Source organism: Paenibacillus sp. NPDC056722 (assembly GCF_042790635.1).
In the GTDB taxonomy this organism is placed as follows: domain Bacteria; phylum Bacillota; class Bacilli; order Paenibacillales; family Paenibacillaceae; genus Paenibacillus_AQ; species Paenibacillus_AQ agri.
In genome coordinates this window covers 114,130-229,472 of sequence record NZ_JBHTYV010000001.1, presented here as the reverse complement: position 1 = coordinate 229,472, position 115,343 = coordinate 114,130, and the positions used below count along the sequence as shown (strand labels likewise).

The following is a 115,343-nucleotide window of genomic DNA, read 5'->3' as shown; positions in this document are numbered from 1 at the left end:
ATGCCAGTTGTATAGCAGGTTACATTAAATGTGATGTCGGAAGTTTTGGTAATAGTGCAGATCGTCTAAACACCTAAGGGGATCTGCCTATTAATAAATTGATTGATAAAAACAAAAAGGCATGCTATTGTTTAATTTGTGCGCTTGGAATAATTATCTAAATATAAAATGTGAGTTGGAGTAGAGAATGGAAAATAAAAGAATTGAATGGATTGACATATCTAAAGGGATACTTATAATTTTGGTGATGTTAGGACATACGCAAGCATCGCCTCATTTGGTGGGTTATATTTTTTCGTTCCATATGCCATTCTTTTTCTTTATCTCAGGATATTTATTTAATGTAGAAAAATACCAGAGTTTCACCAATGTTGTTGTGTCCAAGTCAAAATCTATTCTGATACCATATATATTTTTTAGTGTTTTATCAGTAATCATATATTCAGTTATTTTTGACTATCATTTTAATAATTGGTACTCATTAGTCAGTATGTTCCTAGAATCAAAAAGAAATGAAATATTCTACAACGTTCCACTATGGTTTTTTACAACTTTATTTATAATTGAATTATTATATTTTTTAATTCGAAAGCACATTAATAGAAAGTGGATTGTCCTTACAATTTTAATAGCGCTTAGTGGATTTGAGGCCATTAAGTACAATACGACAGGACAGCCTAAATTACCCTGGTCGTTTGATCTAGGGGTTTATTATATGGTATTTTTTGGTATAGGGAACCTTATAAGAAATATCTCTATTAATAATAAGTTTATAAAGAAAAGCTTGTATGGGTTTTGTTTTATAATTAATATTTTATTTTTAGTCTCTCCAGAAACTTTTAATGGAGTTAATAATATTGTTTACTCGCACGGTTCTTTTGCTTACTTATGGTCATTAATTCTAGGTTTTGCTGGAATAGTTACTTATATTGGCTTATCGAAATATGTGAAGTCCAGTAAAGCATTATCTTATTTGGGGAAAAATACAATGATAATATTCCCGTTACATTTTGTATTGGGATATAACTTAATTAATGTATTCGTTTTAGTTTATAAAATCCCAATAGTACCTTCTAACATTACTGGTTTTATATTTGTTGGTATTGAATTATTGATATTGATTCCTGTTGTTAACATAATCAATTCTTATTTCCTGAATTTTGTAGGAAAACAAGTGAGAGGTATATCCAGAAGTGATTAATTTACAGTTTGATCATACTGCTCACTACCGACAACCGAAAACGGCAATAAAAAAGAGCTGCTGGATCACTCCTGCGGCTCTTTTTTATGACTATTAATATACATGGAAAATTAATTTAGAAAAAGTTGTTTGAAAGTGTCTCGCCAGAGAAGTAACCTTCAAAATCGTCTTTTTCTACCACTTCAAGAGCATAATCGTCGCTAACATCGCAATTTTCTAAGCACTGAGCATAAAGCGAAGATAAATCTTTGCCTGTAATATGAAGCGAATAATTATTACATTGAGGTCACAAATAACGCTTACGATGAATTTCATCAAGCTTGGCGAGTAGGTGCTTCATGTGCATCACATCCTTGGAATTATTTAATCCCAATATATTATTATCGGACGATTTTTCAGGAAATGTTAGGGAGTATATGCTAAAAATTGTGGATATGTATAGCCACTGTTGTTCAGCGCCGCCGCTGGGTTAATAGCGACTACGAGATATCCTTCACTGTCCCGATGACTAGTGCAGATTACAAAGAAAAGATCATTCCTAAAGGCCACGTTCAAGACGAACGTGGCCAAATTTATGTCATCCAAAGCCACGCCAGGGATCTTAGCAACAAAAAAATCAGCGCCCAGGACATCTGTACACACATCATGTTCAAGATGGTCGATTTCAAGATTCCGTATAACCAATACATCGATGAGGCCTATGGAGTTCATATCACAACGCTCCTGAACAGGATCACGGCTGCTACGGGCGGTGTTTATACCTTCGTGCTCCATGACATATTTGACCTTCGGGATGTGAAAGATTGGGGAAGGACAACGGTGCTTGCTGGGCTTAATGATTTCATTAATCTATATGGCTGCAAGATCGAATCGGACAACACTGTCATTCACCTCTCAACGCTTTTAAAACAGAGTTCAAGTATGACGGTCGGGGGATTGTGCTAAAAACTACTGTAAACGCACTTGATCAGGTCATAATGACTTCAAACGGAATCATAGTTACTCGAGCGGCGGCGCTACAGCCATGACCGCGATTACTGCGAATTGGGTATCTGCACCGGCCGTTGTGGGTATTTTAGGTAACTTTGTAGAGGTGAAGATTGGTGAGGGCGAGAACGTTACTCAGATCAATCTGAACGGGATTGTTGCGGGGCGTTTGGGCTTTCATTCAGCGCCCTTCCGGGTCTACATGAATGATGATGTGGTGGCGAGGTCGATTACGCTGACTGGATTGATTGAGGCTTCTTCGGTGTATGACGGACTTTTATGCCGGGACCATAACGGGGCGAAGATCCGGACTGCTGCTTTTTTGCGATGTTCCAGTTATCGGGTTAGAGCTGCCCACCGCTGTTTTCATTACCATCTCTTGCTCACTCCCTTTCAAGACAAGTTTTTTGTATAACTTTCCCTTAGCAGTGCTGGTTATTCACTAAGGTACAGGTCCCTACAGGCCGCCCACCTGACCTGATTTCTCTTACATACAATAGGCGAATGACTTTGCCAGCTGTTTGAGGCTTTTTTATGAATGAAATTATATTTTCAGAAGTGCGTCGTAATTTTATATAGTAGGTGTCGCATATTCCTATTAAAAATGCCCAGAAGATGTGATACCTTATAGGTGGATGTCAGAATAATATATACTTGGAGGCCAAGCGAAATGACTATTAGAATTGGCAAAATCAGTTTTTGGCACGTCCATGCCTGGGACTATGTCAAACAAGCCCAAGAGCATGAAGATACCGTTATCGCTGCGGTGTGGGATGAAGATGCTGAGCGCGGGGCAGAGGCTGCTGCGAAACTGAATGTTCCTTTTTTTGAATCCTTGGATGAGATGCTGGCACAAGAAGATATTGATGCCGTAATTGTAGATGCGCCGACGAACCGGCATGAAGAGGTTATACTTGCCGCGGCCAAGGCGGGCAAACATATTTTCACGGAGAAAGTGATCGCCTCCACGCAAAAGGAAGCCAATCATATCCTTGCTGCTGTTAACGACAATAAGGTCAAGCTGACGGTTTCGCTGCCTCGTCTAAATGATGCGTATACTTTGAAGATACAAGAGGTTCTGGAACAGAAATTACTGGGTAAAATCACATACGTTAGAGTTCGTTTGTCCCACAACGGGGCCACGGCGAACTGGTTGCCATCTCATTTCTACAATCTGGAGCAATGTCAGGGCGGTGCATTGATCGATTTGGGTTGTCACCCAATGTATCTGGCCCGTTTGTTCCTAGGGGAGAAAATCACTGGTGTAAGCGCTAACTTTGGTTATGTGACCGGTAAGGAAGTGGAAGACAATGCGGTGGCTACTTTGCATACCGAATCAGGTGCAATTGGTGTGGTGGAAGCCGGATTCGTGAACAGTCATTCGCCGTTTACCATTGAAGTGCATGGAATTGAAGGTACTCTGTTGTTCGGTACGCCGGAGGCCAAACTTCTACTCAAGACAAATGTCGGTTCAGAGGATTCGCCAGAGTGGAATGAACTGACACTGCCGGATAACCGGGAGAGTGCGTTCCATCAGTGGGTTGGCCACATTCGGGGGAATACGCTGGCTGAAGAAAACCTGGCAATAGCCACCGAGCTTACTTCTCTGATGGAAGCGGCGAATCGCTCCGTCCAGGAAGGACGTAAGATCAAGCTGGAAGAACTCGGCTCCTAATGCCTTTGGGAGGACGCTTACAATGAATAAATTTCCTTTCGAGATCATGTTCGAGAAGCATGAACTTCTGGAGCGGCTGGATCTCACCATCCCGTGGGGACATTATGAGATTCGGGTGCTGCGGTTTCACCTGACCTCTTTTCCACCAGGTAAGATCATTGATTTCCACGTTCATGCTGAATTCGAATTTCATTTTATCCCGAGAGGAAAAGGGAAGGTTATTCTCGGCGATCAAATGTACCCGTTGTCCGAAGGGATGCTATATATGACCGGACCGGGGCTCGTTCATTACCAGGAGGCCGACTCCGAAGAGTCCATGGAAGAGTTGTGTCTGCATGTGGACATTGTAGAGAAGCCGAGGGAAGATGTAGATCCATGGGAGGCTGCAGAAGCCGAGGAATTCGTCGCGAAGCTCCGGGCGCTGCCCTTGACGCCAGCGTATGATTACCATCAGGCGATGAAATGCTTTTTGGAAGCTTATACAGCCTGTGATGGAAAGCTCATCGGCTATTACACATCGATTAGGCACCTGGTCATCAGTATACTGATCAAAGCAGCAAGAGCCTATGATACAGGCGAGATTGTGAGTGAAGCACCAGTCCGGGATATGTCGACCTATCGCTATGAATACGCCGTCCAATACATGGAAGCAAACCATTCGTCGGCTGTCACACTGGACAATGTAGCAGAGAAGCTGAACATCAGCAGCAGGCAGCTGCAGCGGATTTTCAATCAGGCTGATCCGAAACGGCCATTTAGCAGGGTTTTGGAAGATATTCGGCTGCAGGCGGTATGTCGAAATCTGGAGGAGAGTACGTACCCGATTGAGCAGATTGCGCAGGCAGCGGGCTTTACGAATGCGAACTACCTGCATGCCGTTTTTCGCAAACGCATGGGGTTGACGCCCGCGGTGTATCGTAACATGAAACAGCAAACCACTAGTGAGGGAGAATGGATATGAGCAAAGTATACAAGGTTGGAATTATTGGCTGCGGCGGGATCGCTAATGGAAAGCATTTGCCGAGTTTAAGTAAGCTTGCGAACGTTGAGCTGGTAGCTTTTTGCGATATCGTAGGGGAACGGGCGGAAGAAGCAGCAGCCAAGTATGGAGCCGTAGATGCCAAGGTCTATACGGACTATCAGGAACTCTTGCAGGACGCTTCGATTGACATTGTGCATGTCCTAACACCAAATATCTCTCATGCTGAAATCTCCATCGCTGGGCTCGAAGCCGGCAAGCATGTGATGTGTGAAAAACCAATGGCCAAGACCTCCGAGGAAGCCAAAGCGATGGTGGAAGCAGCTAAACGGACTGGCAAGAAACTGACTATCGGTTATAATAACCGTTTCAGAGAAGACAGCTTGTATTTGAAAAAGCTTTGCGAAGAAGGCGAGCTCGGCCATATCTACATGGCTAAGGCTCATGCGATCCGTCGGAGAGCTGTCCCGACCTGGGGTGTCTTCCTGGATGAGGAGAAGCAAGGCGGCGGGCCGCTGATTGATATCGGCACCCACGCACTGGATTTGACCCTATGGATGATGGACAATTATAAACCTAAGGTAGTGCTTGGCACGAAGTATCATGAGCTTTCCAAGAGAGAAAATGCAGCCAATGCCTGGGGACCTTGGGACCCGAGCCAGTTCAAAGTAGAAGATTCGGCGTTTGGCATGATCGTGATGGAGAATGGAGCGACCATTATGCTGGAATCCAGCTGGGCGCTGAACTCCCTCGAAGTAGATGAGGCAAAATGTAGTCTGAGTGGAACCGAAGCTGGAGCGGACATGAAGAACGGTCTGCGCATCAACGGAGAGAAGTACGGCCGCTTATACACAAATGAAGTTGAACTGAGCGCTGGCGGAGTAGCCTTCTACGAAGGCCGTGAAGAAAGTGCGCCGGACATCGAGATGAGAAAATGGATTGAAGCGATTGAAGAGGACAAAGATCCAGTCGTCACACCTGAACAGGCTTATGTGGTGTCACGGATCCTGGAAGCCCTCTATGAATCGGCACGTACAGGTCAAGCGGTTTACTTGGACTAGAAGACACCGGATAAGCACAGAACAGTACGTCTCCCGCCAACGGGAGATGTGCTGTTCTTTTGTTTTTAGAGGGAAATAGGTGTTGTAGTAATCATGCAGGACGAAAGTCCCGACCTAGAAAGCGGGCTTGCACTGTGAATCGGCATGTTTCATACTATATAAGCAATTCATCTTGGAGAATGGGAAGAATTTATTTAATATCGTTAATTATTGGAGGGTTAGAAATGCGAATTGGAATTTTTGATTCCGGGGTGGGCGGCATTACGGTTTTGCATGAGGCCTTAAAGCAGCTTCCCATGGAGGATTATATATATTACGCCGATACACTGCATGTTCCCTACGGTCCGAAGCCGAAAGAAGAAGTAAGGACCTATATTTCTAATGCAGTAGAGTTCATTGTTGAACAGCAGGTCAAAGCAGTGGTGATTGCCTGCAATACTGCTACAAGCGTCTCGATAGACGAGCTAAGAGCACACTACGACATTCCGATCATCGGTATGGAGCCCGCGGTCAAGCCAGCGGTTGAACACAATCGGAGGGGAAATACGCGTGTTCTGGTAACCGCCACGGCTCTTACACTGAAGGAAGAGAAGCTGCAAAATTTAATAACTAAGCTGGATAACGAACATATCGTTGATTTACTGGCGCTCCCGGCTCTCGTTGATTTTGCGGAGGAATTGGAATTTAGTGAGGAAGTCGTTCTGCCTTATCTTAGGGAACAGCTGCAAGGTTATGATTGGAGCCACTATGAGACGGTGGTTTTGGGCTGCACTCATTTCTCTTTCTACAAGGATATGTTCAGAAAGCTGCTTCCGGAAGGTATCCATATTATTGATGGAAACAGAGGAACGGTTAAGCATCTTAAAAGAACGCTGGCAGAAGCGGGAGCTCTGCATAAGGGCAGCGGTAATCTGGTGTTTTATCAATCAGGAGTCAGGGTAGAGGCAGCAGCTGAGCTGGAGAAATACGGGCGGTTATTAAAAAGATTAGACCAGATTCAGATCTGAATCGCTGAAAAGTAGAGGGACATAGTGGTATAATAGACTACTGGACGTATTGTGGAGGAAACGAGAGACGTAAGGAGCGAATATTTTTGAAGACACTTATTATTGCGGAAAAACCGGATATGGGGCGGAATATCGCCGCCGCAATAGAACCGAAGGCCAAAAATCACCGTTCCTATCTAGAAGGGGAGCAGTACATTATTACCTGGGCGATCGGTCATTTGATCGGCTTGGCTGAACCCGATGCCTACGATGTTAAATACAAAAAATGGAACATTAATGATCTGCCGATTATTCCCGATGAATTCAAGCTGGTACCAAATGCCAGAACGATGGATCAGCTTAAGGTGATTGCGGAGCTGGCGAAACGGAGCAATCTGCTGGTGAACTCCTGCGATGCCGGGCGGGAAGGGCAGCATATCTTTTCGCTCATTCAACGGCACTTGAAGCTTAAGCATCCCGTTAAGCGTCTATGGATTTCTGATTTGACGCCGGAAACGATCCGCAAGGGCTTTCAGGAGCTGAAGGACGGGGCCGAATACGAGAATCTGACCAAGGCGGCAAAAGCGCGCAGTGAAGCCGACTGGCTGATTGGCATGAACGGCTCCCGCGCATTTACGACGAAGCACAATGTGCTGTTGTCGGTGGGCAGAGTACAAACTCCCGTACTGGCGCTTATTTATGACCGGCAGAAGACCATTGAGGCCTTCTCATCGCTGAAGTTTTTTGAAGTGGAAGGGCATTTTACGCAGGGTGAGATGACGTATAAAGGTATGTGGCAGGGCGAGCGCATGACCGACGGGGCGAAGGCTGAGGCATTAGCCGCTAAGGTGAAGGGCAAGCCGGGACGGATTGCTTCCTACGAGGTCAAAGAGACCAAGGAGTATCCGAACAAGCTGTATGATTTGACGCTGCTGCAGCGGGAAGCGAACGGCAAGTACGCTTTTTCGGCCAAAAAAACGCTGGATGTCGCGCAGGCGCTCTATGAAAAGCATAAAGTCATCTCGTATCCGCGGACGAACTCCAACTATGTGACCGAACAGAACATTCCCGAGATGCATAAGACCTTGTCTGCGCTGCAAGGCACGGCCTATGACGAATGGGTGAAGGGGGCTAACCGGAATCTGGTGCACAAAGGCAACAAATTCATTTGTAATCCGGCGAAGGTCGAGGACCACCATGCCATCCTGCCCACTAATCGCAAAGCTTCAGGACTCAGTGCGGATGAGCAGAAGCTGTACGATCTCATTGTGCGCCGATTCCTGTCACAGTTCTACCCAGCGGCGGAATATAAGGTACATACAGTCATTACAGAGGTAGAGAACGAGAAATTTAAGACCACGGTCAAGGAGCTACTGAGCCTGGGATGGAAGGTTATTTATGCCGACCAGAAGAAGGACAAGGCGAAGACTTCCAAAGGCAAAGGTAAGGACGAGGAAGAAGAGGAAGAGATTGAAGTGAATGAACCATTCTCAGTCGCTCCTTCCAATCCATTGACCTGCAGTGATGCCATCGTGAAAGAGAAGGACACGCAGCCGCCCAAGCACTACACGGAGGGAACATTGCTTAAAGCGATGGAGAGTGCCGGGAAGCAGATTGAGGATGAAGAACTGCGTGATGCGATGAAGGATTCGGGTCTGGGAACACCGGCCACACGGGCGGCTACGATTGAACGCTTGAAGAATGTCGGATACGTGGAAATGCAGGGCAAGAAAATTGCGATTACCCAAAAAGGCCGGACTGCGATCGAGCTGATCCGCGGTGCCGGTATTGAGCTGCTGACCTCGCCAGAGATGACCGGACAATGGGAACGTCGGTTGAATGAAATCTCACGTGGTACAGCGTCGGATAATCAGTTTATGGAGAATGTCAAGAAATTCGCCACGATGATCGTGACGAAGGTTAAGGTGCAATCTCGAGCCGACAAGACTTCTTTTGAAGGAGAGACACCCGCTGTAAGTGGCAAAAGCCGGAGCGGAGCCGCTCGGAAGACCGAGAGCAAGGCGGCGACACCGCGTAAGCGTAAGACGGAAGACGATGGCGGATCAAGTGGCAGCCGGACTAAAACTGCTCCTGCCAAGGCGTCCGCTGATACCGGGCCGAAGATCATCGGCCAATGCCCAAGTCCGGGCTGCGGCGGTATGATTTTTATGGGACGCAAAGGATACGGCTGCTCTCATTACAAGGAAGGCTGCAAGTTCGTGATCTGGAAAGAATGCTATGGACGCAGCCTGACGGACACTCAGGTCAAAGCTTTGATCGAAAAAGGCAAGACGGGTAAGCTAAAGCTGACCGCCGAAGATGGCTCTCCGCTGGAGGGCAAGCTGGTGTTGGCCAACAGTGCCACGGGGCAATTAGCTGTGGAATAAGCCCTCATTAAAACATATCAAGCATGTGGAATTTCACACCTGCGGCGACCTATAAACATGAGATAATCTTCCTCAGATTGATTTGAGGAGGATTTTTTCGTTGAATACACACAATCTATTGACTGTTCGAACAAACAGTTTTAAGATAAACGCATAACACTGACTGTTCAATCAAACAGTATTGGAGTGAGAGAGTAATGACTAAAACACAACCGTCCAACCAGGACGAACGAAGAAGTGCCATCATGCAAGCAGCTTTCACATTATTCGGGCAGGTGGGCTACACGAAAGCGACGATGAAAGACATAGCGGCCAAGGCGGGAGTGGCTCAAGGACTGATCGGGTACCATTTCAGCACCAAAGAAACGCTGCTGGTCGAAGTGGTCAGGGAGTGGATGATCAATCAAGGAATGAAGGCGGCCTTCGCGAAGTTGGATTTGCACCTATCTCCAGCGGAGCTTCTTCAGCAAGGGTTGCGCCATGTGGTTGAATTTCGAAAAGAAAACCCGGAGTGGTTCACATTATTGATCAGCCTTTGGACGGAAAGCGTGAACAACGAGAAGCTCGCCAAAGAGCTACTGGAACTATACAAGGAAATGAAGGCGGGGATTATAGAGATCATCGATCGCATGGAGCTGCAGCTGGACCAGAGCGAAAAGGAGACTTTTGCAGCACTGATCCAGGCTGTTTTCGACGGGTTGATGCTTCAAGCTCCTGTACCGCTGTCTCCGGAGCCGCTCTCCTACGAGCAGGTGTCACAGGGAATCGGATGGATGCTTGACGGAATTCGTTCTGCAGCACAGGAGAAGGGAGAATAAAACCATGACTAAGAAATTGATTAGAATCGAAGGACTGGTCGTTCTGGTCCTAGGCACCTATTTGTACTTTTCCAACGGATACAACTGGGCCGTCTTCCTGCTGCTATTAATGCTGCCCGACCTGTCCATGATCGGATATGTGGTCAGCAATAAGACTGGAGCGTATGTGTATAATTTTGCCCATACGTTCGTTACGCCTTTGCTGTTGCTGCTGCTTGGACTGGCTTTCTCGGTCGATTTTCTCATGATGATCGGCTTCATCTGGATGGTTCATATCGGGATGGACCGAATGATGGGCTTTGGATTGAAATATGAAACGGATTTTAAAGACACACATATCCAAAGACTATAACATTCGCTTAAATTGAAGATTTCAAAATCAGGACGCCGGTTACTTCGGTGTTCTTTTTTGTCTAAACAACACATCTTAAAAGAGCTTTATATTTAAACATAGTGAAAAGACTCCTTTCTCAAGGAGTCAAGTTTTCGAATCAAAGTTATGACTATAAGAAGAACTATGTACGAGGAAATCTCGCATTAGTTGGAGAATACCTAATTGTGGATTTTCAAATGAACATGAAAGGATGATCCTTGTTTATGAACGACAACAAGCTCATCTGGTCAGTCAAAGCGAAAATGATGTTCGTACACCCGTTGCTGCTTGCCCTGATCGTTACATTTGTGGCTGGGATCCTTGCAGCCTGCAGCAATTCCTCCGTGGTCAAAACAGCAAGTAAGTCTGCGCAGCAGACCAAAGAAACGGCTATGGTGACGCAAGAATCCGGCAGCATTTATCTATATGGTGAAGCACATGGCGAAGCCAAGATTATAGACAAGGAATTTGAATTGTGGTCCGAATACTACCATAACGAGGGCATGAGACACTTGTTCGTCGAGTTGCCTTATTTTACCGCCGAATATTTGAATCTATGGATGCAGTCGGACAATGTCGATATTCTGGATGAGATTTATGATGATTGGGAGGGAACAGCTAGTCACAATCCATATACCAAGGCGTTCTACAAAAAAATAAAAAGCGAGTGTCCTGAGACGATTTTCCACGGCACAGATATCGGGCATCAATATAATACTACCGGAAGCCGCTTCTTATCTTATCTTGTGGCAAACGATCTGACAGGGACGGAAGAGTATACTTTAACAATAGAAGCGATACAGCAAGGCCGTTTTTATTACAGCAAAGATGACAACGTATATCGAGAAAACAAGATGACCGAAAACTTTATCCGTGAATTTGGAAAGCTGGGCAGCGAGAGCGTCATGGGCATTTACGGCTCAGCACATACCGGGCTTGATGAAATGGATTATACCCAATCTATTCCTTGTATGGCCAACCAATTACAGGAGCATTATGGCGACAACATTTATTCTGAGGATCTAAGGTGGATTGCTAAAAATATTAAGCCATCCAGAGTAGATTACATCACCTTACAGGGCAAGGAGTACTTAGCATCGTATTTTGGGAAGCAGGATTTGAATGGGTTCAAGGATTATGCCGGTCTTTGTGATCAGCTGCACCAGGACAGATGGTTCAGTGGAAAGAGAATACTATCTGTCTAACGGCCAGATTTGGGAAGGCATGTATACAACACAACAATTCACAGCAGACTGACGATCAGTAATCTGAAGTCTAAAGGGAAGCTATCGTTGAACAAAGCGAAAACCAAGAAAGGATCATCCTAGAAAAGATGACCATAAAACATGCTGTTATAGATATAGCGGTGAACCGTATCATAAATAGTGGTAAAGCGGAGAGTGGTGGTTTTGGTTAACCTAAAAGAATGGAACATTACTGCATAAACTGTGTGTAATAATTTAACCTAACAAAAGGAGCGAACAGGTAATTGTCTGTTCGCTCCTTTTGTTGGGAAGTTCAGTTTCAAGTGAACTGATTAGATCCATGTAAGAGTTCAAGGACTAGATCACTGTCAGTGTTCGCCGCTTGTTATATCTGATTGTTGGAAAGTCTCAGAAAGCATTTCCTGTCTAGGTTCTTGGTGCTTTGTATTATCTTTGGTTATCCCAAAATATATGGCATTATTCGTCATTTGTTACTGCAAAGCTATCTTTTGAAGCTCTTTCTTCCCTAGCTTAAAAGATTTATGTTACAGATAGTGCGGATGTCATAAACCGTATAAAATATTATGAAACATTTCAATAGTTGAAATACATGTTTTGGCTCATGCTTTAGCCCAACAAAAACACCTTGTCAATTTGTATACTTTTTGACATGCTTAATAAAGGCGGAAGCGGGAAAGTATTGACTTCCAATAATAGTCCGTTACAGTTATGGAAGTAAGGTGTAGAACACACCAGAATGGCTTCTGGAGCGGTCTGGCGAGGTGTAGAAGGGTGGGTGGGGAGTTTACATCAATTTTGTGCTGGGCACTTTCAGAAATGGCGTTAGCACATCCATCGACCGACTGTGAATATAATTTAAAGCGATACGATAACAAGAAAATATGTATTTTACGGTAATTGCAATTTACCTTCACGTAATGTAAAATTACTTGATGGAAAAAACATGGAAGGAGTGGTAGTATGAGGTGGAAACGGAAGACTTACATTCAGTCGACTTGCGTAATTTCATATTTCCATTCCATTAGGACACTAAAGCATTTATTGCTTTAGTGTTTTTATTTTATGGGGGTGTAATAATTGTCAAGGTACAAAAGGGTTCTCGTTAAGCTAAGTGGTGGAGCAGTAGCAGGAAACTCTGAATTTGGTTTTGAGCCAGAAAGGTTAGACCATATTGCGGATGAAATTATGTCAGTAGTAAACTTAGGTATTGAAGTATCGTTAGTTATAGGTGGGGGTAACATTTTCAGAGGTAATATGGCGGAAAGCTGGGGGATAGAAAGGGCAGAAGCTGATAACATTGGGACGCTTGCGACTGTAGTAAATAGTTTAATGCTTCGTGGAGTTCTTAAAGCCAAGACCAAAAAGGAAGTACGAGTAATGACGGCAATACCTATTACTTCAGTTGCAGAACCATACATCCGTCTAAGAGCAATCCACCATCTAGAAAAAGGCTATATTGTAATTTTTGCAGGGGGAAACGGTCAACCTTACGTTACAACAGACTATCCTTCAGTACAAAGAGCCATCGAGGTTAATTGTGACGCTTTATTAGTTGCAAAGCAAGGTGTTGATGGTGTTCTTAATGCAGACCCTAAATTTGATAAAGATGCAAGGAAATTTCGTTCGCTTCATTACAACGACGTTTTAAAACACAACTTAAAGGTAATGGACCAATCAGCTTTCATTTTAGCAAGAGACTACAATCTGCCAATGCATGTGTTTAACTTCGATAAACCAGGTTCGATGAAAGAAATTTGTGAAGGTAAGAATAACGGTACGATAATTAGTGGCGAATCAGTTTTCGAGTTGGAATGAAATATGTTAGAAATACTACTGATATGTATATCTTGTGGTCAAACTGTACTTTGTGCTTAGATACATCACGGAGAACAGTATCATAAATAGGGGCAAGTTTTTTAAATAATGACTGTTAGCTCATAAGTAGACGAACCGATTTTCTTGTACGCAAACTTAAGTAGTAGATATGCATTTATTTATAGGGAGATTAAGAGGAATACATGATGTTAGAAAAAAAGTGACCCTCCTACGGGTCATTTGTATTTTAATCGAATGATCAGAAAAAGCGGATGACGAACATATGCCTTCCGGATCATAATTTAATAGGTTATTGCTGCTTAATATATACCCAAGCTCTCTCATAGCTTGTGCATAAAATATATAGAGCTCATTTGCATCAGTCTCGCAGTTTGCAAAGTTAATGAGTAGGGGGGACGTTTATGAAAGGACTAATCTTGTGCGCTGGCCGGGGGACGAGACTGCAGCCTTCGACTTATACCAAACCAAAGTGCATGCTGCCTGTTAACGGGGAGTATATTCTTGTCTCAATCATTAACGAACTTGTTGCGGCCGGAATTACCGATATCGGAATCGTAGTGAACCATTCGCAAGGAGGGATTCGGGAAATGATCGGGGATGGGGGGCAGTGGAACGCCTCTTTAACCTTTCTACTGCAAAAAGAAGCTAAGGGACTGGCCGATGCAGTCAAAAGCGCGCAGTCTTTTGTGGCGGATTCCCCTTTTTTATTGATGCTTGGCGATAATTTGTATGAGGGTGATTTAGAGCCATTGATTCGATCACTGGACGCAGATAAATCTGCGGCTTCAATACTGCTTCAGCGGGTCGAGGAACCCCGTCAGTTTGGTGTTGCCGTGATCAAAGATGGGCAAATTGTCAGTCTGGAAGAGAAACCCCGCTATCCCAAATCCAATTTGGCTATTGTCGGTGTGTATGCTTTGACTGCAGCCATCTGGCCGGCAATTGAGAGACTTACACCTTCTCCACGAGGGGAATACGAGCTAACAGATGCGATTCAAATGTTGGTTTCGGAAGGCCGGCATGTTGCGTACAGCGTAACGACTGCACCATTTTTTGATATCGGGACCCATGAGCGCTGGCTTGAAGCGAACCGCTACAAGATGGATCAAGATCCCAAGAACTTTGTGATGCCTTCCGGCATTAACTTCGTTCAGTGGATTCCTCCGGTTAGGGTTGATCCGACCGCCCGCGTAACGAACAGTGTAATTGGACCTCATGTGTATATTGGTCCGGATAGCGTCGTCGAAGATTGTATTCTGACCAATAGCATTTTGACGGATCAGGTGCGATTGTCCCATGTTCATGCGGAGGGAAGTGTTTTTGGATCACATGTTCATCTAGCTGAACAAGAAATTCAGGAGCAGCCGGCCCGTTATATCCTGGGAGATCGCGCAACGATTACAAGATACAATCCTGACTTGCCGAACGTTTCAAAATAAATCGGCTGCTTACTGGGGATTGGTCCAATCCAGTCACTGGGGTAAACATACACTTAAAGTAGTCAAATGCATTAGACGACTATGCAGAAGTATACTTTTAAGGGTAGGTGGTCCTTGAGAATGATTGAGCTGGTTTTGACGATCAACGATAAAGACGGGAGCTATACGGCGCATGCGGGTGTTGTTCTTGCATCGATTTTTTTCAATACCCAGCAAACGATCAATGTGCACATTGTGCATGACGATTCCTTAAGTGAAGAGAACAAGTTAAAGCTCACCCAGTTGGTGGATGTATTTCATCACAACATCTTTTTTTATCACGTTACAGTTTCTGGGGATATGATTGAAGTTGCAGCCGGCGTTCATAAAATTGAATATTGGACTATGGCCAGTATGTACCGTTTGTTGCTTCCGAATTTTATTCAGGCTGACAGGGTTATTTATCTGGACTGCGACATTTTGGTCAATATGGATATTAACGAATTGTGGAGCATCGACCTGGGAGAACACTATTTGGGCGCAGTGCTGGACCAGGGCGAAAACTTGCTTGAGTACTTTACCTCACTTGGGCTAAATGCGGAGCTGTATTTTAACTCAGGGGTCATTCTGTTTCAACTGAACAATATCCGCAATAAACAGAATTGGTATGGAGAAATGCTCAATTTCTTGCGTGATTTTCCAATGATGACCATGCCGGATCAGGATGTTCTGAATGCCGTTTATAGCTCTAACTATTTGCAAATGGATCAGCGCTTTAATACGTTCGCTCATAGCGAACTCGATTTAGATAATAAAATTGTTCATTTCGCCGGAGACAACAAATGGTGGGAGACAGACTCACCCGCAGCACCGCTATACAATAAATTCCTTGCCATGACTCCCTGGGGCAGAGATTTTACACCAGCGCCAGTTTCTGAGCCGGAGCAGGCCAACATCCCGTCTGAGCCGCCCGCTCCAGAAATTCAACCTGTAGAAACACAGCTTCCGGAAAACCCGGTCCCTGAAGTTGCAGCCCCGGCCCTTGAAGTGGCAGCCCCGGCCCCGGAGAATATTCCCGTAAAGCGGCGCAGACGGAAACGCCGCAGATCGTTACGGTTACGGATAATAAGTAGACTGAGAAAGAAAAGAATGATCCGTGCCAAATATCGTTCTATAAAGCGGATAAAACTGATCAAGCGTCTACATGTAAAGAAGAAAAAAGCACTGCAATTGAGAAAAAAGAAACTGCCGCTGGTCAGAAAAAAGAGCAAACATGTGATGAAAAAGGTACGTCCGAAAAAAAGCACATACCCTTTGAAGCGTACCTCATAAGGGTCTGTGAGAGCGATCCGCCCGGTGATCCGAGTGGATCGTTAGGGTTAGGGTGTTATACAAGTCTTTAATACACTATTGCTAAGAAGCTGAGTCAATGGCCCGCGAATTCGTTCCTCTGCAAAACTTGCCGCTTCAGCCAGCGCGGGGAACCTTACCATAAGTGACGGCGAAAAGTAGAGTTGAAGGTTGAAGCTTTAATGCTAAATCTATCAGGAATAGTTCTCCATCATTTGATATAAATAATTCCGAAAGTCTTCAACATAAGTTTTGGGCTCTACAACTATTAGATGAGTGCCGAAGCTTGCTAAAAGTTGAAATCCCATACGATTTTGTGGGACATAAATGGTTGCTAATAAAAATCCAGAACTATGGTCTTCAATACTTCTTCGACCATACCTTTCGATGATTTGATCTTTTATGCTAGGCGATATCCATGCCTTAATCGTGACGAATTTTGGTAGATAACTTGCTTCGTGTCCTTGCTCTGACCAATCGTCTCTAAGATGAAACGGGCGTTCATCCATAGTAATATGATCGATCCGAGATAACTTGAATGTTCGATATCCCTGTCGATGTAAACAGAATCCTTTCAAGTACCAACTCGATTCGCTAAAATGCAGCTCATAGGGCTCGACCATTCTATTCGTTACAGCCCCGTCCTTATCTGTATAATCAAACGAAACCAGCCTTTTCTTTAAAATGGATGTTTGACATGTCTTTAAGGTTTCAAGAATCTCGGACCGACCTTCCCATTCATAAAACGACAGTTGAATGGAACGATTTAGAGACAATGGACTAACCATTGCCTCTATTTTTTTAATCGTTCTTTCAACTTCTTCAGTACGGAGGATTTGTTCCAATCCGCCGAGCGCAGTTAATATATTCTGTAAATCGGAGCTGCTTAAAAGGCGTTTATCCACCTTGTATTCATCCATTATGCCGTACCCGCCTTTGACCCCATTGACAGAGTAGATCGGGATGTTCGATAAGCTCAATGTTTCCATATCGCGAAGGATCGTTCTTTTGGAGACATTGAATAGTTGTGAGAATTCCGTTGTAGAAACAACCTCTTTTTTCAGCAATATCATGATAATCGAAATGAGTCTCTCCACTTTGTCCATAATTGCCCTCTTTTTTTACATGATTTCAGAACGATGACACCTATATGTCACCTTTTATCCATTATACTACAAGTATCACAAGAAGGAGGTTTTAATTCAATGTTTAATCCAACCGATTTTCCCAAGCCCACCCTTATTTCAGCCAACGGTGTGGAACTCGAAGTGTTTGAAGCAGGCCGAGAAAACGCAGGAAAACCTATTGTACTCTGCCACGGCTGGCCAGAGCATGCCTTTTCTTGGCGCCATCAGATGGACGCACTTGCCGCAGCGGGCTACCATGTCATCGTCCCCAACCAGCGGGGTTACGGCAACTCATCCCGTCCGACCGAAGTAACAAACTATGACATTGAACACTTGTCGGGTGATCTCATCGCGCTTCTCGATCACTATGGATACGAGGACGCTACCTTTGTCGGTCATGACTGGGGTGCATTCGTCGTTTGGGGACTGACCTTGTTGCATCCAGACCGCGTCAATAAAGTGATAAATCTGAGCTTGCCTTACCAAGAGCGCGGAGAAAAGCCCTGGATCGAGTTCATGGAAGAAATACTTGGCGGCGATTTCTATTTCGTCCACTTCAATCGACAGCCAGGCGTCGCGGACGCCGTATTCGAAGACAATACATACAGGTTCCTTCGCAACCTGTACCGGAAGAACGAGCCTCTCAGAGCACCTGAGCCAGGTATGGCGTTGATCAATCTCGCCAGGGCAGAAACACCGCTCGGTGAGCCCGTAATGAGCGAAAGCGAGCTGGCCGTTTACGTCTCCGCTTTTGAAACATCAGGGTTCACGGGCAGCATAAATTGGTACAGGAACCTTGACCGCAACTGGCGCTTATTGGCGAAAGTGAACCCAATCATCCAGCAGCCGACCCTCATGATCTACGGCGACCGGGATGTGGTTGCGAAGTCTGAAAACCTGACAAAGTTCGTGCCCAATGTGGAAGTGGTCAATCTGGATTGCGGTCATTGGATCCAGGAAGAAAAGCCGGAAGAAACAAACCAAGCGATTTTGAGATGGCTGGAACAATGGGAGATGTAATTTTTTTCAACAACCAAGAAGAGTTTAACGATTGGTTAGAAGAACATCATGCTGAAGCTAGTGAAATTTGGGTGGGCTATTTTGGGATAAGTACAGGGCGTGCAAGCCTTACTTGGTCTGCATCAGTAGATGCCGCTCTTTGTTTTGGGTGGATTGACGGTATACGAAAAACCATTGATAAACAAAGCTATAAGATTCGCTTTACTCCGCGCAAAGTAAATAGTGTATGGAGTGCCGTGAACGTAAAAAAGGTAAAAGCACTAATACAGCTTGGAAAGATGAGACCAGAAGGAATGCATGTCTTTAACAACAGAACCGATGCACAAGGCTATTCCTCTGAACAAAGAAACGTGGAACTTGCCAAAGAATATGAAGAACAAATCAAGGCAAATCAATCAGCCTGGCTATTCTTCACTAATTTATCACCATCCTATAAAAGAGATTCTATCTGGTGGGTAATGAGCGCCAAGAAAGAAGAAACACGATTAAGAAGGCTTGGAATATTGATCGCTTCATCTGAAGAAGGGCAAAAATTTCAACATTGCAAAAAAATATTACAGAATAAGGAAATATAAATAACAAAAGAATCGTTAAAAGGATTTTTGGTACTACATAAATCTGGGTCTATTGTTTCCCTGATCTTTAGGAGAGAGGAGCTTCTGTATTTCTCAATCATTTAGGGTTTAATTCTCATCAAAAGTCAGAACGTTTTAAATGCGAGGCATAAATCAAATCGCTAAATGAAGAAGGGATGAAACAGCTCATCCAAAATCGCAACCCCCTTCATTTTTATGGTACAGCCGACCCTCATGATCTATGGTGACCAGGATACGGTCCAGAGGTCTGAAAACCTGACAAAGTTCGTGCCTAATGCGGAAGTGGTCAATCTGGATTGCGGTCATTGGATCCAGCAAGAAAAGCCGGAAGAAACAAACCAAGTGATTTTGAGATGGCTGGAAGAGCAGAATGATGCTGAATAGAGTCGCTTAGCAAGCAAAACTTAGAAAAACAATAAGGACACCCAAACAGGCAATGTCATTAAGTTAAGCTCAAAGGTAAGAACGGGAATAAAAATGGAATTCAAAACGGCATGGGAAAGCCCCGTGCCGTTTGTTTTTTACTTCACGCAAGGAAAAGGCGTATAACTAACAAAGCAGAAATACTGCAATAATTGAACAGGCGGAGAGAAAAGCATCGCTCTATGTTCTATTCCAATCCAGTAAGATGCTCTTGGTACTGAAGAATGAGGGTAATAAGGACTTTCAAATTGATTAAGTGGCTTGCATACATGGTTTGCTGAAATAGGTTTTGTTTTGCCGCATCTAGCGGCCGTTGCACCCGTTGGTTAATCCAGTCCTCTGAACGCCCCCGTTTTGAAGAAAGCAGTTCTTTCTTCTTAGATTTGAGTGTGTTTTCATCCGTCTGCAATACTGAATAGGAGGTTGGAAATTCACTTATAAACCGTAATGAAATACCGGAATACATAGCTCCAAAGACACCTTTGTATGCAGGGAAAACCTGATCTAAAACAGCTTGGAATTGTAGTTTAGTCTGTACACACATCTTTGAAAGAGATTCATATTGTCTTGTAAGATAGCGCAGATTGAGAAGTTGCACACCTCTTTTTTTATAAGGTTCAAATTCTTCTTTGTAGTACAGCTCTCCCAATAGGTAAGCGTCAGCAGCATCCGTCTTTACTTTACGAAGTTGAGACTTCCTAAGCCGATTTGAGGTGAACGGATTAATAACAATATAAATATAATGATGTTCCTCTAGGAACTGAACAACGGGACTTTGATAATGACAGGTTGCTTCTAGAATAAGCAAAGGACGTTGTTGAGATGCAAATTCAACTTCTGTTAAATCTTGAAGGAAATTTGCTAAACCATCTCGAGTGTGCTCGAAGTGGAATATCCCTTGGAATGGCTTTCCGCGCTCTAGAAAGGCTTGTCCATGGCTTTCTTCTTTAGAAATATCTAGACCGATAACTGGATTCATTTCATCTCCCCTTGTAAGTGTAGATTCACCGGCATCCCCTAAGGTTGATCTTCTTGTCGCTCCATAGCATCGCTTGTTATACGGGATCTTACGTCCCAACCAGCCTCAATCATGGTCATGACAAGTAGGGGTGAACATTATAGCTCTCGGGATCAAGTCCCACGGGCAGGTACGTTCGACCAGGCTACTTTAATCCTCTATGCAAATGAAAAAAGGATCAACCAGAAAGAACTGGTTGATCTCATAATACGAACGGGCAGTAGAGTTGAAGATCAAACGCGATGAACCGTATCATAAGTAGGGGCAAGTTTTTTGGGGTGAAACGCCAGAAGCCTGTTAGAGCCTGTTGGGCGGGGAGGATAGTTATAAAGAATTTTTACATTGATAGTGAATTTTTTTTCAGTTATAGTCATGGAGAAACACAGGTTTTATTACTTTTTGTTGTTTTCCCGCTTACTATTAAATGTTGAAAGGATGATATCAGATGATTAATACAACAGAATTGTCCGCCCGCATAATTTCTTGGAGGGTGACTATACTTTAACCCTCCTTAAAATTGGAGGTAAATCTGTGAAAAGAGATTTTATCGCAAAACATTGGTATGCCAGTATGTATGAAAAGTTCGAAAACCAAACACATGACGTCGATTTTCTATTAAGAGTACTTACAGAGCAAACAGGCAACCAACCACAAAATATACTTGAAGTTGCCTGCGGCGGTGGTAGGATCTGTGTCCCTCTAGCAAAGGCGAATCATTTCGTTACAGGCTTTGATGTCGATGAACATATGCTCCTGAGCTGTTATCGCCGGATGTTAGGTTTAACAAATATACGCTGTTACCAAGCTGATGCAGCAATTTCCGTATGGGGCGTTGGTTTTGATCTTGTAGTCATGGCAGGTAATATCTTGATTAATATTGAAAGCGAGATTGATTACAAAGAGGCACAAAAGACTCTTATTAAAAATGCTGCTGCGGCGCTTCGCACGGGTGGACATCTTTATATGGATTTTGACCTGCATAATAATCCAACGGCCCGGTTCAATAGGTTGAAAGAGAGCAGCTATTTCAAAGGGACAGACGAATTGGGCACGACTGGTCGAACCGTTAGTTATGGGAGCGTGTATGACCCCATAACCCAAATTTGTACCGGAACTGGTCACTGGGAGCTCACCACAAATAGCGGTGAGCAAATCAATATACCCAAGTGTTGGTATAAGCACATTCCTACGCAAATGCAAGTTTACGATTGGCTATCAGATGCAGGGTTTACCATAGAGCGCACCTATCAAAATTATACGGCTGAACCGATTCCGGAGCCGATCGTTGAAGCTAGAAATCGCGCTATTATATGGGCAAGAAAGTTATAATTTTACATGTAGGTATGAAGTAATAGTTGAATAAAGCAAGATACAAAGAATAGGCCATCCGATAGAGGATGGCCTTAAAACTTGCCGTTACAGACATCGCGATGAACCTTATCATAAGTAGTGGCAAGTTTTCTTGGGAGATCTTGCAAGAGTCTGTGTTGGCATTATATCGACTTTAGGAGTAGGATGGGGCACGCTCCGATAGAAACGATGCGCAAACAGGCTTCTGCGGGCTTATTTGTGCTACATAACGATGTTTTGGTATACCGAAATGGATTTGCTTAATGTTGCTTTGGAAAAGCGGCTTCTGTATTTAAGTCGAGCTTCCTACTAAATTTGCCTATGTTACAAAAATGTTTATCAGATCTTTAGAATGATTCTCTATGCTGTACTCTATAAGGGGGAGTACGATAATGAGAACAGGATGGAAGACCGTAAAGAAAATACTGAAGCAACTGACATTAGCTGTTATCGGCCTGCTTATTGTAGGGACCGTAGCCATTTATTTGAACCACCAGTATCAGCTGCGCGAGGAGTCGGGGCTGTTTGCAGGTGAAGGGCAGAGAGTAAGGGTAAACAACCATGAGCTTAATGTATATAATGAGGGCAGTGGCGAAGACACCTATGTGTTCATGGCCGGTTCCGGAACTGCCTCGCCAATGTATGAGCTTAAAGGGCTTTACAGCAAATTCTCGGCGGACCACAAAATTGCGGTCATTGAAAGAGCCGGGTACGGGTATAGCGAGATCGCTGGCGACGATAGGGATCTGGATAAGATCCTCGAAGAATCGAGGGAAGCGATGCATCGAAGCGGCAACAAGCCGCCCTATATTCTGATGCCGCACTCTTTGTCAGGGCTGGAAGCGATCTATTGGGCGCAGAAATATCCCGATGAGGTTAAAGCAATCATTGCACTGGATAATGGTCTTCCCGAAGAATATGTGGAGCACCCGTTGGGAGGGCTGAACAAGCTGCTCATGCGAGGCATGAATGTGATGACGCGCCTGGGTTTTCAGCGTCTGTCGCCTTTTATGACCTATGATCCCGAGATCATCCGGCAGACTTTTCTAACCGAAGAGGAGAAGCGGAAATTCAAAGCGATTTCTTATAAGCAGGCTTTCAACGAAGATATGATGCAAGAACTCCTAAACGCAGCAACCAATGCTGGACGATCACTGAAACTACCTTTACCTAAGGGAACGCCGATCCTGTTTCTATCCGCCTATACGGAAGAGAACCAGGATTCGAAATATACTCGCCAAAAGGAAGAGCACTATCAAGTAATCGCCGGACAGTTGGATGTTGCTGAGGTGGTTCGAGTAAAAGGTAAGCACTCTCTCTATTTGTACGCACCAGATGAAATCTTCCAGCTTGCGGAGAAGTTCATGGACAGACTGTAAATCAGACAAGCAGAAAGGCTGAATGATGAAGGAATACAACCTGCTCATTATAGAAGACGACCATTTAATCGGCTCATTGCTGGTGAAAATATTACAGCGCGAAGGGTATAAGGTCTACTGGAGAACAGACGGCAAAGATATGCTGGAGATTATCAAACACATAGATTTGGTCATTATGGATGTGATGCTGCCAGATGAAGACGGGTATTTATTGACCCGCAAGCTCAAGAATCGGGGACTTCCTATCCCCGTTATTTTTCTGTCCGCCCGGGGTGATATGGACAGTAAGCTTCAAGGACTGGAGATAGGAGAAGAGTATATGGTCAAACCGTTCGATCCTAGGGAACTATTGCTCCGGATACGGAAAATGCTGGACAGCGCTTATGGGACCTTCGTGCAGATTTTGCATCTGTATATCGACGTGGAGCGGAAAAGGGTGTTCAACGGCAGCCTCCACCAGGAGGTGCTCTTTACCGCGACGGAGCGTAAGCTGTTCTTCTATCTGTACGAGAACCGGGGCCGCATCCTGTCAAAAGAGCATTTTCTCGAATACGCATGGCAATTGGAAGACCGCAATCCGAATCTGATTCCGGTACATATAAAGAAAGTAAGGGCGAAGATTCAGGATGAACTGGGCAAGATTATCGAGACTATATACGGAGAAGGGTATCGACTGAATACCTATTTTAAATCATGACATTAAAGACTAAATTCCGGCTGTTGCTGGTATCCGCACTTGTCACGGTGCCGGTTACAATGCTGGTGGTAGGTGTACTTGTTTCGCTAGTGTACGATGCGGTGTTCAAGACAGGTAACGGGGGGATACCTTTTTACGCCTCTTTTGCCTACCCAGTGATGCTCGGTCTCTTTTTGTGCTCACTGCTGCTGACTGCTCTCTTGTTCTCAAGGTCCATTCACTCCCTGCTGAAACGAATTAATTTGCTCAATCAGACGGTTCGGGAGCTCGCGAGCAACGAGAAGATTCCGGATACGCTGAGCGTTTACACCGGGGATGAAATTGGAGACTTGATCCGGTCGGTGAATCTGTTAATTGAACGTACGACTTATCGGGAGCTTCAGCTCCGCGAGCAGGAAGAACTTAACAAGGAGATGATGAACAAGCTGCGACATGATATTAACACTCCGCTGACCGCTATGCGGCTGCAGCTGTTCGAACTGGAAATCGAGAATCCAGAGCATGCTAACTTAACGTGGTCACTGTCCAGGCAGATTCAGTACATCTCGGAATTGACGACTGAAATCAGACTTCAATCCACCGGCACGCCGGACAGTTCGTATATCTTGAAGGACCGGGTGAATCTGCATGAATTACTTGAGACAATGGTGAAAAAGTGGGCTTATCTATACAGCATCCAGAGTGTGGAGCTGCATTATGCATCCTTGAACCGGGAGCTGAACTGGACAAGCAACGCCTTGTGGCTGCAGCGGCTTTTCGATAATATTTTTCAGAATTCGCTCAGACATTCAAACGCGAATATAGTCGAGGTAACGATTCAAGACAATGTGGTGATGATCCGCGATAACGGGACAGGGTTTGATGCACATGTCAGCCATTCGGGTCTTGGTCTGAAGATCATTGCGGACCTGTCCCAGGTCCTGCATATTGCTTACACGTTGCAATCGGACGGGAGCGGAACAGTGTACCGGTTCACGGCGGAAGCTTTTTAAAGACATACCGTCTGCTGTTCATCATTCTTAAGTCTAGCTTGTATATCCTGATTTTTGAAAAAAAACCATTGTCTCTCGTATTGATCTGGCATATGATATATTCCGATATTGGAGGGAGAGGCGAATATGAAAAATAGGATAGAAACATTTAGAGGCTCTGAGCATTTTCGGCTGAATCACATCGCTGATAGTGTAATTGCAGCGATTGCGATTCCAGGTACCGGTTCTTTGGGAAATGCAGCAATCATTGATCTAGGCGATACAACTCTTGTCGTGGATACATTCTCGACCATACAGGCTGCTGAGGATTTGAAGGCAGCGGCAGAGTACCTTACGGGAAATCCTGTATCCTATGTAATCAATACGCATTGGCACAGTGACCATACCTCTGGAAATCAAGTGTTCATCCCTACGGCTCAAATTATTTCGACATCAACTACCCGTGAGATTATGAATTCTTTTTCCAGAGATAGGTTAACGAAATATAAGGAAAATATGGATCAAATGTATCAGGCTATCGACGAGCTTGAAGAGCAAATACAACAAGAGACGGATGAAAAGTTAAAAAGGGAAATGGCCTGGGAAAATGCTAGTGACCGTGAGTTTATGAAGATGCTCCCCAATCTGGTACATTCGCTGCCGACGATAACTTTTGATCAACAGATGACCATACATGGCAGTAATCGTAGCATTCAACTCATCACATTTGGCGGGGGTCACACGCAAAGTGATGCAATCGTGTACATCCCTGAAGATAAAATAGTCGTAATAGGGGATCTGGTGCTTTCAAAACATCACCCGGTTTTGACGCATGCAAATCCTCAGGAATGGCTGAATATTTTGGAGAAGGTTGAACTGCTAGATGTAGAAACTATCGTACCGGGACATGGCGAAGTATGCTCATTACACGAACTTCACGAAGTGAAGGGGTATATAACCAATATCATGAAAATAGTGACAGAAGCCGTTCAAAGTAATAGAAGCATTGATGAGATTGAAGTACCGAAAGAGTATCATGACTGGTATTTTACTACATATTTTAAGACGAATTTGAGTAAAGTGCATGCGATGATCACTAAACTAGAGGATTAACGAAGAGTATTTAGAGCAAGACTATTCTTGAGTTCAGAAGAAAGAAATGAAGAACACATCTTATGGATGATCGTTTCTCTAAAACGTGCCGTTACTCATAGCGCGATGAACCTTACCACAAGTGATGGCAAGTTTTTGGTGAACAGCATTAAGTTTCAAGGGAGGCAGCCAATGAACAAAACAGACCGTTTATTAGCCATCGTTCTGGAGCTGCAAAGTAGAGAAGTGATACGGGGCGAAGAGTTAGCGGACCTATTCGAGACCAGCTTGCGGACCATCTATCGTGATATTCAGGCACTTAGCGAAGCGGGCGTGCCGATTATTGGTGCCCCGGGCACAGGATATTCTTTGATGAAAGGCTATTTCCTGCCGCCGATCCATTTCACGGTAGAAGAAGCCGTGACCTTGCTTATAGGAACGGACTTTATCGAGCAACGATTTGATGATGAGTATCGTGTCAGGGCTCAAGCCGCTCGAAGGAAAATCGAGGCCATTCTATCGGAGAGCGTTCGCGATGAGACTTCTCGTGTGCGCAAGGCGCTGCGCTTGCTCACTCCCGGTAAACCGGACGTGCTGTCAAAAGAAAGGGAATATTTCGAAAAGATCCGCCTGGCGATATTAGAGGAACGAAAGATCAGATTTCATTATTCGAAAGGGATTGGTGATTCCAAGGGGAATTACCATAGTGATCGTACCGTCGCTCCCTATGGTCTGGTACTCGTTGAAGGATCTTGGATGCTCGTGGCCCGTTGTGATCTACGTCAAGATATTCGCCATTTCCGTTTGTCCCGAATGACCGAGCTAATCGATCTGGATGAACAATTCGAACTACCGGCGCATTTTAACTTAAGGGAGTATACCCCTGCGGATGATCGCCACTTGCGAGTTCGCCTTCGATTTAACCATGATATCGCAGATAAGGTGAAGGAATCGAACTATCATTACATAGAGGATATGGAAGAGCGTCAAGATGGATTGCATGTAACCTTACGTGTTCGTCAACTGGATGAATTGCTGCAATGGGTGCTTGGCTGGGGAGCGGGTGTAATCGTATTGGAACCCGAATCATTTCGAAAAAGGATTACTGAGGAAGTCCAAAAGATGCTAAAACGCTACTGACATAACGTTGTCAGTAGCGTTGTTTTATAATCGGGTATGTAAACGTAACGTCGTTGGTTCTGGCCCACGATATTATACTATTGTTTTACTTATTATAGGAAGGATGATATTTTGTGAATTTCGCTTCTGTACGCATCATTACCGACGACGTGGATCGTCTCGTCGAGTTCTATGAGAAAGTCATGGGTGTTTCGGCGGAGCGCCCCGCGCCCGTTTTTGCCGAACTCGCCCTGCCATCTTGTACCCTGGCCATCGGCCACTCCCAGACGGCGGGGCTATTCGGCGCTGGTTCCGTAGTGGCGGCTAACAATCATACTGTCATCATCGAGTTCCGCGTCGACGATGTCGAAGCCGAATACGTGCGTTTAAAGCCAATTGTCGAAGAATGGGTACAGGAACCGACCACGATGCCGTGGGGAAACCGTTCTGTGCTTTTCCGCGATCCTGACGGCAACCTCGTTAACCTCTTCGAGCCGGTGACCGAGGAAGCGATCAAACGGTTTAGCAGTAGGTAGCATTCAACAAACGTATAGTTAAAAAATTACCTCTTATAGTCACATTGGAAATCATTCCATGTGACTATTTTCTTTTCAACTTCTGTTCAATGAGAGACAGAGCTCATATCCGTAGAAAATGGTGTAGTGCATTTAGTAGACCCTGCGGATCCTCCTCCGGTATGAGGTGACCGCACGGTAGAGAGTATCCCGTATAATTAGTTGCATACTTTCCCCACGATTAAATTCCGACATATGCTATAGTAAGAGTGAGAATTCTTTGGAGAATGAAAAAGTAATTGTTATAGTGAAAATTTGAGGGAAGATCAGTCTTTTTTGAAAAAGGGAGAGTAACCAATGTCGCAATCATTTATCTTTGATATGGATGGAACACTATTTCAAACAGATAAGATTTTAGAATTATCTCTTGAGGATGCTTTTAACCGTTTACGGTCGCTAAATAGATGGGATACAGCAACGCCTATTGATAAGTACCGTGAAATTATGGGTGTACCTTTACCCAAAGTATGGGAAGCTTTGCTGCCTGATCATTCTATTGAAGAAAGAGAGCAGACGGATGCTTATTTCCTGGAAAGATTAATTGAAAATATTAAGCGTGGGAAAGGCGCTTTATATGCTAATGTAAATGAAGTTTTCAGTTTTTTAAAAGAGAATAATTGTTCAATCTATATAGCGAGTAATGGTTTGACGGAATACTTAAAAGCCATTGTCAGTTATTTTAATTTGGATCATTGGGTGACTGAAGCATTTAGTATCCAACAAATTGAATCGCTGAATAAATCAGACTTAGTTCGGATTGTTATTGAAAAATATGGTATTACCAATGGGGCAGTAGTAGGCGACCGCCTATCGGATATAAATGCGGCTAAAGATAATGGTTTAGTTGCAATCGGGTGTAATTTTGATTTTGCACAAGAAAATGAACTTGCCCAGGCTGACTTCGTAATCGATGACTTAATTGAATTAAAATCGATTTTGCTTAATTTGAATGGTTTATATCCTAGTCGTGATGGTGTCGCTAAACGCTGAGTGGAGCTTTGGATTGAAGCGGGTTATAGACTCCAATTATAGTCAATATCAGCATATGTACTTTAGAAAACCACTCCATACGTCAGGAGTGGTTTCTTTTTTTATTTGTTTATGTGAAATTTTGTGGTAAAACTGTACTTTGTGTTTAAGTATATTATGGTGAACCGTATCCAAAATGATGACGAAAAATTCAGGTGAAAAGTATAGTATATATCAATGTGAATTCGTGTTAGTTAAAAACTGAAGGAGGTTATCTTGTGGGAAGATCATTTGCTAATTTACATATTAAGTCGAATAACCTTGAGAAGACGCTCGATGCACTAAGAGAGCTAAGCCACGGGTATACCGAAGTATTAGGTGGAAAAGAAGCTCAGGAGAGCAAAACTGTCATGTATGTAAGCAAAAGCAACGATGACTGGATCAGCGTCCTCCATGATTATTTTGTATGGGGTACGGTGAAGGAGATTGGCAAAACGTTATCCCAGCTTATCGGGGTGCCAATCATGACCGGCGGATACATAAATGAGGAAATTTTCGAGTTGTCGTTTTTTGCCGACGGAGACATTCAAGCCGAGAGAATCTTTTGTGAACAGTGGACGAGAGATGAATACGAGCAGCTCAAAGAAGAACGTCTTAATGATGACTACCTTAAAGAAGTGTTGGGTATCGACAATGAGTCTCTGGCCGATCTCATCAGTATTACTAGCCCTGAACAAGCCGTTAATAAGCTGTCGGAGCTCGTTGAATTAAGTTTGTGGAGCGATTTTGAGTGGATACCGTATGAAGAGACGCTCAAAAAGCAATTTGAAAAATATGAACTTTGAACATACATTAGTGTATAGACATGGCTCCTTGCATTAGACGCAGATGATACAGTGATTTGAAATTTGTTCCAAGGAGGCATGAATGAAGCTAGATTTCTTGTTAGATACATATGGAACATGCGTCGGTCAATTGAGAGATGAACTGTTGCCTTTGGAGGAATTAGCAGAGACATGGGAGTTTTTCGTATGATATTCATTTTGTATTGCGTATTTTACCTGAAAGTTATGGCCGAAAAACATTTAGACGTTTTGATAGCAGGGACCACGCTCTATATTTAGACATCAGCATCGTCTATGAGCAGTATCAACGGATGTCTAAAAGTGAACAACGCGAAGCTTTAGGTATCTTTCTCTATGAGTATCTGCTGGAGTCTATTGCAAAATATAAAAAGCACGCAGATAAGGAAACACAAGATCAATTATCGATCCGGGTAAAAAATTGGATGTTAGAAAACAATTGGTTGGATGGAAAGATCAATAAAGCAAGGATGCTACTTGCGCAGAATGTGGGACTTTATGAGGTCAGCCGACAATTGCAAATGCCATTAGAAGAAGTGGAGTATATCCTTCTCCGTATGCATGATTATGAGCCAACTGAAGCTCATCCGGACAACATCGCAGCTGAAAAAGCCCCGCCATATCAATTGTAGAAATCATATGGATAAAGATCCATAGTGACGAATCCGAAATTTAAAATGAAAAGTGGGCGATGATCATAAACCCGATGCAAGAAATAGAGGAGCTGGCAGCAGAGATTGCCGGCGCGGGCAGGGCGTCTTTTCGCACTCTTTTTGAAAATGGAGAAAGTTACTATTACTGCACTCTATTTACTACTGGAGAGGGACATGCGCCAAACATCTCTGCCTGGTCGTGGGAGGCCTTGGAGAGGGAAGCAGGCAGGCAAGGAGAGGAAAGCGGCACGCCGGGATCAACGATTGCGGAACTCATCAAATGGTCCTATGCCGATTTACCCTATTGTTGTTTCAGGGATGAGGACTTCGCTAAGGTTAAACTCCCTTAAATGGTGGTGAAGTAAATGAGTGGATTAAAACACAGCGGATTCTATAAACTTAAATTCTTTATAACACCAGAGGAATTTAAGGATGTTATAAAACTTTTCGAGCAGCAACAAGCACAATTTAGTCATACTAATTACGCTCAGACAAAACATGACTCAACACAGGTGTATGAGGCTTATGGAAAATTCTACCGATATTTCATAACGCAAGAAAAGCCCGATTACCACCCGTTCTTTGTATATTCTATTTCTTTTACTGCTGGTAATGAAAGCTCTGGTTTTTTTGCGAGAAATGAGAGTCTCAGATTTCCATATGGCGAGCGATGGGCAGAAGATGAACTGCCATATATCATGTTTTCCTTACCGAAAGGTTTCCAAATGGATTTGGAGGACGAAAAGGGAAAGTATTATATATACGAGGATATTCGTGAACATCAGCCATTAACGTATGCGTTTTTTAACGAAGTAGCAAGCAATATTAAACAAATCACAACACCGTTTCGTTTTTTGGCACATGCGGAAGATGGTTTGAAAGAGCAAAAACCGCCGGTTCGCATAAGCAAAAATGCGGTAAATGACATGATGAACTCTTGGATTTTCAAAAAATATAAACTTGTTATGAATAATAAGTAAATCACATGCCAAATAGGAGGTTTACGCATGCGTAAGCAATGGAAAAGAAGGATTCTGATCGATAATCCTGTTGCGCTAGACCCGGTGCAGATCAAGCAGGATTTGCACGATGGTAACCAAGTGATTGTCCAGTTCTCCCACCCGGATTTTTATGGCTCTATCTTGGAGGGAGTCGATGAGCTTTGCGCGCGTTTGGATGAGAATTTCGGAGTGCGTTTCTATGGGCATTATTCCCTCTCTTTTGATGCTGACACGCTTCTACGGATTCCCCATGTCAAAATGCTGCATCTCAATAGTCTCACCCAGGCACATAATACCGATACATTGGCTACGCTGGAACACTTGTACAGTTTGCATGTGGGCATATATGAGCTGGAGAATTCGGATATTCTGGGAATTGACTCTCTGCGATCGCTAAAAGAGTTAACGATTATTTCGGAGAAAAAGAATCTTAACCTGCTATATTTAAAAGAATTCGCTCATCTAGAACAATTACATGTTGGGGGGAAGGTGAAAAACCTGGATGCGGTAGGCCATCTGGAACACTTGAATTACCTCGCGCTGCATTCGATTAGCAAATCACCATTGCATTTTATTAATCAATTGCAGAAATTGAAGCACCTTCGTATTCTTCTTGGAGGCCGCGAACATATTCAGGAAATCGAAGAGAACGAGATCGACGACCTGGAGATCATTAGAGTACGTGGATTCCATGACCTGAGCAATATTACTAAATTTAAAGACCTAACGAGGCTCGTAATCGAAGATCAAATTCAACTGCAGGAAATCGGATTTGATCGGGAGATGAAAGCGCTGGAGGAGCTATCTATTTCGAATTGTAAAGGCTTGACTTCTTTGTTGGAAATGAAGCACCTGCCTACGCTGCGTAGGCTCCGCATTTTTAAAACAGCCATCGATTTCGATTCCTTTATCCATCAAGAGCTTCCAAATGCTTTATCCGAATTTGAATTCGCGACCTCCAAAAGCAAAGTAGATCGAGAAATACAAGAATCTTTATTAAAGCTGGGTTATCAAAAATGGAGCATAACTTGATAGGAGGATAACAGAAATGTCAAATGATAACCAGGCGCGTCCTTCTGCTGGCTCCGTTAGAGAAGTTGGCCGTTATCCTATCGACCTGACAGGTCCTCGCAGTCACACTCTTGTCATTCAGCCCGGTGTGGGCAGTCTGTCTATTGGACCACCGCAATTGGGGAAAAAGGCGGATCTTCACGTCGAACCAGACGAGGTCATCGATTGGACGGTATTCGATGCCTTTGCTACGCCTGCAGGTTCGCCCTGGCCGAGATTTCTGCACTATTCAGGCAGTGACACGGGCTTTTTGGATTGGGCACAGAAACGTCCCATTGAAGAGATGACGTGGTCTCCGGTTCTGTCTGCCGATACGGTAGTAGACGCCAGCCAGTCCATTTTGCATGGCTTACATATCGAGCTGGGCCCGTCCGGAGAGCGACTGACGCTGAGGCTTCCGCAGAGACCTTTCCGTCTGAACGTGTCCGGCGACCTATCACGTTTCTTGGCCACTGGCGGTATGCCGTCTTCTCTGACCCTAGCGCCGCGTACCGGCCGACGCAAGAATGATCCTCCTTTTATACTGCCGGACCTCGGTGAATTGCACCAGGTGACGAGCCTTATGCTGCACAACGCGCCGCTGGGACAGCCCATCTCGCTGGGTTGTCTAGACCGGTTCCCAAATCTTGACTCACTGAGTTTGTGGGGGAATTTCTGCGACATGGACTCGTTGGCTCGTCATACCGGGTTAACGAATCTGGAGCTGCGCTTCATGCCTGATTTGGCGGGTTTTCCCTCCCTGGACACGTGGCCGTTGCTTGACAGATTTATCGCCTACAATGTGGAAGAGACCGTGGGCAAGCGCCTAAGGCAGCAAATGAAAGCACGCGCTAAAACCCGCCCGTGGTCCGGTCATGCTTCAGTGAGCCAATTGCGAAAGCCTGAATGGTGGCTGACCGAGTTCGGTCGCCCGTTTTCGTCCTGGCCTAAACGTCAGGCCAAGCTGGCTAATGAAGCTTTCAACGTTGCCCAGGTATCCTTGGCCCAGGCCCGCAGCTTTGCCGATGCCGAGGCGGCCATTACGGCTTTCACTATGCGCTTCAATACCCTCAAAGGTATCGAAACTACCGAAAGAGAAGACCTTGGCGAAGCAGTATGGCAACTCAGCCAGTCCAATCATTTAATTGGCCAGCCTATAACTGAGGAGATGGCTCAAAGCTGGTTCGATGCAGCTCGCGATTACTGATGGATAAGTAAGATTTAATCTGTTGGGATGAAGTCCAATCTCTGGAAAGCTGGTTTTTGCTGGTGTCTATGTCGTAACAAAGAAGGTGGATACACTGGAGGCTTACCAGGAGTTTAACAAGGCCCTGAGATACTTGGACGCAGGGAAAATGGAGGAGGGAGAGCAGTGTTTGAAACAAGCAATAGAAGCAGCGAAGATCGCTAGCGACAACGCCGTTTTCATACAGGCCGTGGTCTGTTACGGCGATTTATTGTCGGAGACGGGGAGGGCTCGAACCTGCCGCCGAATGGCTGAAGCTGGCCCTCGAAGAAGCTGCTTGTATGAATTTGGATACGGATGTGCTGGATTTTGAGCATGAACGTGCCCGAGTGATTTTAGCACAATTGGAGGCGAAATAAGGTTAGAACAACTGGAGGTATGGGGATATAGATTTTTAAACATTTCGCTATCATATTCAGGAAACTGGAGGAGTATTCATGTACATAGTATCTCGGCAAAATCCGCTGTCTGAAGCCCAAAACCAAGTGCTTGCGAAGGAAGATGCCGCTATTTATCCACAAGGCTATCTCCGCTTTTTACGGCGATTCGGCGAAGGGACTTACAGAGGATGGATGAATGTCCAATTGCCTGATCCGGAGGTGCTACAACCTTTTGCCGAGTATGGGTTGTGGGAGTATGGCGAAGACAGCCCCATTCATGAACAACAGATCGGCGAGTGTATCGCTATAGGCACGACGGTGGACGGTGACTTTCTGGCGGTACATCCCGAGACGGCTGGGCTGCTCTGGCTGCCCCGGCATGCGGAGCACATAAAGGCCATTTCGCTGCAGGCACGGGAGCAGGAGGACGAAGGGACGTACGCCTTGGTGCTGGACGACATATACCGTCAGATTTATGGAAGCAGCCTAGAGGAAGACGTCTATTATGAACCGTGGACAGGCACTCGGAGTCATCTCTTTTTGCGTTTGCCACCAGGGCAGAATCAGCTTTCGCTGCGCGAACTGGCCAGAGTGTGCCAAGCTGATTTTCCACCGGATTTGTCCATTGAGACCCCATATGCGTGCTTCCTGTTTTACCGAGAACTGGGCGGCTATATACGTTTGAATTATGCTTACCAGCAAGAGGTGGCTGTCTTCTACGAACGGGATGCTCAACAGGCGTTTGCTATTATGAAGGAATGGCTCTTGTCAATAGGGTGCGAAACGATTTCATAAGATTATTAAGTAGGAGTGGTGTGGATGATCGTCCTGAAAAATATCGGGAGATTCGAGGAATTGCCGGAAAGGGCGATGCATATTTACAAAGGAAATATTCCGGATTTACAGGCTGCCATCGCATCAGGTTGGGATATTGAAGAGGGTATGATACTTAGCAAGCATATCACCGTTAGTCCGTTGGATCTGGCGCTTATATCGCAGCAAACGCAAGTTGTGAAGCTGCTGGTAGAGCATGGCGTCAATCTGAATGTCCGTCATAATCCGGCCTTTTTGCGAGCTGTTCGCTATGGTAAGGAGGATATTGTTCGTTACGTTGTTGCGCAGGGAGCCAAGATGGACAAGCTCAATCACACAGGATCGGGTGCATATTCACAGGCCTACTATGGCAACAAAAAGAACATTCCGCTTATACATGAACTCGGATTAGATATCAAGTTGCATGGCGGTGCCGTATTGCGTCAAACGGTATCGGACCATGACTACAAGACACTCACGTATTTACTGCATCAGGGAGTGGACATCAATTATAATAAACCGGATATGGTCTATCCTTATGAAGCAACTCCATTAACTGTGGCTGCGCGAATGGGGTCTATGGACATGGTCAAATTTCTGATTGAACACGGTGCAGACGTTACTTTGGCGGAAAAAGACGGCGAGCGGCCGTATACAATTGCGGTCAGCATTAAGCATACTGACTTGGCTGACTATCTGAAATCGCTGGAACCGGCTGATTTTCATAATGTGGCGAACAAGAAGCTTGAGCTTAAAAAATATAAATTAACACATGAACTGGTCGGCTTTCTTACAGGAGACAAGCTACGCCTTGAGCTGGCGCCAAATGAATATGAAATCGGGTATATCGACTTTTTACATTGACCGATACGATCCAGATGAAAGTAGGGAGGCAAAAGCTGCTGCGTCTTTCAGCCGACATCGGCAATTACTCTGGTCTGCAACTGCTTTGGAATCCAAAGAAAAAAGGTTTAATCGGTTGTTATGATATGGAGCACCAGGTCTATGCTGATTTATGCAGCTTTACAGAGTTCCTCGAGGAGCCTGAATTGCACCTCATAAAGTTTCTTGAGGGGGAGTTGTCCGATGACTAATCAACCTGCTCTGGCATTATATTACCGTGATCTTACAGTCATGATCTAGAATGAACGGGAAACAGAAGGATGCATTATTAGCCGCTGAATAGATCAGCGGTTATTTTTTCTGCTGAAATTGAACCTTTTAAGCCGCCCAATACTCTTAGTAGGGAGAGAGGTGAAGATGGATGTGGTTCAACAGGTCAAAAAGTCCAAAAAGGGGGATAAAGAAGCATTGCTCCAGCTAATCATGACAGAAAAAGATGCGTATTACCGGTTGGCTTATGCTTATATGAGAAATGAATCGGATGCGCTGGATGCGCTGGAGGATATGCTTGTTAAGCATAATGAGGGAATTCATCAATTGAAAAAGCCGGAAGCGTTCTATTCCTGGAGCAAGACGATTCTAGTCAATCAGTGCAAGCAGTCTTTGAGACGAAGACAGAAATTACTCCCTGCAGAAAATTTGCAGAATGTACGTAGAGGGGAGAATACATCCGGAGACAGCCATCCTTCTCAGGTAGAGGAGAGAATGGATTTGCAAGAACTTTTGCAGCAGCTTAATGATGAGCAACGTGAAGCAATACAGCTAAAATATTACCGTGATTTGGATTATGGAGCGATTGCAGCGATTACTAATGTACCGACAGGGACCGTGAAATCCAGGGTTTTTCATGGGTTGAAGAAGCTCAGGGCCTTGTTAGGAAAGGAGGAGAGGAAGTAAAATGGAACGTTCTCACTGGAATGCCAAGGAAGAATGGTCTGAGCTTGTCGCTCCGCCCGAACTAGAGGAGAGATTACGTACAGCGCTGAATCGCGGTAATCCCCATATAAGAACACGGCGCCGCTTCACGGCAGGTCTTCGAATTGCGGTGGCTATTATCGCTGTCACGCTGGTTGTTAGCAACCAATATCACGCGCTTGCTTATTACGGAAAAAAACTGCTGGGTTATGAAATTATCAGCGACGGTACACTGAAAAAGCTGATTGATCGAGGCTGGGGACAATCGTTAGATAAGCGGGTTACCCTCGCTAACGGAACAGAGTTCGTTCTTGACGGGATCATGTCAGATGACAATCAATTGATTTTATACTATACGTTAATCCCCCCTTCCGGCAAACCTGCTACAGATGTGATCGATAGTTTAGTTTTTCTTGATGTTTCGGGTTACCAAACGAAATCGAGTTCGACCAAAGGCGGAGGTTTTTCAGTCCAAGGAGGGGGGGAGAATGTTTTCAGATTCAGTGCCTTTGAACCGGTCAGCCCTCTTGCCAAGAATCTAACACTTACTTATATGGATTACAGTCTAGGAGCCGATCAAAGACAAATGAAACAGCTAACCTTCCCTTATCACCCGGACGAGGCGATGACTACCCAGATCAAGCAGTCCATCGATAAGAGCTTGACGTTAGATAATTCGACTCTGACGTTTAAGTCTATAACTGCAACGCCAACGATGACCTTGATAGAAGGTTCTATACAAGGAGAGAATCAACTTCTGTTATCGAACAAATTACTCGATGTCGGACTTATTGCAAACGGTCAGCCTGTTTCGCGTTCTAGTAGTCAGACTAATAATCGAACGGGTGATGTCTACGGTTTTTCCATAGATTATGATGCAATCCCTGAGAACCTGCATTCGCTTCAGCTTAAGGTGAGGACATTTCCTGTCTATCGCAACACCTTGCAGAGACTTCCGCTGACTGAATTGAATATACCACTAAGTTTGGAAGGGCAGGCTATTCGGTTATTAAAGATAGTACATGATATTGAAGGCACCAAAATTACGTTGGAAATGGATGAAGATGTATTCTTGAAGGAATTATCTTTAGAAACTAAAGATGGTCTAGTGCCCTTAAAAAAGGTGGTTGATAGCAAGTACGTCAAGAGAGCAGACGGAGGAGATAATAAAATAGAAATGTTGCTGTTCGACACATCGTTGAAGCCAGAGTATTTACAAATCAAGGAGATGGTTTATTCGGAACGGTATGGAAAAACTATAGATATTCCTTTGAAGTAAGGAGTGCTGTTTTTCTGTAATATGTTCTCCTACAATAAGCCCTTAGGTCGATTGTGAGGACCAATCTTTGTTCGTTATACTCTAAGTTAGGTGTTAAAGCTGCTGCTCATAGTTCTGATGAAGTACAACGGCAAGATTCATTCAGCCCAGGGAGAATTGAAACGATATAGGAAGCATAACGCTATGTTGGCTCAAATGCTGTCCCGCAATAAAATAAATACTTGAAAGGAGGTGATAACTATGAGTACCATTCATATGCTGACGGGTATTCCCGGCAGCGGTAAGAGCACGTATGCCAAGCAACTTTGCCGCAGTGAACGGGCTGTGCTAGTGGCCACAGATGACATCCGGGAGCGGTTGTTGGGTAGCGAATCCAAGCAGAAAAATAACTATCTGGTGTTTGATACGGCTTTTGCAGAGATGGAGCAGGTGTTGGCCGGCGGCCGAAATGTTGTTTTTGACGCTACAAATATTGACCGGGGACGCAGACAGAAGTTCCTGAAGCGATTCAGCGAGATCCCTGTAGAATGCCACGTCTGCGATACTCCTTACGAACTGGCCCTTGCGCGGAACAAGCTGCGAAAGCGAAGGTTGAACGAGGTAATCCTAACTAAATACGCCAAGAATTTTGCATTTCCGGTGCCAGGTGAAGGCTTCTCTGCCGTGCATATCGTACATGCTGAAGCTGATCCCGGGATCGTGCGTGAGGAATTGGAGCAGCTGCTAGCAGCCGAACCAGGACACGATGAGCTGTTTGGCTATCTGTCCGCATCTTCTTATTTTTCGATTATGCTGGGATTTGATCAAGGGAACCCTTATCATTCCAAGACACTTTCTGAGCATACCCACAGTGTGCTGGAATATATCAACCAATGTTATGAGGGAGAACATTTGCTGGCGATGCAGCTGGCAGCGCTGTTTCATGATACAGGCAAACCGCTCTGCAAGGTCTGGAAGCAGACCCGGGAGTATTATTCTTACTTCGGCCATGAACATGTCTCCGCGATCATTGCCTGCAATCTGTTGAAAGCGCTGGGCTATGATGACGATTTTGTCCTGCATGTCGTCTATCTGGTCAGCTTCCATATGGAGATTCTGCATGGCGGCGACGCAGGAGCTTCGAACATTTATCATCTGCTGGGCGGTGAGCTGCTGGCAGAGCTGTATTTTTTCGCTGAAGCTGACAGCTTTGGCAAGTAAAGAGGTGAAGAAACATGAAAGTGAAATATCCGAGGACGATGCATCTGCCTTGGTCGAGGGGGTACACGGACGACGATAAGATTCTGCGGAATACTGAGCATTTCAAGGACCGTGAAGTCGTCATTACGGAGAAAATGGATGGAGAGAACACCACGATGTACAGTCACTCCATTCATGCCCGGTCGCTGGACAGCAAGGATCATCCGTCAAGGCATTTTGTTAAGACGCTGCATGGCGGTATCAAGTACTTGATTCCCGAAGGCTATCGGTTATGCGGGGAAAATGTCTATGCCAAGCATTCGCTGTACTATTCAGCGCTGCCATCTTATTTTATGCTCTTTTCCGTGTGGGATCGCAGTAATCAATGTTTGTCTTGGGAGGAAACTGAAGCATGGGCGGAGCGTCTGGGGCTGGTAACCGTCCCGGTGCTGTATAAAGGGATTTGGAACGAGGAAGCAGTAAAGACTTGTTACACCAAGCAATCGAATTGCGGGGGAGAGCAGGAAGGGTATGTTGTGCGGCTGGCTGACGCTTTTGCGTATGAGGATTTTAAATACAGTGTCGCCAAATTCGTTCGTAAAAATCATGTCCAGACCGATGACCACTGGCTTAGCAAGCCGGTCGAGCCAAATTTGCTATCACCTAGATAGTCAGGCGTAACGGATTAGATATAATTTTTCTTTTTAGAAAGAAGGGGTTGTTGATCATGTAATCTGTAACGTATAGTTCTCCGATTTTAACTCTACTTAATATCTATATACATATACTCCACTTCGTTTGACTTCCATTCCCGGCTGCAAAGAACGCCCCTTTACCAAGGACCGGTTTCTTTTTGTCTAATAATATGAAAAAGGAGCGTCCCGCCGTCATAATGACTCCTTTGGGAAGCTCTATTACCGTTCTATTCCTTCAAAGCCGCTTCAATCGCCGTAGTCAGGCCTTCGTAAGAAGAGTCGGGAAGCAGCACACCATTCACCATGAATTTAGGCGTGCCGTTAACTCCGTAGGCGCCGGCAATTTTGAAGTCCTCTTTAACATCGAACATGTAAGTGTGGTTCTTGACATCCTGCTCGAACTGACCATAATCAATGCCGGCGATATTATCCTTGACGAACTTCAGGATGAACTTCTCGGTCGCCCAAATCTTGCTCTCATCGCCTTGGTTCGCGTATAGCTTGTGGACATATTCCCAGAACTTCTCGTTGCTCTGATTATAGATGGCCTCACCGGCACTCGCGGCCAGATAGGAGTCTCTGTCAATAAAAGCAAAGTTCATGAAGAAGAATTCCGCCTTACCGGTATCTACGTAGTCCTTAATGAAGGTGTCCAGATACTGCTCAGTCCACTTTTTGCAAGCAGGGCACTTGAAATCCGCAAATTCTATCACTTTGACTTTGGCAGTGCTGCTCCCCAGATGGGGCTGCTTCTCATACTTTAAACCGTCAACCACAATCTTGCCTTTAACCTCAGTGTAATTTGGCAAGCTGTCGAGCTCGGAAGTGCCGTTCTTGCCCGTGAAGACAAAGGCAGCGACTACAACCAGAACAACACCAATCACCGTCAAGAGCATGGGTAGTAACTTGTTATTGCTATGTTTTGAATTTACTTGTTTATTCATTCCAGACTTCCTCCTGCACGCTTTGATCATTCACTGTAACAGTATAATCAAAGCTGCTAAAGGAAGCCTATGGCATTTCTAACACTAGAGAAAGGTCCTAGCTGTGGATTTTAATCTGCTGCGCTGCGGTACGGATGACCGGAGGGACCTCGTAGATCGAAGAAATGGTCTTGACGGCTTGCTGCATTTCACGCTGAAGCTCAATCATGTTGTAGAGCCATTCGTTCTGTTGTTTAAGATAAATGCTGTTGATCCCGGCTGTTACGGCTGGCAGTACATCTGTACGCAGAGAGTTTCCGACCATCCAGGTCACTTTACGGTCAAAGGTACCGCTGGCCAGGATGTTCTCCAGGGCCTCGACATTTTTATGCTTGCGGATAAAGATACGATCGTCAAAATAAACGTCCAGCTTCATTTGTTCAATCTTGCGCTGCTGTATGGTATCGTCTCCACCAGTGTAGAGGTAAAGATCATGACCTTCCTGTTTCAAGGTATCGAGCGTCTCAACCATGCCGGGGTAGGCCTCAATCTCCTGATCATAGACACTCATGCCCAGCTTCATCAGCTGCTGCTCCTCAAAAGCATCGGCTTTCCGCCCGTATTTGGCGCAGAAGAAATGATAGGTCCCAATCAGGGATTTAGGGAAGTTATCGCTGGCTAGACCGCTTGTGCTAACGGTTTCCACATCAATTTCAGCCTGTTTACTCCGCATTTCGCTTGTAGGCAGTCCATAATCCTGGAACCATTCTGCCATCAGTTCAAAATATTGTCCCAGAATGAGATCGAAGTATTTGTTGCAGTGGACGAGGGTATCGTCCAAATCGAAAATGACTTGTTGAGTCATATATTTCACGCCACTCACTCCTTGTTCTGTCTCTGTCTCTGTCTCAATCTTTGCTCTCTGTCCATTCTATTATAAACGTATATAGGATTCCAGGAACATCTGCAGCTCTGATGCTCCGTCAGGGCGGATGCTGAAACGTTCATTATACTCACCGCGCAGATGAATACGCAATAGACCTGCTACCCGCAGAATCATCAGATGATGCATGAGCATCTCCCGCGACTGGTTCAAGTCGGACTGTATCTCCCAAAGTGTCTTCGGCTCATGAGCCACATGCCGCAGCAATCTGAGCCTTGTGGGATTAGCTAAAGCCCGGGTCATGCGAAGCAGCACAGTAGGGGGCTCGTCCTCATTTTCTAAAGGCACATCGACCGGATATTGGATAATAACCATGGTGTTATAGAAGCAATAGGTGTTGATCGGCCGATTGTGGACCGTAGGAAGCAGAACAATGGTTTGTAAATTCGGCAGTTCTTCAATAACGACGCCGCCAGAAGCATATTCAATCAGGGCGATGGGGTCCATTTTGCTCTGCAGCATTTTCTTCTCGGAGGCATCCTCGATGAGCAGCGGTAGGATTTTGTGCTCCACATGGCGGAAATATTGACTGTACCACAGCCGCAGCAGAGGGGTGTAGCTGTCCTTGATACGCTGACATTCTTCCAAGGTAAAGCCTGTAATGAGTGGAGCCACATGCCGGAAACAATCTTCGAGCGAAGTGGACTCCAGTTCATCCAAGTAGCTTAGGACCTTCTCGGCTGGTCCAAGGCTGTAAGCCCAGGCATACAGGACATCATAATCGCTGAATGGCCATTCAGCAGCCTGCATAATCTCCGCAGCCTGATGCGATGGAAAGCGGCTTTCCACGTCACTGACCCAGTCGGGGCCGATATCCAGATTGGAAATCCATTTTCGCGTAACATATAACATAAAGCTGTCAATCAGCTCGTAGACCGGTGAGACATCAATTTTCAATTCATAGTTCATGAAGCTTGCACCCCCAGGAAATCCGTCACTTCTATATATTATCTCTTGTTTTGAAGAGGCTTGTCCACTATAATGTTCGGTGTTTGTCTTTTGGGTGCAGTTCGGATAACGTTTGTTTTTGTTTACTTTTATTTGTTTTGTAGGAGGCTTTCACCTGTGTCAGACCCGCACTCAAGCGCTGTTCAACGAAACAGCAACGTGAATTACCTGATTCTCATCACGGTTATTATTGCTGCCGGACTTAGCCAAGGGCTGCTGCTGCCGGTTTTATCCATTCTTTTGGAGCAAAAAGGGGTCTCCTCGTCCCTGAACGGTTTAAACGCAGCTGCACTGTATATCGGTTCGTTCGGCATGACGCTTATCGCCGAGCGGGTGCTGGGAGTCATCGGCTTTAAGAAGCTTATTACCGCAGGACTCACGCTCGTGCTGGTGAGCCTATTGCTATTCCCGGTGCTGCCGGGCATCAAGGCGTGGTTCGTGCTTCGACTGCTTGTCGGTATCGGGGACTCGGCCATCAATTATGCTGCCCAGCTCTGGGTGCTGCTGATGACCCCGGCACAGAACCGTGGACGTAATCTTTCCATCTACGGAATGTCATATGGTCTTGGCTTCAGTCTTGGTCCTGTGGGGATTAGTCTGCTGCGCTTCGGACAAGCCACGCCTTTCTTGGTCTTAGCTACGCTGTTCTTGATGGCTCTACTACTGACATTGATCAAGCTCCCGGAATCCCGCCCGGAAACCTCCGAGAGTAGGGAGGGACAGGTGCGCCGCTTTGGGCGAAGCTACAGTCTCGCTTGGTATGCCTTGATTCCGGCTCTTCTATACGGCTACATGGAGGCCAGCCTGAACAGCAACTTCCCGATCTATGGTCTGCGGATTGGTTACAGCGCGGATCAGATTGCTGCACTGCTGCCTTTTGCCGGTATCGGGGGGCTAGTGCTTCAGCTTCCCCTGGGGATGTGGAGCGACCGGTTCGGCCGCAAAAAAGTTCTCATGCTTGCCGGGATCGGAGGCGGTTTGAGCTTCACACTGCTGCCACTGGCGGGAGATCATTTCATGTTTTCGCTAGTTCTGCTTGCATTTGCCGGCGGTTTTGTCGGTTCATTCTTCTCGCTTGGTCTAGCCTATGCAGCAGATATTCTGCCGCGTAACTTGTTGCCGGCGGCCAATGTTGTGGCATCTTTTCACTTTAGCGCAGGCAGTATTCTCGGTCCGGCTTTGGGCGGACTGCTGCTGGAGCTCAGCTCCGGCGGCGGTGTATTCGGGCTCATGGGACTGCTCTTTATCTTGTTTGGACTGCTGGGATTATTGTTCTCGCCACGGTCACAAATTTGAAGTAAAATAAGAACAGGTGCTCGCATGGAATTTAATCTCGCTTTCCAATACACTATAGTATAGAGATGAGGACAGGAGAGCTGAACTATGATCACAGTTGAACATTTAGCCAAAGCAGTCGGGGAGACTAAGCTTCCGGTGCTGCAAGACATCGGTTTTCAGTTGGAAGAAGGGGAATTTGTTGCAGTGCTCGGGGGGAGCGGCAGCGGTAAATCTACCCTGCTGCGTTGTTTGGCGCTACGGGAAAAATGGGATCGGGGAAATTTCCGCGTAGATGGAAAAGATATATTGAAGAGCGGTTTCTCCGGTAAACGGAAAATCCGCCGCGAATGGGCCTATCTTGAACAGAATGCCGAGCTGAATCCTAATCGGACCGCACTGAAGAACGTGCTGATCGGCCAATCCGCCCAAACTCCATTATGGCGTATGGTAACAGGAATGGTCCGCTCAGATGATTATATGGGAGCCATGGACGAATTGGAGGCCCTTGGCCTGCTAGACAAAGCGAAGCTTAAGGCAAGCCAGTTAAGTGGTGGTGAGCGGCAGCGTGTGGCAATTGCCCGCGCCCTGGTGCATGGCGCCAAGGTCATTCTGGCGGATGAGCCTGTGACAGGGCTTGATCCGAAGTCCGCAGAGCGGGTCATGGAGAACCTTCGCAAGCTGTGCAAGGAAAGCGGCTTGACGGTCATCGCCGTTCTGCCTATAGAGCTAGCAGAGCGTTACGCCTCGCGCCTGTGGGTATTGAAGGACGGTCGTATCAAGCATAACGTTAACGGCCGCCGCTTGACCTCTCAGGAGCGTCTCAGCCTTTAATCAAGGAAAAGAGTGATGAATGTTGAATAGAAGAATCATAAGCCGGCTGGCCGCAGCGTCACTGGCGCTGTCGTTGCTCTCGGGATGTACGTTCATCAGCGACCCGGTATCCCAGATGAAAACGCCGCGGTTGTCGGCAGACAAGGCAACATTGATGACTGCGATTACATCGATGATACCTTCGGGTTCTTCGCTGATCCGGCCAAAGAATGATGATGACAGTTCGATCCGTACGGAGGATTTGAACAAGGACGGGATCATGGAGACGATCGTTTTCTATGAGACACCGGGAGAGGCTGTGCAGATTCATGGCATGCTTCTGGAAAAGCAGGGGGATGCCTGGGTCAAGAAGCTGGTCTTTGACGGTGATGGTACAGTGCTTGAATCACTGGATCTGAAGGATGTTACGAACGACGGGAAACTGGATATTATTGCCGGGTACTCCCGTGGTGAAGACAAAGGAATGGTAGTCTATAGTTATTCTAACGGTACGCTTGAAGAAGTACTGCAGGTTCCTTATACCAAATATATTATAGATGATTTGAATCGCGACGGTATCCAGGACATTACTGTGGTTTCTTTCAAGCGCAACGAATATGCGACCATTACAACTTATCAATACGCCGATGGCGGCTTCAAGGTGCTGGATAAGCTGGATAACATCGATCCGTATTTTAATAATTATTACAATATTGTCGCAGGAAAAGTAGCGGAAAACAAAGAAGGTATCGTACTGGATGCAGCCGTGGAGTCCAATTCCGCCTACACCTCTGTGGTGGTCATGGAGAACAACAAGCTGCGGGTTGTTGTGCATGGGGATGATCGGACCCTGAAAGACCGGAAAATTGTTAGCGAGGACATCGATGGCGATGGTATTATTGAAATCGGTTTGCTGGAGAAGCCCAAAGGCTGGGAGTATTTTGATCCCAATACAGTACCCTATTTCAATTCCTATTATAAATGGGACGGCAAGGATGGCCTGACGTTTGCCATGCAGCAGTATCGTGATCCTGCCGACCGTTTCTTTATCAATTTTCCGCCAGAATGGCATGGAAACGTCACGGTGGATACGAAGTCTGTTCTGGATAAATATCTGAAGTTTATTCTGGCCGATACCGGGGAGACGGTTGCCGAAGTGTCATTCTTCTCGCCGCATGAATGGGAGCAGCTGAAGAATAGCAACTGGGAGCTTTGGGGACGTGACGGCAATACATTCATTGGCTACCGGGGGAAGCTGGATCAGAAGACCAACGGGGGAAACAACAACAAAATCACCACCCCGATCGAAAGGAAGGGAATAGATGAGTAAAGTGCTCATATTGGAGGACGAAGAGTCTATCCGCAGTTTTATTGTTATCAATCTGAAACGTAACGGGTTCGAGGTACTGGAGGCGGCGGACGGCAACGAAGCGCTGCACAAGCTGACTACGATTCCTGATATTGATATTGCGCTCCTGGATGTCATGGTTCCCGGCATTGACGGATTTGAAGTGTGTCGTCGTGTACGCGAGAGCAACGAGCGGCTGGGCATTATTTTCCTCACAGCCAAAGTTCAAGAGCAGGATAAAGTCTACGCGTTGTCGGTAGGCGCGGACGATCATGTTAGCAAGCCGTTCAGTCCTACAGAGCTGATTGCCCGTATTCAGTCGCTGTTGCGCCGGGTTAACGTTCACCGGGAGCCATCGGCCAAAGTCTCGTTCCAATCCGGACATTTTACGCTGGATCTGATCTCCAAGCAGTTCAAGCGCAGTGGGGAGCTTATTGAATTGACTCCAACAGAGTTCTCGCTGGTGCAATTTTTCCTGGAAAAAGAAAATACACCGCTTAGCCGTGATCTGCTGCTCGATCATGTGTGGGGCAAGGAATATATGGGAGATCCCAAAATCGTGGACGTGAACATCCGCCGCCTGCGTCAAAAGATTGAGAATAATCCCTCTGAGCCGGAATATCTGCAAACGGTGTGGGGCCACGGCTACAAATGGAGAGGCCAAGGACAATGATAAAGAAGGGGATGCGCAGACAGATCGTACTGCATTACATTCTTGTAGTCTTCTTGGCGCTTCTCCTGGTAGAAGTGATTTTCCTGCTGGCTATTCGGACCTACTACTACGACAGCATTTATAGTAAGATTACCAATCAACTTAGTACGGCAGAGACCTATTTTAACAAATACCAGGTTACGGGCATGGATTCAACGGTTCGTCTGCAGGATCTGCTGGACACCTTCTCGTTTAATAACACAGAGCTTGAGGTGCTGACTCGTAACGGTGATATCATCACCAGCTCTACAGGGTTCCAGCCAGACCGGACAATTACCACCAGCGATGTTCCAGAGGCGGCAGGCGGGAGTATCGGCCGCTGGGTTGGCAGACAGCCAGGAACCAACGAAAGTGTCATGGCGGTCTCCAAAATGCTGCAAATTCACGGTCGGGATGTCTACATTCTGAGATACCTCACTTCGGTGGAGTTTATTAACAGCGGGCTGTTGAATCTCACTCTGCTCACCGTAGGGATCGGCGCAGCTGTACTGGCTATTGTTGCGCTGTTCAGCTTCGGACTTGCCAACTCCATCGTTAAGCCGCTGAATAATATTACGGCTGTATCCGCCCAAATGGCGAAAGGCAAATTCAATACAAGAATCAAGGGCAACTATAGGTACGAAATTGCCGAGTTGGCCACCACGATCAATTATATGGCCCAAGAGATAGTACGCAGTAATCAGATCAAGGATGACTTTATCTCGTCAATCTCTCACGAACTGCGCACACCACTCACCAGTATCAAGGGCTGGAGTGAGACCCTGGTGTCTGGAGGCTATGATCCGGAGGAAACGAAGCTTGGCATGGGAATCATCTCCAAAGAAAGTGATCGGCTGATTGGGCTGGTAGAGGAGATTCTCGACTTCTCCAAGCTGCAGCAGAATGAAATGAAGCTGTCTATCGGTATCGTTGATATGAAGGTGCTGCTGCAGGAGACCATTCTGAATGTCTGGGCGAAGGCAGAGAAGAAGAGAATCCATTTGCTTCTGGAATGTGATGACGCTGTGTTTGTAAAGGGTGACGCCAACCGACTGAAGCAGGTATTTCTGAATCTTGTCGATAATGCCATTAAGTTCTCCCATGAGGATTCCAGTATTGTGCTGACTGTGCAATCACTGTCTAATCAGGAGGTTGCCATCATTGTCCGGGATAGCGGGATCGGGATCAGCGAAGCCCATCTGGCCAAGGTCAGGGATCGCTTTTTCCAGGTGGATGCCCTCAATGGCGGAACTGGACTGGGGCTTGCCATTACCCAACAGATCGTCGAACTGCATAATGGCCGGATCGAGATGCATAGTGAGCTGGGTAAGGGGACACAGGTCACTGTCATTTTGCCGCTAGCTACAGAGCAAGCTTTAGTCTAATAAATTCGATCGGATTTAGATAAACACCAGGATAGGGGGAATTGGATATGGCGGAACCGGCTACTGGAGAGAACGGGGAGAACCTATCCTCGCAAGATCCAATTCGTGTCGAACGCGTAGGTGTGGACAGGACGGAGGATATTCTGCGGATGTTGAGAGCGGCCGCTCAATGGATGGTCGATAACGGAATCCGTCAATGGTCAACGGACCAATTCACGGCTCAGGAGATAGAAGGTTATTTTGACCAGAGGGAAGTGTACTTGGCGCTCGATGGAGAGACCCCTGTAGGTCTGTTCACCCTCCAATTCAGCGATCCTCAGTACTGGGGGAACAAGAATGATGACGGCTTTGCTTACTTGCATCGTCTAACCGTATCCGGGCCTTACCGGGGCAGTGGTCTCGGTGAGCAAATGATCCTGTTCGCCGCTAAACAGGCGCTGAAGCTGGGCCGTAAGGGTCTTCGACTGGATACGGTGTCACATAATGTCAAGCTGAACCGTTATTATCAGAGCCTGGGGTTCCGTTATCAGGGCACGAATGATGCGGGGGGCGGGCGTCTCGTAAATCTGTATCAGTATCATGAGAACAGTGAGGACCCGGACGATATTCTGCTTCGCTATTTCTCGGTGGCTGATTTCCCGCTGCTACAGAGCTGGAGTCTGTCGCCGGATTTTCTGAAGCAATGGGCTGGACCTTCGCTGACCTACCCTCTGGACGACGAACAGCTGCAGAAATATATGGAGAATACCAACCATCCGGCACAATCGTCACTGTTGATTTATAGTGCTGTGCACAGGGGCAGCGGAAAGGTGGTTGGACATGTCAGTCTAAGCCAGATCAATAGGGAGGACAGTCATGCCCGTATCTCCCGGCTGGTGGTTGATCCGCAGTTTAGAGGTCGGGGGATCGGGTCCCGGATGCTGCAGGAGGCTCTGCGGATTGGTTTTGCAGGACTTGGGCTGCATCGCCTGGCACTAAGTGTGTTTGACTTTAATACTGGCGCTCGTAAGTCTTATGAAGCAGCAGGTTTTGTTCATGAAGGGACGCAGCGAGAAGCGGTTCTGATCGGTGGACGATATGTGGATTGTCTTGATATGTGTCTTCTAGACCGGGAATGGCAGGAGCTTCCCCGTTAAACTTAGCGTATTCATGTCTCATCTTAAGCTGTTTTTGGCGCGGAGCATCTGTGCTGAAGGCAGCTTTTTATGTTTTGTTGGGGAGCAGCGAAGGCTCAGATCTCAAAACACATCAATAACGCGCATCTCCATTAGAGAGATGCGCGTTTTATAGTTGTTATAAGCAGAATGATTATTCTGCGACACAATAATATCCTTTTATAGCTTTGTATCAGACTCAGGACGTAAAGTGTTGATATGGTTAACGCTGTACTTAGGAAGGAAGCCCTTCAGCGGCCCGAAGCCTGCCGGTCTTCTCATAAACATCCTGCAGTAAGCGCGAGGGCTGAGTCCGAATCACTGGCTTCGCAGCGACAATCTCATGCGGTCCGACGACAACAATGTTGTCTGTGCTGCCTTTGATGATGGCTCCGTCCTTGATGACAGCACCTTCGCCGATAATCGCGTTCTCAATGTGCACTCCGCGTCCGATGCGGGCACCTGGCATCACTACACTTTGTTTGATGACCGACATTTTGCCGATCTCAACGCCTCCGAAGACGACTGAGCGCTGCAGGCTTCCTTCCAGTGTGCAGTAGTCGTTCACCAGGCAGTCAGCACCTGACATTTGGCTACGCGACTTGTGAACGGATAGCTTGGTACGACGGGCTCGACTGTACATTGGCCACACTTCATTTTCAAGCTTCCAGCCATTATCTGTTGTCAAGAGGTCCATATGTGCTTCCCAAAGACTGTCTACGGTTCCAACATCTCTCCAGTATCCCTGAAAACGATAAGCGAACAGATCATCATTGGTACTAAGCATGCCCGGAATGACATCTTTACCGAAGTCATGGCTGGAGTCAGTGTTGGCAGCGTCACGTAGCAGATGCTCTTTCAGGTAGTCCCAGCGGAAGAGGTAAATGCCCATAGAAGCAAGATTGCTCTGCGGTACCCTGGGCTTCTCGGCGAATTCGGAAATCTTCAGCGATTCGTTCACGTTCATTACCCCAAAGCGGCTGGCTTCCTCCCAAGGCACCTCCATCACAGAGATGGTGGCTTTGGCGTCTTTGCCGATGTGGTATTCCAGCATCTTCTGATAATCCATGTGGTAAATATGATCACCGGAGAGAATCAGCACATTCTCCGGATTCTGATTGTCAATAAAATCAATGTTCTTATAAATAGCATCGGCTGTTCCTGAATAAAGATCTCTGCCTTCAGTGCCGGAAGGGAGAAGAGTCACACCTTTGCCGTTCTTTGTATGGAGCCCCCAGGGCTCACCTTCTCCGATATGACTGTGCAGCGATTCGGCTTCATATTGCGTAAGTACGCCTACAGTGTCAATATTGGAATTGACACAATTACTGAGGGGAAAGTCAATGATTCTATACTGTCCGCCGAAAGGGACTGCCGGTTTAGCCATGCTGGACGTCAGGGGGGCCAATCTTCGTCCTTCCCCACCGGCCAGTAGCATGGCGATACATTCTTTTTTACTCATTTGTTATCCCTCCCATTTTTTTGTCAATGCTTGTAATATAAACTGTGGGCCCAGTCTTGAAACGACATAGGTGAAGTATATTGCTGTGAAACTGGAAAAATTACATGAATTATTTTCTTTATCCATAAAAAATTTCTTTTCAAGTCAAATCATTTTCAAATGGAACTTTTTCGGGTAATGTTATAGGTGCATCCTATTTAAAAAGGTGGTGATGAATTGGCTGAGACACCAAGAACAGAAACCCTCCCGTCAACGGATGATATCGATATTTATTTGTTTCATGAGGGCACGCACTATCACAGCTATAACATCCTAGGTGCGCACATTGCCGCTTGGGAAGGGACTTCCGGTGTGCGCTTTACCGTGTGGGCTCCTCATGCGACATATGTAGGTTTGGCCGGCGATCACAATGGCTGGGACGGAACGCAGGACATGGACACGTTATATAAGATACCCGATTCGGGATTTTGGAGTCGGTTTTTCCCGGGGATGAAGCTGGGAATGTTATACAAATATAGAATTATTGCCGCTGATGGCACAAGCTTCCTCAAAGCTGACCCTTACGCGTTCAAAGCCGAGGTTCGCCCTGCAACCGCTTCGGTTGTGACTGATCTTCAGGGCTATCGCTGGGGCGATGCCGCCTGGCGGCGCAAGAACAAGACTCCGTACAACAAACCCCTTAATATTTATGAAATGCATCTAGGCACATGGCGGCAAAAGGAAGACGGGCAATTCTACACTTATAAGGAACTTGTCGATCAGTTGATTCCTTATCTGGTGGAAATGAGCTATACCCATGTGGAATTCATGCCGCTGGCAGAACATCCATATGACTTGTCGTGGGGCTACCAGGGGACAGGCTATTTTGCAGCAACCAGCCGCTATGGTGAGCCGCATGAGCTAATGTACCTCATAGACCACCTCCACCAGGCAGATATCGGTGTGATTCTGGACTGGGTGCCTGCTCACTTTGCCAAGGATGCTCATGGTCTGAGACGTTTTGATGGTTCGCCACTATATGAGTATGCTGATCCGCTGTTGGCCGAAAAGCCCGGCTGGGGCACACTTTCCTTTGATTTCAGTAAGCCTGAAATATCTTCATTCCTGATTTCCAATGCACTGTTCTGGTTTGAACTGTACCACATAGACGGAATGCGGGTGGATGCGGTAACCAGCATGCTGCGTCTTGACTTCGAGAAACAGCACCACCAATATCGCCCCAATGCCAATGGTGGACTAGAGAACCTGGAAGCTATATCCTTTCTGCAGCGCTTGAACAAAGCTATATTCCAGCATTATCCTCATGCCTTAATGATGGCCGAAGAATCCAGTGCCTGGCCCGGTGTAACTGCACCTGCCCATGAGGGAGGACTTGGCTTCAATTACAAATGGAACATGGGCTGGATGAACGACACCCTTGGATACATAGAACATGACTTCGGGGCGCGGCCCTACCATCATAATTTGCTTACCTTCCCGATCTGTTATGCGTATTCCGAGAACTACACCCTGCCCCTATCCCATGATGAAGTTGTGCATGGCAAGAAATCGTTGCTGGACAAGATGCCTGGGTCATATGAGCAGAAATTTGCTGGCCTCCGGCAGCTGCTAGGTTATCAGATCACTCATCCCGGCAAAAAGCTGCTGTTCATGGGTGGCGAATTTGGACAATTCATCGAGTGGAAGGATCAGGAGCAGCTCGATTGGCTGTTGCTCGATTATGAGCGTCATCGCCAGATGTTGGCTTACACCGCAGCTTTGAACAAATTGTACCGGAGTGAAAAAGCTCTATGGGAGCAGGACCATACCTTGGAGGGATATCAGTGGATCGATGCTGATGACAACGGTCAGAGCGTCATTTCTTACATTCGCCGAGGTAAGCGTCCTGTGGACACGCTTCTCATTATCATTAATTTTCAGCCGGTGGAACGCAGCACGTACCGGATTGGAGTGCCACGTGCGGGAATCTATGAGGAAATATTCAGTTCGGAGTACCCGGCTTATGGCGGTTCCGGTATCCTTAATGCACCTTTGAAGAGCAGCAAGCAGAAATGGCATAATCAGATCAACAGTATTGAACTGGTTCTTCCACCGCTGAGTTTTGTGGTGCTGAAGAAGGCGCCTCGTGTCAGTAAGAAGATCGAGACGTCAGAGTAATCGTGAACAAATACAGAAGCCGAAGGGGGAAATAAACATGAAAGTTTTATTTGCCGCAGCCGAAGGTCATCCGTTTATCAAAACGGGTGGTCTGGCCGATGTTATTGGTGCCCTGCCTAAAGCACTGAAGGGTGCAGGGGTGGATGTCAGAGTCATTATGCCAAAGTATCGCGGAATTCCTGAAAAATTCACCTCTCAGCTACAACCGGTTACCGTAGTCAACGTCCCGGTCGGCTGGCGTAGCCAGTATTGCGGTATTGAACGACTCGTGCATGACGGGATCACGGTGTATTTTATCGACAACGAGTATTATTTCGGGCGGGATGCCATTTACGGATATATGGATGATGGGGAGCGTTTTGCCTTCTTCAACCGTGCCGTGCTGGAATGCCTGCCGGCCATCGACTTTCAGCCGGATGTGCTGCATTGCCATGACTGGCATGCCGCTGTGATCCCATTGCTGCTGCAGGGGCATTACCGCCACAACCCTTTTTACAGTGATATACGCACGGTGTTTACGATCCACAATCTGCTGTATCAGGGAGTGTTCCCATATGAGGTGCTGAGCGAGCTGCTTGGTCTTGACAGTAATTATTTCCTCGGTGTGGAGTACTACGGCAACGTGAATTATATGAAGGGCGGCCTTGTATATAGCGATTATATTACTACTGTGAGTCCGACCTATGCCGAAGAAATCCGCACACCTTATTATGGTTATGGGTTGGACGGGTTATTGAATGAGCGGGCAGGCAGTTTGAGCGGAATTGTGAATGGCATTGATACTAAAAGCTACAATCCAGCGTCTGACCCTCATATTTTTACCCGTTACCGTTCCAATCTGACCAAGAAGGCCGAGAATAAGGTGGGATTGCAGCAGGAGCTCGGTCTACCGGTGAATCCCCAAGTTCCGCTGGTTGCCATGGTTACCCGTCTCGTGGATTCCAAGGGCTTGGATCTTGTGACACGGGTGCTGGATGAGCTGCTATATAATGATGAATTTCAATTTGTCGTCTTAGGAACCGGGGATGAGTCTTATGAGCGCTGGTTCCGCGAAGCAGCCTGGCGATATCCTGATAAGGTGTCTTCACAAATTACGTTCAGCGAAGGTCTGTCTCGCAAAATATATGCCGCAAGCGATCTGTTCCTTATGCCCTCCAAGTTCGAACCATGCGGCATTAGCCAACTACTTGCCCTCCGCTATGGCAGCATTCCGGTAGTGCGGGAGACGGGCGGGCTGAACGATACCGTGCATTCCTACAACGAAGTGACGGGGGAGGGCAACGGGTTTACTTTCAAGGACTATAATGCACATGATATGATGCACACCTTGCGCAGGGGGATTTCAACCTATAACCAACCTGAGCATTGGAAAAGAATCACGAAGAATGCCTTCGCGGGAGATTACAGCTGGAATGTATCTGCACAGCATTACATTGATATCTATAAGAGAATTACAGGATAGCAACCAAGAAATTCTCCCGGCAAGATATAGAGTAGAAACCATAATAAACCGTTTCCTAAGATCAAGAGATCTTGGGGAGCGGTTTTTTATATGTAGAAAACAACTTGATTTTAATATATATATGCGATATATTGCATACTAAGAAAAAGAGGATAAGAAAATGATTCCCTTACTATTTCTCTTTAGTAATTTGGAATGTCCACGAAGGTAGCAATTAATTGCGAAGTTTGGAAAAGCTATAGAGAAAGACTGCATAAGCTATATGAACTGATCTATTAGAAAAGGGTGAGAACATGTCAACAAGTAAAGATCTGAGAATACGCAGCAAAGTCATCAGCGAGGGCGTTAATCGTGTGCCGAACCGGGCCATGCTCCGGGCGGTAGGCTTTACAGACGAGGATTTCAAGAAGCCGATGATCGGCATTGCAAGCACCTGGAGCGAAGTCACTCCGTGTAACATGCATATTGACCAACTGGCGGTCCAGGCTAAAAAAGGAGTTAAGGATAACGGCGGTGCGCCGCTCATCTTCAACACGATCACCGTTGCAGATGGAATCGCAATGGGTCATGAAGGCATGTCTTTTTCCTTGCCCAGCCGGGAAGCCATAGCCGATTCCATTGAGATTGTCATGGGCGCGGAACGTCTGGATGCACTCGTCGCAGTTGGCGGCTGTGACAAGAATACGCCGGCCTGTCTGATGGCAATTGGTCGGCTGAATCTGCCAGCAGTCTACGTATATGGTGGAACGATACAGCCGGGTACGCTAGATGGTAAGAAGGTGGATATCGTCACGGCTTTCGAAGCGGTTGGACAGTATCATGACGGCCGAATGACCGAGAAGGAGCTGCACAAGATTGAATGCAGCGTCTGTCCAGGTCCGGGTGCCTGTGGCGGCATGTATACCGCCAATACGATGGCTTCCGCTGCCGAAGCATTGGGTATGAGCCTGCCCGGATCTTCCTCAACACCTGCAATTTCCCCAGACAAAGCAGAGGAATGCGCTAAGGCAGGGAAACAGGTACTGAGTCTGCTGGAGAAGGAGATATATCCGCGGGATATTATGACGAAAAAAGCTTTTGAGAACGCCATAACACTAGTCATGGCCCTCGGCGGTTCCACGAATGCTTTCCTGCATCTGATTGCGATTGCCCATTCTGTAGGAGTTGATTTGACCTATGACGATTTTGAGCGCATCCGCGTTAAGGTTCCACATCTTGCTAATCTTAAGCCGAGCGGTAAATATGTGATGCAGGATTTGAATGATATCGGTGGCGTGTCCGGCGTCATGAAGGTACTGCTGGAAAGAGGACTGCTGCATGGGGATTGCCTGACCGTCACTGGCAAGACGCTGGCAGAAAATTTGGCTGAGGCTGCGCCGCTTCCAAAGGATCAAGATATTATCCGTCCGTTCGATGAGCCTCTCAAGGCTGACGGACCGCTGGTTGTGCTTTGGGGTAACCTGGCGCCGGAAGGAGCGATCGCCAAGATGTCCGGGATGAAGAAGCTTCGCTTTACCGGTCCGGCGAAAGTGTATGACAGTGAATCTGAGGCCACGGATGCCATTCTGAATGATGAAATCCGCAAAGGCGATGTTGTCGTTATTCGATATTGCGGTCCTAAAGGTGGCCCCGGCATGCCGGAAATGCTCTCGGTAACTGCTTTAATTGTCGGAAAAGGCTTCGGCGGTGACGTAGCGTTGATTACCGACGGCAGATTCTCCGGTGGTTCCCACGGCTTTGTCGTGGGTCATGTGGCCCCGGAAGCGCAAGTCGGCGGACCGATCGCACTGCTGCAGACTAATGATCTGGTGACGATCGACAGTGAAGTGCAGGAGATCTCATTCGAAGTTACACCGGATGAATTGGAGCGCAGAAAGGCCGCATGGAACAAGCCAGCGCTTAAAGTCACAAGAGGTGCGCTTGCCAAGTATGCGCGTCTTGTCTCTTCAGCGGCGAAAGGCGCTGTAACGGATCTGCCGGAGGAATAATGAAACAGGCTGTCCCTGCCATATGATGGCACAAGGGACAGCCTGTTTTTCAGTCTAAATTACGAGTGAGTATCCGGTAGCCATAAGGCTCCAGGCGAATATTCATGATCCCGTTCTGCGGAAAGACAGATTCTCCCGTCAGAGCATCCTGCCAGTCGTCGGTCTCCATAGGATGACTCAGCGTGCGCTCTTCCGGCATATTGTTCATCCAGATCGTGAAGTGCAACTTGTCGTCCGCCCGCTCATAGACGATGCAGGCATCGCGCTCACTGGCCTGCAGCAGGCGAAACCGCCCTTCGCGCAGCGCCTTGTGCTCTTTGCGCAGGGCAATCATCGTCCGATAGAATTCATATAACTCCCGGTCCTGTTTTGCGGGGTCCCACTCCATGCATTTCCTGCAGTCCGGGTCCTGATAACCGCTAAGGCCAATCTCATCTCCGTAATAAATACAAGGTGTGCCCATGAATGTGAACAGGAAGACAACGGCGAGCTTCAGGCGGCGTTTATCTTCACCTACACAGGTCAGCAAACGAGGGGTATCATGACTGCCAAGAAGATTGAAGACCACCTCATTCGTCTGCTGCGGATAACGCATCAGTAGTCCGCCGATCCGATGCCCGAATGTCACGCCATTCATACCGCCAGCGAAGAATTCCAGCACGGTTCCTGAGAAGGGATAGTTCATAACCGAATCAAATTGATCGCCCAGCAGCCAGGTTAGTGAATCGCTCCACACCTCTCCGACAATATAGGCTTCGGGGTTGGCATTCTTCACGACTTTGCGGAAGTCCCGCCAAAAATGGTGGTCCACCTCATTGGCAACATCCAGCCGCCAGCCATCTACTTTGATCTCTTTGATCCAGTATTCGGCAACCTCTAGCAGATAAGATCTGACTTCTGGATTGGCGGTGTTGAATTTGGGCATATTGCCAAAAAAACCGAAGGTGTCATAGGTAGGAATCCCATCGACAATCTCGGCCGGAAAAGAGTTAATATGAAACCAGTGCCTGTACAAAGAGTATTCGCCTTTTTGCAGTACATCCTGAAAGGGAGGGAACTGGTCGCTGCAGTGATTGAAGACCGCATCCAGCATGACGCGTATACCCCGTGCATGGCATTGTTGCACCACGCGCTTTAGCAGTGCATTATCCCCAAAATGGGGGTCGACTTTTTTATAATCCACAATGTCATATTTATGATTGGAGGGCGAGAGGAAGAGCGGGGTGAAATAAATGGCATTGATGCCGAGCTCCTGCAGGTCGTCCAGATGATCCAACACCCCTTGGAGATCTCCGCCGAAAAAATTGTCCAGCTTTGGCCGGCCGCCCCATTCCTCTGTACCCTTGGGACTGATTGAAGGATTGCCGTTCGCGAACCGCTCCGTCATGATCTGGTAGAATACCGCGTCTTTGGCCCACTCAGGTACCTTGAACACATCGATTTTGTGAATGTAGGAGAACTCAAAATAGTGACTCGGCGGGGTGGGGTATTCGTGGCGAATGATACCATTATCGAGCAAATAAATCACTTCGGCTCCAGAACTAATTCGTATGGTGTAACACAATCGCTTATATTTGGGTCTGACGGCTGCCTCCCAATAGTCGAACATCTCGTCGGAAGCGACTTTTTCCATTCGTACCTCATAATAAGTGTGTTTCCAGTCATATTTGTCGCCGGTCAGAGCCGTTACATGATCTACATCGTTCTGTTTGGTGCGGACACGCAAGTGAATGGTTTCAGTATCGTAAGCATAAGCCCACTTGTCTCGGGGAACATGGTACAAAGCCTCCAACAGCATGACAGCACCTCCTTATTGGATAGTTTCAGAGCAAGGATTATGCGCCTGGCAACAGTTTGTTAGCATGTTAATACCCGTTGAATCTGTGGAATGAACCAAACTCTCAAAATGGGTGTTTTTGTTTAAAATCAGTATATACTTTTTATGTCAACCCTGTGCAAAAAGATTGAAATTTACTGAAAATTACACAAAATAATAAGCATTTCTAGTAAAAATGTCTTTGCATATTCATACGAACTGATTTATAATAAATCGGTCTAATTAAACAGCATACGCTAAATACAGAAAAGGGAGATATAGAAATGAAAAAATGGGGTACACTTTCACTAACTTTGCTGCTTGCAGTAGGACTACTGACGGCCTGCGGTCAAAATAAGAATGGCAATGATTCCGCAGCTAGCGGAGAAGCTAACACCGGATCTACTACCAAAAAAACACTGACACTGGGTACCAGCGCGGATTTCCCGCCTTATGAATTCCACAAGGTTATTGACGGTAAAGACAGCATCGTTGGTTTTGACATCAACATTGCCAAAGATATCGCCGCTGACATGGGCGCTGAGCTTGAGATTAAGGATCTGCCTTTTGATTCCCTCCTGAATGAATTGTCGAGCGGAAGAATCGATATGGTCATCTCGGGCCTCAGCCCAACGGAAGAGCGTAGGAAAGCAGTCGAGCTGTCCGATATCTACTACAAAGCAGAGCAATCTGTGGTTGTTCGCGAAGCAGATAAGGACAAGTTCTCGACGATGGACTCGCTTAAAGGAACGAAGATCGGCGTTCAGACCGGATCGATCCAGGAAGAGCTCGCTAAAGGCATTGAAGGCGCACAATTGACTTCCCTTGGCAAAATTTCCGAGATCGTGCTCCAGCTGCAATCCAACCGCGTGGACGCTGCCATTATTGAAGGTCCTGTTGCGAAGTCCTTTGTAAAGAACGTTAAAGGAATCGTAATTACAGATGCCAAACCAGAAGCTGAAGATGATGGTTATGTGGTAGGGATCAAGAAAGGCAACACAGAGCTGCTGGATCAAGTTAACAAGACACTTAGCCGACTGAATTCCGAAGGTAAGATTGAGCAATACGTAACAGAAGCAAGCGAACTGGCTGAAAAGTAATTAATCTGTTATCAATTGGAATGAACAGCTGTACTTACAGAAAATAGCGGTGCTTGTTCCGCTGTTTTCTATTTTTTTGGAGATTGGAGGTTGTGCAGGTATAATGAACATTTTTAGTTTAGCTTATGATTACCGGAACTTTTTTCTGTCTGGTCTACAGTACACCCTGCTGCTGGCCGTGCTCGGCGTATTCTTCGGTTTCGTACTGGGGATTGCTGTTGCGCTGCTTCGCATGTCCAAATTGCGTGTACTCAGATTTATTGCCACGGCTTGGGTAGAGTTCCTACGGGGGACACCGATGCTGGTGCAGCTCTTCCTTATTCACTATGGTCTGGCCAGCTTTGGTGTCGAGTTCAGCGCAGTGCAATCGGGTGCGATTACACTGTCCATTAACAGCTCCGCATATCTGGCCGAGATTTTCCGGGCAGGGATTCAAGGGGTGGACCGGGGGCAAGTGGAGGCTGCGCGTTCCCTCGGCATGAGACAGGCAATGACGATGCGCCACATCGTGCTGCCGCAGGCTTTGAAAAGCGTACTTCCAGCTATCGGCAACGAATTTATTACGATTATCAAGGAATCGTCGATCGTTTCTTTTATCGGGGTGGCAGATCTTATGTTCCAATCCCGTGCGGTAACTACAATTACCTATGACGGGTTTACACCGTTAATTGTCGTTGCTGTGATGTACTTTGTGTTGACCTTTACTATGTCCAAGCTGCTTGGCAGACTCGAAAGGAGGCTGAACACCGATGATCGCCGTTAAGAATCTGGAGAAGCATTACGGAAAGTTGGAAATCCTGAAAGGCATTGATCTGGAGATCCAAAAAGGGGAGGTTGTTGTGGTGATCGGCCCCAGCGGTTCTGGCAAAAGCACCTTTTTGCGCTGCCTGAACCTGCTTGAGCAGCCAACCGGCGGTGAAATCACCTTTGAGGGCGAGTCCATAACCTCGCGTAAGCATGACATTAATCTTACCCGTGAGAAGATGGGGATGGTGTTCCAGCAATTTAATCTGTTCCCGCATATGACCGTACTTCAGAACATCACCTTGGCGCCGATCAAGGTGAAGAAGCAGTCGCAGCAGGAAGCTGAGAAATTCGCTCTGAATCTTCTTCGGACCGTCGGTCTGGAGGATAAAAAGGATGCTTATCCGAATCAGTTGTCCGGGGGACAGAAGCAGCGGATCGCAATTGCCCGTGCTTTGGCTATGCAGCCGCATGTGATGCTGTTCGATGAGCCGACCTCTGCACTTGATCCTGAAATGGTCGGTGAGGTGCTGGAGGTCATGAAGAAATTGGCTGAAGACGGCATGACCATGGTGATCGTGACCCATGAGATGGGCTTCGCCCGAGAAGTCGGCGACCGCATTCTGTTCATGGATGGGGGCTTTATTGTTGAGCAGGGAACCCCTGCGGAAGTTTTCGGTAATCCCAAGCATGCGCGGACTCAGGATTTCCTGAGCAAAGTGCTGTAATGCATAATATATAAAACGGCCCCCGGTAGGTTACCGGAGGCCGTTTTGTTTTAAAGTTCATTTATGTGTCCAAAACATGTATAATAAGTGGTTAATGAACCTGAAAAGGAGTACATACATATGAAAGATGACCTCTGCCGGATCGGCATTATTGATATTGGCTCCAACTCCATTCGTCTGGTAATCTATGACACGACGCCGGCGGGAGGCTATAAGATCATAAAGGAATGCAAATACTCCGCTCGTCTGAGTGAGAAAATAACAAGAGATGGCCGGCTGGATCAGAAGGACATGGAGACCGTTGTCCCGGTGCTGCGTCAGTTCAAGGAGATCTGCGACGGATTCGGTGTAGAGAGAGTCCGGGCAGGTGCAACAGCAGCCATCCGTAATGCTGCTAATTCGGCCGAAATTATATCCTTCCTATCCGAAGCTTCAACGATTCCAATTGAAGTGATCAGCGGTCATCAGGAAGCCTATTTTGGATTCCTCGGGGTGATTAATGCGTTTAATGTCGAGGACGGATTTGTTATCGACATCGGGGGCGGAAGTACGGAGATCACGCTGTTTAGAGGCCGCCGGTATCAGCACAGCATTTCTTTTCCGTTCGGAGCTGTGAATACCAATGTCATGTTCGGCCACGGCGGTAACTGGACAGCGGAGCAGGTTCATAAGCTTCAAGCTTACGTGCTGGGGCGGCTTGTGGAGCATGACTGGCTGACTACCGGGGAAGGCTTGCCTCTGTTCGGACTGGGCGGTACTCTGCGGTCACTGGGTAAGCTGGATCAGAAGAGTAAAGATTATTCGCTGCCAAACTCGCACGGATATACGCTGTCGTCTGAGACGATTGAGCAATTTATGGCTACACTACCGGCGTTGCCGCTTGATAAGCGGAAGGAACTGGACGGGTTGTCCAAAAGCCGGGCGGATATCATTGTCTCCGGTTTGATTATTTTTCACACCGTATACAAATATGTTGGTGCTGTGCAGGCTGTTATCAGCGGAGAAGGCTTGCGGGAAGGCATGCTGCATGATCTGCTGAAGCCGGAGCAGCCGGTGCGGGACAGCGCTCTGGAATTTAGTCTGGATACGATCATTCGCTTTGATATCCGCACCTCCAAGACGCATCTGGATCACATTCACAAACTCGCTCGCAGCCTACTGTCCATGCTTAAGATCGAAGGGGATACCCGGGAGATCGAGATGCTGGTCTATGTCTCCATCATGTTGCACCGAACGGGATCGAATATTAATTATTATCAGTCCAAGCGCCATACGAGATATTGGCTAATGAACTCGCCCATACGCGGTCTCACGCATCGGCAGCTCATCCTGTGCGCCATGATTTCTTCCTATAGCACAAAAAGCCGGAAGCAGAAATTGTCCACCGAACACAAGGACATTTTACTGGCTTCCGACGAAGAGTGGATTCACAAGCTTGGAACGCTTGTTCAGTTGAGCATTGCACTGGACAGCACCGAGATTGGCGTTGTTAGGGGCCTTGAAGGCCATATGCAAGGGAATACCCTCCATATGAGCCTCCAGGGCGACTCAGACATTCTGATCGGTCTTGAAGATATTGAGAACGCTCTGAAAGCATTCAGGAACGTTTGGGGTCTAAAGGTAAAGCTCGACTCCCCTTCCAACGTGTAACATCCATAGCGGCAAACTGGCTCCGGAAAGGGGCCTTTTTGTCGTCCGCGCGTTCATAATATCCATTGGGCTGAAGGAAACTGGATTTGGTGTTATCGCTCAGTGTCAGCTCAAGAATCTTGATGATCTGCGTCCGGATGGTACTGTCATGCACAGGGCACATCAGTTCGATTCGCCGGGTCAGATTTCGTGTCATCCAGTCTGCACTGGAGAGATAGACCTCTGGCTTGCCGCCGTTCTCAAAATAATAAATGCGTGAATGCTCCAGGAAGCGGTCCACGATGCTGCGCACCGTAATTCGTTCGCTTAATCCTTCAATTCCCGGCCGCAGGCAGCAGACCCCGCGCACGATGAGATCAATGGATACGCCGGCCTGGGCTGCGATGTAGAGATCGTCGATGACCTGCTGGTTGGACAGGGAGTTCATCTTGGCGATAATACGGGCCGGACGTCCAGCCGCAGCATGCTCAGCCTCACGCTGCATCAGCTTCTGTAAGGACAGGCTCATGTTGGTTGGCGCGACGATGAACGAGTTCCAGTCATAATTGGCGGAGTAGCCGGTCATTTGATTGAACAGCTCGGAAGCGTCCAGACCGATGTCGGTATTCGCGGTGAACAAACTCAAGTCCGTGTAAGCCTTGGCGGTACTGTCATTATAGTTACCGGTCCCGACATGCACATACCGTTTCAGCTCTGTGCCTTCCTGGCGTACAATCAACGTGATCTTGGCGTGGGTCTTGAGTCCGACCAGGCCGTAGACGACATGGCATCCAGACTGCTCAAGCTTGCGCGCCCAAGCAATGTTGCGCTCCTCGTCGAAGCGGGCTTTAAGCTCAACTACGACGGTGACCTGCTTGCCCGACTCGGCGGCGTTTGCCAAGGCAGTAATCAGCGGGGAATTGCCGCTGACCCGGTACAGTGTCATTTTGATGGCCATGACCTGTTCGTCTTCAGAGGCTTGAATAATAAAATCCGTCATCGCGTCAAAGGATTCGTACGGATGATATACCAGCACATCACGTTCTTGCAGCACTTCGAAGAAGTCTTCATTCTCTTCAAACTCCACCGGATATAGTGGCTCCACCGGAGGGTAGTTCAAGTAACTGAAGCCTTTAAGGCTACCAGCAAACTGGCGCAGGAATCCGAGATCCAGCGGACCGTCAATCTCGAATACGAAATCCTCGATTTCGAATTCAGCCTGCAACTGCTCCAGCGCATAGGGGTGGATGCCTTTTTGTACTTCAAGCCGGGCCGGTACGCCGCGTCTGCGCTTGCGCAGCTCTTTTTCAATCTCCTCCAGCAGGTCCTCAGCGCCTTCCTCATCAATCGTAAGGTCCGAATTGCGTGTCAGGCGGAACTCGCTAACTGAGACTGGCTCATAGCCGCTGAACAAGGTCTGGATATGATGTCTGATGACATCTTCTATGAATACGAACTGCCGCTTCTTGCTGTTGGAGCGATGGGGCAGAGGGATACATCTAGGCAGATTGGACGGGATTTGCAGGATGGCAAAATACGGTTCTTCCTCTAGAGCATTTTTACGGGAGAGAACCACCGCCAAGTAGATGAATTGGCTATGTACTAGCGGAAACGGACGGCTCTGGTCCACTGCCATCGGCGTAAGAACAGGATAAATAATGTCGCGGTAATATTGTTCTATGGAAAGTTCCTGTGCATGTGTCAAATCGCCGTAATCAACGAATACAATGCCTTCCTTGTGCAGATTCCTGGAGATATCGCGGAAGGTGCGGTACTGGTCGGCGATGATTTTGGAGACCCGCTTGAAGAGGCGTTTGTACAAGCCGGATGGAGTATAACCGGTGAAGTCTTTTTTCGTATATCCTGCACGGATCTGATCCTGGATGCCCGCTACACGCACGCTGATGAACTCATCCAGGTTGCTGGACACAATAGCCAGAAATTTGGCCCGCTCCATCAAAGGGTTGTCCACATCTTGGGCCTCTTGCAGTACCCGGCGGTTAAATTCGACCCAACTGAGGTCCCGGTTGAGATAGGCAGTGGCAGGACTGCTGCTAAAGATATTCTTTTTCTCTTCTTCGATCATTTTGCTCATGGCCCCTCCACGTCATTCTTTTTTCTTTCGTTACCGCTTTGGTGGCGGTGCAGCCGTAATTTCGGCTTATCTATTTTACCATTTTACTATTTGAAGAAGATAGTTTTGTTAAATCTGTGTAAAATCTTTGGTTTAATTTGCCGAAAGTTTGCGCTGCAGGTCGGATAGTGAAATATAAGTTAACATAATCATAGTTATGTAACCTATATTGTTCTCCAAATAAAAGCCCTCTTTTTCGTTAAAAAGAACAGTTCTTTCAAAATGGTAACAATTGCTTTGGCACTGGTTACAAAATTGTGATATATTCGATTCTGTTAGTTTACAAAGAGCTGCATTTTGATGCCCTTTAGTAATTCATACATAGCTACAGGGTAAAGACTTGCGCAGTGCGCTGTTCAAATGGCCGCCGTGCATTGTAAACCAAGGAGGAAGAAATGAAGATTAATTTCAAAATGATCAAAACCTTTGCTGCTCTTATAGGAATCAGCGCTGCGCTGCAAGCCGTTCCTGTCCATGCTGATGGCATTCACACGGCTAAGGAAGGGAACACTTTCTATACGTTGTCCAAGCAATACGGAGTCAGTGTTGACGCCTTAATGAAAGCTAACCCGCAGGTGTCTGCAACCAACATTTATTCAGGCTTGAAACTGAACATTCCTGGGAAGACACCTACGCTGGTAGCTCAAAGCGAATCTGCCAAAGCGGAGGTCATTACTGCCAATCTCAACGTTCAACCGGAAACCAATACCGTGTCTGCTTGGGGAAAAGTGTTCAACTATGACCGGACGCTGCAGGTCAAAGCTTCGGCTTACTCGTCTGCAAGCAGCGAGAACGGGAAATGGGGCGCGGTCGATTACCTTGGCAACCCACTGAAGCTGGGTACGATTGCTGTAGATCCATCCGTGATTCCAATCGGCACTAAAGTTCTGGTGACAGGTTATACTCACCCTGGACTACCGAAGTCCGCTTTTGTTGCTACCGCTACCGATATGGGTAGTGCCATCAAGGGAAACCGGATTGATATTTTTATCCCGGGAAGCCCGAGCTTTGTAGCTGACTTTGGTTATCAGTATGTACAATTATACGTTATTCAATAGTTCATTATAAACTTCATATGAAATACAAACGGAGGATGACCGCTGATAGCGGCGTCCTCCGTTTTTTGTTATTTGCTTTTCGAAATTTGCAGAAGCTGGGGAACCGTAACGAAGGTGTAGCCCCGTTGTCGCAGGCTCGTAATCACCTCGGGCAGCGCCTGTATGCTTCCCCTCAGGTTGCTCCCATGTCCGCCGCCGCCATGCTGTAGAATGATCGCTCCCTTGCCGGCATGAGAGAGGATGTTGTTCTTGACCTGCGTCTTGGAGAGCCCCTTCCAATCTAGCGAATCCACATTCCAGTTAACCAGCTTGTAGCCATGTGATTTCGCCCATTTAAGCTGCTGTTCATTGATATCTCCATAGGGAGGGCGAATCAGGCGGGGTTTATAGCCCGCGATGGCTTGCAAAATATTTTCAGTACGAACAATCTGTGTCCGAAAATCATTCAGTCTCAGCTTCACAAACTGCGGATGATTATAAGAGTGGTTGCCGATGACATGCCCTTCCCGGATCATACGGGCAACAAGCCCTGGATGTTTCTCTGCCCGGCTTCCTACAACAAAAAAGGTGGCCTTCACTTTGTACTTGCGGAGGACATCTAGCAATTGCGGCGTAAAGCGCGGATCGGGCACATCATCGAAGGTAAGGGCGATGATCTTCCGCCGCGGGCCGCTGGTCTTGATCGTCTCAGGATACTTGTGCAGCAGCTGGCTCAGTGTAAGCCCTTTGGAATCCTTTCGCGGCCGGGCCGCTTCTTTGGAAGAGGTTGTTTCAGCTGCTGGGCCGACGGGATTTCCAATGGAAGAAGAGGCCTCGGGATCATTGGAGCTAAACCACTGCACTGGGGTTTGATTAGCAATCGCTGAAGCTTTTAATGGTGAAGGGGGAGAAAGCAGCAGGGCACAGATCACCGCTGCCACGAGGGTCAGTCTCCAGCCCTTGGACAGATCATTCATCCGAAAGCACCTCCTTTTTTGTCATGATCACGGCCATTATCTTCCTTTGTTATCTCCCAGAATGCCGGATTTTATGCTGTCCCCGTCGTTCTGTGGCCAATATTTCTTCTAGCAGGCAATGCGTGTATACTTATGAAACGGGACAATGAAAATGCCCGATAGATAGGGATCAGGGAAGGATGGAGACAAGTATGCCGAATTTATTCACCCCTTATGAATTGAAAGGATTATCGCTGAAAAATCGGATTGTGATGCCTCCAATGTGCCAGTATTCCGTGGACAAGCAGGATGGCATCCCTAATGACTGGCATTTTGTGCATTATGTCAGCCGTGCCGTTGGCGGTACAGGCTTTATTATTGTAGAGATGACGGGTGTTCACCCGGATGGCCGCATCACGAACCAAGACACCGGGATTTGGGATGACGGACAGGTTGAAGCTTATCGCAAGCTCACAGATGCCGTGCATAGTCATGGTGCCAAAATTGCGATTCAACTTGGCCATGCTGGACGTAAGGCAGTGGATGCGAAGCCGCCGGTAGCACCGTCTGCAATACCTTTCGACAGCCGCTCTAAGACTCCTAAAGCTTTGTCTCGTGAAGAGATCGCTGAACTGGTTGATGCCTATCGTGAAGCTGCGCGCAGAGCGGTGGAAGCAGGGTTTGACAGCGTGGAGATCCATGGTGCGCACGGATACCTGATTCATCAGTTCCATTCTCCGCTGACGAATGTCAGAGAAGATGAGTATGGCAAGGATCTGGGCTTGTTCGGTGAGCAGGTCGTCAGAGCCGTCAAAGAAGTGCTGCCAGCGGACATGCCTGTTATCATGCGGGTTTCAGCCAAGGAGTATGTAGATGGGGGATATGACCGTGAGTATGCGCTCAAATTCTGCACCCGTTATCGCGATGCAGGGATAGATCTGTTCCATGTATCCTCCGGCGGGGAAGGTCCAATCGGCTCTAATGGCGGACCGAATGCCGTTCCGGCATATCAGGCGGATCTGGCCGAGTACATACGGACCGGACTGCAGGTATCTGTGATTGCGGTAGGGCGTTTGGAATCCTATTCGGATGCACAGGCCATAGTAGCAGAGGAGCGTGCTGAGCTGATCGCGGTTGGGCGTGGCATGCTGAGTGATCCTTATTGGGCGCTGCATGCAGAGGAAGCGCTGGGAGGCGCAAATCAGGTGCCCAAAGCTTATGAGCGCGGGCTGTGGAATAGAAAATAGATTGTTGTTAGTGTGAATATTGTCACAGATTTCAAGCTCCTTCTAAGGCAATCTTTAATAAGATTAAATTTGAAGGAGCTTGATAACGTGGCGACAGTTATAAGTAACGAACGGCTGGCAGAAGGGGTCTTCCATCTCAGGGTGGAGGGAAATCATGGCGGACAAATGGGTCAATTCTACATGCTGCGGGCATGGGGAGCCTATCCGCTGCTGTCCAGGCCGCTTAGTATACATCAAGTGAATGATGATGGAGTTGAATTTCTGTATCATGTGGTTGGGGAAGGTACAGCAATATTAGCTGGTTTGATCCCTGGTGATACGGTAAATCTGGAAGGGCCGTTTGGTAGCGGGTTTCCGTTTGTTTCCGGTAAAGTAGCGCTCGTAGGCGGGGGGATCGGTATTGCCCCGCTTTTTTATTGCGCAGAGAAGCTGCCAGGCAGCGACGTATACTTAGGCTTCAGCAGGGAGGCCTTCCGCACGGAGGCCTTTTCTTCCCGCGCCGCATCCTTAACGGTGGATGTGGGCGGACGGATCCTCGACAGCGTTGATTTTGCCGCGTATGACCATATCTTCGTATGTGGACCACATCCCATGCTGAAATCAGCCCAGCAGAAGGGCCAGGCTGCGATGGAGGCGGGAAGCAGAACTCAGGTATATCTATCGCTGGAGAACCGGATGGCCTGTGGCATCGGTGCCTGTCTAGTATGCAGCGTGTCCTGTCGTGACGGACAGCGCAAAGCCTGCGCAGACGGACCTGTCTTTCTGGCGGAAGAGGTGATTTTCCATGACTAATCTGAGCGCCAAGATCGGCAATGTTCATTTTAAGAATCCAATTGTTATGGCCTCCGGCACCTTTGGCTTTGGACATGAGTATGGAAAAATGTATGATGTGTCCACATTGGGAGGGATCTCAGGCAAAGGTCTGACACTGCATCCCAAGGCGGGCAACCCCGGTATTCGCGTATACGAGACCGCTTCAGGCATGCTCAACAGCGTTGGACTGGAGAATCCCGGCATAGAAGCGTTCCTCGCCAAGGAATGTCCTTACTGGGAGAACCTTGATACGGTTCGTATCGTCAATCTTGGCGGAGGGACGCTTGAGGATTATGTGCTCGGTGCGGAGCTGATCCAGCAGGACGCGGATGCCCGTCAGCGCGCCGGAACAACTGCTGTGGACATGATCGAACTGAACATCTCTTGTCCTAACGTCAAGGAGGGCGGGATCGCTTTTGGTATCAAAACACCGGCCGCGCAAGAAGTGGTACGGGCCGTGCGGCGGGCCACGCAGCTTCCGCTCGCTGTGAAGCTGTCGCCCCAAGCAGAGGATATCGCCGTGATGGCACAAATGTGTGAGGCGGAAGGTGCGGACGCAGTCTCTCTCATTAATACCATTTCAGGCATGAAAATTGATGTCCGCAAACGTAGCAGTGTGTTCAACAATCTGTATGCCGGATTATCCGGTCCGGCCATTAAGCCAGTTGCACTACGGATGGTGCATCAAGTGTCCAAGAACGTGAACATTCCCGTCATGGGCATGGGCGGAATCACCTCAGCCACCGATATCATTGAATTCATTATGGCCGGGGCTACGGTGGTTCAGGTGGGAACTTACAACTTTATGAATCTGCGGGCCGGTAGCACGCTGGCAGATGAACTGCTGCAGTTTATGGAGGAAGAAAAGATCGAATCGTTGGACGAAATTCGCGGAATTATATAAATTTCAGGTGCAGCCCCGTGTTTTTTGGGGCTGTTCTCTAAATTCAGCCCTGTTTGAGCCAATTAAACAAAGCGGTGGGGGTATGAACATGAATCTGAATCTGAATCAGACTATATATTGGATAGGCGGTTCCGCCTGCTCTGGGAAAAGTACGATCGCTGCAAGGTATGCGGAAAAGCATGGGCTGGATCTCTATGTCTGTGATGCCCATTCTGAAGTCCATATGAAGCAGATATCTCCACAAAATCATCCGGCCATGCTTAAGAGCACGCTGATGGATTTCAATGAGGCTTTCTGTCTCACTGATCCTCAGGAACAGCTAAGACATTACATCCAGTTCTTTAAGGAAGACTTTCTTTTTGTAATCCAAGACCTTGCTGATAAGCCGGCAGACCGGCCTGTGGTTGTGGAAGGCAACCAGTTATTACCGTGCCTTGTCGATCCTTATCTAAAGAGTCATAGTCATCATCGAGCGTTGTGGCTTGTGCCCGCTGAGCCTTTTCAAAGAAAGTTCTACAGCCAAAGACCGTGGATTCACGATGTTTTGAGACAGACAGACGATCCGTTAATTGCTTTTGACAACTGGATGAACAGGGATGCTTCATTCGCAAAATATGTACACAGAGAAGCCGTAGAACTAAACCGGTATGTCATTGAAGTAGACGGCAGCATAAGCCTTCATGAGAATTTTGAAACTGTTGAGAGAATATTGACTTAGTGGTAACATTCCTTATTAACAAAGCATGATTTATTAGTGTGAGGCTGTGTTCTACCAGAGACAGTCGGTTCCATGATATAGTAAAGTAAGTAACAGAGGTCTCACCTTACTGCCGTAGCAGGTGGGAAGGAAGTTATTTCTTGATGATTCGGTTAAAATAAGAGGAGGCTATGAAATTGGCTGACGAGAACATTCATCCGGGCGATATTGAACTGACCGCGCTGGAGGTTGGCCGTGATCTGCTGCTGCTTATTACCGGAGGTGTCAGCCATATCGGTGCAGCCAGTACAGCTTTTCTGATCGGGGATCAAGTTGAAGTGCTGACCTCAGCTGTTCCTCATCACAAAGAACACACTTTGAGTGAGGGGATTGCTCACAAGGTAGCAACTGCACTGCGGAGATCGGTAACGGTAGTCATGGGCATTCATTATGATGATCTGACCAAGGAGGGCATTCAGCAGGTTGTAGAAATTGTTAATGCCAAAGTGGAACAGTATTTATTGCAACAAAGTTGAAACGGCGGCGGCATCTTTGCGTATGAGATAACAAACAGTTTTTTAAACTTTTCTTTTGGAGGAATGAACAATGTCTATTTTTAAAAGATTACGCGATCTCACAATGTCCAATATTAATGCGATTATCGATAAGGCGGAAGATCCAATTAAGATGACGGATCAATACATCCGCGATATGACTGAGGATCTGGAGGATGCTGAGAAAGCAGTAGCTGCTCAAATCGCCATTGAGAAGAAATTCAAACAGCTCTACGAAGAGCAGGAAGCACTGGTCGACAAACGCAACCAGCAGGCTCACGCGGCCGCTCAAGCCGGGAATGTTGATCTTGCCCGCCGTGCACTTGAAGAGAAGAAAGCAGCGGAAGCTAAGCTTGTTGAGTACAAGGCTAGCTTTGATCAGAACAAAGCGTCAGCAGACAACCTGCGCGGTAAGCTAGATGAGATGCGCAAGCAGCTTGCTCAGATGAAGAACAAACGTGAGACGCTGGTAGCGCGTTACAACGCTGCTAAAGCGCAAACTGAAATCAACAAAGCTATGAGCGGATTCAGCTCTGACTCGGCCTCAGCAGGCCTCAAACGTATGGAAGAGAAGATGCTCCAAGCAGAAGCACAGGCGGAAGCGAGCAACGAAATGAGCTCCGGCAGTAAATCGCTGGATGACGAATTTGAGAAGCTTCACAAGGATCAGGCTGTGGAAGACGAGCTGGCTGCACTGCTTAAGCAATACGACAAGAAGTAAGGCAAGCAGAGCCGGAATAACAGCTTAATATTAATAGGCGAAGGGGAGACAGCGGGATCGTTTCTCCTTCGCTTTTATCTATGCAAGTACAGGATATGAAAATTAATTTAGCGGGGGCTGAAGGTAATGGATCTCCATATACTGGTGTCCATGGTGGTATGGACGGTATGCAGTGTTATTTTGCTGTTCGTGCTGATGTACGTGGATTCACTTTTTACCCGTTATAACGATATTGAAGAACTGAAAGCGGGCAACATGGCTGTCACGACCAGGCTCGTACTGAAGCTGCTGACCCAGGCATACATATTATCAACCTCGATCGCAACTTCAAACCGGCTCGGGGAAGCGCTGCTTGTATCAGTGGTTTCTTTTGCATTACTGCTGTTACTTGAGCGTACTGTGCGCCTGTTGTTTGCCGTTTGGGGCAAGCTGGATCTGGATCATGGGACGCAGCAGGGTAAAATCGGTTATGGCTTGCTTTCAGGTTCGCTGCATATCGTCGGGGCTTTAATAATTTCAGCTTTTTTGTAGGAAGGATTGATGGAGGTTGAGTATCTGGAAACGCATAGGCAATTTATTCTCCAAGCCGGAGCCTCCGGCAGTACCCAAGAGCATGCTAAGTCTTGCGCCCGGGGATATCTGTGAAGTCTCGCTGGTTACTTATGAGGTCACTGGGAGGACCCATAACCGAGGACGGAATGCAGTTGTGCTGACGCTACGTGATGGAAGCGAAATCGCCTATCTGCATATTGAGGAGCGGGAGCAGCTACAATATGGGTTGTATAAACCGATTGACGGACGGCTGGATAATCCTGCAGAGGTGCCTACAACACTGGAACTGGATGACCATGAGTATTTCCTAGAGGAAGAATACGAAGGTCATGTAGCAGTGGCGGGACAGACCCCATTCATGAATGGGGGAGAGCAGCATGTGTGGCAGTATCAGTCCGACGATTTCCGTCTATTGCGCATTGAATGGCAGAACGGACGGTTTATGCTGTATGAAGGTGAGAAAGTGATCCCGGGCGATGTTAGGGTAATCCGGGCTTCATAGGAGAGGGTGCCCATGAAAAGACAGTTAGCACGCTTGTTATCCTTAGTTATGGTACTGGGGTTGCTGGCCTCCGTGCTTGCCGCATGCGGCAGTGCTCCCGACCTCAAGGAGAACTATCCGCTGGAATCGGTGAACCAGGAAGGTCATTCCACCTCCTATGTCTACAGGGCAAGTGGCCAATCGGTCGAGGAAGTAGCAGATGAACTGGCGTCACAGAAGAAGCCTGATCAGATCTCATCCGCTAATTCGGAACATATGTTCCTGGTGTACGGCAAACAGTGGTACCATTTGCAACAAGATCCGAAAAAGCCGGAGGATACGCTGGTCGAAGTCGATTCAGAAGAGTATGTGCGTAGCAACTATAACTCCAGCTTTCTGGAAACGTATCTCGCTGCCAGGCTGATCGGCGATTTGTTCGGTTCAGGGGGCGGTTATGGCTCTTACAGGGGTTATGGAAGTAAGGATGAATATAAGCCTAAGCAAGGAACGTATCACAAGCCGACTGAGCAGGATAAGAAAATTGCGCCACCGATCACCGTAGAACGGAAGGGACAGCTCACCCGCAGGGGGAGCAGTAAGAGTGTCACCGATCCTGGCAGTGTGACCGGAGGGAGCAGTAAGAGTGATAGCGGTACAAGCAAAGGCAGCATTTCCCGTAAGAAGGGCGGGTCCAGCATTTTCGATGCTCCGAAGCCCAAAATTAGCAAACCCAAAACCCGTTTTGGTACCGGGAAAATCGGTCGAAGGGGTAGGTAACACCCCAAGCATCAAGCAGAGACGCGTCAGTAAGAGCGGCTCTGCTTTTTTTATGAGATGGGTTAGAAAAGAGATAGCGCGTGTTGGAAAAAAAGGACGCGTGAAGCGAAGATATTCTTTTTAAAAATGGATGTAACTGAACTAAAAGTGTGGTATTCTTGTATTAAGAACGTATGTTCGTGGTTGCTATTTTCCCCACTTCACTTTACATATTGGAGGATTAATGGTGAGTCAATTTGGACTGGTGAGTGTAGCGCATGTGTTTCTAGTTAGGGATGCGAAAGTACTATTAATGCGCCGTTGTAACACTGGTCATGAGGATGGAAGGTATGGCCCCCCGGGAGGAAAGCTTGACGGAGGCGAAGAAGTGAAAATGGCCGCTATACGGGAAGTCAGAGAAGAATGTGGCGTTGTGATTCAGCCGGATGATCTGGAGATGACTGGTGTTATGCACATCAAAGCTGCTAACGAGCGGGTGGATTTTTTCTTTATTACTGAGCGCTGGGTGGGAGAGATCCGAAATGCCGAGCCCAATAAATGTGATCATATGTGCTGGTTCTCTATGGATGATCTTCCTGACAACCTCATCCCTTTTATTGGACAAGCGCTGAAAGACCATAAGGATGGCCGCTGGTTCTCTAGTTATGGGTGGAATTAGTTGATTTTACCAGCGTTTTGATGTACCTTTTTTACATAACAGTCGTAATACTAAAGTAGCAAGGCAATTAATTTCACAGGAGGGAATCACGATGAAGGATGAGAAACAGACGATCACCTCTTTAAAAGATATTGGTAAATCAATGCTAAAAGGTGCGACTATCGGTTCGATCTGGGATTCAGACCTCACAGAAAAGAAAGTGAATGTAACGCCTGAGTTTACGACGAAACAAGTATATAATCATTTGCTTGGTAAGGAGAAGCTGTCTGATCAGGAGATAGAACGGCTCAAGCGGGCTACGAAATCTACTAGGTATCTATAACACGTGCTTTAACGATTAACGATAAATTACAATGAAAACGGATACAAACCTTCTTTGGAGGATGTATCCGTTTTTTTTTACAGAAAAAGAACGAACGCTGAACGAACGGTGACGAAGAATAATGCTCCAACTTCGCTCTTTATTTACCAAATATCAACATATGAAAAATTCACAATAGAAAATTTGAAATTAACCACACGGCCGTATCTCCGACACGTCCATAACCCCCCCGTCACAAAAGCAGCGGCTCCAGCCCAGTTATTAGATAGGGCAGAGCCGCCGAGGGGGAGACAAATTAGGACTCCAGACGCCGCTCAATCGCTTCAGACATCGTTTTATCGGTCAGATGGGCGTAGACCTCTGTGGTCTCCGTAGAGGCGTGTCCAAGCTGCTCTTTGGTCTTATAGATATCATTCTGCAAATAATAGTCGGTTGCGAAAGAATGACGCAGTTTATGAACCGTCAGATAAGGCTTGCCAAAACGCTTGGCGTATTTGATGATCATTTCCTGCATAGCTCGCTTGGTCATCCGTTTGCCCTCCTGGCTGCCGTTCGGGAGAGCGATGAAGAGCGCTTTTTCCCGCTTAGGAGTCTTATACCGCGAGGAGCGCAGGCCGAGATAATGGGTGAGATCATCTTTGGCTTGTTCCCGGAAATAGACCGGGGTTTTAAAGGTTTCATCATTGTGACCCTTGCGATATACATATAGCATTTTATTGTTCAGATCCAGATCGTCCACGTTGAGATTGACGACCTCTGATACACGCAGACCGGAGTTGAGAATCAGACTGGCGATGCAGGCATCCCGTTCCCGATTGATTTGAAAAGAATAATACGCTTGCTTGTTACCCTCAACATCACGCCCGTACCCCTCATAAATGTAGCCGACGAACTCGAGAAGCTCTTCTTCCTCCAAAATTTTACCCTTCAATTTGGCTGCCGTATCCTTAGGCTTGTGGATACGTTTGATCTCCACCTTGGCCATGATATTGCGTTTGAGGAGGGGGTAGAAATTCTCATCTTCAGCAATCTGGCTCAAATAATGAAACAGAGAGCGAAGAGAGGAGAGCTTGCGGGAGACAGTGACTTTACTATTCGTACTCTCCGCACGAGTCGTGAGATGGAGCCGGTAGCCGATAATGCTGTCCATATGCAGCGTCTCCAGTTCTAGCAGTGTTATTCCGGTATTATTGTCGGCAAGGGACAAACCCTCTGCACGCAGCCAATTGAAAAAAGACTCATAATCCCGGATATACTCCAGCAGGGTGGAGGGAGAGAGGTCAGGCCGTTTATAATCGATAAACTGCTGCACGAACCAGGGCATGAGCGGCAGCTTCAGGTCTAGATGTTTGCGGTCGTTGGTCTTTTGAATGCTCATCAATATCACCTTCTTGTATGTATTCCATCGGGTTAACTTTACTCTATCTTAACATGTTTTTCCTGGCTTGGCCCGAAGTGCAGGGGGTTACAGGGGAGGGTACCTTGCTCCAAGGGAGACAAAGTTATATGATGGGTTATAAAAAAGCGACTTGCAGGGGTGAACCTCATGGAACTTGGAATTGAACTGGTTCCCAAGGAACGTAAACAACTGATCAGCAATCTGATGCAGCTCTACTTGTATGATTTTACGCAGTATCTGGAGCTTGATGTGAATCGTGACGGCTTGTTTCCGACCTATCCGGGGCTTGAAGCCTATTGGAGCAGCGGGAACAACAAATTTGCCTACCAGATGACGGTGAACGGTGCTACAGCTGGCTTTGCGTTGGTGGACAGGTTGCTGCGCAGCACGGAAGGGCAGTTTTATATGACCGAATTTTTTGTGATGCAAAAATATCGCCGCACCGGGGTTGGTACCTGGGCTGCGCACAAGCTGTTTGACATGTTCCCAGGTGACTGGAAGGTGTCGCAGGTCCGTGCCAATATTCCGGCCCGTAATTTTTGGCACCGCGTGATCGGTAGCTATACCGATGGGGCTTTTCAGGAGCGCTTTAATCCGAGGCAAGGCAATCCCAGTCAATATTTCAGTACATTAAATATTAATACTATAAAGTAATAGGCAATTAAAAGCTCTACAGCACTAAGAAATCACTGAATCACGCTCTACATCAACGTTAGTTTTTTGCCCCAATTTAATGATATTCGTTATGGTTAAGTGAGGATTTTGAGCAAACAGGCGAAAAATAAACTTGTGTAAGCAAGAAGCAACACCGGTGTTTGAGACGCTCGCAAGCTACTACACTAGTATAAACCTGCCGTTCGTCATCAGATGTACCCGTGCCCTCTCCAAACTTGTTCCATCTTTGGAACGACGGGGGAAGGATTTTCTGGCTCAGCACCGGTTTGCCCTTCTGTCCTCGCGGATACATAAATAAGTGCATTTTTGTACCTTAATTCGGCGGTAACGAAGGGGGAACCTCGATTAAGTGCATTTTTATACCTTAATTCTTTGGGGATATCGTCTTTTGAGGGATATGTAGGAAAATAAGGTACAATAATGCTCCTAATTCCCTTTTTCACGCTAAAATCATCAATATAAGGTACAAAAATGCCGCTATTTAAACACTGTGTAGACTCAGGAGAACTTTGGAAAAATAAATGTTACACGAAGAAAAACGACGGCATAGCAACTATAGGAACTATAGAAAAATAGCAAGTATAACAACTATAGCAGCACAGGCAATCGAGTGAAGGCATGGGCGTTCTGATTCCCTAAACTTGTGTGTCAGCCCCATATTGTGTGCGTCACTTCAGTTCTCGGTAAGTTCAGGATAAGTTCTAAATTTAGTTTCCAGGTTAATTACAAAAGAGATTGGATTTACGATATGAACTTTTTATTGTCCAGAAAATAAAGAGGGCATTGGACACAGTATGTTCTAGCTAACCACTATTGGAGTAAGCTGGTATATACTTGATCAGCCTGTTAAAAGCATTGTATACCTCTTTGGGTAAACGATGCTTTTTTGGTGGAAAGAGAAGGAGAGAGAAATATAGTTAACATAATAATAATTAAGTTAACTTGTGAACTTTTTATTAACAACGTTAACAATTAATTAAGGGTGTGAATAACGAACAAGCAACTAATTAATCAAGTGAACTAACTGAAGTAACGAAAAACAACAAAACAATTAAACAACCCAATACCCCAATAAACCAACCACAGAATCCACTAATCAGTAAAGAGACTTCTGTAAATTCTGCGATTTCAACATATGAAAAATTCACATTAGCAAAATCAAAAGAATCCCTTCACTTAGCTACTTTGACATAAATACATGCGCCTATCATTTTCTATCAACAAAACCATGGAAAAAGGTAACCAAGATCCATCTTCACTTAGAACTCTAAGTTTTTCGTGGCGCTGAAGGTAGGCGGAGCAGTATGAAATTTTACTCAAAGTTGATCTACAGCATGTTCAAGCACTCGGGAATCTAGAGATCATAAGCGTGGTTGAAGAGGGGGAACAACAGCTGCTTACCGTGAATATGTACGACTATGAGTCCGCATGTAACACAGCACTGAAGCTAATAAGCTACGCTGAAATGGTTGAGCCTGCAGTTCTTAGGGAGTTTGTCAAAGAACGAATCTCCACTATGTTCAGACAGTATACATAATAGTTTACGGAAATAATATTATGTTAACTAACGTGATTTGAACAATAAGAATTCCTATTGTTACCTTTCGAATGATTTCAAATGCTTTCAAATACGTCCTAACATTTAGTCTTATAAAGAGTAATTCCATCCATTGACCCACCCGCATTAATCGTTCTTAGAATTACTTTGCACTTCACGCTCCCCCTATACGCTAAAATAAAGACCCGGCTAAGAGATATCGTCTCTTTACCAGGTCTTGTCCGTTTTTTGAACATGCAATTAAGCTATATCCATGTGCTCCCTCGCCTGCACAGCATCTCGCTCTCTGGCCGCAAGCTTTTTCTTAGCGATGAGCAGGAAGGGGATGCCGAGAGCTATGATTAATCCCAGCGGGAGAAAGACGGCAGGGCCTTTCTGCATGCCGAACTCATCGAGCAGAAGACCACCTATAACCGGGGCTATAACGTTTCCCAAGTTGTTAAACCCGATAACGCCAAAGTAGGTGCCTTTTAATTCAGGTTTAGAGATCCGGTCGATCAGCATATCCATCATCGAGGCGAGCAGTACTTCACCGATTGTAAATAGTACAACACTAAAGCTCATCAAGCCAATGCCTCCAGCTAAGCCGAAGAGCATCATACTGCACGCAAGAAGAGCATTCCCCAGGATCAACGGGACCAGGGGCGAGAATCTGCGGGCGATTCGCACAACAGGATATTGCATGACCAATACGGTTACTGCGTTCAGCGATAGCATATATGAGAACAGCTGCTTGCCATTAGAGAAGTGCGTGTTCATGGTTAGATACTGCGCTAGCGTGGAATCAAAAAGTCCATAAGCCATGATGCAAAAGATCGTACCAATGAGTACCGACACGAATACGCCATCCTTCCCTGTCGTGGTTAAGGCTTCCCGAAGACGTGGTGTCGTGACATCGTTGTGAACAGGCAGAGCTGAGCGGTGTAAAGTGAACTGGAGAAAGATGACCAGTCCATAGACAATGTAGACGATCCCGGCAACGATAAAGGGAAACTTGGATTGTACCGAGCCGAGCTGCAGGCCGATAATCGGTCCGAATACGACCCCCAGATTGATTGCAGCATATCTCAGATTAAAGACAAGCAGTTTGTGTTTAGCCGGAGTAACATCTGATAACAATGCGCGCGAGCTGGGTTCAAAGACTGCGCGACAGATTCCGTTAAGCATATTAACGAGAAAGAAGACCCATAGTTCTTGTGCTGCCGCGAAGCCAAAAAAGACGCCCGCCCAGCTAAAGACGGAAATCAGCATGATGACCTTCCGCCCGATTTTATCAGAAATGTAGCCGCCGTAGAAGCTGATCAGAATCCCTGCAAATGAGCTGACGGCAACCGTAATACCAGTTTGCGTAGGGGAGGCGCCGAGCACTTGGACTAGATAAATGGATAGAAAGGGAATACTCATGGAAGTGACTAAACGACCGAACATTGTGCCCACAATGATGGTCCAGGCTAAGGGATGAATTTGCTGCAAATGCTGTTTCATAGCTGTTTCTCCTAATTCGCTGTAAATTTTCTGTATCTTTCATAAATGTTTATTTATAATTGTACAGACTAAAGGGGGAAGTAAAAGTGTAAGATATTCTTTCATCTTTTCACCTTTTCCGGAAAATAGGGAGGCCGTTATGTACAATCAGGCTATATTGCATTATTTGAATATGGCAGAATCCTTGAATCCTGCTTTTCGGCTACATGAGCCGCTTCCTGTAAGTATCGAAGAACTTAGTGAGATCCTCTGCTGCACCTCCCGTAATGTGAAATTCATCCTCCGGAAGCTTGAAGAGAAAGGAATGATTTATTGGCAGGCGGGCAGAGGGAGAGGCAACATGTCCCAGCTTACCTTCCTGCAGAGTAAAGAGGAGATACTGGAGAACAGCTTTCAGGAATTACTTCGTAAGGGGAAAATAAAAGAAGCTACCGTGTTGCTGGGCAATGCCACCGGAGATGAGCCGTTCAAGATTCGTCTGCTGAACGAACTTAACAAACATCTTGGTTTTCAGCATGAGCCGGAGTCCACTTCGGGACAGGATGTGCTGCGGATGGTTCGAAATAGGGCCTTGGATAAGTTGGACCCTGCATTTGTCTATTCTGCGTTTGAATCCTATTTGCTAAGCCAAATTTGCAGCACGTTAGTGATCTATGAAACGGCTAACAACCGCTTTTTGCCGGGCTTGGCGCATATGTGGGAGAGCAACGAGGATCATACACACTGGGTCTTTTATCTTCGTAAAGGGGTCCGTTTTCATCATGGGCGGATCATGACCGCCAAAGATATTATCGCGTCGTTAGAACGTTTGCGAAATTTGCATAGTCCCTCGCTTTGGTTTTATAACGATATTATTAGTGCTGAGATGCAAGGAGAATATTGTGTTCATTTTCATTTGAGCCGGCCGAATTTGTTTATTTTGCATTTGTTCAGCAATATTCATATGTCCATTGTGCCTTATGACGTGGATTTCAGTACAGCATTTGTCGGCTCCGGACCTTACCGGGTCAAGGAACTGAATGAGAATGTTCTTGTGCTGGAGGCATTTGACCAATATTATGGTCTGCGTGCGCTGCTCGACCGGGTAGAAATCTGGTTTTTGCTCCATGACGTTGCGCCTGAACGGCAATATGAGCTGCCGGATCAGCTGCTGAAGGAGCGGGAAAACCGTCATGACTGCAATAACCGAATTGATTATCCTGCGCTAGGCTGCCGATATATTCTGTTCAACTTTCGTAAGAAAGGCATACATCATCAGCTTAAGTTTCGGCAGGCCTTGCGGCTGATTTATGACCGGACAGCTGTAATCAAAGAGCTTGGAGGCAGTCGATTGACCCCGGCAGACAGCTTATTGCCCTGGAATAGCAGAGAGAGGAATTGGGAGAATACAACCGATTCAGCAGAGCAGATCAAAGAGCTGCTGCAGGCTTGCGGATATGACGGAGAAGCAATTACAGTTGCTTTTATATCTAAAAAAGAAGAAAGCGAAGAAGCGCAGTGGCTGCAGCATCGTTGTGCCGCGGTGGGAATAACGCTTAAGTTTCACCCGCTTGAGAAACATAATGCCGAAGAGGTTACAAATCATGCGGAATTGATATTGGGTGAAGAGATCCTGGAAGAGGATTGGCAGTGGGGAATGATTACCTACTTTAAGAACGAGTCCAATTACTTGCGCATACTTCTGCTCAAGAGCCAGCTTGATGTTATCGACCGGAGCTTGGAGGATTTTGCGCAGCAGAATGAAGTTGATAGGGCCAGGCTGCTGAATCAAGCAGAGAGCATTCTGCGTGACAATGTCTGGGTGCTTTACGGATGCCATCTTAACAAGAGGGCCCTGTTCGATCAAAGTTTATATGGATTACACACCAGTACCTTTGGTTTTCTGGATCTCTCGAAGCTTTGGATTAAAACGCCGCCTCAGGGTTCCACTCCAATTCCAGATAATGATCGCATGATTGATTCATAAAGCTCTTCTGACTGTTTGAGAGGATATGCAGGTATAGCCAACTCTGTTATACTCACGAAGGAGGCTGTATCGACCAGGTCGAATGGTGCTCCTTAGTAATTGCAGTATTTGAATAGCTCTTCACGCGAAGCCATGGAGGTGAACTCGTTGGATTTTGCTCTGATCCGCAAGGACCGAGACAAAAGAACGGTCAAAACTTGACTCTTTTTTTTGCCGATCGGACCTGTTTAGCAGATTTGCTAAGAGGTCTTTTTATTTATCCCAATAAGGTTATAGAGAGGATTGAATTTTGATGACAAACATGCGTTTTCTGGTTGTAGGTGCAGGTGCAATTGGCGGTTACTTCGGTGGTCGTCTTGTTCAAAAAGGAGAAGATGTTACGTTTCTCGTTCGCCCGTCCAAGCAGTGTCAATTGGCAGATCACGGGCTGCAGGTTAAAAGTGTCCATGGGGATTTTCATACCCCGATCCGTACGATTACATATGGAGATCAGGCGGAGCCATTTGATTGCATCCTCCTGTCAGTTAAAGCCTACCATTTGCCGGACCTACTGAGTGATCTTGCCCCTTACATGGGAGAACATACATTAATTCTTCCGCTCCTTAACGGTTACGACCATTTCAGTGCGTTAAGCAACCATTTTGGCCGTGAGAAAGTACTTGGTGGTCTTTGTTATATTGAATCGACGCTAGATGAGGAAGGGACAATCATTCAGAGCAGTCCGTTTCACCGTATTGTATTTGGAGAATGGACAGGCGGGGTATCAGAGCGGTCTCAGCAGCTGTTTAGTCACCTGGATGGTGCGGGATTCACAGTCGTTCTATCCGAGGATATTCAGCGTGTAGTCTGGCAGAAATATGTATTCATCGCAAGCTTTAGCGGCATAACTACATTCATGGAGTCTCCAGTGGGGCCGATTCTTCAAACACCTGAAGCCATGTCGGTATACTCGCTGCTGCTCAAGGAAATTGTCACCATTGCCCGTAGTGCCGGAATGCCGGTAGATCCAGATCTGGAGTCCACCACCTTGCAAACTATGATTTCCATGCAGCCATCAATGATGTCATCGATGCAGCGGGATATGCAGAAGAGGCTGCCGATCGAAGCCGATCATCTGCATGGTTTCCTTCTGGCATTGGCCGCTCCAGATCAAGGCGATCACCCTATTCTGCAAACGGTATATGCCCGGTTAAAGGTATACGAGAGAAATGTTTTTCCTCCAGCAGAGAAGGAATAAGGATGGTAACCAAACCGAGTTGAGGGTTGTAGCAATTCTCTTCTAACTCCTCTAAAATAAGAATAGTACATTTTAAAATAGTTACGGGAGTTGATTACGCATGGGACAAGTATCACAAAAAATTGCCACATTTCTAATGTTCGAAGGACAGGCCGAAGAGGCGATGAATTTCTATATCTCCTTGTTTGAAAACTCTGAAATCATCAGCATCAAGCGTTACGGGCCCAATGAGTCTGGTGCTGAAGGAAGCGTAGTACAGGCCTCCTTTTCGTTAAACGGTCAAGTCTATATGTGTATCGACAGCCATGTCAAGCATGCTTTTACGTTCACACCTGCGATCTCCCTGTTCGTCACCTGTGATTCCGAAGAAGAGATTGACCGGATCTTTGCCGAGCTGTCGGAAGGTGGACAAATCCTAATGCCACTAGGCGCGTACCCATTCAGTCAAAAATTCGGCTGGACCGCCGATCGGTTCGGGGTATCTTGGCAGTTAAGTCTTCCGCATCCACAGTAAGCGCAAAAGAGCTATTGTACTCTTTTCTGCCTCATAGAAATAATGAACACCTCCAATGCTTAGCATTTGGGGGTATTTTTATACGTCCAGCTTCGACTACAAGGTCATGGTAATTTCGTGTAGAATGAAAGTCTCTGCACTGTAATGTGGACAAAAGGGCGCGTTATGGATTGTTAAAGGCTATAAGGGGGTTAGAACATCTTGAGTTGGACAGAAACGCATCAACCCAATGTAAGACCATGGATCGCTCAATGGGAGTCGACTACATTGTTGTCAGAGAAATGGATGACTGCTGGTGAAATTAATTATTGTACATCCCATACATTAATCGTGATCACAGATGGCCAAGCGGTTTGGAATATTAACGGGCAGCATGTTCATGTAGCCTTTGGTCATTTCATCGCCATTGAAGAGAACTCTTTCGTTGAGGTATTAGAGGGCGGAAACCTGGATTTAGCAGGCTGGCATATCCAATTTCATACTTGGTCCATTCTGAAAGCAGAAGGAACAGTAGTGAAAGCAGATTGGCATGTACCGTTAGGAAATACATACCAGATTGTGCAGCTGACCGGTGGTTTTTTAACGAGCATAAGTGATTCTTTAAATACACAGCAGTCTATGGGAGCATCTGAGCAGCTTGTAGAGCATCAGGCTTTTTTATATGGATTATTGAAAAGCTTATATCTTAAACCAACGAGTGATCAGCACACAACAGAAGAAGGAATTCTGCGTTCGATTGCTTATATGCAGGAGCATTATCATGAGACGATTACTCGCGAAGAACTAGCACAGATCGCAGGTGTCAGTCAGTGGCATTATTCTCGCAAATTTGGTGAATTGTGTGGCAAGCCTCCTTTAGACTACCTGGCAAATTACAGAATCCATCGTGCCCAGGAAGAGTTGCTATTAACGTCAGCCAGTTCACAAGATATTGCCAAAAAGATAGGATTTGAAGATGTACATTATTTCAGCCGTCGCTTCAAACAATTTGCAGGCATGTCACCAAGGAATTATGTTCAGCATTTGGGCGAGCGGAAGGTATTATCAATCTCAGCACTCTGTGCCGAGGTTCTAATCTCATTAGGGATCATTCCCCAGGCTGTAATGGTAACACCTTTACTAATACCTCAGCATCAACAAGAGCTATTTGAAAAGCATGGGGTAAAACTGCTGGAAGTTCCCCAATATGAGACTAATATAGAATTCATTCAGCAAGAGCAGCCTGAGATCATTATGGGGCATTTCATAACAGAAGATATTAAGAAGAAGTTGCGCGGGGTCGCTCCAATCCTAACCGGTCTGACCAATGATGTAGAAATCCTGCTCCAACAGTTTGGTGTTTGGTTTCATAAACAAGAAGAAGCTAACGCTCTTCAGGTACAAATGGACAACAAAGTAAATGCTGCAAGGCAACAATTAAGCTCAATCATTGAATCTGAGGCCACAGTAATGGTCTTGCGAGTAGAACCGTTCGGATATCGATATTTGGGCGGCAACTCCAGTGGCGTGTCACAGCTGCTGTATCAGAGATTAGGGCTGGCGCTTCCCGAGTCTCTAATGGCAGGAGAGGGTTGGTTTAACCCTTGTACAATCGATCAATTATCTGCAGCCGATCCGGCTTATTTATTTGTGGAGAAACGTATGATGGAGTATTTTAATGCAGACGAAAATATGGAGAAACTAAGAGAAGGCCAGCAGTGGAGGGATTTAAGGGCGGTAAAGGACGGTCATGTTTTCTACATTGATACAAGTCTGTGGGTGGATGGCTGTGGAGTCATTGGCCAGAACATAATTATTGATCAAGTGGTTAGCAGTTTGAAAAATCATAACCAGGATGTAGCACAATAATCCATTTGAAATCGCACCATTCGCTATGGAAGGAAGGCTCTCTATTTGATAATCTTTGATAATGATAATTATTATCAATAAATAAAGGGGCGAGTACATAATGGCAGGAAGATTGTCCAAGTTGCTTGGAACAGCGCTAATGGTTGTTGTTTTAGCTGCATGTTCCAACGAATCCAGTAAGAAAGAAGAGGTGTCTGCGGAAACGCCGGCAAATCATAGCGAAACAAGGGTTGTAACTGATATTTTTGGTGAGGTGACGATTCCGGCCCATCCCAAGAACCTGCTTGTCACAAGCTCAAGCTATGCAGAGGATCTAATTGAGATGGGTATAACTCCACAGTTAGCCGTAGTTGTTCCTGAGATTGAGCCTGATTACCGAACCCCCTATTTAGAAAAACACGGGGTAAAAACGATCTCGCAAGCGCAATATGAATATAACTTTGAGCAGTTGCTGAGCTTATCACCGGATATGATTCTTACGTCAGGGGAAGGTATGGAAACCAAAGTGTATGATGAGTTGTCAAAAATTGCACCCACCGTTGCTATAAAGGCAGGTGTCGGGGTACATGAGGCCATGAAAGAGCTGGGAGTGCTTTTCGATAAAGAAGCCGAAGTAGACAAAGTATTAACCGCTTTAGACCAGAAAGCGAGTGAGGCTAAAGATAAAATTCATCAAGCGATTGGCGATAAAACGGTACTTGTACTTCGAGTTGAGCCTACCCGGTACCGCTATTTAGGGCCAAAGGCGGATGATGATGTCAGTAGATTTTTTTATCAGACGCTTGGGCTGAAAAGTCCCGAAGTCACTAAGGATTCAGACGTATGGTTCACACAGTTTTCATTAGAAATTTTACCGGAAATCAAACCGGATTATATTTTCCTAGAAACAAGAAGTATGGTGGACTACGATAGCACACAATCCTTAGGGGAATTAGAAGACAATCCTCTGTGGAAAGGCCTGAGTGCAGTTAAAAATAATCAAGTATTCCCATTGCGCACCAATGATTATATTCAAGCTAAGGGTCCGATCGGAACAGGTATGTTAATTGACTATATTGTAGAAAAGCTGGTGCCTTAATGAGTACACACGAAATGGATGTATATGATGTTACGATTATCGGCGGTGGTCCGGCAGGAATGTATGCGACTTTCTACAGCGGGATGAGAGCCATGCGTACCAAAATTATCGAAGCCAAAACGGAATTGGGCGGCTTTATGCGGACCTATCCCGAGAAGCTGGTGTGGGATGTTGGCGGAGTCGATCCGATACCTTGTGAACAATTAATAGATTCTTTAGAAAGACAAGCCAGAACCTTTGACCCAACGATTATTTTTGGCCAAGAAATTGCTCATCTGGAACGACTTGCTGATAATACTCTTGTAATCACAGCTAAATCGGGGGAACGTCATTATTCTCGTACACTAATATTATGTGCTGGTCGGGGCATGACTCAAGTTCAAAAGCTGGATGTTGAAGGTGCGAACCGTTATGAATTAACGAATCTTCACTATACGATTACGGATTTGTCGAGATTTAAAGATAAGCGTGTTCTTATTTCGGGCGGAGGGGATTCTGCCGTTGACTGGGCCAACGAGATTGCAAAATGGACTAAGCATGTCACCGTTGCCCACAGACGGGATCAATTCACGGCACACGAACTCCCTGTTGCAGAAATGAAGGCCAGTGCGACGGTGATGACACCCTATAGTATTTCTCGCTTACATGGAGTAGGGGATAAAATAGAAAAGGTTGCTCTCGAACATGCAGAGACTGGTGCAATTGAACACCTTGATGTCGATGAAGTGGTAGTGAGTCATGGGTTTGATCGTGATTTTGGCGAATTATTGAATTGGGGCTTAGCCAAGGAAGATTACGGGATGACTGTAGATCCGCGGATGCGAACCAGCATCCCGGGGATATTCGGGGCCGGTGATTGTATCACTTACGGCAGCAAGGTCCGCTTGATTGCAGGTGCCTTTAATGATGCGGTCTTAGCGGTGAACAGCGCAAAACTATACATGGAACCGACAGCCTCAGATATGGCTGGTGTTTCGTCTCATAACGCCCGTTTCTTTGAGAAGAATAAGACTATTCTCCAAAACTATTAAAAAGATAACACAGCAATTGTAAGAGATACGTCTCATGCAATTGCTGTGTTTTTGTTAATTTGATATCCTTTCTTGACTGATCGATCCGAAATGAGTATGATAATGATGTGATCAAAGGAGGAGAGCTTCATTATTATTTTATTTATTTTAGACTGAATAGTCTGATGAGTGATTTTGCGTTTATATTTTTTGAACATATCGGACTAAATGGTCTGAAAAAGGAGATGCATTCTAGATGAAAAATCAGCGAAAAATCCTCATAACAGGCGGAAGAGGGAAGACAGGTACAAGAATTGCAGAGCGACTGGAACAACAGGGATATTCTTATACGACTACTCTTAGAAACGCTCAGTTGATTACAAACCCGGAAAATGAAGTCCATTTCGACTGGTACGACAGTTCCACATTTCTCCCGGTATTGAAAGATATAGAACGCGTTTATTTGGTTGCACCAATAGGCGACCCTGAACCTATTAAAGTCATGAAACCATTTATTGAGTTGGCACTGGAAAAGGGCGTTCGTCGATTTGTGCTACTTAGCAGTGCATCCATTTCAGAGAACGGACCCGTCTTTGGTCCGGTTCATCAATTGTTGAAGGAGCTGGCTCCGGAGTGGACAGTTCTCAGACCATCCTATTTCATGCAGAATTTCACCGAAGGTCAGCACACAGCGACCATTTCGAATCAGGATCTGATTATAAGCGCTGCAGGACAAGGGAAGATTGGTTTTGTTACCGCGGAAGATATCGCCGAAGTTGCGGTAAGAGCACTTATTGATGGTCATGCCCATAATACGGAGCATGTGATTACCGGACCGGATTCTCTCTCATATGATGAGGTCAGTCAAATCATAAGCCATGTAACGGGAAGAATTATAAAGCATACATCTATCGAAGATCATGAACTCACCCGTAGCTGGTTAGCGTTAGGACTAGGCAAAGAGTATGCGGCGTTCATGACCGAACTTGACCGCAGAATTCGTGAGGAGGGGACAGAGGATTTAACCACCGATTCGGTATTAAAGGTCACCGGCAAAGCGCCTGTATCTTTTATGGATTTTGCCAAAAAACATGCCAGCGTTTGGACGAGGGAATGAATTTGAATAAATAATAAAAGTCGCTAATTTAGCGGCTTTTTTCTTTGTTTTCATATCTGAGGTGATGTTTTCACCTGAGTCTTTAAGGTACCACGTTTCCGCGTTCTCCCTTAGTTTTCGTGATGTCAATCTTCAAACTTACAATTTTAATTTTCTTTACAGGGGCGTTTCTGTCTGCTAGAATTACCAAATCCGATTGTGAACCTATATAATTAATTTGGTTTACAATTAAATAAACAACGGATGGTGATAATCTTTGATAACGGATTACGAACGTCTTGCTGCTATGAACAAGGATCACTTATGGCATCCCTTTACGCAAATGAAAGATTACGATAACTCTGATCCACTCATTATTGAACGCGGCGAAGGCATCATGCTCTATGACGTCCAAGGACGTGCTTATTATGACGGTTTCTCATCCGTTTGGCTCAACGTACATGGACATAACGTGCCGGAGCTAAATCAGGCAATCACGGAACAATTGGGGCGAGTCGCTCATTCTACCCTTCTCGGCATGGCCAATGTACCAGCAATCGAGCTTGCAGAAAAGTTGGTGGAGATCACTCCGGAAGGATTAAACAAAGTGTTTTACTCAGATTCAGGCGCAACCGGTGTCGAGATCGCGATCAAAATGGCTTTTCAATACTGGCATAACAAGGGAGTACGGGGTAAAACGAAGTTTATCACGATGAATCAGGCGTACCACGGAGATACAGTTGGAGCAGTGAGTGTCGGGGCGATCCCTCTGTACCATGATGTGTTTCGCCCGATGCTGTTTCCTTCCCACGTCATTCCATATCCCTACGCTTATCGTCATGAGGGCGGTGAGACGAAGGCAATGGAAGATACACTGACCGCACTGCGTCATTTGCTCGAGACTCGGGCGGATGAGATTGCGGCGCTCATCGTGGAGCCGATCGTGCAAGGAGCTAGTGGAATCATAGTCATGCCACCAGGCTGTTTAAGCCAAATGGCTAATCTGTGCCGGAAGTATGGCGTGCTGCTCATCGCTGACGAAGTGGCGACTGGTTTCGGCCGGACAGGGGCTATGTTCGCTTGTGATCTCGAAGATATTTCACCTGATTTGCTGGTGATCGGGAAAGGGTTGACTGGTGGTTATTTGCCTGTGGCAGCGACGCTTGCGACTGACGAAGTGTACGAAGCATTTTATGCTGATTACCAAGAGCAGAAAACGTTTTTCCACGGTCATTCCTTCACTGGGAACCCACTCGGCTGTGCCGTTGCTTTGGCCAGTTTGAAACTGTTTGAAGAGCGCAATATGATCGAGGAAGTGAGAACAAAGGCATCATTTGTTGAACAAAAGCTGGCAGCACTCAAGGATTATCCGCACGTCGGAGAAATCCGGCAAAAGGGACTAATGATCGGAATCGAGCTCGTACGCGATAAAAGATCACGTGAGCCGTACGATTGGGCAGAGCGAGTTGGCGTTCGGACAAGCTTGCGGGCCAGAGAACTCGGAATGTTAACAAGACCGCTCGGCAATGTTATCGTCTTCATCCCTCCGCTTGCCAGTAGTGAGGCTGAACTTGGTGCCATGATAGATATTTTGGCGGAATCCATATCTCAAGTCACTGAAGGTGGTCCGGTTACATGAACAAAGCGAACAATGAAACGCTACGTGGATTATTTGTGACAGGTACAGACACCGGCATCGGGAAGACGGTTATAACAGCTGCCATTACCGCTACGCTCCGAGCCGAAGGGTTGAATGCCGGTGTTTGGAAACCGATTCAGTCGGGTGCATCTCTTGGAAGCGGACTTACCGATGCTGAACGGCTGCTGAAAAGCACGGGAATTAATGAACGGCCCGAAGCAGTCGCACCCTTTACCTTTGAAGCTCCACTTACACCAATGCTCGCCGCCAGACAAGCTGGGGTAGATCTTACGTTACAGGAGATTATCGCCGCAGGTCTACCGCTGACTAGACGTTTCGAGGCATTACTCATCGAAGGCGCAGGAGGCGTCGCTGTCCCGCTAACCGATGACGCTCTCATAGTGGACTTAATCTCGGAGCTTCGGGTGCCTGCATTAATTGTCGCCCGTTCTGGCCTAGGAACAATTAATCATACACTTCTGACTGCTTCATTTCTTCGGGATCGTGGGGTTCCAATTGTTGGCGTCATATTGAATGACGGGGAGTCAACGGAACCCCATGATGATCCAAGTGTGGCTACAAATGCACAACTCATTGAACAATACAGCGGTCTAAAGGTTCTCGGTCGCTTTCCCCGTTTAACCGATGAAGCAACATCAGAGACGTTGATACATAAAGTACGCAGAACCATACAACTCGCGCCTATCAAAGAGGCAATTGCAGTTCAGACCATAGGAGGATGATTGATATGAATACAATAGCAGCGGAGATGGATTGGCTAGCGCTTGCCCAAAAAGCATTGAACGGAGATTGTTTAACGTTAGAGGAAGGGCTTGCTGTGCTGGACGCCGACAATGATGAGGTGTTATTGGTCATGCAGGCTGCGTTTAAGGTGAGAAAACATTTTTACGGTAAAAAAGTGAAGCTGAACATGATCATCAACGCCAAAAGCGGCCTTTGCCCTGAGGACTGTGGCTACTGCTCGCAATCGATTGTTTCGACAGCCCCGGTTAAAAAATACACCTTGCTTGATAAAGACACGTTGGTTTCAGGCGCACGTGAAGCGCTGGCACGCAAAGCTGGAACCTATTGTATTGTAGCGTCCGGGAAAGGCCCGACAGACAAGGAGTTGGATCAAGTGGTGGATGCGGTTAGAGAAATCCGTAACACAATGCCACTGAAAATTTGCGCATGTCTGGGGATTCTCAAGGACGATCAAGCCGAACGTCTTGCTGAAGCTGGCGTACATCGCTACAACCACAATTTAAACACGAGTAAGGCGAACTACCCCTCCATCACGACGACCCATACCTATGATCAACGTGTTGAAACTGTGGAGAAGGTAAAGACTCACGGTATGTCTCCCTGCTCTGGTGTAATTATCGGCATGGGAGAGACCAATCAAGAAATTGTTGAAATGGCATATGCGCTCCGCGAATTGGATGCGGATTCGATTCCTATCAATTTCTTGAACGCGATACCAGGAACACCTCTGGAACATGCGGGCCGCACACCGTCAATGAAAGCGTTGAAGGTACTGGCGCTATTTCGTTTCATTTGTCCTTCTAAAGAAATCCGCGTGGCAGGCGGCCGAGAAGTCAACCTCCGTACGCTGCAGCCCTTATCTCTGTTCACCGCAAACTCACTCTTTGTAGGTGATTATTTAACGACAGCAGGCCAAGAAGTTACGGCTGATCATCAAATCATTGAGGATTTGGGCTTTGAGATTGAATTAAATGCCCTTTAAGGCGGTGTCAACCATGTACTGGATGGAAAAAGAACTTAAGTTATTGGCTGATGCTTCGTTGGAGCGCTCCTTGCACATAAGTAACCCAGTATCCGGATCTCCTGGTTATACGCTGCGCGGAGAGCAAGTGCTACTCAACCTGTCCTCCAATGACTATCTTGGACTCTCCCAGCATCCTGCCATACTTGAAGTGATGCGGGAGGCACTGCTCACGGAAGGAGCTGGCTCAGGTGCTTCACGCCATGTGACAGGTAACCGGGCGTCTTATAGTCGTTTGGAAGAAGCGCTGGCCGATTGGCAAAACTGCGAAGCAGCACTGGTTTTTGCTAATGGATATATGGCGAATTCAGGTGTTATTAGTGCACTAGTAGGCCGGGGTGATGTTGTTTTTAGCGATCAGTTGAACCATGCAAGCATTGTGGACGGCATTGTATTGAGCCGAGCGGAGCATGCCCGGTACCGTCATAATAATATGGAGCATTTGCGCACGCTATTGGACAAGTATCGTGATAAACGGCGGAAGCTGATCGTTACAGATGCTGTTTTCTCCATGGATGGCGATCAGGCGCCATTGCGTGAACTTGCTGCGCTCAAACGCGAGTACGGAGCAATGCTAATGGTGGATGAGGCACATAGCGGGGGGATCTACGGAGGGCGCGGCGAGGGGTTAAGCCATGAACTTGGGTTGCAGGATGATGTGGATATACACATGGGAACATTCAGCAAATCCTTCGGTGTCTATGGTGCTTATATTTGTGGCAGCCGCATGGTAATTCGCTGGCTTGTGAACAAGGCTAGACCACTCATCTATTCAACTGCGTTGCCTCCTTCTATCGTAGCTGGTATTACAAAAGCATTAGTTTTGGTACAAGAGGAACACTGGCGTCGAGAAAGGCTTTGTGCGGCAAGCAGGTTATTTCGGTCCTTGCTTTGTGACGCCGGGTTTAACATCGGTGCCGGCGACTCTCCAATTGTACCTTTAATCGTCGGCAATAACGATCTGGCTTTACGCTTCAGCAGAGCTCTAGAAGAAGAGGGGATTCTAGCGGTTGCTATTCGTCCACCTACTGTGCCTGATGGCACAGCGCGCATTCGTTTTTCCTTGTCAGCCGTTCACAGTGATAAGGAGCTGACCCATGCAGCCGTACGCATCCACAACGTCAGTCTTCGACTAGGGGTGTTGAGGTCATGATTGGTTTGGATGATATTTCAATGGAGGCTCAGCCAAAGACAAGTGGCACTATATTATGGTTGTGCGGATGGGGGATGCCGGATACGGTTTTCGATCGGACTCGTGAGTTACTTCCGGATTTCCATCATGTCTCTGTAGATTACAGTGATGCTGATTCTCCAGAGGAAATGCTACTCCTGACTGAAATAGCAGTGAAAAATTTTCTGTATTCAGATGGAGATGCTTCTAGGACAAGGGATTTCCACGGTCCGCTGTTGATCGGAGGATGGTCTCTCGGAGGTTTACTGGCACTACGACTATCGATCAAAGGGTTCGCTGATGGCCTTGTGTTGTTCGGGGCAACTGCTCGATTTACTAGATCGAAAGAGGAGTCTGATCTCGGTTGGGCGGATATATATGTTAGGAAGATGATTGCAGGGCTTGCACAGAACCGACAAGATGTTGAAGCAAAATTCCGGCAGCTCATATTTACGGAGGCGGAATGGGAGGCCGATCTTGGCGCAAGCCTTCCCCCAATCGGTAGCTGGACAACCTCAGCGCTAATCGCAGGTCTTCAAATCTTGCGAAGCGAGGAATGCCTGTCTCAACTGAAGAGCATCACTTGTCCGGTATTTCTTGTGCACGGGGCGGAGGATCGTATTTGTCCTTACGGCGCTGCATCGGAGCTGATGGCCCAGTTACCAAAAGCAAAGTTACTCACGATACCTGCCAGCGGGCATGCCCCGTTCTTGGGGAGGGAAGGCCAAATAGCTAATGAACTAAGGAGATGGTGGCATGAGCAGCAGGATAAGTGATATTCGCCGTCAATTTAACCGTAATGCAAATTCGTATGACACTCACGCTCATGTTCAGCGTTTGATGTCAGATCGACTTGCAAAATCTTTTTTAGGGATGAAGAACAAAAGTAACATCTTCGGGCCCAACATTCTTGAGATCGGCTGCGGCACGGGGACGCTGACCGAGATTCTAGTATCTGAATGGCCCAGTGCGAATATTACTGCCCTTGATATTGCGCCCGCGATGATCAAATTAGCTGAACAACGTGTCCTATCAGATGAAGCGAACTTTAATGGCATCAGAAAAAAAACTTCAGACCGTGTACGCTTTCTTCATGCTGATGTTGAAATGTGGGCGTTAGATGCTAAGGCAGCCTCGTTTGATCTCATCGTTTCCAACGCCTGCTTTCAATGGCTGAGCAATCCCAGACAAACACTTGGTCACCTTCGGCGGATGCTTCGTCCTGGAAGTTCGCTGATATTCACGACATTCGGGCCAGACACATTCTGCGAGATGCATGAAGCTTTTAATGAAGCTTATCGAGCCAATGGATTGGAACCGCAGCGGCACGGGCTGAGGTTTCTATCAACCGGTGAATGGAACAGCATACTTAAGGAATCAGGATTTTCAAGTATCCAATTGGAACGCTCGATTCAAACGGAAAAGTATGCTTCAGCAAGAGACTTTCTTCACTCGGTAAAATCGATGGGAGCCAGCACTTCTGAGGCTGTTAATGTGCGTGGTCTTAGTTCGAGGCGGCTGTTCGCCAGTATGTATAAGGAATACGAGGAGAAGTTCAGCATAGAGGGAGGTGTGGCAGCGAGTTATGATCTTCTATTGATCCAAGCATCGGAGGAGGGGTAGATAAGCTCTATAACTAATAATAGTAGCCCAATCACGGCAGCGGGGTCTGGAACATTGTATTTCATGTTCCAGACCCCGCTGCTTTTTTTTAGAGCTTTTGATCCCTTTTTAAGAGCATTCATAAGATTTCTCATACTGAAGTCTGCAATCGGTAGAGGTTCTTGTCCTCCAACAGGATGTAGTTATTTGAGGATAAATAAGGGCAAAAAGGCTCTAAAATAACTGCGTATAACACAAATTATACGCTGTTTTAGTTTAAATCGATTAAATATCAATAAGAAGGGCAAGTGTAGGTGCAAAAATGAAGGGAATTACGGCTAAAATGAGCGACTAATAGACCAAAACCACGGCTCCGAGAGAAAGGCCAGCAGAAGTACCCATCAGCAATAATCTTTCTCCTCTTTGAACTCGTTTTTGTTTGATGCACTCATGCAGGGCCATAGGGATTGAGGCTGCAATTACATTGCCGTGTGTGGAAATGATATTCATAAATTTCTCTTCTTTATAATTTAGCTTCTGTCTCATGATCCGCATGGCCAAGCCACTAGCTTGATGTGGTATAACCATATGTATGTCTTGCTTGCTGATAGACGTCTGATCGAAAAGTCGCTTCATGAAGTTATGAATGACTTTGGAGGAAAGTTTAAAGACGGCTCGACCATTCATATTAAATAAATAATCATCCAAATTATCTCCATTATATTCTGTTGATGGAATACGGGTTCCGCCTCCGCGAATCTCGGTATAAGAGGCGCCCTCTACATAGGTTTCAGTTAATGAGGTTAAGAGTTCAGAAGATTCATGCTCTTCGCTTCGACTTATGATAGCTGCTGCTGCTCCATCGCCAAAGAGAATGCAGCTTTCTTTTTGTTTCCAGTTTAATCCTGGCGATGCAATTTCACTGGATACAATCAGCACATTTTTATACTTCCTCTCATGTACGAGAAATGAAACTACGTCCAGCGCAGTTACGAAGCTTAAGCATGTTGAATTAATGTCAAAGCAGGGGATATTGGAATTGCCCATGTCGAGTTTAATTTTGATGAGTGCAGCTGTGCAAGGGATAGGTTGTTCATAAGTGCCGCTTGCAGATACAATGCAGTCTATATCCTCCAGTTCCAAACCGGCATCCTTAATCGCTTCTCTGGCGGCATTTGCACCCATTTCCGATGTGGATTCAGTATCCACGTAATGACGATAAGCTACGCCTGACTTTTGTTCTGTCCAGCCTTCAGGTAAACCTAACTTGCGATCAATCTCTTCTGAAAGTACTTTTCTTTTAGGTAAATATTTTCCGGTACCCATGATTTTGATCTTTCTACTATTCATTTTTTACCTCCCGATAATAATTAATAGAATAATATGTAATTTCATGGTGTAAATTGGATTAAATTTAACACAGAATAAAATAATTGTAAATATATATTAAATAAAAACAATAAATACCTTTTTGATATTGACAATAGCACAAAATGGAAATAAAATAACAATAAATCATCCCGACCGATCGGGCGGTCGGTCGGTCGATTACAAGTTTAACCTAAGGAGTGAGAACCCATAGATAACTCTTTTGCTAAAATACTAGAAGTATCCAATATGCTTTTTAAAAGTAAGGGTTATAAAGGAACTTCGGTAAGAGAGATTGCTGAACATTCCGGATTGGCGAAAGCGACAATCTATCACTACTTTCCAGACAAAGAAGCTATTGTGCAACAGCTGTTGGTAGAAACTATCTTTAAATTTCACGAAGTTGCACAATCTATAAGCGAAATAGCCGATCCTAGAGCGAGACTAACTGTCGGCGCTGAAATAACCATTTCTTTTTTGTATGAGTCATCTTCAGTAATACAGTTGGTGCGGCAGGAATTACCGGCACTTTGGAATAAGAATAAGCCGGAATTACTACCAATCTATGAACGCTACCTATCACTCTTATCTCAAGCAATTGATCAGGGAATAGAAGAAGGTATATTTAGAGCAATAAACTCACAAGAGGCTGCAATAGTTCTGCTAAACCTTATACAAGGAACATATGCCTCGATTCGATTAGTTGGACTTGGTGAGAAACAAACGTATAGTACGGCGGGAATCCTGGATATTTTTTTCAATGGAATTGTAAAGTGATCTAACGTGGAAAGCGGGGAGCATTTTGAAATACATTAAATTTTTAGATATGATCGATGATGAAGCGTTAAGTCTGGTTGGTGGGAAAGCTGCCAATCTTGGACGTTTGATTAAAGGTGATTTTCAGGTCCCTCCTGGCTTTTGTATTACAACTGATGCCTATTGGCATTTTTTGAAGAGCAATGAGTTGGCTCAGAAAATCAACGACGCACTAACAGTAAATGAAACTGTGCTTTTTAACACGCAGTCTTCTGAAGCGAAGATTAGAGCCTTTTTTGATGCTGGAGAGATTCCTCTTGAGATCATTAAAGAAGTTGAGCAGGCTTACGAGCTGCTAAATCAGCAGACGGATGCTGGAGATTGTTGTCCGGTTGCGGTGCGATCTTCTGCAACATCTGAAGACCTTCCGAATATGTCTTTTGCCGGGCAACAAGATACCTTTTTACATGTGACGGGGATCGATTCCTTGCTTTCTAATGTTGTTCAATGTTGGAGCAGTCTATGGACAGCAAGAGCGATAGATTATCGCAATAGAAATGCTGTTGTTCATGAAGACCAGGCTTTGGCGGTAGTTGTACAACAGATGATTCCAAGCAGGGTTTCAGGAGTGCTCTTTACAGCAAATCCATTGACGGGAAAAAGAACGGAAATTGTGATCGATGCCACATGGGGCTTAGGAGAGTCCTTAGTTTCAGGACAGGTAGACCCGGATCATTTTGTAGTAGACGTATCCTCTAGAGAAATTGTATCAACGTATTTGGGTGAGAAAGGATTAATTATTCGTGGCAAACCAGAAGGAGGCATTGAAGAGGTTGAAGAAGTAGAGGGTTCATCTGTACCAACACTTAACGACTCTGAAATCATGGAATTAGTCATGGTAGGAGAGCGGATTCAAGATTACTTCAAACATCCTCAGGATGTAGAGTGGGCTCTAAATGATCAGGGTGTCTTTTATATCGTTCAGTCTCGTTCAATAACTTCTTTGTTTCCAATCCCGCAAACCTACCACAAGGAACACTCGAAAGAGGAGGAGAAGTCACTCCAGATTTGGTTCTCCTTTGCTTCCTGGCAAGGGGTTATGACTCCCTTTACTCCAATGGGGCAAAGTATTTTATCAGATATCATCGGAAATATATCCGGATATTTAGGATTTAGAGAGCTAACTTTGAAACAGCGAGCCTTTTATACAGCAGCAGAACGTTTTTATGTAAATATTACCCCACTCGTGCGTGACACCTTGGGACGCAGAATTATATTGACGATCATGTCTTCCTTAGACCCGACAATTCATTCAATACTAAATAGGATTACTCGAGAAGGAGACCCGTGGCTGAACTCTTCCTTACAAGCCATAAAGCTTCTGTTAAGGCCGCGTTTTCTGTGGAAACTAGGGCAAATGTGGATAGAAACAGCTAGAAATTTAATTTTTGTCAAAACCGCGCCTGATAAATTACAGAGACATATTGAGTCAGCATTAACCAATATTGCCAAACGAGATCAAGATACGCCAATCGATCTATTACGGCAAGTCAAAGAGTATTCAGCAGCTCTGCCTGAACTCTTATTTCGCCATTTGCTACCTGGGACTCTGTCTGGACATCTTCCAATGCAATTGCTCCTTAGACTTACTTCGACACTGCCTCGGGGGATGCAAATTTCTTTGGATCTTACGCGAAGTCTGCCCAATAACATTACTTCGGAAATGGATTTTCAATTATGGAATATTGCTTTAGCTGTGAAGGAGGATCAAGAAAGTTACAAATGTATCCGTCTCTTGACTGATTCTGAACTTTCAAATCGATATTTGGATAATCGACTACCAAATAAGGTGCAGAGGCTACTGATGGATTTTTTTCAAAATTATGGAATGCGGGGAATTGCAGAAATTGATATTGGACGAAAAAGATGGACAGAGGATCCAACACATGTATTTCATGTATTAAAAAGTTATCTAGAGGTCAAGGATAATCAGTCTTCTCCTGTTGAACTCTATCAAATGGGTGTGATGAAGGCGGCAGAAGCAGAGCGTGAATTGGAGTCATCATTCAAAAAAGGTTTGTCCGGGAGTCTGAAAAGACGGTTGGCTCTGATATCCTCGAAGCGCCTGCGTTTGTTGGGGGGGTTGCGTGAAACACCGAAGTTTGCAATTATTTGTTTTTTGGATAAGATTCGCAGTAATTTAATGTGTATTGGAACAGTGTTGACCAAGAAAGATCTGCTTGCAGCCGTAGATGATATTTTTTATTTGCATATTGATGAAGTGGAGCAATTAATCGTAAATGAAGACGAGAACTCCGAAGCAACAAATAAATGGAAAAACCTAATTGAGGATCGAAAAGAAAGATACTTGCAAGAGAACCGGCGGAAACGAATTCCGCGTTTACTGCTTAGTGACGGTACTGCTTTTTACGATGAGCAACTTGGAAGTGGAGAGGTTTCACAGAAGTTGTCTGGCAATCCCGTCTCACCTGGTATAGTGAAGGGAAGGGTGTGTGTGATGCATGATCCTAAAGAAGTTCAGCTAACACCTGGAGATATACTCGTTTGTCCTGCGACAGATCCTGCGTGGACACCTCTATTCCTCATAGCAGGCGGATTGATAATGGAGGTCGGTGGGATGATGACTCATGGTTCTGTCGTTGCGCGTGAATATGGAATACCGGCAATTGTAGGAGCTATAAATGCAACTAGTCGATTGCAGACGGGGCAAATGATAAGAATGGACGGGATGAGCGGGGAAATTGAAATACTATCTGATAATGATGATGGGAGGTAGGCACAATGATCAAGAGAGGCAGGAAGATGATGATTACTTCTATACTGAATGCTCGGTTAGCGAAAATTTTTATTACAGCAACCTTCATTTTCTATGCATTGCTAGTATCTGGCTGTTCTACTGAGTCTAAACTTAGATTAAGTGGTAATGTGGAGGGTGATAATTATACGGTCAGAAGTGAAGTGAGTGGAACGCTTACCGAGGTGTTAAAAAAAGAAGGTGACTCGATTCAAAAGGGAGAATCGCTATTCGTACTCGATTCCTCCATGCAGCAGTTAATAGTAAACCAACAGGAAGCGATTGTTCGTGGTAAAAAAGAGAAATTGAAAGAGGCCCAAAATGATAATGACGGGTCCGCAAGTGAAATCGCCCAACTAACTGCAGACGTCGATGCTGCAACCGCTCAATTGGATCAAGCAAATCTTCTGCTTCAGAAACATAGGATTATTGCAACCGTAACAGGCGTGTATACAAATAGATTCGTTCAAATCGGAGATATAATCAGTGTTGGAACAGCAGTTGCTATCTTAGCAGGTCCCGAAGAAAGAAAAGTAAGCTTCTATATCCCACAAGCATATCTAGATCGCATTCAATTGAATCAAAAAGTAGATTTGGAAATTAAGGGACGAAATGATGATAAACTACAAGGGACTATCACATTCATAGCGGAAGAAGCTGATTTTTCATCTGAGAACATTAAAAATTCAAATAACAACGATTATTCATCATTTAAATTTATAGTTCAGGTCGATAAGGGACAAAATTTAAAACCTGGAATGACTGCTGATGCAATTATTCCTTTGGAATAGGGGGAAGTTATGGAATATGCTATTGAAGTGGAAGGTTTAAGCAAACATTTCGGAAGTTATGCTGCGGTGGATAACATTAGCTTTTCAGTTCCAAAGAACAAAATCTTTGGTTTTCTGGGCCCCAATGGGTCTGGGAAGTCGACTACAATTCGTATGTTGTGTGGTGTTCTGCTCCCTACGGCTGGAAACTTGCGGGTTCTCGGAAAAGATGTAAAAACAAATACTGATTTTGTTCGTCAGAATTTAGGGTATATGTCACAGAAGTTTAGTTTGTACGAAGATTTGAGTGTGGAGAAGAATCTGGATTTTTATGCCGGGATCTATGGATTGAATAAGTCTGCCCGTGAAGTGAGGAAAAGGGAACTGCTAAGCATGGCCAAACTTGAAGGAAGAGAGAAACAGATTGCAGGGCACCTTTCAGGGGGATGGAAGCAGCGGCTGGCACTGGGGTGTGCAATGATTCATCGACCACAGCTAATGATACTTGATGAACCAACTGCAGGTGTTGACCCTATTTCTCGCAGAGAGTTCTGGGGGATCATTCGAGAACTTGCAGATCAAGGGACTTCATTTTTGATTACTACTCATTATATGGATGAAGCAGAACGCTGTGATTTAATAGGATTCATCTATAACGGGAAAATTATAGGTGACGTAGTCTCTCCCATCCATCTTTTAGAACAAGAACGTGCTAAGGGAATAGAGGATGTATTTGTTCGCTATGTTGACAGAATGAACAAGGAGGAAAGTTCTCCGGGGATAGGAGGCTATAATGCGTAATCGCTTCAGCTTCCAGAGATTTTGGTCTATTGTGAAAAAAGAGTTTTTTCAGATTATAAGAGATCCGGTCAGTATAAAGGTCCCTATTGTAATCCCCATTGTTTGGATTGTTTTATTCGGGTACTCTGTACAAAACAATGTCGATCATATTGCCCTAGCTGTTTTTGATCAGAGTAAAACACAGGAGAGTCGTGAGTTGGTTAGTCTCTTCTCTAATTCAGGATCATTCACTGTCGCTAAAGATGTGGCTTCAATATCTGAGCTGTCTGATTTACTTGATGCTGGTAAAGTACGGTCTGGAATAGTGATTCCCCCTAATTTTCAGAAGGCGTTACAGTCAGGAGAGGCTGCCAAGGTGAAATTCCTGGTTGATGGAACAGATCCAACCATCGCGGGTACGGCTCTTAATAGTGCATCTCTAGTCTGGAAAGATTACATTGCAGATATAACCGGGCAACGTATGAATCTTCTTGGAATTGGAGAGAGCTCTGGATTTAATTCGTTGGTATTGGCTACTGATATTAAATATAATCCTACGATGGAAAACTCCGTATTCAGTATTCCAGGATTAATTGCTTTGATTGTACAAAACATCACCATTATGTTGTCTGCGTTCACGCTAGTCCGAGAGCGGGAGAAAGGTACCATCGAACAATTAATGGTGACTCCTGTAAAAGCAAGTGAGCTGATTTTTGGCAAACTAATACCTTACATTGTAATTGGTTATATTGGTTTTTTATTTTCGCTAATTATCTGTATCTTGCTGTTTGGAGTACACATTTCCGGTAGTTTTCCGCTATTTCTAGGGTTGGGTTTTCTTTTTGTGCTATGCACATTATCTATAGGCATTCTTATTTCAACAATCGCTAAAACTCAAGTGCAAGCCATGAATTACACCTCATTAATATTGTTGCCTAGCGTTTTATTGTCTGGTTTTATTTTTCCGAGGGAAGCAATGCCTGTAGTTATTGATACACTAAGCTATTTAATTCCTCTAACATATTTTATTGAAATAACCCGAGGGATAATGGTAAAGGGTGTGGGTATTGAGTTTTTAATTACGCAGGTAACGGTCTTATGTATTTTTACTTTGGCAATGTTATCGATTGCTTGTATGAGATTTAAAAAAACATTGGACTAATCCGGAAAAAATATTTGTAAAATTAATAAGCTCCCCATACGGTGGTCAGGCGAAGGACAAAAGCCTGGTACTGTATGGGGAGCTTTTTGATCTAATTAATATTTGCTGAATTATTGAGCTCATCACTACTTTTCTTACGGTAAACCACCCAGACAAACAATAGTGAAATGATCAAGGGGTAACCAATCGCCCAGCCCGTAAACGGGAAGACAGCCAGTGTCGCCACTAAAGAAATCCAACTGATTGTTACGCCTAACCGATTGCCGCGCAAAAGACGAATTCCGGCTGCGCAGCCGCCAATATAGGTCAGGATAAACGTTGCGTTCGGAAATTGGATTAGCGTCGTAATGGAGAGCAGGCCGCTTCCATATAGTACGAAGACAATCACAAAGCATCCCAACAGAAAGCCGATAGCTCCAGTGGGTGTGTTATATCGTGCCGACAGAGTTCCCATCCACTTGGGCGCATAACCTTGTCGTGCTAAGGCGAAAGCAACCCGGGAGGCTGCACTGGAATAGGCTATAATAGTCGCCGTGCAGATGAACATGCCGGTAAGTCCGGCAATGAATCCGCCCCAGCGGCCGAGCGGCTGGCTGATGATCCAGACGAGCGATGCGTCAGAGCCGCCTTGAAGGTAGCTTTGGGTGCCCACTGTCGCTAATGCCGACAGGAAATACAGAATGCCCACGATAATCGCAGCAATCGCGACCCCTTTTACAGCGGCACGCTGCGGGTCCTTGAATTCCTCGGAGAGATGGGAGACCGCCTCCCAGCCAATAAAGCACCAGAATAGGATGGCTGCGGCCTGCCCGACACTCATCCAGCCATGTGGCACGAAAGGCGTAAAATGAACACTCTCCATTCGGGGCAGCGCCGCGGCGAAAGAGAATACAAGCACGGCCACGATGGCGATGACGACGGCCACCTGGATTTTACCGGCTAACTGCATGCCGATCCAGTTGGTGATTAGTCCAATGGCTAACATGCCAGCGGCCAGAGCGATTCTAACATTGTTGTCCCAGCCCATGGCGGCAGTCATATAACCCGCTCCGGTCAAGGACGCGACAGGGCCGCCAATCGGGACGGACATTAGGAAGAACCAGCCCACCAGCGCGCCTGCCTTTGGTCCGAAGGCCAAGGTGACAAAGTGGGATACACCCCCGGCATTGGGGAACTTGGCGGAGAGTAGCCCCATGGATAGTGCCATTGGTAGGATCAGGAGTGTCATGAATCCCCAGGCCAGCAGGGAGGCGGGACCCGCCATCTCCGCAGCTAGTCCGGGGACAATTAGGACACCAGAACCAAGTACGGCTCCTATATATAGTGCGATTGCTTGTGGCATGCCAATATGACGTTGTAACGTTTGCTTCATTAATATTGATCCTGCTTTCCTTGTGTTTTGTTATAGAGTATCAGATAATAAACCCATTGGAAAAACAGAATTATCGAATCTTATCCATCTGAAAAACCGATGGTTGAATTCATAGACAGGAGGCCACATGGAATCGCGTCATTTATTTACCTTTTTGGTTGTGGTGGAGACCGGTAGTTTTACCCGTGCGGCGCAGAAGCTGGATTACGCACAATCTAGTATTACCGCACAGATTCAGGCGCTGGAAGGGGAACTGGGTCAGCCCTTATTTGACCGAATCAGCAAAAAAATCATCCTGACCGATGCGGGACGCCGTCTGCTACCGTATGCCCAGGAAATCTCCAAAATGCATGCCATGGCTCAGGATGCGCTACGCGCTGGCAGTGAGATCACAGGCACCTTGCGGATCGGTGCGCCGGAATCGCTGGCGGCTTTTCGACTACCGGGGATTATCCGGGAATTCCGTGGCCGCTATCCGCAGGTCCAGATTATTCTCAAGCCGGGAGCTTGCTGGGAACTGACCGACTTCTTACGTTCTGGAGAGTTGGATATAGCCTTCCTACTGCAGCCTGAGACTGAGTATAAAGATCTGTACGTTGAGACTTTGATTCATGAAGAGATGGCGCTTATTGCTCCGCTGGATCACCCGCTGGTGTTCCTTGAAGAAGTAGAGCCACTCCACTTGAAAGATGAAACTATTCTTCATACGGAGACGGGGTGTACCTACCGGACTTTGTTCGAACATTATTTGAACAGCCATGGCGTTTTTCCTGATCCCAATCTGGAGTTCTGGAGCATCGAGGCGATCAAGAAGTGTGTAATGGCTGGACTGGGTTTATCATTTGTACCGCTGGTGACCGTGCGAAGCGAGCTTGCTGAAGGAAAAATGGCCAAGTTGAACTGGAATGATGAATCTCAGCGTGTAGCTACTCAAATTGCTTATCATCATAAAAAGTGGAAATCACCAGCGCTGGCTGAATTTCTATTGATGGTTCAGAAGCATGGGATAGAGTGGAATAACGCGATAGCAGACGTGCAGGACACATCCTCTAGGAAGAAAGACTACTTTCGCGCGGGGCAATCTATGGTACAATAGATTGTCGAAATCACAGAGAGGGGCTGCATAGGTGTGGACGACTTGAATGAAGAATACGAAGAAGAATTGCATGCCTTCCTCATCTGGATGAAGGATGCCGGATACACCCCATATACGCAGAAATCCTATCTTGCAGATGTGAGGGAGTTTCTCGGCAGTCTGAACGGCAAAAGACTAGATATGGTCAAGAAGCTGCATGTCGTCTCCTTCCTGACCTCAGTCCGCGAACGCGGGGTCAGTGATGCCACCCGTAACCGTAAGCATGCTTCGGTGAATTGCTTTTTCAAGGCGCTGATCGAACTGGAGCTGCATAGAGACAATCCCGCAGCAGGCATCAAGAAATCCAAAACAGAAAAAAACCGGGAGCCCGTTTACCTTGATGAAGGCGATCTGCAGCGCTTTATGTCTTCCATAGAAGGCAAGTACAGACATCGCAACCTGGCCATCTTTTTGCTGATGTCCTATATGGGTCTACGGGTAGGGGAAGTCCATACGCTGAATATGGGAGACTATAATGTAGAAAGACGTTCGCTTAGAGTGTTCGGAAAAGGGCGGAAGTGGCGGAATATTCCGGTTCCGGAAGACATTGCGCCTTTTTTGGATCAGGCTTTGTCCGAGCGGCTTGCGCCTTGGCGCAACAAAGAGGAAGCCATGTTCATCTCGCAAAAGGGACGACGGCTCTCTATCCGGGCTATTCAGCAGATCGCTACTGACACATTCGACCGTTTTCAGGAAGAGATTCCGGCATCCCAGCGGCGACCGTATTCCAGTCACAAGCTGCGTCACTCCTTCGCAACTATGTTACTTCGTAAAGGGGCAGACTTGCGGACGCTTCAGGAGCTGCTGGGCCATTCGTCGATCCAGACGACAACGGTGTATACGCATATTACGAGCCGGGAGAAGGAAGAAGCCATGGCAAAACTGCAAATCTCGCTACCGCAGCGGTAGTCGTTTGCTTTTCCCATAATTACATAATAATTATTATGTTAACCATATGGTTGAACGGGGATCCTTTGCAATCTGGCTATGGAAACTCATTTGGGGGATGCCTTGGAATCAGACTCATTCTAGAATCTACAGAGATTGAAGCTCACGCATGGGCGCTAACGGACCGTATCGTCGTTATTTGCAGATGAAGCCGCTCCTAGAACATGTAGTGGACACAGGAGACGCTATTTTCTCCCGAACAGTGGATTTTGAATAGCATTTCTGCTCATAAGGGCACTGGAGTCCGTTAGCTTCCTAATTGCTTGAATCAATAGGCAATAAGGTCTCTGGTGTCCGTTACTTGGCAACGAGCGCTCGCTATATGAAATCGATCGAGTAGATCTCTATAGGCCTGAAGAGAGCATGGGTGAGTAGTGAAAGAGGATTGAAAGAGGAATGGTAGATTCATTAGTCATTCCAAGTACGATACTTTGAAGCTTTCTCCAAATATGTTCTGAACTATGTGGAGACCAAGCGCTTGCTGGATAAAAATGGTCGGGGGATGACGACGGCACCAGGGAAGAATAGAGGAGTAACAAAAAGCCGCCAGTCAAAAGACTGGCAGCAGCTTGTACAAGAAGCTTATAATTCAAGCTTCGCGATTTCGGACTTGAGCTTCTCAGCGGATTTTTGGAAGAGGGCTTGTTCTTCTTCGTTTAATGGAAGATCAAGAACCTCGCGCACGCCGGAACGGTCAACAATACAAGGAGCACCAAGGAATACATCCGAGACTCCATTGTAATTATTGAGCAGTGTCGAGACGTTCAGGACCGCACCTTCATTATGAAGGATCGAAACGACAATCCGGTCGAGTGCCAGGGCAATCGCATAGGATGTGGACCCTTTGGCGTCGATGATTTCGTAGGCTGCGTTCTTGGTATCCTCAAAAATCTCCTTGCGCTCTTCTTCGTCAAAGCCAAGCTCGATCCCGGCCACATTCGCGAGACTCCATACTGGAAGCTCGGAGTCGCCATGCTCTCCAATGATCTGCCCGTGGATGCTGCGCGGATCAATCTCCTTGTGGCGTCCGATCAGATAACGGAATCTTGCGCTATCAAGTACAGTGCCCGAGCCGATAACGCGTCTACGGTCAAAGCCGCTTATTTTCAATGTCGCATAGGACAAAATATCAACCGGGTTCGTAGCAATCAGCAAAATAGCATGTTGATTGTATTTGGTTATTTTCTGAATGATGTCTTTGAAAATTGAAATGTTCTTTCTTAGCAGGTCAATCCGAGTCTCACCCGGTTTTTGGGAGGCGCCGGCGGTCACAATAATAATATCCGCATCACGGCAATCTTCATAAGTACCTGCCCATAGTTTCACGCCGCCGACAAAGGGCATGCCGTGATTCATATCAAGCGCTTCACCGAGCGCTTTCTGATGATTAACGTCGATCAATACCAGTTCTTGCATCCGTCTGCGCAACAACAAAGTATAGGCGGTTGTCGTTCCGACGGCGCCTGTACCGATTACGACTACGCGGTTGGGCTTTGGGGGGGCCATTGTTCCATCTCCTCCGAATTGCGAATTTTTTGTGTCCAATCTTATCCATCATAATCGTTACAGGTAGTGTTTTCAAGAGGATTACTGTTAATCCAACAGTCGAAAGCGGATTTGTCAACGTACAAATTAAGGATAAAAGAGAATGGACATGTTTACTTTTTCCACAATAATGTTGTTTATGGGAGCTGCTGTGCTGCTTATACTGATACCGAGATCCGAGATCCGAGATCCGAGAAGCGGGTAGCCGTCTTGATTAATTCGCCCTGGCTTATTTCGCCGGCGTCTTCAGCGGTAAAGCTGTTGGAGAAACCGCTAGTGCAAGAGGGGATTAGCGTCACATGTGGCATAATCTTTGTAGATCTGGGTCTTAAGCAGCTTAGAACTTCCCCTTAGCGCCTTGTTGTATAATTTAATCACCTGACAGGAGAGTAGTAAGAAATGGATTTATTTCGCAAAAAATCGCTGACCGCAGTCCTGGGCGGCGACACTAACAAATTAAACAAAACATTGGGTGCTTTTGATTTGACAGCACTTGGTGTGGGGGCAGTCATCGGAACAGGAATATTCGTCGTAACCGGAGTTGCAGCAGCCGAGCACGCTGGACCGGGAATTATTCTGTCCTTTATCCTGGCAGGCATTGCTTGCGTGCTCTCCGCCTTATGTTATTCCGAGCTGGCTTCCGCATTACCCGTGTCCGGGAGTGCTTACGCATACAGTTATGTTGCTTTTGGCGAGCTGCTTGCCTGGATTCTTGGTTGGGATTTGGTGCTCGAGTATGGAGTAGCAGTTGCTGCAGTGGGGAGTGGCTGGTCCGGATATATTCAGGGACTGCTGGAAGGCTTCGGCTTGCATTTGCCTACATTGCTCTCCGGGGCGTATAATGCGGACAAAGGTACTTTTATCGATCTGCCTGCAGTCGTCATTATTCTACTGATCTCCTTGCTGCTGACCCGCGGAGCGAAAGAAACGGCTCGTTTTAATGCGATTATGGTCGTAATAAAGCTGGCTGTAGTTTTATTGTTCATTTTTACGGGGATTTTCTATATAAAACCGGAGAACTGGTCGCCTTTCCTCCCCTTCGGTATGCATGGGGTCATGAATGGGGCAGCGACCGTGTTCTTTGCCTATATCGGCTTCGATGCGATCTCCAATGCTGCTGAAGAGGTCAAGAGTCCGCAGCGAGATATACCGATTGGGATCATATCATCCGTTGTGATCTGTACGGTGTTGTACATATCCGTGTCCCTGGTCCTAACCGGTATTGTTCCTTATTACGATCTGAATGTAAGCGACCCGGTATCCTATGCACTGCGGCTTGTTGACCAGAATTGGATTGCCGGATTGATCTCATTGGGAGCCATTACAGGAATGACTACAGTGCTGCTGGTTATGATGTATGGACAGACTCGTCTGCTCTATGCAATTTCACGTGATGGTTTGCTTCCGAAAAGTCTGTCTAAGGTCAACTCGACGACACAGCAACCAAATCGCAGCATCTGGATGATGGGAATAGTCAGCGCTATCTTGACCGGATTTGTTCCGCTTAGCCGCCTGGCGAATCTGACTAGTATTGGAACATTGTTTGCTTTCTTAGTTGTTTCGATTGGTGTCATTGCCTTACGTTATAGTCAACCCACCTTGAAGCGGGGTTTCAAGGTACCCTGGGTACCTTTTCTTCCGTTGCTCAGTGCTGCGGCTTGTGGCTATCTGATGTACAATCTCGGGAGCGCGACCTGGATCGGATTTCTAATCTGGTTGGTCATCGGCCTGCTGATCTATGCACTATACGGCTATCGCAACAGCAAGTTGAACGGAGACTAATCCAGGAACGATAACGAATGTACGGAAAGATCATGTAGTTCTATTAACTGAGAGGAGAGAGCGCATTGCCGTCCAAAACTCAAGGTTCTAAGGTTCTGAGTGTTGTGCTTCTACTCCTGCTGTCCATGCTGATCCTGTCGGCCTGTATGTCGAAAACGGCGGCGCCTGCTCAGACACCGCAGCCTACGGAGCCCCCGGAAGAAGGGCAGACGATTACATTGATTACACCGGATGCGCGGAATATGGATGCGGAGAATAATCCTAAGTATCAGATTCAGACCCGTCTGACAGATTTTCAGCTACTCAGCGAATCCGAGGGACTAGCCTGGGGCGTAACCAAGAATGAGCTGCGTATGTATATAACGAAGGATAACGGTACGACTTGGGCTAATATTTCGCCCTCCGCCAATGTACAGTTTCCTTCTAACCCAGTCTATGGCAAAGAAATATTCTTTACCGATCCAAGTAATGGCTGGATCATCAGGAGCGCGTACGGCATGACGGAGACGATCGTGCTGCGAACCAAGGATGGAGGACAGTCCTGGAAAGTATCCTCGTTGCCGGATGCGAATCCAATTTCGTCGATGTACTTTTATTCTCCAAACTACGGCTGGCTTTTGACCTCATGGGACACTACGGCCACCAAAGAAAGCAAAGCATTGTATTCCACAGTAGACGGCGGGGCGACCTGGAAGAATGTTATGCAGAATGAACAATACAACCCTAAGCTGCCGAATCCGGCGATTCCTATGGCGGGTGTAACGACGGGGATGATTTTTAGAGATAGCATGCATGGCTTCGTCACCCTGCAGACAGGAGCATTGCCTAAGATTTATACAACTAAGGATGGTGGGAAGACTTGGCAGCAAGGCGCACCGTTCCTGGTCAACGAGCGATTTGATGGCTGTGACCGGGTGATTACCGGCAGGCCGGAATTCTTCGGTGGAGGTAGAACGACAGGCTGGATGTCTGTTGGTTGCCAGAAGGATAAGGACAACAGCATTACTTACGACGGCTACTTCACTGCTAACGGCGGGGAAAGCTGGAAGTTCAGGGCTTTTGGTTTTAAGAGCAGGACGGGCGGGAACCGTCATCTCGCGCCTACCTTCCTGAATCTATCGACTGGTTGGATTCTGGATGGAAGCACACTATACCAGACGCAGGATCAGGGAGCGACCTGGACTGCGCTCAAGTCAAGCAGTGTACTAGAGTCCAAGCTGGAGGAGTATCCGGAGATCGTCAAGCTGCAATTCTTCTCTTCAGAGGTTGGCTGGCTCTTGATCGAGAAGAAAGAGGACAAGCGGTCCATTCTTCTGCAGACCACGAACGGCGGGGCAAGCTGGCGAGTGTTATAATATTATAAGAAGCAATAGACAGCAGGTTCATAGCGAGCCTGCTGTTTGTATTATTTTTTCTAAAAAACTTATTTAAAATTTTCCTCATAAATGTGAAAAAAATCACATGACAAATACGATACCTTGTGATATATTTAACACATAGAAAGAAAGTTATTTTTTTCACAAACTAACCATCCGATAGGAGCGATTACCATGACAACTTTTGAAACGGATTATATGACTAGAAACCTTCTGCAATTGTGCTACAATTGTGATGACGCCCATTTGTGTGAGACCGAAGAACAATGTAGAGCCTGCTGGGCAGAGAACGGAATGCTTCCAATCGAAGAAGATGAAACCAAGCACTTTTTAGACTTAGTACATGCTTAAGATGGCAGTAAAATCGAATAACTGGAGACCACTTCATTTCTTGTAGGATAAGAGGAGGAAGTGGTCTTTTTGTGTTTTTATAGATGTGCCACATATTTCTTCTGCCGTAAAGCAACTCTTGATGCTGTATGGGCTGGAACAGGCATATACATGTACAGGAACGCCCGGAGTAGGCTGCCGGAGGAATCTCGCGGGGAATAAGGAGGAATATGTCATGGGAATGGGCCCAGATCCTTCATGGATGTTTGATTTTGCCGGAACAGTGATACCGATCTTTCTCGTGGTGATGGTTGGCATTGTCGCTATATCTGCAGGCAGAGGGCTACTGCAATGGAGTCGGAACAATAGCTCGCCCATGTTGACCACCTCTGCCCATATCGTGAGCAAGCGAAGCGAAATCAGACACCAGCAGCTTCAGGACGAAGGCGGATCGAGCCGGACCAGTACGACGTACTACTATTTGACCTACGAGCTGGAGGATGGAACACGAATGGAGTTCAAGGTGAACGGCACCGAATACGGAATGAGTGTGGAAGGAGACCAGGGGCAGCTAAGCTATCAGGGCACCAGGTATCACGGATTCCAGCGCCAGCCTTCTTTTACATCTGCCGGACATTCTTGAAGATCTCTAGGTAGCCGTTGCAATACTCTTATGCTTCCTGTACAATCCCCTTGTTTCCGATTTACGGAGCAGGGGGATATTTATATTGTCGACAAATTTACATAGATGAAAGGAACGTGACAGGGATGAGCTTCAAGGACAAGACTGTTATTGTAACAGGGGCGGGACGTGGGATCGGCAGGGCCATAGCGATGAGTTATGCCAGTGCAGGCGCAAACGTGGTCGTTGCTGAGCTGGAAGAGGGGCGGGGACGCCAGACGGTGAATGAAATTGTTAGACATGGGGGAAAGGCGCTCTTCGTCGTATGCGATGTGAGCCGTGAAGCCGATATTGTCGCTCTAATGAAGCGTACAGTCGAAGCCTTTGGTACCATTAATATTTTGATCAACAATGCCGGAATTGCCAATCCACATACCGCTTCTGTGTACGAGCTGTCAGTTGAGGATTGGGACAAGGTGATGAATACGAATGCCAGAAGCTGTTTTCTGGCAACCCGTGAGGCCGCCAAAATCATGAAGGGGAACCCGCAGGGAGGCGCCGTGATCAACCTCTCCTCCACACGTTCCCTGATGTCTGAAGCGCATACAGAAGCGTATGCAGCTTCCAAAGGCGCGATCACCGCGCTTACACATGCCCTGGCGATTTCCCTCGGACCGGATGGTATTACAGTAAACTGTATTAGTCCTGGCTGGATTGAAACAGAGGATTACAGCGAGCTGCGTGAAATCGATCATAAACAGCACCCATCGGGTCGGGTCGGCACTCCTCAGGATATTGCCCGTGCCTGTCTGTACCTTAGCGCAGAAGACAATAACTTCGTGACGGGTGCCCAGCTTGTGATAGATGGCGGGATGACCCGCAAAATGATCTACGAGCCTTAGTATGATCTCCTGAAAATTATAATTAGGAAGATAAAATTGCCGACGAACTGTCACCTCTTGGGCGGATGCACATACAATACAACGTGCAGTAAAGAGCGAAATTGCTGTTCTGCGAAGTAGCCATTACAAGGAGGGACGCGTGTGGCCGTCATCAAAGCGAACTCGGCAGATGTAAGAGTACTGGCGCGGCTAATGAGAGCGGAAGCCGAAGAGGATGGAGATCTTGGGATGCTGATGGTAGGCAATGTCGGCGTCAACCGCATTTTGGGCAATTGCCTCGACTTCAAAAACATCCGCAATATCGATGATATGGTGTATCAAAGTCCGGGAGGATTTGAAGCGCCGACTAAGAGCTACTTCTACCAGCGAGCGAGAGATGCCGATATCCGTCTGGCGAAAAGAGCCATCGGGGGCGAACGGACCTGGCCTGCCAGTAATGCTCTTTGGTTCTTCCGTCCGGCAGGCGATTGCCCTGACACCTGGTACAATCAGAGTAACACCGGCCGCTTTAAGGCCCATTGCTTCTTTTCTCCGACCAGCGGAGACTGTCCAGCCGTGTATTAGGCCCGGGGGCGCAAGCTCCCGATTAATTTTTAGGAGGTAATTTATCAATGATCGTTCAACAACCTTACCGTCCTGTTACTTACACGATCGGAAGTGTATCTTCAGGCACTATGGGTACGTCAAACAGCATGGCCCCAATGGGAACAATGGGTACGATGGGTGGCACAATGCAGGCGGTACCTCCCCAAGTATCCAGCGGAAGTCCGATGACTCCTTCAGGAACTGTGGTTTCGGCTCCAGCCCCTGTATTTGAACAATCTTACATCGAGAACATTTTACGGCTGAATTTGGGCAAGGTTGGCACATTCTACATGACCTATGAGAACAACAAGGACTGGAATGCCAAAATCTTCAAGGGTAAACTGGAAGCAGCTGGACGCGACCACATCATCATCAGTGACCCGACAACGGGACAGCGCATCATGTTACTTATGATCAACTTCGATTACGCGACTTTCGACGAACCTCTTACTTATCAATATCCTGGTGTTATTGGGAACCCCGGTACGCGTTACTATCGCTAAAACTGATTTTTAAGCCTCTTTCCGCTACCGGAGAGAGGCTTTTATTATTGAAACGGCTGGAAACGGCCTGAATACGCATGAGAGCTCAAATTCATCAGTAAAAGTCAAAGAATTGTGGTAAAACCTCATTATGCCGTCATACGCTGCGGTTTGACTGTGTAGATTATAAATATATAATAATGTATATATTTATATTCGTGACTATAGACAGGAGCTGAAAGCATTGGGGAATTGATGCAGAAGACTGACGATTTACATGCTGTCATTTTGAAAAAACGAAGGAGGTGGGCCTATCCGCCCCGTGTGAGAACGGTGGATAGGAGCATAATTTGAGCGACCCTTTACCCGGTATATTAAATGTAGGTTTAATGATTTTATTGGTGCTGCTGAACGGATTTTTTGTTTCCGTGGAGTATGCGATGGTGAAAGTGCGCAGCGGGCGCATTGATTCGCTTATCGAGGAGGGCAGCAAAAGAGCGCTGTCTGCAAAACCTATTGTTCACAACTTAGATGCTTATCTATCTGCTTGTCAGCTTGGAATTACCCTGGCATCATTGGCGCTGGGATGGCTGGGTGAACCGGCAATTGCGACGCTGGTTGGGCCGCTGCTGGTTAGTCTGGGCTTTGGCGCAACGTCAGTTTATGTTATCTCTCTGATTATTGCCTTCATGCTAATTACAGTGCTGCATATTGTGCTTGGCGAGCTTGCACCGAAGACGATTGCTGTCAACAAGGCTGAAGCTGTACTTCTGCTAACTGCAGGACCGATGAATGTATTTTACAAGCTGATGTTTCCATTCATCTGGGTTGTCAACAATCTGGCGCGTGGCTTGCTACGACTTTTCCGGCTGACGCCTCCATCTGAGCTTGGAACGGCTCATACAGAAGAAGAGATTCGGATTCTGATGCAGGAGAGCAATAAAAGCGGTCTGATCGACAACACTGAAATGACGCTGGTCGATAATATCTTTGAATTTGCCGATACGATGGCCAGAGAGATCATGATTCCGCGTACGGAAATGATTTGTCTGAATAACCATCTATCGGTGGAAGAGAACATTAATATTGCCTTTGAAGGCATGCGGACTCGTTATCCAGTCTGTGATGGCGACAAGGACCATATTCTTGGTTTCATTCACATTAAGGACTTGATCAGGGAACGTGTTCCCCAGTATCATGAATTGATCCGCCCGATTCTTACCGTACCGGAATCAATCCAGATCAGTGCTTTGCTCAAGGTGATGCAGCGGGCTAAGACTCAGATCGCGATCCTCATTGATGAGTACGGCGGAACTTCGGGCATGGTTACTCTGGAAGATATCATGGAAGAGATCGTAGGGGAAATTCAGGATGAATTCGATGAAGAGCGCCCTGGCGTGGAAAAGCTGGGGGAGGATGAATACTCCATCGATGGCTTGATGCTGATCGAGGAGATCAACGACCTTCTGGGACTGCATATGGAGACCGATGATTATGATACCCTTGGTGGCTGGTTGTATTCCAAGCTGGAAGTAAATCCGCCGCAGATGGGCCAGACCATAACATTCGACAATCATTTGTTTAGTGTTGAGGAAATCGACCATAAGCGGATCTCCCGAATCAAACTGCTCAAGGTAGAGATTCTTGCCGAAGAAGCAGGGGCTTAGATTTTCAATACGATTAGTAGCACAAGGGCATGGTGTCGTTTAACGGCGCTATGCCTTTTTGGGTTGTTATTTTTCCATTGTACATGCCTTCGAGTCAATAGTATTGATTGCCAAGGTGAGTTCTTTAATTATATAATTTTAAAATATTATACTATGCCCGTCCTTAATGGACAGAAAGGAACCGATCCTTGAGCAAACCTAAGAAGAAGAGTCCAGCGGCTTCTCAATTGAGCAAGCAGGAGAGAGACCGCACCAAGCAAGATAAACAGAAACAGACGAACAGAATGTTTATTATCGGTACAATTGTCTTTGTAGTCATTATTTTTGTAGTCCTATTTATGATGGCAGCGAAGGATACTTCCTCCACCACCACAACTGCAGCGCCAACGAGCTTCAATTACAGTGAGCTGCCGAGACTGGGTAAAGAGGATGCACCGGTCAAAATTGTTGAATTTGGAGACTTCAAATGTCCCGCTTGTGCCCAGTTCACGGGGTTGATCAAACCGCAAATCGTGAAAGAGCTGGTAGAGCCAGGAAAAGCCTCTTTTTATTTTGTAAATATGGCCTTTATCGGTCCTGATTCCGAAACAGCTTCACTTGCTGCCCTGTCCATTTACCATCAGAATGCGGATGAGTTCTGGAAGTTCTTTGATGCCGTATATGCAAATCAAGGCGATGAAAATGCTAAGTGGGCGACTGAGGATTATCTTGTTGGCTTAGCTGAGAAGGAGAAGCTGAACATTGATCTGGAGCTGCTGCGCAAGGACATCAAGGAACGTACGTATTATGACGAATTGAAGCGTGACATCAAGACAGCATCTGACGCAGGGGTTAATAATACGCCAACCATCTT

Annotated in this window: 104 protein-coding genes and 1 pseudogene (1 of these 105 running past the window's edge); 91 read left to right on the top strand and 14 right to left on the bottom strand. The window is 46.4% G+C overall.

The features are described 5' to 3' along the window. Positions 1-187 precede the first annotated feature (187 nt). From ACFRAM_RS01100 to ACFRAM_RS01035, 14 genes are all read left to right on the top strand, one after another. On the top strand, positions 188-1,201 hold the full coding sequence (locus ACFRAM_RS01100; protein ID WP_379464165.1) for an acyltransferase family protein: 1,014 nt from the start codon (positions 188-190) through the stop codon (positions 1,199-1,201). 426 nt (positions 1,202-1,627) lie between these two features. Then, a complete protein-coding gene (locus tag ACFRAM_RS01095) occupies positions 1,628-2,146 on the top strand; it encodes a hypothetical protein (RefSeq protein WP_379464163.1) in 519 nt (172 codons plus the stop codon). Between the two features lie 79 nt (positions 2,147-2,225). Beyond that, complete coding sequence (locus ACFRAM_RS01090; RefSeq protein WP_379464161.1) at positions 2,226-2,603, top strand: hypothetical protein; 378 nt, start codon at positions 2,226-2,228, stop codon at positions 2,601-2,603. A gap of 255 nt (positions 2,604-2,858) precedes the next feature. Further along, positions 2,859-3,863: a Gfo/Idh/MocA family protein gene (locus tag ACFRAM_RS01085; RefSeq protein WP_379464159.1), complete on the top strand. Its 1,005-nt coding sequence runs from the start codon at positions 2,859-2,861 to the stop codon at positions 3,861-3,863. 22 nt (positions 3,864-3,885) lie between these two features. Continuing rightward, on the top strand, positions 3,886-4,824 hold the full coding sequence (locus tag ACFRAM_RS01080; protein WP_379464157.1) for a helix-turn-helix domain-containing protein: 939 nt from the start codon (positions 3,886-3,888) through the stop codon (positions 4,822-4,824). Beyond that, positions 4,821-5,903 (top strand): Gfo/Idh/MocA family protein, encoded by a 1,083-nt coding sequence (locus ACFRAM_RS01075; protein WP_379464155.1) that lies wholly within the window; start codon positions 4,821-4,823, stop codon positions 5,901-5,903. The genes ACFRAM_RS01080 and ACFRAM_RS01075 overlap by 4 nt, the downstream gene beginning before the upstream one ends. Positions 5,904-6,127: 224 nt before the next feature. Beyond that, positions 6,128-6,910 (top strand): glutamate racemase, encoded by a 783-nt coding sequence (murI, locus tag ACFRAM_RS01070; RefSeq protein ID WP_379464153.1) that lies wholly within the window; start codon positions 6,128-6,130, stop codon positions 6,908-6,910. A gap of 86 nt (positions 6,911-6,996) precedes the next feature. Next, positions 6,997-9,276, top strand: a complete 2,280-nt coding sequence (locus tag ACFRAM_RS01065) for a type IA DNA topoisomerase (protein WP_379464151.1) — start codon at positions 6,997-6,999, stop codon at positions 9,274-9,276. 197 nt (positions 9,277-9,473) lie between these two features. Beyond that, positions 9,474-10,094, top strand: coding sequence for a TetR/AcrR family transcriptional regulator (locus ACFRAM_RS01060; RefSeq protein WP_379464149.1), 621 nt, complete (start codon positions 9,474-9,476; stop codon positions 10,092-10,094). A gap of 4 nt (positions 10,095-10,098) precedes the next feature. Then, entirely contained in the window at positions 10,099-10,446 is a 348-nt protein-coding gene (locus tag ACFRAM_RS01055; RefSeq protein WP_379464147.1) for a DUF4260 domain-containing protein, read from the top strand. A 245-nt stretch (positions 10,447-10,691) separates the two neighbouring features. Further along, positions 10,692-11,672: a hypothetical protein gene (locus tag ACFRAM_RS01050; RefSeq protein WP_379464145.1), complete on the top strand. Its 981-nt coding sequence runs from the start codon at positions 10,692-10,694 to the stop codon at positions 11,670-11,672. Positions 11,673-12,770: 1,098 nt separating this feature from the next. Continuing rightward, the gene (gene pyrH / locus ACFRAM_RS01045; protein WP_379464143.1) at positions 12,771-13,508 is read left to right on the top strand and encodes a UMP kinase; all 738 of its coding nucleotides are present in this window, start codon (positions 12,771-12,773) and stop codon (positions 13,506-13,508) included. A gap of 422 nt (positions 13,509-13,930) precedes the next feature. Continuing rightward, positions 13,931-14,968, top strand: a complete 1,038-nt coding sequence (locus ACFRAM_RS01040; protein ID WP_379464140.1) for a sugar phosphate nucleotidyltransferase — start codon at positions 13,931-13,933, stop codon at positions 14,966-14,968. A gap of 120 nt (positions 14,969-15,088) precedes the next feature. Next, on the top strand, positions 15,089-16,279 hold the full coding sequence (locus ACFRAM_RS01035) for a glycosyltransferase family 8 protein (protein WP_379464138.1): 1,191 nt from the start codon (positions 15,089-15,091) through the stop codon (positions 16,277-16,279). A 212-nt stretch (positions 16,280-16,491) separates the two neighbouring features. Here the strand turns inward: ACFRAM_RS01035 and ACFRAM_RS01030 are convergent, their stop codons facing one another. Further along, complete coding sequence (locus tag ACFRAM_RS01030) at positions 16,492-17,403, bottom strand: helix-turn-helix transcriptional regulator (protein ID WP_379464136.1); 912 nt, start codon at positions 17,401-17,403, stop codon at positions 16,492-16,494. A gap of 99 nt (positions 17,404-17,502) precedes the next feature. Here ACFRAM_RS01030 and ACFRAM_RS01025 point away from each other — a divergent pair, with 99 nt between their 5' ends. Together ACFRAM_RS01025 and ACFRAM_RS01020 are read left to right on the top strand one after the other, a co-directional pair. Beyond that, complete coding sequence (locus ACFRAM_RS01025; RefSeq protein WP_379464134.1) at positions 17,503-18,444, top strand: alpha/beta fold hydrolase; 942 nt, start codon at positions 17,503-17,505, stop codon at positions 18,442-18,444. Next, positions 18,432-19,019 carry a YdeI/OmpD-associated family protein gene (locus tag ACFRAM_RS01020; RefSeq protein WP_379464132.1) on the top strand — a complete coding sequence of 196 codons (588 nt, stop codon included), beginning with the start codon at positions 18,432-18,434 and terminating at the stop codon, positions 19,017-19,019. Before ACFRAM_RS01025 ends, ACFRAM_RS01020 begins: the two co-directional genes overlap by 13 nt. A gap of 631 nt (positions 19,020-19,650) precedes the next feature. Here the strand turns inward: ACFRAM_RS01020 and ACFRAM_RS01015 are convergent. Beyond that, the gene (locus ACFRAM_RS01015) at positions 19,651-20,442 is read right to left on the bottom strand and encodes an IS110 family transposase (RefSeq protein ID WP_379464130.1); all 792 of its coding nucleotides are present in this window, start codon (positions 20,440-20,442) and stop codon (positions 19,651-19,653) included. Between the two features lie 570 nt (positions 20,443-21,012). Between ACFRAM_RS01015 and ACFRAM_RS01010 the strand changes: the two genes are divergently transcribed. The 21 genes and pseudogenes from ACFRAM_RS01010 (at position 21,013) to ACFRAM_RS00910 (ending at position 39,586) form a co-directional block, all read left to right on the top strand. Beyond that, the gene (locus ACFRAM_RS01010) at positions 21,013-21,810 is read left to right on the top strand and encodes a class I SAM-dependent methyltransferase (protein ID WP_379464128.1); all 798 of its coding nucleotides are present in this window, start codon (positions 21,013-21,015) and stop codon (positions 21,808-21,810) included. A gap of 413 nt (positions 21,811-22,223) precedes the next feature. Further along, positions 22,224-23,210, top strand: coding sequence for an alpha/beta fold hydrolase (locus tag ACFRAM_RS01005; protein ID WP_379464126.1), 987 nt, complete (start codon positions 22,224-22,226; stop codon positions 23,208-23,210). A 25-nt stretch (positions 23,211-23,235) separates the two neighbouring features. After that, positions 23,236-23,907, top strand: a complete 672-nt coding sequence (locus tag ACFRAM_RS01000) for a response regulator transcription factor (RefSeq protein ID WP_379464726.1) — start codon at positions 23,236-23,238, stop codon at positions 23,905-23,907. Further along, positions 23,904-24,899: a sensor histidine kinase gene (locus ACFRAM_RS00995; RefSeq protein WP_379464124.1), complete on the top strand. Its 996-nt coding sequence runs from the start codon at positions 23,904-23,906 to the stop codon at positions 24,897-24,899. Before ACFRAM_RS01000 ends, ACFRAM_RS00995 begins: the two co-directional genes overlap by 4 nt. A gap of 126 nt (positions 24,900-25,025) precedes the next feature. Further along, a complete protein-coding gene (locus tag ACFRAM_RS00990) occupies positions 25,026-25,991 on the top strand; it encodes an MBL fold metallo-hydrolase (RefSeq protein ID WP_379464122.1) in 966 nt (321 codons plus the stop codon). A 171-nt stretch (positions 25,992-26,162) separates the two neighbouring features. Further along, positions 26,163-27,110: a helix-turn-helix transcriptional regulator gene (locus ACFRAM_RS00985; protein WP_379464120.1), complete on the top strand. Its 948-nt coding sequence runs from the start codon at positions 26,163-26,165 to the stop codon at positions 27,108-27,110. Positions 27,111-27,223: 113 nt separating this feature from the next. Beyond that, positions 27,224-27,625 carry a VOC family protein gene (locus ACFRAM_RS00980; RefSeq protein WP_379464118.1) on the top strand — a complete coding sequence of 134 codons (402 nt, stop codon included), beginning with the start codon at positions 27,224-27,226 and terminating at the stop codon, positions 27,623-27,625. 336 nt (positions 27,626-27,961) lie between these two features. Beyond that, positions 27,962-28,654 (top strand): HAD family hydrolase, encoded by a 693-nt coding sequence (locus ACFRAM_RS00975; protein WP_379464116.1) that lies wholly within the window; start codon positions 27,962-27,964, stop codon positions 28,652-28,654. A 257-nt stretch (positions 28,655-28,911) separates the two neighbouring features. Next, positions 28,912-29,478: a hypothetical protein gene (locus ACFRAM_RS00970; RefSeq protein WP_379464114.1), complete on the top strand. Its 567-nt coding sequence runs from the start codon at positions 28,912-28,914 to the stop codon at positions 29,476-29,478. A gap of 311 nt (positions 29,479-29,789) precedes the next feature. Beyond that, complete coding sequence (locus ACFRAM_RS00965; protein WP_379464112.1) at positions 29,790-30,128, top strand: hypothetical protein; 339 nt, start codon at positions 29,790-29,792, stop codon at positions 30,126-30,128. A 59-nt stretch (positions 30,129-30,187) separates the two neighbouring features. Next, on the top strand, positions 30,188-30,499 hold the full coding sequence (locus tag ACFRAM_RS00960; RefSeq protein WP_379464110.1) for a DUF4303 domain-containing protein: 312 nt from the start codon (positions 30,188-30,190) through the stop codon (positions 30,497-30,499). 15 nt (positions 30,500-30,514) lie between these two features. Then, positions 30,515-31,129 carry a hypothetical protein gene (locus ACFRAM_RS00955; RefSeq protein WP_379464108.1) on the top strand — a complete coding sequence of 205 codons (615 nt, stop codon included), beginning with the start codon at positions 30,515-30,517 and terminating at the stop codon, positions 31,127-31,129. A 27-nt stretch (positions 31,130-31,156) separates the two neighbouring features. Further along, the gene (locus ACFRAM_RS00950; protein ID WP_379464106.1) at positions 31,157-32,182 is read left to right on the top strand and encodes a leucine-rich repeat domain-containing protein; all 1,026 of its coding nucleotides are present in this window, start codon (positions 31,157-31,159) and stop codon (positions 32,180-32,182) included. 16 nt (positions 32,183-32,198) lie between these two features. Then, a complete protein-coding gene (locus tag ACFRAM_RS00945) occupies positions 32,199-33,407 on the top strand; it encodes a hypothetical protein (RefSeq protein ID WP_379464104.1) in 1,209 nt (402 codons plus the stop codon). 169 nt (positions 33,408-33,576) lie between these two features. Continuing rightward, a complete protein-coding gene (locus ACFRAM_RS00940; protein ID WP_379464102.1) occupies positions 33,577-33,759 on the top strand; it encodes a hypothetical protein in 183 nt (60 codons plus the stop codon). A 124-nt stretch (positions 33,760-33,883) separates the two neighbouring features. Further along, positions 33,884-34,621 carry a hypothetical protein gene (locus ACFRAM_RS00935; RefSeq protein ID WP_379464100.1) on the top strand — a complete coding sequence of 246 codons (738 nt, stop codon included), beginning with the start codon at positions 33,884-33,886 and terminating at the stop codon, positions 34,619-34,621. A 24-nt stretch (positions 34,622-34,645) separates the two neighbouring features. Beyond that, a pseudogene (locus ACFRAM_RS00930) lies at positions 34,646-35,733 on the top strand (ankyrin repeat domain-containing protein). Positions 35,734-35,899: 166 nt separating this feature from the next. After that, a complete protein-coding gene (locus ACFRAM_RS00925; protein ID WP_379464098.1) occupies positions 35,900-36,439 on the top strand; it encodes an RNA polymerase sigma factor in 540 nt (179 codons plus the stop codon). Between the two features lies 1 nt (position 36,440). After that, positions 36,441-37,736, top strand: coding sequence for a DUF4179 domain-containing protein (locus ACFRAM_RS00920; protein WP_379464096.1), 1,296 nt, complete (start codon positions 36,441-36,443; stop codon positions 37,734-37,736). 240 nt (positions 37,737-37,976) lie between these two features. Then, positions 37,977-38,936 carry an AAA family ATPase gene (locus tag ACFRAM_RS00915; protein ID WP_379464094.1) on the top strand — a complete coding sequence of 320 codons (960 nt, stop codon included), beginning with the start codon at positions 37,977-37,979 and terminating at the stop codon, positions 38,934-38,936. 14 nt (positions 38,937-38,950) lie between these two features. Then, positions 38,951-39,586, top strand: a complete 636-nt coding sequence (locus tag ACFRAM_RS00910) for an RNA ligase family protein (protein ID WP_379464093.1) — start codon at positions 38,951-38,953, stop codon at positions 39,584-39,586. 251 nt (positions 39,587-39,837) lie between these two features. On the opposite strand, the gene ACFRAM_RS00905 is transcribed toward ACFRAM_RS00910, so the two are convergent. The 3 genes from ACFRAM_RS00905 to ACFRAM_RS00895 all read right to left on the bottom strand — a co-directional run bounded on the left by ACFRAM_RS00905 (position 39,838) and on the right by ACFRAM_RS00895 (position 42,385). After that, positions 39,838-40,554: a DsbA family protein gene (locus ACFRAM_RS00905; protein ID WP_379464091.1), complete on the bottom strand. Its 717-nt coding sequence runs from the start codon at positions 40,552-40,554 to the stop codon at positions 39,838-39,840. Positions 40,555-40,651: 97 nt separating this feature from the next. Further along, on the bottom strand, positions 40,652-41,407 hold the full coding sequence (locus ACFRAM_RS00900; protein WP_379464089.1) for an HAD family hydrolase: 756 nt from the start codon (positions 41,405-41,407) through the stop codon (positions 40,652-40,654). A 60-nt stretch (positions 41,408-41,467) separates the two neighbouring features. Then, on the bottom strand, positions 41,468-42,385 hold the full coding sequence (locus ACFRAM_RS00895) for an ArsR/SmtB family transcription factor (protein WP_379464087.1): 918 nt from the start codon (positions 42,383-42,385) through the stop codon (positions 41,468-41,470). A gap of 156 nt (positions 42,386-42,541) precedes the next feature. Between ACFRAM_RS00895 and ACFRAM_RS00890 the strand changes: the two genes are divergently transcribed. From ACFRAM_RS00890 to ACFRAM_RS00865, 6 genes are all read left to right on the top strand, one after another. Further along, the gene (locus tag ACFRAM_RS00890) at positions 42,542-43,720 is read left to right on the top strand and encodes an MFS transporter (RefSeq protein WP_379464085.1); all 1,179 of its coding nucleotides are present in this window, start codon (positions 42,542-42,544) and stop codon (positions 43,718-43,720) included. Positions 43,721-43,807: 87 nt separating this feature from the next. Then, positions 43,808-44,533 carry a phosphonate ABC transporter ATP-binding protein gene (locus ACFRAM_RS00885; RefSeq protein WP_175373197.1) on the top strand — a complete coding sequence of 242 codons (726 nt, stop codon included), beginning with the start codon at positions 43,808-43,810 and terminating at the stop codon, positions 44,531-44,533. 19 nt (positions 44,534-44,552) lie between these two features. Then, the gene (locus ACFRAM_RS00880; protein ID WP_379464083.1) at positions 44,553-45,842 is read left to right on the top strand and encodes a hypothetical protein; all 1,290 of its coding nucleotides are present in this window, start codon (positions 44,553-44,555) and stop codon (positions 45,840-45,842) included. After that, a complete protein-coding gene (locus tag ACFRAM_RS00875; RefSeq protein ID WP_066361525.1) occupies positions 45,835-46,533 on the top strand; it encodes a response regulator transcription factor in 699 nt (232 codons plus the stop codon). Before ACFRAM_RS00880 ends, ACFRAM_RS00875 begins: the two co-directional genes overlap by 8 nt. After that, positions 46,530-47,936 (top strand): sensor histidine kinase, encoded by a 1,407-nt coding sequence (locus tag ACFRAM_RS00870; protein ID WP_379464080.1) that lies wholly within the window; start codon positions 46,530-46,532, stop codon positions 47,934-47,936. The genes ACFRAM_RS00875 and ACFRAM_RS00870 overlap by 4 nt, the downstream gene beginning before the upstream one ends. Positions 47,937-47,983: 47 nt before the next feature. Next, the gene (locus tag ACFRAM_RS00865) at positions 47,984-49,072 is read left to right on the top strand and encodes a GNAT family N-acetyltransferase (protein WP_379464078.1); all 1,089 of its coding nucleotides are present in this window, start codon (positions 47,984-47,986) and stop codon (positions 49,070-49,072) included. Between the two features lie 253 nt (positions 49,073-49,325). Here ACFRAM_RS00865 and ACFRAM_RS00860 read toward each other — a convergent pair whose 3' ends face one another. Further along, positions 49,326-50,552 (bottom strand): glucose-1-phosphate adenylyltransferase, encoded by a 1,227-nt coding sequence (locus ACFRAM_RS00860; RefSeq protein ID WP_379464076.1) that lies wholly within the window; start codon positions 50,550-50,552, stop codon positions 49,326-49,328. Between the two features lie 216 nt (positions 50,553-50,768). Here ACFRAM_RS00860 and glgB point away from each other — a divergent pair, with 216 nt between their 5' ends. The 3 genes from glgB (at position 50,769) to ilvD (ending at position 56,159) form a co-directional block, all read left to right on the top strand. Further along, a complete protein-coding gene (gene glgB / locus ACFRAM_RS00855) occupies positions 50,769-52,709 on the top strand; it encodes a 1,4-alpha-glucan branching protein GlgB (RefSeq protein WP_379464074.1) in 1,941 nt (646 codons plus the stop codon). Positions 52,710-52,746: 37 nt separating this feature from the next. Further along, positions 52,747-54,171, top strand: coding sequence for a glycogen synthase GlgA (gene glgA, locus ACFRAM_RS00850; RefSeq protein ID WP_379464072.1), 1,425 nt, complete (start codon positions 52,747-52,749; stop codon positions 54,169-54,171). Positions 54,172-54,464: 293 nt separating this feature from the next. After that, complete coding sequence (gene ilvD / locus ACFRAM_RS00845; RefSeq protein WP_379464070.1) at positions 54,465-56,159, top strand: dihydroxy-acid dehydratase; 1,695 nt, start codon at positions 54,465-54,467, stop codon at positions 56,157-56,159. Positions 56,160-56,208: 49 nt separating this feature from the next. Here the strand turns inward: ilvD and ACFRAM_RS00840 are convergent, their stop codons facing one another. Beyond that, the gene (locus ACFRAM_RS00840) at positions 56,209-57,957 is read right to left on the bottom strand and encodes an alpha-glycosidase (protein WP_379464068.1); all 1,749 of its coding nucleotides are present in this window, start codon (positions 57,955-57,957) and stop codon (positions 56,209-56,211) included. A gap of 302 nt (positions 57,958-58,259) precedes the next feature. Between ACFRAM_RS00840 and ACFRAM_RS00835 the strand changes: the two genes are divergently transcribed. The 4 genes from ACFRAM_RS00835 (at position 58,260) to ACFRAM_RS00820 (ending at position 62,197) form a co-directional block, all read left to right on the top strand. Then, the gene (locus ACFRAM_RS00835) at positions 58,260-59,075 is read left to right on the top strand and encodes a transporter substrate-binding domain-containing protein (protein ID WP_379464066.1); all 816 of its coding nucleotides are present in this window, start codon (positions 58,260-58,262) and stop codon (positions 59,073-59,075) included. 103 nt (positions 59,076-59,178) lie between these two features. Further along, positions 59,179-59,838 (top strand): amino acid ABC transporter permease, encoded by a 660-nt coding sequence (locus tag ACFRAM_RS00830; protein ID WP_175373186.1) that lies wholly within the window; start codon positions 59,179-59,181, stop codon positions 59,836-59,838. Next, a complete protein-coding gene (locus ACFRAM_RS00825; protein ID WP_175373185.1) occupies positions 59,825-60,547 on the top strand; it encodes an amino acid ABC transporter ATP-binding protein in 723 nt (240 codons plus the stop codon). Before ACFRAM_RS00830 ends, ACFRAM_RS00825 begins: the two co-directional genes overlap by 14 nt. Before the next feature lie 120 nt (positions 60,548-60,667). Continuing rightward, a complete protein-coding gene (locus tag ACFRAM_RS00820) occupies positions 60,668-62,197 on the top strand; it encodes a Ppx/GppA phosphatase family protein (protein ID WP_379464063.1) in 1,530 nt (509 codons plus the stop codon). On the opposite strand, the gene ppk1 is transcribed toward ACFRAM_RS00820, so the two are convergent. Then, the gene (gene ppk1, locus ACFRAM_RS00815) at positions 62,145-64,262 is read right to left on the bottom strand and encodes a polyphosphate kinase 1 (RefSeq protein WP_175373352.1); all 2,118 of its coding nucleotides are present in this window, start codon (positions 64,260-64,262) and stop codon (positions 62,145-62,147) included. The genes ACFRAM_RS00820 and ppk1 overlap by 53 nt on opposite strands. A 443-nt stretch (positions 64,263-64,705) precedes the next feature. Between ppk1 and ACFRAM_RS00810 the strand changes: the two genes are divergently transcribed. Beyond that, entirely contained in the window at positions 64,706-65,368 is a 663-nt protein-coding gene (locus ACFRAM_RS00810; RefSeq protein ID WP_175373183.1) for a 3D domain-containing protein, read from the top strand. 68 nt (positions 65,369-65,436) lie between these two features. On the opposite strand, the gene ACFRAM_RS00805 is transcribed toward ACFRAM_RS00810, so the two are convergent. After that, positions 65,437-66,324 (bottom strand): polysaccharide deacetylase family protein, encoded by an 888-nt coding sequence (locus ACFRAM_RS00805; protein WP_379464061.1) that lies wholly within the window; start codon positions 66,322-66,324, stop codon positions 65,437-65,439. Positions 66,325-66,515: 191 nt separating this feature from the next. Here ACFRAM_RS00805 and ACFRAM_RS00800 point away from each other — a divergent pair, with 191 nt between their 5' ends. The 11 genes from ACFRAM_RS00800 (at position 66,516) to ACFRAM_RS00750 (ending at position 74,029) form a co-directional block, all read left to right on the top strand. Continuing rightward, on the top strand, positions 66,516-67,550 hold the full coding sequence (locus ACFRAM_RS00800; RefSeq protein ID WP_379464059.1) for an NADH:flavin oxidoreductase/NADH oxidase: 1,035 nt from the start codon (positions 66,516-66,518) through the stop codon (positions 67,548-67,550). Between the two features lie 87 nt (positions 67,551-67,637). After that, positions 67,638-68,342, top strand: coding sequence for a dihydroorotate dehydrogenase electron transfer subunit (locus tag ACFRAM_RS00795; protein WP_175373181.1), 705 nt, complete (start codon positions 67,638-67,640; stop codon positions 68,340-68,342). Next, a complete protein-coding gene (locus ACFRAM_RS00790) occupies positions 68,335-69,267 on the top strand; it encodes a dihydroorotate dehydrogenase (RefSeq protein WP_379464057.1) in 933 nt (310 codons plus the stop codon). The genes ACFRAM_RS00795 and ACFRAM_RS00790 overlap by 8 nt, the downstream gene beginning before the upstream one ends. A gap of 88 nt (positions 69,268-69,355) precedes the next feature. Next, entirely contained in the window at positions 69,356-69,985 is a 630-nt protein-coding gene (locus ACFRAM_RS00785) for a hypothetical protein (RefSeq protein ID WP_379464055.1), read from the top strand. Between the two features lie 176 nt (positions 69,986-70,161). Continuing rightward, on the top strand, positions 70,162-70,500 hold the full coding sequence (gene lpdD, locus ACFRAM_RS00780) for a prenylated flavin chaperone LpdD (protein ID WP_379464053.1): 339 nt from the start codon (positions 70,162-70,164) through the stop codon (positions 70,498-70,500). Between the two features lie 70 nt (positions 70,501-70,570). Next, positions 70,571-71,239 (top strand): PspA/IM30 family protein, encoded by a 669-nt coding sequence (locus ACFRAM_RS00775; protein WP_175373178.1) that lies wholly within the window; start codon positions 70,571-70,573, stop codon positions 71,237-71,239. Between the two features lie 126 nt (positions 71,240-71,365). Then, positions 71,366-71,770 (top strand): DUF350 domain-containing protein, encoded by a 405-nt coding sequence (locus ACFRAM_RS00770; protein ID WP_175373177.1) that lies wholly within the window; start codon positions 71,366-71,368, stop codon positions 71,768-71,770. A gap of 16 nt (positions 71,771-71,786) precedes the next feature. Next, complete coding sequence (locus ACFRAM_RS00765; protein ID WP_066361470.1) at positions 71,787-72,293, top strand: DUF4178 domain-containing protein; 507 nt, start codon at positions 71,787-71,789, stop codon at positions 72,291-72,293. A 12-nt stretch (positions 72,294-72,305) separates the two neighbouring features. Next, positions 72,306-73,049, top strand: a complete 744-nt coding sequence (locus tag ACFRAM_RS00760; protein WP_175373175.1) for a DUF4247 domain-containing protein — start codon at positions 72,306-72,308, stop codon at positions 73,047-73,049. Between the two features lie 223 nt (positions 73,050-73,272). After that, a complete protein-coding gene (locus ACFRAM_RS00755) occupies positions 73,273-73,707 on the top strand; it encodes an NUDIX hydrolase (protein WP_379464050.1) in 435 nt (144 codons plus the stop codon). 91 nt (positions 73,708-73,798) lie between these two features. Continuing rightward, positions 73,799-74,029 (top strand): hypothetical protein, encoded by a 231-nt coding sequence (locus ACFRAM_RS00750; RefSeq protein WP_379464048.1) that lies wholly within the window; start codon positions 73,799-73,801, stop codon positions 74,027-74,029. 295 nt (positions 74,030-74,324) lie between these two features. On the opposite strand, the gene xerS is transcribed toward ACFRAM_RS00750, so the two are convergent. After that, entirely contained in the window at positions 74,325-75,407 is a 1,083-nt protein-coding gene (gene xerS / locus ACFRAM_RS00745) for a tyrosine recombinase XerS (RefSeq protein ID WP_379464046.1), read from the bottom strand. Positions 75,408-75,575: 168 nt separating this feature from the next. Between xerS and ACFRAM_RS00740 the strand changes: the two genes are divergently transcribed. Next, entirely contained in the window at positions 75,576-76,082 is a 507-nt protein-coding gene (locus tag ACFRAM_RS00740; RefSeq protein ID WP_379464044.1) for a GNAT family N-acetyltransferase, read from the top strand. A gap of 1,819 nt (positions 76,083-77,901) precedes the next feature. On the opposite strand, the gene ACFRAM_RS00735 is transcribed toward ACFRAM_RS00740, so the two are convergent. Beyond that, positions 77,902-79,146, bottom strand: a complete 1,245-nt coding sequence (locus tag ACFRAM_RS00735) for an MDR family MFS transporter (protein ID WP_379464042.1) — start codon at positions 79,144-79,146, stop codon at positions 77,902-77,904. 139 nt (positions 79,147-79,285) lie between these two features. On the opposite strand from ACFRAM_RS00735, the gene ACFRAM_RS00730 reads away from it, so the two are divergent. The 13 genes from ACFRAM_RS00730 (at position 79,286) to bioC (ending at position 94,114) form a co-directional block, all read left to right on the top strand. Then, positions 79,286-81,112: an ABC transporter substrate-binding protein gene (locus ACFRAM_RS00730; protein WP_379464040.1), complete on the top strand. Its 1,827-nt coding sequence runs from the start codon at positions 79,286-79,288 to the stop codon at positions 81,110-81,112. A 301-nt stretch (positions 81,113-81,413) separates the two neighbouring features. Beyond that, the gene (locus ACFRAM_RS00725; protein WP_379464725.1) at positions 81,414-82,349 is read left to right on the top strand and encodes a ketopantoate reductase family protein; all 936 of its coding nucleotides are present in this window, start codon (positions 81,414-81,416) and stop codon (positions 82,347-82,349) included. 100 nt (positions 82,350-82,449) lie between these two features. Further along, complete coding sequence (locus ACFRAM_RS00720) at positions 82,450-82,863, top strand: VOC family protein (protein ID WP_379464038.1); 414 nt, start codon at positions 82,450-82,452, stop codon at positions 82,861-82,863. 201 nt (positions 82,864-83,064) lie between these two features. After that, positions 83,065-84,711, top strand: a complete 1,647-nt coding sequence (locus ACFRAM_RS00715) for a helix-turn-helix domain-containing protein (protein WP_379464036.1) — start codon at positions 83,065-83,067, stop codon at positions 84,709-84,711. A 100-nt stretch (positions 84,712-84,811) separates the two neighbouring features. Next, positions 84,812-85,789 carry an ABC transporter substrate-binding protein gene (locus ACFRAM_RS00710; RefSeq protein ID WP_379464034.1) on the top strand — a complete coding sequence of 326 codons (978 nt, stop codon included), beginning with the start codon at positions 84,812-84,814 and terminating at the stop codon, positions 85,787-85,789. Next, positions 85,789-86,820, top strand: coding sequence for an NAD(P)/FAD-dependent oxidoreductase (locus tag ACFRAM_RS00705; RefSeq protein WP_379464032.1), 1,032 nt, complete (start codon positions 85,789-85,791; stop codon positions 86,818-86,820). Before ACFRAM_RS00710 ends, ACFRAM_RS00705 begins: the two co-directional genes overlap by 1 nt. Positions 86,821-87,055: 235 nt before the next feature. Next, entirely contained in the window at positions 87,056-87,916 is an 861-nt protein-coding gene (locus ACFRAM_RS00700) for an ergot alkaloid biosynthesis protein (protein WP_379464030.1), read from the top strand. Between the two features lie 286 nt (positions 87,917-88,202). Beyond that, positions 88,203-89,534: an adenosylmethionine--8-amino-7-oxononanoate transaminase gene (gene bioA / locus ACFRAM_RS00695; protein WP_379464724.1), complete on the top strand. Its 1,332-nt coding sequence runs from the start codon at positions 88,203-88,205 to the stop codon at positions 89,532-89,534. Further along, positions 89,531-90,277 carry a dethiobiotin synthase gene (bioD, locus tag ACFRAM_RS00690; RefSeq protein WP_379464028.1) on the top strand — a complete coding sequence of 249 codons (747 nt, stop codon included), beginning with the start codon at positions 89,531-89,533 and terminating at the stop codon, positions 90,275-90,277. The genes bioA and bioD overlap by 4 nt, the downstream gene beginning before the upstream one ends. A gap of 5 nt (positions 90,278-90,282) precedes the next feature. Further along, the gene (gene bioB, locus ACFRAM_RS00685; RefSeq protein ID WP_379464026.1) at positions 90,283-91,281 is read left to right on the top strand and encodes a biotin synthase BioB; all 999 of its coding nucleotides are present in this window, start codon (positions 90,283-90,285) and stop codon (positions 91,279-91,281) included. 13 nt (positions 91,282-91,294) lie between these two features. Next, entirely contained in the window at positions 91,295-92,473 is a 1,179-nt protein-coding gene (gene bioF / locus ACFRAM_RS00680; RefSeq protein ID WP_379464024.1) for an 8-amino-7-oxononanoate synthase, read from the top strand. Beyond that, positions 92,470-93,267 carry an alpha/beta fold hydrolase gene (locus ACFRAM_RS00675; RefSeq protein ID WP_379464022.1) on the top strand — a complete coding sequence of 266 codons (798 nt, stop codon included), beginning with the start codon at positions 92,470-92,472 and terminating at the stop codon, positions 93,265-93,267. Before bioF ends, ACFRAM_RS00675 begins: the two co-directional genes overlap by 4 nt. Beyond that, positions 93,248-94,114: a malonyl-ACP O-methyltransferase BioC gene (bioC, locus tag ACFRAM_RS00670; RefSeq protein ID WP_379464020.1), complete on the top strand. Its 867-nt coding sequence runs from the start codon at positions 93,248-93,250 to the stop codon at positions 94,112-94,114. Before ACFRAM_RS00675 ends, bioC begins: the two co-directional genes overlap by 20 nt. Positions 94,115-94,444: 330 nt before the next feature. Here the strand turns inward: bioC and ACFRAM_RS00665 are convergent, their stop codons facing one another. After that, positions 94,445-95,443, bottom strand: coding sequence for a beta-ketoacyl-ACP synthase III (locus ACFRAM_RS00665; protein ID WP_175370181.1), 999 nt, complete (start codon positions 95,441-95,443; stop codon positions 94,445-94,447). 228 nt (positions 95,444-95,671) lie between these two features. On the opposite strand from ACFRAM_RS00665, the gene ACFRAM_RS00660 reads away from it, so the two are divergent. Genes ACFRAM_RS00660 through ACFRAM_RS00640 form a run of 5 tightly spaced genes read left to right on the top strand, consistent with a single transcriptional unit; the run spans position 95,672 to position 101,744 of the window. After that, positions 95,672-96,238, top strand: a complete 567-nt coding sequence (locus tag ACFRAM_RS00660) for a TetR/AcrR family transcriptional regulator (RefSeq protein ID WP_312876290.1) — start codon at positions 95,672-95,674, stop codon at positions 96,236-96,238. Positions 96,239-96,263: 25 nt separating this feature from the next. Beyond that, complete coding sequence (locus tag ACFRAM_RS00655; protein ID WP_379464018.1) at positions 96,264-99,014, top strand: PEP/pyruvate-binding domain-containing protein; 2,751 nt, start codon at positions 96,264-96,266, stop codon at positions 99,012-99,014. 5 nt (positions 99,015-99,019) lie between these two features. Continuing rightward, positions 99,020-99,823: an efflux RND transporter periplasmic adaptor subunit gene (locus tag ACFRAM_RS00650; RefSeq protein WP_175370179.1), complete on the top strand. Its 804-nt coding sequence runs from the start codon at positions 99,020-99,022 to the stop codon at positions 99,821-99,823. Positions 99,824-99,832: 9 nt separating this feature from the next. Then, positions 99,833-100,603: an ABC transporter ATP-binding protein gene (locus ACFRAM_RS00645; RefSeq protein ID WP_175370178.1), complete on the top strand. Its 771-nt coding sequence runs from the start codon at positions 99,833-99,835 to the stop codon at positions 100,601-100,603. Continuing rightward, positions 100,596-101,744, top strand: a complete 1,149-nt coding sequence (locus tag ACFRAM_RS00640; RefSeq protein ID WP_379464015.1) for an ABC transporter permease — start codon at positions 100,596-100,598, stop codon at positions 101,742-101,744. Before ACFRAM_RS00645 ends, ACFRAM_RS00640 begins: the two co-directional genes overlap by 8 nt. Before the next feature lie 91 nt (positions 101,745-101,835). On the opposite strand, the gene ACFRAM_RS00635 is transcribed toward ACFRAM_RS00640, so the two are convergent. Then, complete coding sequence (locus tag ACFRAM_RS00635; RefSeq protein WP_379464013.1) at positions 101,836-103,116, bottom strand: APC family permease; 1,281 nt, start codon at positions 103,114-103,116, stop codon at positions 101,836-101,838. 127 nt (positions 103,117-103,243) lie between these two features. Here ACFRAM_RS00635 and ACFRAM_RS00630 point away from each other — a divergent pair, with 127 nt between their 5' ends. Both ACFRAM_RS00630 and ACFRAM_RS00625 read left to right on the top strand, forming a co-directional pair. Next, on the top strand, positions 103,244-104,212 hold the full coding sequence (locus tag ACFRAM_RS00630) for a LysR family transcriptional regulator (RefSeq protein WP_379464011.1): 969 nt from the start codon (positions 103,244-103,246) through the stop codon (positions 104,210-104,212). Positions 104,213-104,299: 87 nt separating this feature from the next. Beyond that, positions 104,300-105,160, top strand: coding sequence for a tyrosine-type recombinase/integrase (locus tag ACFRAM_RS00625; RefSeq protein ID WP_379464723.1), 861 nt, complete (start codon positions 104,300-104,302; stop codon positions 105,158-105,160). 621 nt (positions 105,161-105,781) lie between these two features. On the opposite strand, the gene ACFRAM_RS00620 is transcribed toward ACFRAM_RS00625, so the two are convergent. After that, complete coding sequence (locus ACFRAM_RS00620; protein ID WP_066361404.1) at positions 105,782-106,705, bottom strand: L-lactate dehydrogenase; 924 nt, start codon at positions 106,703-106,705, stop codon at positions 105,782-105,784. Between the two features lie 438 nt (positions 106,706-107,143). On the opposite strand from ACFRAM_RS00620, the gene bcaP reads away from it, so the two are divergent. The 8 genes from bcaP to ACFRAM_RS00580 all read left to right on the top strand — a co-directional run. Further along, the gene (bcaP, locus tag ACFRAM_RS00615; protein ID WP_175370173.1) at positions 107,144-108,526 is read left to right on the top strand and encodes a branched-chain amino acid transporter BcaP; all 1,383 of its coding nucleotides are present in this window, start codon (positions 107,144-107,146) and stop codon (positions 108,524-108,526) included. 65 nt (positions 108,527-108,591) lie between these two features. Continuing rightward, positions 108,592-109,881 carry a VPS10 domain-containing protein gene (locus tag ACFRAM_RS00610; protein ID WP_175370172.1) on the top strand — a complete coding sequence of 430 codons (1,290 nt, stop codon included), beginning with the start codon at positions 108,592-108,594 and terminating at the stop codon, positions 109,879-109,881. A 592-nt stretch (positions 109,882-110,473) separates the two neighbouring features. Continuing rightward, entirely contained in the window at positions 110,474-110,875 is a 402-nt protein-coding gene (locus tag ACFRAM_RS00605) for a DUF2500 domain-containing protein (protein ID WP_379464722.1), read from the top strand. A 125-nt stretch (positions 110,876-111,000) separates the two neighbouring features. After that, positions 111,001-111,756, top strand: coding sequence for an SDR family NAD(P)-dependent oxidoreductase (locus ACFRAM_RS00600; protein ID WP_379464008.1), 756 nt, complete (start codon positions 111,001-111,003; stop codon positions 111,754-111,756). 141 nt (positions 111,757-111,897) lie between these two features. Further along, on the top strand, positions 111,898-112,320 hold the full coding sequence (locus tag ACFRAM_RS00595; RefSeq protein WP_066361399.1) for a cell wall hydrolase: 423 nt from the start codon (positions 111,898-111,900) through the stop codon (positions 112,318-112,320). A 47-nt stretch (positions 112,321-112,367) separates the two neighbouring features. Then, positions 112,368-112,844 carry a spore coat protein GerQ gene (gene gerQ / locus ACFRAM_RS00590; protein WP_379464005.1) on the top strand — a complete coding sequence of 159 codons (477 nt, stop codon included), beginning with the start codon at positions 112,368-112,370 and terminating at the stop codon, positions 112,842-112,844. A 329-nt stretch (positions 112,845-113,173) separates the two neighbouring features. After that, positions 113,174-114,490 (top strand): hemolysin family protein, encoded by a 1,317-nt coding sequence (locus ACFRAM_RS00585; RefSeq protein WP_379464003.1) that lies wholly within the window; start codon positions 113,174-113,176, stop codon positions 114,488-114,490. A 188-nt stretch (positions 114,491-114,678) separates the two neighbouring features. Beyond that, positions 114,679-115,343 carry the 5' portion of a DsbA family protein gene (locus ACFRAM_RS00580; protein ID WP_379464001.1) on the top strand. The gene runs 91 nt beyond the window's last position, so 665 of the gene's 756 nt are visible here — the first part of the coding sequence; the start codon lies at positions 114,679-114,681; the stop codon falls past the right edge of the window.

Excerpts from the sequence above, each read along its gene's own strand:
- ACFRAM_RS01055 (WP_379464147.1), top strand. The coding sequence starts at position 10,099 with ATGACTAAGAAATTGATTAGAATCGAAGGACTGGTCGTTCTGGTCCTA.
- ACFRAM_RS01000 (WP_379464726.1), top strand. The coding sequence starts at position 23,236 with ATGAAGGAATACAACCTGCTCATTATAGAAGACGACCATTTAATCGGC.
- ACFRAM_RS00825 (WP_175373185.1), top strand. The coding sequence starts at position 59,825 with ATGATCGCCGTTAAGAATCTGGAGAAGCATTACGGAAAGTTGGAAATC.
- bioA (WP_379464724.1), top strand. The coding sequence starts at position 88,203 with ATGAACAAGGATCACTTATGGCATCCCTTTACGCAAATGAAAGATTAC.
- bioC (WP_379464020.1), top strand. The coding sequence starts at position 93,248 with ATGAGCAGCAGGATAAGTGATATTCGCCGTCAATTTAACCGTAATGCA.
- ACFRAM_RS00785 (WP_379464055.1), top strand. The coding sequence starts at position 69,356 with ATGAATCTGAATCTGAATCAGACTATATATTGGATAGGCGGTTCCGCC.
- ACFRAM_RS00945 (WP_379464104.1), top strand. The coding sequence starts at position 32,199 with ATGTCAAATGATAACCAGGCGCGTCCTTCTGCTGGCTCCGTTAGAGAA.
- ACFRAM_RS00630 (WP_379464011.1), top strand. The coding sequence starts at position 103,244 with ATGGAATCGCGTCATTTATTTACCTTTTTGGTTGTGGTGGAGACCGGT.
- bioB (WP_379464026.1), top strand. The coding sequence starts at position 90,283 with ATGAATACAATAGCAGCGGAGATGGATTGGCTAGCGCTTGCCCAAAAA.
- ACFRAM_RS00860 (WP_379464076.1), bottom strand. The coding sequence starts at position 50,552 with ATGAGTAAAAAAGAATGTATCGCCATGCTACTGGCCGGTGGGGAAGGA.
- ACFRAM_RS00865 (WP_379464078.1), top strand. The coding sequence starts at position 47,984 with ATGGCGGAACCGGCTACTGGAGAGAACGGGGAGAACCTATCCTCGCAA.
- ACFRAM_RS00870 (WP_379464080.1), top strand. The coding sequence starts at position 46,530 with ATGATAAAGAAGGGGATGCGCAGACAGATCGTACTGCATTACATTCTT.
- ACFRAM_RS00770 (WP_175373177.1), top strand. The coding sequence starts at position 71,366 with ATGGATCTCCATATACTGGTGTCCATGGTGGTATGGACGGTATGCAGT.
- gerQ (WP_379464005.1), top strand. The coding sequence starts at position 112,368 with ATGATCGTTCAACAACCTTACCGTCCTGTTACTTACACGATCGGAAGT.
- ACFRAM_RS00950 (WP_379464106.1), top strand. The coding sequence starts at position 31,157 with ATGCGTAAGCAATGGAAAAGAAGGATTCTGATCGATAATCCTGTTGCG.
- ACFRAM_RS00800 (WP_379464059.1), top strand. The coding sequence starts at position 66,516 with ATGCCGAATTTATTCACCCCTTATGAATTGAAAGGATTATCGCTGAAA.
- ACFRAM_RS00830 (WP_175373186.1), top strand. The coding sequence starts at position 59,179 with ATGAACATTTTTAGTTTAGCTTATGATTACCGGAACTTTTTTCTGTCT.
- ACFRAM_RS00645 (WP_175370178.1), top strand. The coding sequence starts at position 99,833 with ATGGAATATGCTATTGAAGTGGAAGGTTTAAGCAAACATTTCGGAAGT.
- ACFRAM_RS00600 (WP_379464008.1), top strand. The coding sequence starts at position 111,001 with ATGAGCTTCAAGGACAAGACTGTTATTGTAACAGGGGCGGGACGTGGG.
- ACFRAM_RS00740 (WP_379464044.1), top strand. The coding sequence starts at position 75,576 with ATGGAACTTGGAATTGAACTGGTTCCCAAGGAACGTAAACAACTGATC.
- ACFRAM_RS00935 (WP_379464100.1), top strand. The coding sequence starts at position 33,884 with ATGTACATAGTATCTCGGCAAAATCCGCTGTCTGAAGCCCAAAACCAA.
- ACFRAM_RS00790 (WP_379464057.1), top strand. The coding sequence starts at position 68,335 with ATGACTAATCTGAGCGCCAAGATCGGCAATGTTCATTTTAAGAATCCA.
- ACFRAM_RS00905 (WP_379464091.1), bottom strand. The coding sequence starts at position 40,554 with ATGAATAAACAAGTAAATTCAAAACATAGCAATAACAAGTTACTACCC.
- ACFRAM_RS00995 (WP_379464124.1), top strand. The coding sequence starts at position 23,904 with ATGACATTAAAGACTAAATTCCGGCTGTTGCTGGTATCCGCACTTGTC.
- ACFRAM_RS00915 (WP_379464094.1), top strand. The coding sequence starts at position 37,977 with ATGAGTACCATTCATATGCTGACGGGTATTCCCGGCAGCGGTAAGAGC.
- ACFRAM_RS00820 (WP_379464063.1), top strand. The coding sequence starts at position 60,668 with ATGAAAGATGACCTCTGCCGGATCGGCATTATTGATATTGGCTCCAAC.
- ACFRAM_RS01090 (WP_379464161.1), top strand. The coding sequence starts at position 2,226 with ATGACCGCGATTACTGCGAATTGGGTATCTGCACCGGCCGTTGTGGGT.
- ACFRAM_RS01035 (WP_379464138.1), top strand. The coding sequence starts at position 15,089 with ATGATTGAGCTGGTTTTGACGATCAACGATAAAGACGGGAGCTATACG.
- ACFRAM_RS00805 (WP_379464061.1), bottom strand. The coding sequence starts at position 66,324 with ATGAATGATCTGTCCAAGGGCTGGAGACTGACCCTCGTGGCAGCGGTG.
- ACFRAM_RS00975 (WP_379464116.1), top strand. The coding sequence starts at position 27,962 with ATGTCGCAATCATTTATCTTTGATATGGATGGAACACTATTTCAAACA.
- ACFRAM_RS00755 (WP_379464050.1), top strand. The coding sequence starts at position 73,273 with ATGGTGAGTCAATTTGGACTGGTGAGTGTAGCGCATGTGTTTCTAGTT.
- ACFRAM_RS00640 (WP_379464015.1), top strand. The coding sequence starts at position 100,596 with ATGCGTAATCGCTTCAGCTTCCAGAGATTTTGGTCTATTGTGAAAAAA.
- ACFRAM_RS00730 (WP_379464040.1), top strand. The coding sequence starts at position 79,286 with ATGTACAATCAGGCTATATTGCATTATTTGAATATGGCAGAATCCTTG.
- ppk1 (WP_175373352.1), bottom strand. The coding sequence starts at position 64,262 with ATGATCGAAGAAGAGAAAAAGAATATCTTTAGCAGCAGTCCTGCCACT.
- ACFRAM_RS01040 (WP_379464140.1), top strand. The coding sequence starts at position 13,931 with ATGAAAGGACTAATCTTGTGCGCTGGCCGGGGGACGAGACTGCAGCCT.
- ACFRAM_RS00965 (WP_379464112.1), top strand. The coding sequence starts at position 29,790 with ATGTCTAAAAGTGAACAACGCGAAGCTTTAGGTATCTTTCTCTATGAG.
- ACFRAM_RS01080 (WP_379464157.1), top strand. The coding sequence starts at position 3,886 with ATGAATAAATTTCCTTTCGAGATCATGTTCGAGAAGCATGAACTTCTG.
- ACFRAM_RS01015 (WP_379464130.1), bottom strand. The coding sequence starts at position 20,442 with ATGAATCCAGTTATCGGTCTAGATATTTCTAAAGAAGAAAGCCATGGA.
- ACFRAM_RS00750 (WP_379464048.1), top strand. The coding sequence starts at position 73,799 with ATGAAGGATGAGAAACAGACGATCACCTCTTTAAAAGATATTGGTAAA.
- ACFRAM_RS00985 (WP_379464120.1), top strand. The coding sequence starts at position 26,163 with ATGAACAAAACAGACCGTTTATTAGCCATCGTTCTGGAGCTGCAAAGT.
- ACFRAM_RS00775 (WP_175373178.1), top strand. The coding sequence starts at position 70,571 with ATGTCTATTTTTAAAAGATTACGCGATCTCACAATGTCCAATATTAAT.
- ACFRAM_RS01075 (WP_379464155.1), top strand. The coding sequence starts at position 4,821 with ATGAGCAAAGTATACAAGGTTGGAATTATTGGCTGCGGCGGGATCGCT.
- ACFRAM_RS00735 (WP_379464042.1), bottom strand. The coding sequence starts at position 79,146 with ATGAAACAGCATTTGCAGCAAATTCATCCCTTAGCCTGGACCATCATT.
- ACFRAM_RS00675 (WP_379464022.1), top strand. The coding sequence starts at position 92,470 with ATGATTGGTTTGGATGATATTTCAATGGAGGCTCAGCCAAAGACAAGT.
- bioF (WP_379464024.1), top strand. The coding sequence starts at position 91,295 with ATGTACTGGATGGAAAAAGAACTTAAGTTATTGGCTGATGCTTCGTTG.
- ACFRAM_RS01005 (WP_379464126.1), top strand. The coding sequence starts at position 22,224 with ATGAGAACAGGATGGAAGACCGTAAAGAAAATACTGAAGCAACTGACA.
- ACFRAM_RS00875 (WP_066361525.1), top strand. The coding sequence starts at position 45,835 with ATGAGTAAAGTGCTCATATTGGAGGACGAAGAGTCTATCCGCAGTTTT.
- ACFRAM_RS00760 (WP_175373175.1), top strand. The coding sequence starts at position 72,306 with ATGAAAAGACAGTTAGCACGCTTGTTATCCTTAGTTATGGTACTGGGG.
- ACFRAM_RS00885 (WP_175373197.1), top strand. The coding sequence starts at position 43,808 with ATGATCACAGTTGAACATTTAGCCAAAGCAGTCGGGGAGACTAAGCTT.
- ACFRAM_RS01025 (WP_379464134.1), top strand. The coding sequence starts at position 17,503 with ATGTTTAATCCAACCGATTTTCCCAAGCCCACCCTTATTTCAGCCAAC.
- ACFRAM_RS00620 (WP_066361404.1), bottom strand. The coding sequence starts at position 106,705 with ATGGCCCCCCCAAAGCCCAACCGCGTAGTCGTAATCGGTACAGGCGCC.
- bioD (WP_379464028.1), top strand. The coding sequence starts at position 89,531 with ATGAACAAAGCGAACAATGAAACGCTACGTGGATTATTTGTGACAGGT.
- ACFRAM_RS00880 (WP_379464083.1), top strand. The coding sequence starts at position 44,553 with ATGTTGAATAGAAGAATCATAAGCCGGCTGGCCGCAGCGTCACTGGCG.
- ACFRAM_RS00700 (WP_379464030.1), top strand. The coding sequence starts at position 87,056 with ATGAAAAATCAGCGAAAAATCCTCATAACAGGCGGAAGAGGGAAGACA.
- ACFRAM_RS00635 (WP_379464013.1), bottom strand. The coding sequence starts at position 103,116 with ATGAAGCAAACGTTACAACGTCATATTGGCATGCCACAAGCAATCGCA.
- ACFRAM_RS00720 (WP_379464038.1), top strand. The coding sequence starts at position 82,450 with ATGGGACAAGTATCACAAAAAATTGCCACATTTCTAATGTTCGAAGGA.
- ACFRAM_RS00925 (WP_379464098.1), top strand. The coding sequence starts at position 35,900 with ATGGATGTGGTTCAACAGGTCAAAAAGTCCAAAAAGGGGGATAAAGAA.
- murI (WP_379464153.1), top strand. The coding sequence starts at position 6,128 with ATGCGAATTGGAATTTTTGATTCCGGGGTGGGCGGCATTACGGTTTTG.
- ACFRAM_RS01085 (WP_379464159.1), top strand. The coding sequence starts at position 2,859 with ATGACTATTAGAATTGGCAAAATCAGTTTTTGGCACGTCCATGCCTGG.
- bcaP (WP_175370173.1), top strand. The coding sequence starts at position 107,144 with ATGGATTTATTTCGCAAAAAATCGCTGACCGCAGTCCTGGGCGGCGAC.
- ACFRAM_RS00605 (WP_379464722.1), top strand. The coding sequence starts at position 110,474 with ATGGGCCCAGATCCTTCATGGATGTTTGATTTTGCCGGAACAGTGATA.
- ACFRAM_RS01050 (WP_379464145.1), top strand. The coding sequence starts at position 10,692 with ATGAACGACAACAAGCTCATCTGGTCAGTCAAAGCGAAAATGATGTTC.
- glgA (WP_379464072.1), top strand. The coding sequence starts at position 52,747 with ATGAAAGTTTTATTTGCCGCAGCCGAAGGTCATCCGTTTATCAAAACG.
- ACFRAM_RS00810 (WP_175373183.1), top strand. The coding sequence starts at position 64,706 with ATGAAGATTAATTTCAAAATGATCAAAACCTTTGCTGCTCTTATAGGA.
- ACFRAM_RS01100 (WP_379464165.1), top strand. The coding sequence starts at position 188 with ATGGAAAATAAAAGAATTGAATGGATTGACATATCTAAAGGGATACTT.
- ilvD (WP_379464070.1), top strand. The coding sequence starts at position 54,465 with ATGTCAACAAGTAAAGATCTGAGAATACGCAGCAAAGTCATCAGCGAG.
- ACFRAM_RS00920 (WP_379464096.1), top strand. The coding sequence starts at position 36,441 with ATGGAACGTTCTCACTGGAATGCCAAGGAAGAATGGTCTGAGCTTGTC.
- ACFRAM_RS00840 (WP_379464068.1), bottom strand. The coding sequence starts at position 57,957 with ATGCTGTTGGAGGCTTTGTACCATGTTCCCCGAGACAAGTGGGCTTAT.
- ACFRAM_RS00725 (WP_379464725.1), top strand. The coding sequence starts at position 81,414 with ATGCGTTTTCTGGTTGTAGGTGCAGGTGCAATTGGCGGTTACTTCGGT.
- ACFRAM_RS00960 (WP_379464110.1), top strand. The coding sequence starts at position 30,188 with ATGATCATAAACCCGATGCAAGAAATAGAGGAGCTGGCAGCAGAGATT.
- ACFRAM_RS00910 (WP_379464093.1), top strand. The coding sequence starts at position 38,951 with ATGAAAGTGAAATATCCGAGGACGATGCATCTGCCTTGGTCGAGGGGG.
- ACFRAM_RS00625 (WP_379464723.1), top strand. The coding sequence starts at position 104,300 with ATGAAGGATGCCGGATACACCCCATATACGCAGAAATCCTATCTTGCA.
- ACFRAM_RS00990 (WP_379464122.1), top strand. The coding sequence starts at position 25,026 with ATGAAAAATAGGATAGAAACATTTAGAGGCTCTGAGCATTTTCGGCTG.
- ACFRAM_RS01030 (WP_379464136.1), bottom strand. The coding sequence starts at position 17,403 with ATGGACAAAGTGGAGAGACTCATTTCGATTATCATGATATTGCTGAAA.
- ACFRAM_RS00650 (WP_175370179.1), top strand. The coding sequence starts at position 99,020 with ATGATCAAGAGAGGCAGGAAGATGATGATTACTTCTATACTGAATGCT.
- ACFRAM_RS00705 (WP_379464032.1), top strand. The coding sequence starts at position 85,789 with ATGAGTACACACGAAATGGATGTATATGATGTTACGATTATCGGCGGT.
- ACFRAM_RS00835 (WP_379464066.1), top strand. The coding sequence starts at position 58,260 with ATGAAAAAATGGGGTACACTTTCACTAACTTTGCTGCTTGCAGTAGGA.
- ACFRAM_RS00955 (WP_379464108.1), top strand. The coding sequence starts at position 30,515 with ATGAGTGGATTAAAACACAGCGGATTCTATAAACTTAAATTCTTTATA.
- ACFRAM_RS00665 (WP_175370181.1), bottom strand. The coding sequence starts at position 95,443 with ATGAATAGTAGAAAGATCAAAATCATGGGTACCGGAAAATATTTACCT.
- xerS (WP_379464046.1), bottom strand. The coding sequence starts at position 75,407 with ATGAGCATTCAAAAGACCAACGACCGCAAACATCTAGACCTGAAGCTG.
- ACFRAM_RS00895 (WP_379464087.1), bottom strand. The coding sequence starts at position 42,385 with ATGAACTATGAATTGAAAATTGATGTCTCACCGGTCTACGAGCTGATT.
- ACFRAM_RS00710 (WP_379464034.1), top strand. The coding sequence starts at position 84,812 with ATGGCAGGAAGATTGTCCAAGTTGCTTGGAACAGCGCTAATGGTTGTT.
- ACFRAM_RS01060 (WP_379464149.1), top strand. The coding sequence starts at position 9,474 with ATGACTAAAACACAACCGTCCAACCAGGACGAACGAAGAAGTGCCATC.
- ACFRAM_RS01020 (WP_379464132.1), top strand. The coding sequence starts at position 18,432 with ATGGGAGATGTAATTTTTTTCAACAACCAAGAAGAGTTTAACGATTGG.